This is a genomic window from Streptomyces longhuiensis, from assembly GCF_020616555.1.
GTDB lineage: Bacteria > Actinomycetota > Actinomycetes > Streptomycetales > Streptomycetaceae > Streptomyces > Streptomyces longhuiensis.
This window is the reverse complement of record NZ_CP085173.1, coordinates 2,789,391-2,901,747: the sequence shown is the minus strand read 5'-3', so window position 1 is coordinate 2,901,747 and position 112,357 is coordinate 2,789,391. Positions and strand designations below refer to the sequence as shown.

The 112,357-nt window shown below is 71.0% G+C and carries 108 protein-coding genes (2 of these 108 only partly in view); 64 read left to right on the top strand and 44 right to left on the bottom strand.

The window, feature by feature from the left end:
* Positions 1-1,766 carry the 3' portion of an FUSC family protein gene (locus LGI35_RS13600; RefSeq protein ID WP_227294116.1) on the top strand. 100 nt of this gene lie to the left of the window's left edge, so 1,766 of the gene's 1,866 nt are visible here — the last part of the coding sequence; its start codon lies off the left edge, out of view; the stop codon is at positions 1,764-1,766.
* A 9-nt stretch (positions 1,767-1,775) separates the two neighbouring features.
* Here the strand turns inward: LGI35_RS13600 and LGI35_RS13595 are convergent, their stop codons facing one another.
* Positions 1,776-2,615: a S1 family peptidase gene (locus tag LGI35_RS13595; RefSeq protein ID WP_227294115.1), complete on the bottom strand. Its 840-nt coding sequence runs from the start codon at positions 2,613-2,615 to the stop codon at positions 1,776-1,778.
* A gap of 212 nt (positions 2,616-2,827) precedes the next feature.
* Here LGI35_RS13595 and LGI35_RS13590 point away from each other — a divergent pair, with 212 nt between their 5' ends.
* A complete protein-coding gene (locus tag LGI35_RS13590) occupies positions 2,828-3,496 on the top strand; it encodes a DUF899 domain-containing protein (RefSeq protein ID WP_227294114.1) in 669 nt (222 codons plus the stop codon).
* Positions 3,497-3,668: 172 nt separating this feature from the next.
* Positions 3,669-3,848, top strand: a complete 180-nt coding sequence (locus tag LGI35_RS13585) for a hypothetical protein (RefSeq protein ID WP_227294113.1) — start codon at positions 3,669-3,671, stop codon at positions 3,846-3,848.
* 19 nt (positions 3,849-3,867) lie between these two features.
* Here the strand turns inward: LGI35_RS13585 and LGI35_RS13580 are convergent, their stop codons facing one another.
* Together LGI35_RS13580 and LGI35_RS13575 are read right to left on the bottom strand one after the other, a co-directional pair.
* Positions 3,868-4,320: a hypothetical protein gene (locus tag LGI35_RS13580; RefSeq protein ID WP_227294112.1), complete on the bottom strand. Its 453-nt coding sequence runs from the start codon at positions 4,318-4,320 to the stop codon at positions 3,868-3,870.
* Complete coding sequence (locus LGI35_RS13575) at positions 4,308-5,066, bottom strand: ATP-binding protein (protein WP_376692061.1); 759 nt, start codon at positions 5,064-5,066, stop codon at positions 4,308-4,310. The genes LGI35_RS13580 and LGI35_RS13575 overlap by 13 nt, the downstream gene beginning before the upstream one ends.
* A gap of 222 nt (positions 5,067-5,288) precedes the next feature.
* Between LGI35_RS13575 and LGI35_RS13570 the strand changes: the two genes are divergently transcribed.
* Positions 5,289-6,158, top strand: coding sequence for a helix-turn-helix domain-containing protein (locus LGI35_RS13570; protein ID WP_227294110.1), 870 nt, complete (start codon positions 5,289-5,291; stop codon positions 6,156-6,158).
* Entirely contained in the window at positions 6,159-6,431 is a 273-nt protein-coding gene (locus LGI35_RS13565; protein WP_227294109.1) for a DUF397 domain-containing protein, read from the top strand. It begins immediately after the preceding gene.
* A 64-nt stretch (positions 6,432-6,495) separates the two neighbouring features.
* On the opposite strand, the gene pdxR is transcribed toward LGI35_RS13565, so the two are convergent.
* Positions 6,496-7,917, bottom strand: a complete 1,422-nt coding sequence (pdxR, locus tag LGI35_RS13560) for a MocR-like pyridoxine biosynthesis transcription factor PdxR (RefSeq protein ID WP_227294108.1) — start codon at positions 7,915-7,917, stop codon at positions 6,496-6,498.
* A 47-nt stretch (positions 7,918-7,964) separates the two neighbouring features.
* Between pdxR and LGI35_RS13555 the strand changes: the two genes are divergently transcribed.
* A complete protein-coding gene (locus LGI35_RS13555) occupies positions 7,965-8,465 on the top strand; it encodes a carboxymuconolactone decarboxylase family protein (RefSeq protein WP_227294107.1) in 501 nt (166 codons plus the stop codon).
* Between the two features lie 33 nt (positions 8,466-8,498).
* Here LGI35_RS13555 and LGI35_RS13550 read toward each other — a convergent pair whose 3' ends face one another.
* The 3 genes from LGI35_RS13550 to LGI35_RS13540 all read right to left on the bottom strand — a co-directional run bounded on the left by LGI35_RS13550 (position 8,499) and on the right by LGI35_RS13540 (position 11,369).
* Positions 8,499-9,989 (bottom strand): glutamate synthase subunit beta, encoded by a 1,491-nt coding sequence (locus LGI35_RS13550; protein ID WP_227294106.1) that lies wholly within the window; start codon positions 9,987-9,989, stop codon positions 8,499-8,501.
* Between the two features lie 80 nt (positions 9,990-10,069).
* Entirely contained in the window at positions 10,070-10,549 is a 480-nt protein-coding gene (locus LGI35_RS13545) for an anthrone oxygenase family protein (protein WP_227294105.1), read from the bottom strand.
* A 97-nt stretch (positions 10,550-10,646) separates the two neighbouring features.
* Positions 10,647-11,369 (bottom strand): DUF2293 domain-containing protein, encoded by a 723-nt coding sequence (locus tag LGI35_RS13540; RefSeq protein WP_227294104.1) that lies wholly within the window; start codon positions 11,367-11,369, stop codon positions 10,647-10,649.
* An 83-nt stretch (positions 11,370-11,452) separates the two neighbouring features.
* On the opposite strand from LGI35_RS13540, the gene LGI35_RS13535 reads away from it, so the two are divergent.
* Positions 11,453-12,103, top strand: coding sequence for a nucleoside/nucleotide kinase family protein (locus tag LGI35_RS13535; RefSeq protein WP_227294103.1), 651 nt, complete (start codon positions 11,453-11,455; stop codon positions 12,101-12,103).
* A gap of 131 nt (positions 12,104-12,234) precedes the next feature.
* Positions 12,235-12,654 (top strand): CBS domain-containing protein, encoded by a 420-nt coding sequence (locus LGI35_RS13530; protein ID WP_227294102.1) that lies wholly within the window; start codon positions 12,235-12,237, stop codon positions 12,652-12,654.
* 143 nt (positions 12,655-12,797) lie between these two features.
* Here LGI35_RS13530 and LGI35_RS13525 read toward each other — a convergent pair whose 3' ends face one another.
* Entirely contained in the window at positions 12,798-13,943 is a 1,146-nt protein-coding gene (locus LGI35_RS13525) for a magnesium and cobalt transport protein CorA (RefSeq protein WP_227294101.1), read from the bottom strand.
* Positions 13,944-14,108: 165 nt separating this feature from the next.
* Here LGI35_RS13525 and LGI35_RS13520 point away from each other — a divergent pair, with 165 nt between their 5' ends.
* Positions 14,109-14,906: a methyltransferase domain-containing protein gene (locus tag LGI35_RS13520; RefSeq protein ID WP_227294100.1), complete on the top strand. Its 798-nt coding sequence runs from the start codon at positions 14,109-14,111 to the stop codon at positions 14,904-14,906.
* A gap of 85 nt (positions 14,907-14,991) precedes the next feature.
* Here the strand turns inward: LGI35_RS13520 and LGI35_RS13515 are convergent, their stop codons facing one another.
* The 3 genes from LGI35_RS13515 to LGI35_RS13505 form a co-directional block, all read right to left on the bottom strand.
* A complete protein-coding gene (locus LGI35_RS13515; RefSeq protein WP_341483359.1) occupies positions 14,992-15,963 on the bottom strand; it encodes a carbohydrate kinase family protein in 972 nt (323 codons plus the stop codon).
* Positions 15,960-16,865, bottom strand: a complete 906-nt coding sequence (locus LGI35_RS13510; RefSeq protein WP_227294099.1) for a pseudouridine-5'-phosphate glycosidase — start codon at positions 16,863-16,865, stop codon at positions 15,960-15,962. Before LGI35_RS13510 ends, LGI35_RS13515 begins: the two co-directional genes overlap by 4 nt.
* A 215-nt stretch (positions 16,866-17,080) precedes the next feature.
* Positions 17,081-17,380, bottom strand: coding sequence for a GlsB/YeaQ/YmgE family stress response membrane protein (locus LGI35_RS13505; protein WP_227294098.1), 300 nt, complete (start codon positions 17,378-17,380; stop codon positions 17,081-17,083).
* A gap of 150 nt (positions 17,381-17,530) precedes the next feature.
* Between LGI35_RS13505 and LGI35_RS13500 the strand changes: the two genes are divergently transcribed.
* On the top strand, positions 17,531-17,896 hold the full coding sequence (locus tag LGI35_RS13500; protein WP_227294097.1) for a cupin domain-containing protein: 366 nt from the start codon (positions 17,531-17,533) through the stop codon (positions 17,894-17,896).
* A 57-nt stretch (positions 17,897-17,953) separates the two neighbouring features.
* Here LGI35_RS13500 and LGI35_RS13495 read toward each other — a convergent pair whose 3' ends face one another.
* From LGI35_RS13495 to LGI35_RS13485, 3 genes are all read right to left on the bottom strand, one after another.
* On the bottom strand, positions 17,954-19,228 hold the full coding sequence (locus LGI35_RS13495) for an MFS transporter (protein WP_376598442.1): 1,275 nt from the start codon (positions 19,226-19,228) through the stop codon (positions 17,954-17,956).
* A 171-nt stretch (positions 19,229-19,399) separates the two neighbouring features.
* Positions 19,400-19,999 (bottom strand): methylated-DNA--[protein]-cysteine S-methyltransferase, encoded by a 600-nt coding sequence (locus tag LGI35_RS13490; RefSeq protein ID WP_227294096.1) that lies wholly within the window; start codon positions 19,997-19,999, stop codon positions 19,400-19,402.
* A gap of 78 nt (positions 20,000-20,077) precedes the next feature.
* A complete protein-coding gene (locus tag LGI35_RS13485) occupies positions 20,078-20,953 on the bottom strand; it encodes a glycerophosphodiester phosphodiesterase (protein ID WP_227294095.1) in 876 nt (291 codons plus the stop codon).
* A 294-nt stretch (positions 20,954-21,247) separates the two neighbouring features.
* Here LGI35_RS13485 and LGI35_RS13480 point away from each other — a divergent pair, with 294 nt between their 5' ends.
* From LGI35_RS13480 to aroQ, 7 genes are all read left to right on the top strand, one after another.
* Positions 21,248-22,054: an MHYT domain-containing protein gene (locus tag LGI35_RS13480; RefSeq protein WP_227300292.1), complete on the top strand. Its 807-nt coding sequence runs from the start codon at positions 21,248-21,250 to the stop codon at positions 22,052-22,054.
* A gap of 40 nt (positions 22,055-22,094) precedes the next feature.
* Complete coding sequence (gene uvrB / locus LGI35_RS13475) at positions 22,095-24,242, top strand: excinuclease ABC subunit UvrB (RefSeq protein WP_227294094.1); 2,148 nt, start codon at positions 22,095-22,097, stop codon at positions 24,240-24,242.
* 178 nt (positions 24,243-24,420) lie between these two features.
* Positions 24,421-25,023: a TerD family protein gene (locus LGI35_RS13470; RefSeq protein WP_227294093.1), complete on the top strand. Its 603-nt coding sequence runs from the start codon at positions 24,421-24,423 to the stop codon at positions 25,021-25,023.
* A gap of 48 nt (positions 25,024-25,071) precedes the next feature.
* Positions 25,072-27,042 carry a TerD family protein gene (locus LGI35_RS13465; RefSeq protein ID WP_227294092.1) on the top strand — a complete coding sequence of 657 codons (1,971 nt, stop codon included), beginning with the start codon at positions 25,072-25,074 and terminating at the stop codon, positions 27,040-27,042.
* 231 nt (positions 27,043-27,273) lie between these two features.
* On the top strand, positions 27,274-28,302 hold the full coding sequence (locus LGI35_RS13460; protein ID WP_227294091.1) for a TerC family protein: 1,029 nt from the start codon (positions 27,274-27,276) through the stop codon (positions 28,300-28,302).
* Positions 28,303-28,442: 140 nt separating this feature from the next.
* Positions 28,443-29,543 (top strand): calcium:cation antiporter, encoded by a 1,101-nt coding sequence (locus LGI35_RS13455; protein ID WP_227294090.1) that lies wholly within the window; start codon positions 28,443-28,445, stop codon positions 29,541-29,543.
* A gap of 85 nt (positions 29,544-29,628) precedes the next feature.
* Positions 29,629-30,102: a type II 3-dehydroquinate dehydratase gene (aroQ, locus tag LGI35_RS13450; RefSeq protein WP_227294089.1), complete on the top strand. Its 474-nt coding sequence runs from the start codon at positions 29,629-29,631 to the stop codon at positions 30,100-30,102.
* A gap of 58 nt (positions 30,103-30,160) precedes the next feature.
* On the opposite strand, the gene LGI35_RS13445 is transcribed toward aroQ, so the two are convergent.
* Together LGI35_RS13445 and LGI35_RS13440 are read right to left on the bottom strand one after the other, a co-directional pair.
* The gene (locus LGI35_RS13445; RefSeq protein ID WP_227294088.1) at positions 30,161-30,817 is read right to left on the bottom strand and encodes an MBL fold metallo-hydrolase; all 657 of its coding nucleotides are present in this window, start codon (positions 30,815-30,817) and stop codon (positions 30,161-30,163) included.
* Between the two features lie 9 nt (positions 30,818-30,826).
* Positions 30,827-31,516, bottom strand: a complete 690-nt coding sequence (locus LGI35_RS13440; RefSeq protein ID WP_227294087.1) for a maleylpyruvate isomerase family mycothiol-dependent enzyme — start codon at positions 31,514-31,516, stop codon at positions 30,827-30,829.
* A 221-nt stretch (positions 31,517-31,737) separates the two neighbouring features.
* Between LGI35_RS13440 and uvrA the strand changes: the two genes are divergently transcribed.
* Positions 31,738-34,803, top strand: a complete 3,066-nt coding sequence (gene uvrA, locus LGI35_RS13435) for an excinuclease ABC subunit UvrA (RefSeq protein WP_227294086.1) — start codon at positions 31,738-31,740, stop codon at positions 34,801-34,803.
* Between the two features lie 263 nt (positions 34,804-35,066).
* Positions 35,067-35,345 (top strand): MmyB family transcriptional regulator, encoded by a 279-nt coding sequence (locus LGI35_RS13430; RefSeq protein WP_423835705.1) that lies wholly within the window; start codon positions 35,067-35,069, stop codon positions 35,343-35,345.
* A 42-nt stretch (positions 35,346-35,387) separates the two neighbouring features.
* Here the strand turns inward: LGI35_RS13430 and LGI35_RS13425 are convergent, their stop codons facing one another.
* Both LGI35_RS13425 and LGI35_RS13420 read right to left on the bottom strand, forming a co-directional pair.
* On the bottom strand, positions 35,388-36,314 hold the full coding sequence (locus LGI35_RS13425; RefSeq protein ID WP_227294085.1) for a carbohydrate kinase family protein: 927 nt from the start codon (positions 36,312-36,314) through the stop codon (positions 35,388-35,390).
* An 87-nt stretch (positions 36,315-36,401) separates the two neighbouring features.
* Positions 36,402-37,661 carry an oligosaccharide MFS transporter gene (locus tag LGI35_RS13420; RefSeq protein WP_227294084.1) on the bottom strand — a complete coding sequence of 420 codons (1,260 nt, stop codon included), beginning with the start codon at positions 37,659-37,661 and terminating at the stop codon, positions 36,402-36,404.
* Between the two features lie 758 nt (positions 37,662-38,419).
* On the opposite strand from LGI35_RS13420, the gene LGI35_RS13415 reads away from it, so the two are divergent.
* A complete protein-coding gene (locus LGI35_RS13415) occupies positions 38,420-39,799 on the top strand; it encodes a glycoside hydrolase family 32 protein (protein WP_341483501.1) in 1,380 nt (459 codons plus the stop codon).
* A 38-nt stretch (positions 39,800-39,837) separates the two neighbouring features.
* On the opposite strand, the gene LGI35_RS13410 is transcribed toward LGI35_RS13415, so the two are convergent.
* Positions 39,838-40,881 carry a LacI family DNA-binding transcriptional regulator gene (locus LGI35_RS13410; RefSeq protein ID WP_227294082.1) on the bottom strand — a complete coding sequence of 348 codons (1,044 nt, stop codon included), beginning with the start codon at positions 40,879-40,881 and terminating at the stop codon, positions 39,838-39,840.
* A gap of 388 nt (positions 40,882-41,269) precedes the next feature.
* Between LGI35_RS13410 and LGI35_RS13405 the strand changes: the two genes are divergently transcribed.
* A complete protein-coding gene (locus LGI35_RS13405) occupies positions 41,270-41,695 on the top strand; it encodes a Rieske (2Fe-2S) protein (RefSeq protein ID WP_227294081.1) in 426 nt (141 codons plus the stop codon).
* Between the two features lie 40 nt (positions 41,696-41,735).
* Here LGI35_RS13405 and LGI35_RS13400 read toward each other — a convergent pair whose 3' ends face one another.
* Positions 41,736-42,686, bottom strand: a complete 951-nt coding sequence (locus LGI35_RS13400) for a hypothetical protein (protein WP_227294080.1) — start codon at positions 42,684-42,686, stop codon at positions 41,736-41,738.
* Between the two features lie 198 nt (positions 42,687-42,884).
* Here LGI35_RS13400 and uvrC point away from each other — a divergent pair, with 198 nt between their 5' ends.
* The 12 genes from uvrC to LGI35_RS46595 all read left to right on the top strand — a co-directional run bounded on the left by uvrC (position 42,885) and on the right by LGI35_RS46595 (position 57,782).
* Positions 42,885-44,924, top strand: coding sequence for an excinuclease ABC subunit UvrC (gene uvrC / locus LGI35_RS13395; RefSeq protein ID WP_227294079.1), 2,040 nt, complete (start codon positions 42,885-42,887; stop codon positions 44,922-44,924).
* The gene (gene rapZ, locus LGI35_RS13390; RefSeq protein ID WP_227294078.1) at positions 44,921-45,916 is read left to right on the top strand and encodes an RNase adapter RapZ; all 996 of its coding nucleotides are present in this window, start codon (positions 44,921-44,923) and stop codon (positions 45,914-45,916) included. The genes uvrC and rapZ overlap by 4 nt, the downstream gene beginning before the upstream one ends.
* Positions 45,913-46,950: a gluconeogenesis factor YvcK family protein gene (locus LGI35_RS13385; RefSeq protein ID WP_116502729.1), complete on the top strand. Its 1,038-nt coding sequence runs from the start codon at positions 45,913-45,915 to the stop codon at positions 46,948-46,950. Before rapZ ends, LGI35_RS13385 begins: the two co-directional genes overlap by 4 nt.
* On the top strand, positions 46,941-47,930 hold the full coding sequence (gene whiA / locus LGI35_RS13380) for a DNA-binding protein WhiA (RefSeq protein ID WP_116502730.1): 990 nt from the start codon (positions 46,941-46,943) through the stop codon (positions 47,928-47,930). The genes LGI35_RS13385 and whiA overlap by 10 nt, the downstream gene beginning before the upstream one ends.
* Positions 47,931-48,173: 243 nt before the next feature.
* Positions 48,174-51,134: a M14 family metallopeptidase gene (locus LGI35_RS13375; protein WP_227294077.1), complete on the top strand. Its 2,961-nt coding sequence runs from the start codon at positions 48,174-48,176 to the stop codon at positions 51,132-51,134.
* A 236-nt stretch (positions 51,135-51,370) separates the two neighbouring features.
* Positions 51,371-52,381 (top strand): type I glyceraldehyde-3-phosphate dehydrogenase, encoded by a 1,011-nt coding sequence (gap, locus tag LGI35_RS13370; protein WP_227294076.1) that lies wholly within the window; start codon positions 51,371-51,373, stop codon positions 52,379-52,381.
* A 107-nt stretch (positions 52,382-52,488) separates the two neighbouring features.
* Positions 52,489-53,700, top strand: coding sequence for a phosphoglycerate kinase (locus LGI35_RS13365; RefSeq protein ID WP_227294075.1), 1,212 nt, complete (start codon positions 52,489-52,491; stop codon positions 53,698-53,700).
* A 5-nt stretch (positions 53,701-53,705) separates the two neighbouring features.
* Positions 53,706-54,482 carry a triose-phosphate isomerase gene (gene tpiA, locus LGI35_RS13360; RefSeq protein ID WP_227294074.1) on the top strand — a complete coding sequence of 259 codons (777 nt, stop codon included), beginning with the start codon at positions 53,706-53,708 and terminating at the stop codon, positions 54,480-54,482.
* 153 nt (positions 54,483-54,635) lie between these two features.
* Positions 54,636-54,866 (top strand): preprotein translocase subunit SecG, encoded by a 231-nt coding sequence (gene secG, locus LGI35_RS13355; protein ID WP_100592391.1) that lies wholly within the window; start codon positions 54,636-54,638, stop codon positions 54,864-54,866.
* A gap of 204 nt (positions 54,867-55,070) precedes the next feature.
* On the top strand, positions 55,071-55,406 hold the full coding sequence (locus tag LGI35_RS13350) for an RNA polymerase-binding protein RbpA (RefSeq protein ID WP_003976875.1): 336 nt from the start codon (positions 55,071-55,073) through the stop codon (positions 55,404-55,406).
* Between the two features lie 156 nt (positions 55,407-55,562).
* Entirely contained in the window at positions 55,563-57,215 is a 1,653-nt protein-coding gene (pgi, locus tag LGI35_RS13345) for a glucose-6-phosphate isomerase (RefSeq protein ID WP_227294073.1), read from the top strand.
* Between the two features lie 87 nt (positions 57,216-57,302).
* Entirely contained in the window at positions 57,303-57,782 is a 480-nt protein-coding gene (locus LGI35_RS46595) for a DUF2087 domain-containing protein (protein WP_423835704.1), read from the top strand.
* A gap of 64 nt (positions 57,783-57,846) precedes the next feature.
* On the opposite strand, the gene pgl is transcribed toward LGI35_RS46595, so the two are convergent.
* Genes pgl through tkt form a run of 5 tightly spaced genes read right to left on the bottom strand, consistent with a single transcriptional unit; the run spans position 57,847 to position 64,491 of the window.
* The gene (gene pgl, locus LGI35_RS13335; protein ID WP_227294072.1) at positions 57,847-58,626 is read right to left on the bottom strand and encodes a 6-phosphogluconolactonase; all 780 of its coding nucleotides are present in this window, start codon (positions 58,624-58,626) and stop codon (positions 57,847-57,849) included.
* Complete coding sequence (opcA, locus tag LGI35_RS13330; RefSeq protein WP_227294071.1) at positions 58,626-59,717, bottom strand: glucose-6-phosphate dehydrogenase assembly protein OpcA; 1,092 nt, start codon at positions 59,715-59,717, stop codon at positions 58,626-58,628. Before opcA ends, pgl begins: the two co-directional genes overlap by 1 nt.
* Positions 59,714-61,246, bottom strand: a complete 1,533-nt coding sequence (zwf, locus tag LGI35_RS13325) for a glucose-6-phosphate dehydrogenase (RefSeq protein WP_227294070.1) — start codon at positions 61,244-61,246, stop codon at positions 59,714-59,716. The genes opcA and zwf overlap by 4 nt, the downstream gene beginning before the upstream one ends.
* Before the next feature lie 4 nt (positions 61,247-61,250).
* Complete coding sequence (tal, locus tag LGI35_RS13320) at positions 61,251-62,369, bottom strand: transaldolase (protein ID WP_227294069.1); 1,119 nt, start codon at positions 62,367-62,369, stop codon at positions 61,251-61,253.
* A gap of 34 nt (positions 62,370-62,403) precedes the next feature.
* A complete protein-coding gene (gene tkt / locus LGI35_RS13315; protein ID WP_227294068.1) occupies positions 62,404-64,491 on the bottom strand; it encodes a transketolase in 2,088 nt (695 codons plus the stop codon).
* Positions 64,492-64,804: 313 nt separating this feature from the next.
* Between tkt and LGI35_RS13310 the strand changes: the two genes are divergently transcribed.
* The 3 genes from LGI35_RS13310 (at position 64,805) to LGI35_RS13300 (ending at position 67,424) form a co-directional block, all read left to right on the top strand.
* On the top strand, positions 64,805-65,758 hold the full coding sequence (locus tag LGI35_RS13310; RefSeq protein ID WP_227294067.1) for a heme o synthase: 954 nt from the start codon (positions 64,805-64,807) through the stop codon (positions 65,756-65,758).
* Between the two features lie 93 nt (positions 65,759-65,851).
* A complete protein-coding gene (locus tag LGI35_RS13305) occupies positions 65,852-66,199 on the top strand; it encodes a hypothetical protein (protein WP_227294066.1) in 348 nt (115 codons plus the stop codon).
* A 94-nt stretch (positions 66,200-66,293) separates the two neighbouring features.
* Positions 66,294-67,424: an amidohydrolase family protein gene (locus LGI35_RS13300; protein WP_227294065.1), complete on the top strand. Its 1,131-nt coding sequence runs from the start codon at positions 66,294-66,296 to the stop codon at positions 67,422-67,424.
* Positions 67,425-67,446: 22 nt separating this feature from the next.
* Here the strand turns inward: LGI35_RS13300 and LGI35_RS13295 are convergent, their stop codons facing one another.
* From LGI35_RS13295 to LGI35_RS13285, 3 genes are all read right to left on the bottom strand, one after another.
* Positions 67,447-68,451 (bottom strand): COX15/CtaA family protein, encoded by a 1,005-nt coding sequence (locus tag LGI35_RS13295; RefSeq protein ID WP_227294064.1) that lies wholly within the window; start codon positions 68,449-68,451, stop codon positions 67,447-67,449.
* 84 nt (positions 68,452-68,535) lie between these two features.
* Positions 68,536-69,306: an ABC transporter permease gene (locus LGI35_RS13290; RefSeq protein WP_227294063.1), complete on the bottom strand. Its 771-nt coding sequence runs from the start codon at positions 69,304-69,306 to the stop codon at positions 68,536-68,538.
* A gap of 88 nt (positions 69,307-69,394) precedes the next feature.
* Entirely contained in the window at positions 69,395-70,318 is a 924-nt protein-coding gene (locus LGI35_RS13285) for an ABC transporter ATP-binding protein (protein WP_227294062.1), read from the bottom strand.
* 607 nt (positions 70,319-70,925) lie between these two features.
* On the opposite strand from LGI35_RS13285, the gene LGI35_RS13280 reads away from it, so the two are divergent.
* From LGI35_RS13280 to LGI35_RS13235, 10 genes are all read left to right on the top strand, one after another.
* The gene (locus tag LGI35_RS13280; protein ID WP_227294061.1) at positions 70,926-71,687 is read left to right on the top strand and encodes a helix-turn-helix transcriptional regulator; all 762 of its coding nucleotides are present in this window, start codon (positions 70,926-70,928) and stop codon (positions 71,685-71,687) included.
* Complete coding sequence (sufB, locus tag LGI35_RS13275; RefSeq protein WP_227294060.1) at positions 71,684-73,108, top strand: Fe-S cluster assembly protein SufB; 1,425 nt, start codon at positions 71,684-71,686, stop codon at positions 73,106-73,108. Before LGI35_RS13280 ends, sufB begins: the two co-directional genes overlap by 4 nt.
* Positions 73,109-73,168: 60 nt before the next feature.
* On the top strand, positions 73,169-74,350 hold the full coding sequence (gene sufD, locus LGI35_RS13270) for a Fe-S cluster assembly protein SufD (RefSeq protein ID WP_227294059.1): 1,182 nt from the start codon (positions 73,169-73,171) through the stop codon (positions 74,348-74,350).
* On the top strand, positions 74,350-74,682 hold the full coding sequence (locus LGI35_RS13265) for a non-heme iron oxygenase ferredoxin subunit (RefSeq protein ID WP_116502749.1): 333 nt from the start codon (positions 74,350-74,352) through the stop codon (positions 74,680-74,682). The genes sufD and LGI35_RS13265 overlap by 1 nt, the downstream gene beginning before the upstream one ends.
* A 7-nt stretch (positions 74,683-74,689) precedes the next feature.
* Positions 74,690-75,454: a Fe-S cluster assembly ATPase SufC gene (gene sufC, locus LGI35_RS13260; RefSeq protein WP_100592409.1), complete on the top strand. Its 765-nt coding sequence runs from the start codon at positions 74,690-74,692 to the stop codon at positions 75,452-75,454.
* Positions 75,451-76,707: a cysteine desulfurase gene (locus LGI35_RS13255; protein WP_100592410.1), complete on the top strand. Its 1,257-nt coding sequence runs from the start codon at positions 75,451-75,453 to the stop codon at positions 76,705-76,707. Before sufC ends, LGI35_RS13255 begins: the two co-directional genes overlap by 4 nt.
* Positions 76,708-76,723: 16 nt before the next feature.
* Positions 76,724-77,185 (top strand): Fe-S cluster assembly sulfur transfer protein SufU, encoded by a 462-nt coding sequence (sufU, locus tag LGI35_RS13250; protein WP_100592411.1) that lies wholly within the window; start codon positions 76,724-76,726, stop codon positions 77,183-77,185.
* Positions 77,182-77,514 carry a metal-sulfur cluster assembly factor gene (locus LGI35_RS13245; RefSeq protein WP_100592412.1) on the top strand — a complete coding sequence of 111 codons (333 nt, stop codon included), beginning with the start codon at positions 77,182-77,184 and terminating at the stop codon, positions 77,512-77,514. Before sufU ends, LGI35_RS13245 begins: the two co-directional genes overlap by 4 nt.
* A 159-nt stretch (positions 77,515-77,673) precedes the next feature.
* A complete protein-coding gene (locus LGI35_RS13240) occupies positions 77,674-79,068 on the top strand; it encodes a hypothetical protein (RefSeq protein WP_227294058.1) in 1,395 nt (464 codons plus the stop codon).
* A 41-nt stretch (positions 79,069-79,109) separates the two neighbouring features.
* On the top strand, positions 79,110-79,475 hold the full coding sequence (locus LGI35_RS13235) for a VOC family protein (protein WP_227294057.1): 366 nt from the start codon (positions 79,110-79,112) through the stop codon (positions 79,473-79,475).
* Between the two features lie 24 nt (positions 79,476-79,499).
* Here LGI35_RS13235 and LGI35_RS13230 read toward each other — a convergent pair whose 3' ends face one another.
* A complete protein-coding gene (locus tag LGI35_RS13230; RefSeq protein ID WP_227294056.1) occupies positions 79,500-80,579 on the bottom strand; it encodes a DUF7847 domain-containing protein in 1,080 nt (359 codons plus the stop codon).
* A 112-nt stretch (positions 80,580-80,691) separates the two neighbouring features.
* On the opposite strand from LGI35_RS13230, the gene LGI35_RS13225 reads away from it, so the two are divergent.
* The 4 genes from LGI35_RS13225 to LGI35_RS13210 all read left to right on the top strand — a co-directional run bounded on the left by LGI35_RS13225 (position 80,692) and on the right by LGI35_RS13210 (position 83,327).
* Positions 80,692-81,012 carry a DMT family transporter gene (locus LGI35_RS13225; protein ID WP_116502752.1) on the top strand — a complete coding sequence of 107 codons (321 nt, stop codon included), beginning with the start codon at positions 80,692-80,694 and terminating at the stop codon, positions 81,010-81,012.
* Complete coding sequence (locus LGI35_RS13220) at positions 81,012-81,605, top strand: TetR/AcrR family transcriptional regulator (protein WP_227294055.1); 594 nt, start codon at positions 81,012-81,014, stop codon at positions 81,603-81,605. Before LGI35_RS13225 ends, LGI35_RS13220 begins: the two co-directional genes overlap by 1 nt.
* Positions 81,606-81,659: 54 nt before the next feature.
* Positions 81,660-82,661: a 2,3,4,5-tetrahydropyridine-2,6-dicarboxylate N-succinyltransferase gene (gene dapD, locus LGI35_RS13215; RefSeq protein ID WP_116502754.1), complete on the top strand. Its 1,002-nt coding sequence runs from the start codon at positions 81,660-81,662 to the stop codon at positions 82,659-82,661.
* A 324-nt stretch (positions 82,662-82,985) separates the two neighbouring features.
* Positions 82,986-83,327 (top strand): hypothetical protein, encoded by a 342-nt coding sequence (locus LGI35_RS13210; RefSeq protein ID WP_227294054.1) that lies wholly within the window; start codon positions 82,986-82,988, stop codon positions 83,325-83,327.
* A 216-nt stretch (positions 83,328-83,543) separates the two neighbouring features.
* Here the strand turns inward: LGI35_RS13210 and LGI35_RS13205 are convergent, their stop codons facing one another.
* Complete coding sequence (locus LGI35_RS13205; protein ID WP_227294053.1) at positions 83,544-84,485, bottom strand: DPP IV N-terminal domain-containing protein; 942 nt, start codon at positions 84,483-84,485, stop codon at positions 83,544-83,546.
* Between the two features lie 324 nt (positions 84,486-84,809).
* On the opposite strand from LGI35_RS13205, the gene LGI35_RS13200 reads away from it, so the two are divergent.
* A complete protein-coding gene (locus LGI35_RS13200; protein ID WP_351440772.1) occupies positions 84,810-85,421 on the top strand; it encodes a SigE family RNA polymerase sigma factor in 612 nt (203 codons plus the stop codon).
* Positions 85,418-86,641: a WD40 repeat domain-containing protein gene (locus LGI35_RS13195; RefSeq protein ID WP_227294051.1), complete on the top strand. Its 1,224-nt coding sequence runs from the start codon at positions 85,418-85,420 to the stop codon at positions 86,639-86,641. The genes LGI35_RS13200 and LGI35_RS13195 overlap by 4 nt, the downstream gene beginning before the upstream one ends.
* Before the next feature lie 60 nt (positions 86,642-86,701).
* Here LGI35_RS13195 and dapA read toward each other — a convergent pair whose 3' ends face one another.
* On the bottom strand, positions 86,702-87,604 hold the full coding sequence (dapA, locus tag LGI35_RS13190; protein WP_227294050.1) for a 4-hydroxy-tetrahydrodipicolinate synthase: 903 nt from the start codon (positions 87,602-87,604) through the stop codon (positions 86,702-86,704).
* 208 nt (positions 87,605-87,812) lie between these two features.
* Here dapA and LGI35_RS13185 point away from each other — a divergent pair, with 208 nt between their 5' ends.
* Positions 87,813-88,049 (top strand): hypothetical protein, encoded by a 237-nt coding sequence (locus tag LGI35_RS13185; RefSeq protein WP_227294049.1) that lies wholly within the window; start codon positions 87,813-87,815, stop codon positions 88,047-88,049.
* A 121-nt stretch (positions 88,050-88,170) separates the two neighbouring features.
* Here the strand turns inward: LGI35_RS13185 and LGI35_RS13180 are convergent, their stop codons facing one another.
* From LGI35_RS13180 to LGI35_RS13165, 4 genes are all read right to left on the bottom strand, one after another.
* Positions 88,171-88,965, bottom strand: a complete 795-nt coding sequence (locus LGI35_RS13180; protein ID WP_227294048.1) for an ABC transporter permease — start codon at positions 88,963-88,965, stop codon at positions 88,171-88,173.
* Positions 88,962-89,981 (bottom strand): ATP-binding cassette domain-containing protein, encoded by a 1,020-nt coding sequence (locus LGI35_RS13175; protein ID WP_227294047.1) that lies wholly within the window; start codon positions 89,979-89,981, stop codon positions 88,962-88,964. The genes LGI35_RS13180 and LGI35_RS13175 overlap by 4 nt, the downstream gene beginning before the upstream one ends.
* Before the next feature lie 67 nt (positions 89,982-90,048).
* Positions 90,049-90,894 (bottom strand): DUF4097 family beta strand repeat-containing protein, encoded by an 846-nt coding sequence (locus LGI35_RS13170; RefSeq protein ID WP_227294046.1) that lies wholly within the window; start codon positions 90,892-90,894, stop codon positions 90,049-90,051.
* A 66-nt stretch (positions 90,895-90,960) separates the two neighbouring features.
* A complete protein-coding gene (locus LGI35_RS13165; RefSeq protein WP_227294045.1) occupies positions 90,961-91,500 on the bottom strand; it encodes a hypothetical protein in 540 nt (179 codons plus the stop codon).
* Between the two features lie 344 nt (positions 91,501-91,844).
* Here LGI35_RS13165 and LGI35_RS13160 point away from each other — a divergent pair, with 344 nt between their 5' ends.
* A complete protein-coding gene (locus LGI35_RS13160) occupies positions 91,845-92,456 on the top strand; it encodes an ArsR/SmtB family transcription factor (protein ID WP_116502762.1) in 612 nt (203 codons plus the stop codon).
* Between the two features lie 21 nt (positions 92,457-92,477).
* A complete protein-coding gene (locus LGI35_RS13155; protein ID WP_227294044.1) occupies positions 92,478-93,221 on the top strand; it encodes an SRPBCC family protein in 744 nt (247 codons plus the stop codon).
* A 51-nt stretch (positions 93,222-93,272) separates the two neighbouring features.
* Here the strand turns inward: LGI35_RS13155 and LGI35_RS13150 are convergent, their stop codons facing one another.
* The gene (locus LGI35_RS13150; RefSeq protein ID WP_227294043.1) at positions 93,273-95,096 is read right to left on the bottom strand and encodes an endonuclease/exonuclease/phosphatase family protein; all 1,824 of its coding nucleotides are present in this window, start codon (positions 95,094-95,096) and stop codon (positions 93,273-93,275) included.
* Positions 95,097-95,312: 216 nt separating this feature from the next.
* Here LGI35_RS13150 and LGI35_RS13145 point away from each other — a divergent pair, with 216 nt between their 5' ends.
* Together LGI35_RS13145 and LGI35_RS13140 are read left to right on the top strand one after the other, a co-directional pair.
* A complete protein-coding gene (locus tag LGI35_RS13145; RefSeq protein WP_227294042.1) occupies positions 95,313-96,755 on the top strand; it encodes a hypothetical protein in 1,443 nt (480 codons plus the stop codon).
* Between the two features lie 227 nt (positions 96,756-96,982).
* Positions 96,983-98,440 carry an alkaline phosphatase PhoX gene (locus LGI35_RS13140; protein WP_227294041.1) on the top strand — a complete coding sequence of 486 codons (1,458 nt, stop codon included), beginning with the start codon at positions 96,983-96,985 and terminating at the stop codon, positions 98,438-98,440.
* A gap of 84 nt (positions 98,441-98,524) precedes the next feature.
* On the opposite strand, the gene LGI35_RS13135 is transcribed toward LGI35_RS13140, so the two are convergent.
* On the bottom strand, positions 98,525-99,409 hold the full coding sequence (locus tag LGI35_RS13135) for a serine/threonine-protein kinase (protein ID WP_227294040.1): 885 nt from the start codon (positions 99,407-99,409) through the stop codon (positions 98,525-98,527).
* 168 nt (positions 99,410-99,577) lie between these two features.
* Here LGI35_RS13135 and LGI35_RS13130 point away from each other — a divergent pair, with 168 nt between their 5' ends.
* From LGI35_RS13130 to LGI35_RS13120, 3 genes are all read left to right on the top strand, one after another.
* Entirely contained in the window at positions 99,578-100,228 is a 651-nt protein-coding gene (locus LGI35_RS13130; protein WP_227294039.1) for a GntR family transcriptional regulator, read from the top strand.
* A 61-nt stretch (positions 100,229-100,289) separates the two neighbouring features.
* Positions 100,290-101,309, top strand: coding sequence for a 1-aminocyclopropane-1-carboxylate deaminase (locus LGI35_RS13125; RefSeq protein ID WP_227294038.1), 1,020 nt, complete (start codon positions 100,290-100,292; stop codon positions 101,307-101,309).
* Positions 101,310-101,452: 143 nt separating this feature from the next.
* Positions 101,453-101,680 carry a CarD family transcriptional regulator gene (locus LGI35_RS13120; RefSeq protein ID WP_116502770.1) on the top strand — a complete coding sequence of 76 codons (228 nt, stop codon included), beginning with the start codon at positions 101,453-101,455 and terminating at the stop codon, positions 101,678-101,680.
* 223 nt (positions 101,681-101,903) lie between these two features.
* Here LGI35_RS13120 and LGI35_RS13115 read toward each other — a convergent pair whose 3' ends face one another.
* From LGI35_RS13115 to LGI35_RS13090, 6 genes are all read right to left on the bottom strand, one after another.
* Positions 101,904-103,121, bottom strand: a complete 1,218-nt coding sequence (locus tag LGI35_RS13115) for a TerD family protein (protein WP_227300290.1) — start codon at positions 103,119-103,121, stop codon at positions 101,904-101,906.
* A gap of 73 nt (positions 103,122-103,194) precedes the next feature.
* Positions 103,195-104,184, bottom strand: coding sequence for a zinc-dependent alcohol dehydrogenase family protein (locus tag LGI35_RS13110; RefSeq protein WP_227294037.1), 990 nt, complete (start codon positions 104,182-104,184; stop codon positions 103,195-103,197).
* Entirely contained in the window at positions 104,181-105,011 is an 831-nt protein-coding gene (locus tag LGI35_RS13105; protein WP_227294036.1) for a carbohydrate ABC transporter permease, read from the bottom strand. The genes LGI35_RS13110 and LGI35_RS13105 overlap by 4 nt, the downstream gene beginning before the upstream one ends.
* A complete protein-coding gene (locus tag LGI35_RS13100) occupies positions 105,008-105,943 on the bottom strand; it encodes a carbohydrate ABC transporter permease (RefSeq protein ID WP_227294035.1) in 936 nt (311 codons plus the stop codon). Before LGI35_RS13100 ends, LGI35_RS13105 begins: the two co-directional genes overlap by 4 nt.
* The gene (locus LGI35_RS13095) at positions 105,940-107,310 is read right to left on the bottom strand and encodes an ABC transporter substrate-binding protein (protein WP_227294034.1); all 1,371 of its coding nucleotides are present in this window, start codon (positions 107,308-107,310) and stop codon (positions 105,940-105,942) included. The genes LGI35_RS13100 and LGI35_RS13095 overlap by 4 nt, the downstream gene beginning before the upstream one ends.
* A gap of 86 nt (positions 107,311-107,396) precedes the next feature.
* Entirely contained in the window at positions 107,397-108,158 is a 762-nt protein-coding gene (locus tag LGI35_RS13090) for a DeoR/GlpR family DNA-binding transcription regulator (RefSeq protein WP_206301920.1), read from the bottom strand.
* A 430-nt stretch (positions 108,159-108,588) separates the two neighbouring features.
* Between LGI35_RS13090 and LGI35_RS13085 the strand changes: the two genes are divergently transcribed.
* Positions 108,589-108,891 (top strand): SAV_915 family protein, encoded by a 303-nt coding sequence (locus LGI35_RS13085; protein ID WP_227294033.1) that lies wholly within the window; start codon positions 108,589-108,591, stop codon positions 108,889-108,891.
* Between the two features lie 14 nt (positions 108,892-108,905).
* Positions 108,906-110,246 carry a diaminopimelate decarboxylase gene (gene lysA, locus LGI35_RS13080; protein WP_227294032.1) on the top strand — a complete coding sequence of 447 codons (1,341 nt, stop codon included), beginning with the start codon at positions 108,906-108,908 and terminating at the stop codon, positions 110,244-110,246.
* A gap of 9 nt (positions 110,247-110,255) precedes the next feature.
* Here lysA and LGI35_RS13075 read toward each other — a convergent pair whose 3' ends face one another.
* Positions 110,256-111,065 (bottom strand): NAD-dependent epimerase/dehydratase family protein, encoded by an 810-nt coding sequence (locus LGI35_RS13075; RefSeq protein ID WP_227294031.1) that lies wholly within the window; start codon positions 111,063-111,065, stop codon positions 110,256-110,258.
* A gap of 230 nt (positions 111,066-111,295) precedes the next feature.
* Between LGI35_RS13075 and LGI35_RS13070 the strand changes: the two genes are divergently transcribed.
* Together LGI35_RS13070 and LGI35_RS13065 are read left to right on the top strand one after the other, a co-directional pair.
* A complete protein-coding gene (locus LGI35_RS13070; protein ID WP_227294030.1) occupies positions 111,296-112,246 on the top strand; it encodes a 5-dehydro-4-deoxyglucarate dehydratase in 951 nt (316 codons plus the stop codon).
* Positions 112,243-112,357, top strand: partial view of a hypothetical protein gene (locus LGI35_RS13065; protein WP_227294029.1) — the 5' end (the start) only. 1,049 nt of this gene lie beyond the right edge of the window; the window shows 115 of its 1,164 coding nt (coding positions 1-115); it begins with the start codon at positions 112,243-112,245; the stop codon falls past the right edge of the window. Before LGI35_RS13070 ends, LGI35_RS13065 begins: the two co-directional genes overlap by 4 nt.

Below are 112,357 nucleotides of genomic sequence, written 5' to 3'. Positions count from 1 at the left end.
CCGCAGGGCCACTCCTCGTCGCGGCCCTGCTCGCAGGCCGTCCCTCCGCCGGGGTGCTCGCCGCGCTCGGCGCCATGTTCGCGGGAATCAACGACCGGCCCGGCAGCCGTCGCGCCGCGGTCCCCCGGATCGGGGTCCCCGCGCTGGTCGGCGCGGGCGGACTCGCCCTCGGTACGTGGGTCGGCGCGCAGGCCGGTCCCGCCGCGCTGGTCGGCGTGTTCGCGCTGCTCGGGTACGCGGGCGGCGCCGTCAGCGCCGTCGGGCCGATCGCGTCCGCCTGCGGGACACAACTCCTCGTCGCCGTCGCGATCGGTGCGGGCATGGCGCTTCCCGAGTCCGGCTGGCAGCGGGCCCTGCTGTTCCTCGCGGGCGCAGGCTGGCTCCTCGTGCTGCGGGGCGTGCTGCCGTCGCCGGTCGGGGCAGGGGCGTACCGGTTCGACGGTGAACGCGCCGCCGTCGCCCAGGTGTACGCGGCCGTCGCCGGGCTCGTCGACGCGGCGGGCTCGCCCCGGGCCACCGCACGGCGTGCCGCCCTGACCGCCGCGCTCGACCACGCGCAGGACGCCCTGTCCGGACCGCGTCTGCGCCGGTTCGCGGGCTCCCGTGAAGAGCGCCGCCTCCACGCGCAGTACGCCGCCGCCCTGCCGCTCGGCGAGGCGGCCACCGCCCTCGCCTGGGCGGGAAGCCCTCTCCCGGCCCGCGCGTCGCAGGGCCTGTGGCGCCTCGCCGACGCCGTGCGCACCGCGCAGCCCTGCGGCCCGCTGCCCGCACCCGCCCGCTCCGACCCGGCCCTGCGCGCACTGGACGAGGCTCTGCTGCTCGCGGCCGTGGCCTTCGACGGACCCGTGCGTGGCCCGACCCGGATCGCCCCGGTCCCTGACACCGTGAGGGCCACCGGCCTCGACGGCCGGCGGCGCGACGCCGGGCCCAGGCCGCTGCACACGCGCCCCCGCACCCCCGTCACGGCCCTGCGCAGAGCCGTCGGCCCCGCCGGGCGCGAGTACGGGATCCGGGTGGCGCTCTGCCTCGGGGCCGGTGCCGCCGTCGCCCAGCTGCTCCACAACGCCCACTGGTACTGGCTGCCCGCGACCGCCGTCTTCCTCGTCAAACCGGACCTCGGGCCCCTCGCCTCGCGCGTGCTGTGCCGGGTGTTCGGGACGGTGTTCGGAGCGGCGCTCTTCGCGGGGCTGGCCGCGCTGCTGCCCGGCCCTGCGGGGCCCGTCGCGCTCGTGGTGCTCGGTGGCGCGCTGATTCCCGTGGCCACACGGCACTTCGCCGCCCAGACCGCCGTCGTGACCGTCTTCGTACTGTCCCTCGTGATGGTGGGCGGAGAACCGCAGATGGCCCTGGCCCGGATCGGGGAAACGCTGCTCGCGTGCGCGATCGTGCTCTGCGTGGGCCACCTGCCGCTGCCTGTGCCGGGCCGTGGCGGCGGCGCCGTCCGTACGCGCCTGACCACCGCCGGCGAGGCCGCGCAGGCCTACGTTCGCCATGTGCTCAGCGGATCCGACGACCGCGCCGGACGGTGGACGCTGCGCCGCGAGGCGTACCGCGCACTCGCCGAGGCGCGCGCCGCGATCGACCTCGCCGCCGCCGAACTGCCCCCGCTGGTCCGGCACACGGCCGGCACACAGGACATGGCCCTCACCCTCGAAGCCCTCGTCGACACGACCACGTCCTGCGCCGTGCACCTCGACGACACCGGCCGCGTCCCGGAGCAGCACGCCGAACGGATCGACGCGCTGCTCGCGGAACTCGCCGCTTGAACAGGTGAGTTACGGCTTCGGCAGCTCACAGCCCGCCGCGCTCAGGTCGATCTTGTTGCCGATCCCGACGCACGGCACGATCCCGTAGGTCTCCTGCGCGTAGTTGATGCCCTTGCGGACCGTGACGGTGCCGTTCTCGTCGACCTCGCACGGGTTGTTGTCCGTGCAGCGGGCGCCGTCCTCGTTGCCCGTGTTGTTGACCGCGACGACCTTGCCGGACGCCTGGTCGACGACGGGGGAGCCCGAGGTGCCGCCGATCGTGTTGCAGGTCGAGGTGTAGCGGACCGAGTCCTTCCAGGTCCACTCGCCCTCCTTGAGGCGGTACGCGAAGCCGTCGACGTTGCAGCTGTAGGTCTTCTTCCAGTAGCCGGAGACGACCGTGATGGCCGTGCCCGCCGTGGGGTGCGAGGCCGACAGTTCGAGGGCCTTGATGCCGTACGAGCTCTCGATCTGGGCGTAGGTGCTGGTGAGTTGGTAGAGCGAGACGTCCGTGTCCGTCATCGTGCCGTACGCGATCTTGCTCGCGCGCAGCGTCGCGACCTTGCTGCCCGCGGAGTTGAGCAGGCTGAAGGTGCGGGACGACGGCTGGTCGACGACGACCTCGCCCGGGCCGGGGAAACCGCTCTCGAGGCAGTGCCCGTTGGACATGACCAGGGCCGGGTCCGTGGGCTGGGAGTTCGGCACGCGGACGACCGACCCGGAGCAGTTGCTGAGCGCCACCGTCCCGGCGAAGGTGACCGCCTTGGCCTTGGCCCTGTCCTCGTGCGGGGCTCCGACTGCCGTGGCGGGCGCGGCTGTTGCTCCTATGAGCAGCAGGCCGAACACCGTACCGACGAGAGGCTTGTTCATGTGGGGGTCCTCTCCCGTTGATTGCTGAAACCGACAACTACCGGTTTTGACATGTGCATTGTGGTGGTGTCGGCGTCAGCGGACAACAGCGCATGCTCAGCGAACACAACGGATCCCCCGGAACAAGTGCCAAAGTTTTTCTGCCGCCGAGCGATGAGTTCCGCGAAGGCCCCCGGTCAACCACCTGAGGAGTACCGACCCGAGGAGGACCCATGGGGCTGCCGAACGTCGTCACCCGCGAGGAGTGGCTCGGCGCGCGCCAAGAACTGCTCGCCAGGGAGAAGGCGGCGACCCGCGCCCGCGACGCGCTCAACGCGCAGCGCCGCGAACTGCCCATGGTGGAGATCGAGAAGCTGTACGTGTTCGAGGGGCCCGACGGCAAGGCGGAGCTCCTCGACCTGTTCGAGGGCCGCTCCCAGCTCATCGTCTACCACTTCATGTTCGGCCCGGACCGGGACGCGGGCTGCCCCAACTGCTCCGCGTTCCTCGACCAGATCGGACACCTCTCCCATCTGCGCGCCAGGAACACGGAGTTCGCGGCACTGTCGCGCGCCCCGTTCACCAAACTCCTGCCGTTCAAGGCCCGCATGGGCTGGACGGTGCCCTGGTACTCGTCGGCCACGAGCGACTTCAACCAGGACTTCGGCTTCGTGGCGGACGAGGAGCCCCACGACCTGCCCGGCCTCAGCTGCTTCCTGCGCGACGGCGACCGGGTCTACCACACGTACTCCACGACGGGCCGGGGTCTCGACGGCATCGGCTCCGTGACGAGCCTGCTCGACCTGACCGCGCTCGGCCGGCAGGAGGAGTGGGAGGAGCCGGCGGGGCGGGCGTCGGCGCTCGGGGCCCGGGTCCGCTATCACGACGAGTATCCGGACTGACGCGACGGCACGTCGGACCGCCGAGTCGGATCTCCGGTCCGCCGCAGCGACTTCGTGCGTCTCAACTCGGTGTCAGTGTCGTCACGTTGCGAGCCCTCGGGCACCTCGCGGGCGTTCTTCTCCGTAAGGACGCGCGACAGCGCACGGAGGACGACGGGGGCAGGAGTGCACGATGATCGACGGACGAGTGGTACTTGAACGCTTTCCCGCGGGGGGACCGCGCGGGTCATGGCCGGCCGAGGAGTTCGCGCGCGACCGGCGTCTGGAGGGTCAGCCCGCGGAGGTCGTCATGGACCTCGCGACGGACGCCTTCCTGGTGATCGTGCCGCGCGCCGGGGCTGTCGCGGGCTGATCCGGGTGGAGCGTGCGGTTCAGGCGGCGTCGGCCGCGCCCGCGCCGATCGAGCGGGACCAGGCGGGCGTCGTGCCGGTGACCCGGCACAGCGCGAGATAGAGCGGGATCGGCGGGGTGTACGGGACGCTGCCGTCGGGCCGGTGGATGAGACCGGGCGCGCGCCGCGCGTCCGGCACCAGTGCGCCGGTCGTGTAGCTGGCCGGGGCCGGCCACTCCAGGGCGACGTCCGAGTCCGAGGGAACGATCCACCACCAGCGGTTGTCGTCGGCGTACACGCACCCCATGCGCGGCAGCCGCGCGACCATGGCGCGCCCGCAGGCCTCGGGGACCGCGACGGCGTCGCAGCCGAGCGGGGCGGTCATGCCGTCGGGGACAGCGAGTCTGAGCGGGGCGGTCCGCAGGATCTGCCGCTGTCGGGAGAACCGGACCAGCGAGTCGAGATCCATCGTGCGCGTCGTCACCACACCCATCCGGCTCCCGCCCCCGTCCCCGTGCCGGGGTCGGAGGCCGGGCCGAAGCCGGTGCCGCACCCCGTCTCGAACTCTGACTCGAACTGCTGTGTGTCGAAGGCGGGGCCCGATTCGGTGCCCGGTCCCCTGTCGGGGGAGTGAGGTGCTCCGCCGGTGCGCGGTTCACCGCCGTCGTGCGGTGCGGGAATTCCATGGGGTCCCGCGACGGGGGAGTGTTCTCGGGTGGCGTTCGCGCTGTCCGCGTCGCGTGCGAGCTCGGCCCACACGAGAAGTCCGGGGCCTGTCTCCTGCGCGCCCCACGCGGTGCTCACCGCGGCCACGAGCAGCAGGCCACGCCCGTGCTCCTCCTCCGGTGCGACACGGCGGGCGGGATGCGGCTCGCCGGGGGCCCAGCCCTCGTCACGCACAGCTATCCGGACCCGGTCGTCACCGTCGTGGAGCTCGCACACTATGCGGCTGCTCGCCGTGTGGACGATCGCGTTCGTGACCAGTTCGGAGATCACCAGGGCGGCCGCGTCGCAGGTGTCATCGCACACTGCCCAGTCGCTGAGGTGGGCGCGCGTCAGCTTCCGGGCCTGGGCGGCAGAACCCGGGTGGGGAGCCAGTTCGAAGCTGCTGCGGCGCACGGACGCGGCGCCGGGGCGCGCATCGGCTTCGTCACCGAGCGTAGCTTCGCCGACTTCTGTTCCTAACGGCACGGACGGAATCACGCTTGCCACTATCTCCCCGTCGTGAACACTTGGCAAGAGCCACTCTGAAAAGTGCAGAGTGCAGTGTGCTCGGGTGCCGAGCCATGGCACACTGCTGACGGCGGTGTGCCGTTCGGCGCCCGTCACGGCGCAAATGCCGACGATTTCAGGGAAGTTGCCCGGAATGACCGGGCGTCGGGGCAGTCCGGCTTCCCTCTGGGAGCGCGACCACACGCGCGACCGCAACAGGACCACAGGGACGACGGGGAGGTAGGGGGCGTGAGCGAACCGCGGTCCGCTCCGACCGTCGGCCAGGTCGTCCTCGGCCGGCGCCTCCAGGACCTGCGCGAACGCGCCGGGCTCAAACGCGAGGAGGCCGCGAGGGTCCTGCGCGTCGCCCCCGCCACGGTCCGCCGTATGGAGATGGCCGAGGTCGGCCTGAAGATCCCGTACCTCCAGCTCCTCCTGAAGTCCTACGGGGTCACCGACGAAGAGGCGGATGCCTTCGTCACGCTCGCCGAAGAGGCCAACAAGCCCGGCTGGTGGCAGCGGTTCCACGACATCCTGCCCGGCTGGTTCTCGATGTACGTGAGCCTGGAGGGCGCCGCCAGCCTCATCCGGTCGTACGAGCCCCATTTCGTTCCCGGGCTCCTGCAGACCGAGGACTACGCGCGTGGCGTGCTGCGCTCCGGAGCCGTCGGCCGCGCCCTCGCCGAGGACCCCGGCGTCGTCGAGCGGCATGTCGCGCTCCGGATGCAGCGCCAGGAGCTGATCACCCGCGAGGACGCCCCGCGCCTGTGGATGGTCATGGACGAGACCGCGCTGCGGCGCCCGGTCGGCGGCCCCGACGTGATGCGCGGTCAGATCGACCGGCTCCTCGAGGTCACGGAGCTGGCCAACGTGACCCTGCAGATCGCCGAGTTCGCCGCCGGTCCGCACCCCGGCACGTACGGCCCCTTCGTGTTGTTCCGATTTGCCATGTCAGAACTGCCGGACATGGTCTACAGCGAGTACCTGACCGGCGCGGTCTACCTCGACGCGCGCCCCGAGGTGGCCACCCACCTCGAGGTCATGGACCGCATGGCGGCACATGCCGCGACGGCACATCGCACAAAGGACATCCTCCGGGATCTCCGCAAGGAGCTGTGAATGGATCGGATCAAGGCCCGCATACGAGGTGTCGACGGGAAGGTCATCTACAACGGGATGCCCGCCCGCGACCTCGGTACCGAGGGCTGGCACAAGCCCTGGAGCGGCGGCAACGGGGGCAACTGCGTGGAAGCGATGAAGCTGGCCGACGGCCGGGTCGCGATGCGTCAGTCGGCCGACCCGGACGGCCCCGCCCTGATCTACACCCCGGGCGAGATCACCGCGTTCATCGAGGGCGCGAAGGCCGGGGCGGCGGACTTCCTGCTCTCGTGAACGGACGGGGTGCGCGAGCCGTGGACCCGCCTTTCCGGCGGACCCGGCGGTCGCTGCCGGGTTCTCAGCCCGGTGGCAGCACCCCGCACAGGGCGTCCAGCGCGGCGCCGTAGGCGTGGTCCGACGGCGTCGAGTACCCCACCACCAGGCCGTCGGCGTGCGGCATCGTCGCCTCCGGGTGGCGGAACTCGGCGAGGCCGTCGAGGGCGACACCGCCCCACGTGGCGGCCTTGACCACGGACCGTTCGGTCCCCGGGGGCAGCCGCAGCACCGCGTGCAGGCCCGCCGCGATCCCGGTGACCGCAACCCCGGGCGCCCGCTCGGCGAGCGCCTCCACCAGGCGGTCCCGCCGCCCCCGGTACCGCTGCCGCATCCGCCGTACGTGCCGGTCGTAGGCTCCCGAGACCATGAAGTCCGCGAGCGCCAGCTGATCCGGCACACTCGCCCACGCCTCCCGCTCGCCCTTCGCCGCGACGACATCCCCCAGCAGCCCCTGTGGGAGCACCATCCAGCCGAGCCGCAGCGCCGGTGACAGGCTCTTGCTGACCGAGCCGACATAGACCACCCGTTCGGGGTCGAGGCCCTGTACCGCGCCGACGGGCCTGCGGTCGTAGCGGAACTCGCCGTCGTAGTCGTCCTCCACGATCAGCCCGCCACGCGCGCGTGCCCAGTCGACGGCCGCCGTACGCCGCTCCGCGTGCAGCGGGCCGCCCGTGGGGAACTGGTGCGCGGGTGTGAGCAGCGCGGCTCTCGCCCGGCTCGCTCCGGCCGTCAACTCCCCGACGAGCGCGCCGTGTTCGTCGAGGGTCAGGGGCAACGTCCGTACGCCGGCGGCCGTCAGGATCTCGCGGTGGAAGCCGAGTCCGTACGACTCCACGGCGAGCGGTCCGCGCAGCACCCGGCCGTCGAACAGAAGCCGCAGGGCGTGCGCGAAGCCGGAGCAGATCACGATGCGGTCCGGCTCCGTCCGTACCCCACGCGCGCGGGCCAGATACTCCGTGAGCGCCTCCCGCAGCTCGACGCGGCCCTGCGGATCTCCCGGCCCGAACACCTCGTTCGGCGCGGCCTGCAGCGCTCGCCGGTACGCGGTCGCCCACTCCGCGCGCGGGAAGGACGACGCGTCGGGTGTGCCCTGGCGGAGGTCGTGGCGTGGCCCGTGCGAGCGGGCCGGACCCTTCTTCGGGACGCGGCCGGGCGCGGGCGGCCCCGCGCGTTCGGCGACCCGCGTCCCCGAACCCTGGCGCGCGGTCAGCCAGCCCTCGGCGACGAGCTCCGCGTACGCGTCGGCGACCGTGTTGCGGGCGACGCCCAGGTCGGCGGCGAGCGAACGGTAGGGCGGCAGCCGGGTGCCCGGAGCGAGCCGTCCCGAGCGCACGGCGTCACGCAGCGCCCCCATGAGAGCGGCCCGGCGACTGCCCGTACCGGACAGGTCCAGATGCAGGTCGGCGCCGATGCGCTCAGCGGAATTGACCCATGAATCTGCCATGGAAATGCACCCTACAAGAGGTCTATCCGGCCCGTAGATTCATGGTCATGACGACGAACACGATCACCACGGCGAACACCCACTCCCACGCCCACCCGGCCGGCCGCATCGACTTCGCGAAGGCCGCGCCGAAGGTCTTCCGCTCCCTGATCGGCTTCGACGCCGCCGCCCGCGAGGGCCTCGACCCGGCCCTGGTCGAGCTGATCCAGATCCGTGCCTCGCACCTCAACCACTGCGCGTACTGCCTCCACATGCACACCAACGACGCGCGCAAGGCCGGCGAGAGCGAGGACCGGCTGCACATGGTGGCCGTGTGGCGCGAGGCCCGGCACTTCTTCAGCGCCCGGGAACGCGCGGCACTCGCACTCACCGAGGCCGTCACGCTCGTCGCCGACGGCGGCGTCCCCGACGACGTCTACGCCGAGGCCGCGGCCCAGTTCGACGAGCAGGAACTCGCGCACGTCCTGTCCCTGATCCTCACGATCAACACCTGGAACAGGATCGCCCTGTCGACCGGCAAGGTCGCGGGCACCGACGAGCGCAAATGATCGACGAGCGCCGAACGGCGGCGGGCGGCGGGCTCAGGCCATCATCGGACGGTCGTACGGCCCGATCGGCGCGGGCAGCCGCGTCGAGCCGGTCAGCCAGTGGTCGACCGCGGCCGCGGCCGAGCGGCCCTCGGCGATCGCCCACACGATGAGTGACTGACCGCGGGCCGCGTCCCCGGCCGCGAACACGCCGGGCACCGAGGTCGTGAACCGCGCGTCGCGGGCGAGCGTGCCGCGGTCCTCCATGGCCAGACCGAGCTGGCCGACCGGGCCGCCGGCGCCACGCTCGGGCCCCGAGAAGCCGAGCGCGAGCAGCACCAGATCGGCGGGCAGCTCCCGGGACGTGCCCTCCCGGGGCCGCCGCGCCTCGTCGACCTCGACGAGATGCAGCGCCCTCACCCGGCCCCACTCGTCCCCCTCGAAACGCAGCGTGGACGCCGCGAACAGGCGCGCGTCGGCGTCCGCCGCGGGCGCGGTCCGCAGCTCCCCGGCCTCCTCGTGGGCTGCGGACATCCGGTAGATCTTCGGATACGTCGGCCAGGGCTCGGCCAGCTCGTCGCGCTCGGCGCCCGGCTGCCCGTAGATGTCCAGCTGCGTGACGGACGCGGCGCCCTCGCGCACCGCCGTGCCCAGGCAGTCGGCGCCGGTGTCGCCGCCGCCGACGATCACGACGTGCTTGCCCTCGGCCGACAGAGGGGAGGCTTCGATGTCGCCCTGGCACACGCGGTTGGCCAGCGGCAGATACTCCATCGCCTGCACGATCCCGGTCAACTCCCGCCCCGGCACGTCCAGTTCGCGCCAGGCCGTGGCGCCGACCGCGAGGACCACCGCGTCGTAGCGCGACCGCAGATCGGCCGCACCGATGTCCCGGCCGACCTCCGTCGACGTACGAAAACGCACCCCCTCGTCCCTCAACTGCGCCAGCCTGCGGTCCAGATGGTGCTTCTCCATCTTGAAAGAGGGGATGCCGTAGCGCATCAGGCCGCCCGGCCGGTCGTCCCGCTCGAAGACCGCGACCGTGTGCCCCGCCCGCGTGAGCTGCTGGGCGGCCGCGAGCCCCGCCGGGCCCGAGCCGACCACGGCGATCGTGGCGCCGGACAGCCGGTCGGGCGGCTTGGGCGGGGCGAGACCGTCCTGCCAGGCGCGGTCGGCGATGGCGACCTCCACGTTCTTGATGGTCACGGCCGGCTGGTTGATCGCCAGGACACAGCCCGCCTCGCACGGGGCGGGGCACAGGCGCCCGGTGAACTCGGGAAAGTTGTTCGTGGCGTGCAGCCGGTCGCTCGCCGCCCGCCAGTCGTCCCGCGACACGAGTTCGTTCCACTCCGGGATGAGGTTCCCGAGCGGACACGCCTCGTGACAGAACGGGACCCCACAGTCCATGCAGCGGTCGGCCTGCGCCTCGATGATCGGCAGGAGCGCCCCGGGGACGTACACCTCGTCCCAGTCATGGACCCGCTCCTCGACAGGGCGGCGTGGCCAGTCCTGCCGGGGGGTGGTGAGAAAGCCCTTGGGGTCGGCCATGGCCGTCTCCCTTGCCGTGTCCTTCTCGCCACGATACGTCCGTTTCCCCCGGTGCGCAGGGGCGCCGGGGGCGCGAAGGCTCAGGTCAGGGCGAGGATGAACGAGGCCGACGCGGCCAGCGACGCACCACCCCGGACGTGGTTCCACATCAGCCACCCGGACACGTACGCACGCCACGGTCCCGCGCTCTGCGGCGCCTCGGGATCGAGCTTCGCGAGCGCGTCGTTGCGCGGGACGTTCGCGGCGACGGTCACGCCGAACGCGCCGACGAGCTGGAGCGCGCTGCCGAGCAGCAGCTCCACGGTGCCCTGCTCCGGCCAGAGCACGAACGTCACGACGGCGAGCACCACGCACAGCGCCGCGGCCCCCAGGAACACCACCATGAACGCCGGGCTGACCGCGGCCACGTTGATCGCCCGCATCGCCGCGATGCCCTGCGCGGGCGGCAGCGCCGCGAGCCCTTTCATCACGAAGGCCGAGAACGCGATGAAGACGCCCGCCGACACCCCGCAGGCGAGCGCGCCCAGCACGGTGAGCACGAAGTACGGTCCCTCGATCATCACAACTCCCCCCGCCGGCGATGCCGTTGGCGTCGCGGTCCGGTCAAGATCCTGCCGCACGGAGGGGGCGGCCGCCACCGTGCGGCGTACACGCTGCTCACGATTCCCGCGCGCGCCACGCAGCCAGAACCGCCTCCACCGGCACCGCGATTCTCCGCCTGGCCTCGCCCCGCGGCACCCCGCTCATCAGCAATGCGTCGTACGCGGTCTCCGTGTGCCGCACCGCCGCCCGCACCGCCGCCGTCACCGCGGCCCGCGACAGGGCGCGGCCCGCCGCGCTGCGCCCCACCCGGCCGCTGCCGCGCAGTGACGCGTGGGCCGCGATCGCCTCCGCCCGGTCCGGCGGGCAGCCGGGGAAGAGCCGGAGGATCTCCCGGGCGAACGCGGCCGTGAACGACGCGTCCTGTACCGCCCTGCGCGCCGCGTCCCGCGCCCGGCGCCTGGCCCGCGCGTCCGCGTCCGCCAGGCACCGCTCCTCGGCGCGGGCCAGCGCCGCCTCCTCCACGAGGACGCCCTGACGCTCGTAACGGCCGCGCCGCCGATGGAAGCGCACGACCACCGCCGACAGCGAACTGCCTTCCCTGGCACGGCGGGTGAGCGCCCAGTCGCCGCGCGGCAGATACACGAGATGGCCGAGGTCGGCGCAGTCCAGGCACCGCGGCGCCCCGTCCTCCAGGGTCAGCAGATCCAGCGGCTCCCGGCGGCACTCCGCGCACTGCCGGCGCTTCAGCGGCTGCACGACGACCGGCCCGCCGAGCCCGGTGTGCGGCGGGGGAGTCCGGCGGTGAGCAGCCCGGTCGGGGCGGGCCTTGGCGGGCATACGCGGTTCATTCCCCGCGCGCGGGCGAGAACGCGTCGCGGGGTACGGGTCCCCTCGGATCCCTGTCCCGGGTGCGAGGCATCATGAGGCGCGTGCGACTCGAAGCGATCACCTGGGAACGGCTCGGCGACGCCCTCGCCGAGCGGCTGCTCGAACTGAAGCCGGGCGACGGGAGTCCATGGCCCCGTATCGCCGTCGACGGCCCGCCGGCCGCCCGGCCCGGTGACCTCGCCGCACTGGTCGGGGAGGCGCTGCGGGTGCGCGGCCGCCCCTCGCTCGCCGTGGACACGGGCGGGTTCCTGCGGCCCGCCTCGCTGCGCTTCGAATACGGGCGCGAGGACGTGGAGGCGTACTACAGCGGCTGGTTCGACACGGCCGCGCTGTGGCGCGAGGTCTTCGGACCGCTCGAACCCGGCGGTACGGGACGCGTCCTGCCGGACCTGTGGGACCCGGCGGCCGACCGCGCGACACGCAGCGCCTACGTCGAACTACCGCCCGGCGGCGTGCTGTTGCTGCACGGGCCGCTGCTCATGGGGCACTGGTTCCCGTTCGACCTGACCGTGCACCTGAAGCTGTCGCCGGGCGCGCTGCGACGGCGTACGCCGGAGGACGAGCAGTGGACGCTGCCGGCCTTCGAGCGCTACGAGAGCGAGACGGACCCGGCGGGCACGGCGGACGTGGTCGTACGGGCCGACGACCCCCGGCATCCGGCCTGGGGCGGGCTGCCCTCGTGACGGGCGCGCCACGGGTCGGTGCGGGGCTCCGCTCCCAGGTGCGGGCCCAAGGCAGGGCGGGAAGAATGAAGGGCGCCGGGACCTGCGGCGCGACCCGTGCCGCGCCGGCCACCGGCACCGGGAGGTACCCCATGACCACCGCCGGAGACATCATGCACCGCGGTGCGCAGTGGATCCCCGCTCACGAGACCCTGGACCGCGCGGCCCAGCTGATGCGGCAGCTGAACGTGGGTGCGCTGCCCATCAGCGACGAGAACGAACGCCTCTGCGGGATCCTCACGGACCGTGACATCGTGGTCGGCTGCGTGGCCATGGGCCACGACCCCTCCAAGATCACCGCGGGTGACCTCGCGCAGGGGACGCCCCGCTGGATCGACGCGGGCGCCGACGTCGACGAGGTCCTCCAGGAGATGCAGGGCCACCAGATCCGCCGGCTCCCCGTCATCGAGGACAAGCGCCTCGTCGGCATGATCAGCGAGGCCGACCTCGCGACGCACCTGTCCGACGACCAGATGTCGGCCTGGGTCGAGAGCGTCTACGCCAGTAGGTGACCCTCGAGGTCACGATCTGGCGGGCCGCTTCCCCAGGAGCGGCCCGCCATCACTTCGTCCGGCCTGCGACCACGTGGAGCGGCCCGCCGCCACGTGGAACGGGCTGCCGCCATCCAGAACGGCCCGCCGTTCGTCCCGCGGGCTCAGAGCCACCCGTTGCGCCGGAAGGCGCGGTGCAGGACGAAACAGATGCTCGCGATCACGCCCAGGAACAGTGGGTACCCGAACTGCCAGTGCAGCTCAGGCATGTGGTCGAAGTTCATCCCGTACACGCCGCAGCCCATCGTCGGCACGGCCACGACCGCGGCCCAGGCCGTGATCTTGCGCATGTCCTCGTTCTGGGCGACCGTCACCTGCGCGAGATGGGCCTGAAGGATCGAGTTCAACAGCTCGTCGAAGGCCGCTATCTGTTCGGCGGCCCTCAGCAGATGGTCGGAGACGTCCCGGAAGTACGCCTGTATCTCCGGCGCCACCACTTGGAAGGGGCGGCCCGAGAGCTCCTCTATCGGCCGGGCGAGCGGCACCACGGCCCGCTTCAGCTCGAGCAGCTCACGCTTGAGCTGGTAGATCCGGCCCGGGTCGGCGCGCGCCCCGTCCTCGCTGAACACATCCGCCTCGACCTGGTCGATGTCCGACTGGACGGCGTCGATCACGGTGAGATAGTCGTCCACCACGTGGTCGGCGATCGCGTGCAGCACGGCGGCCGGGCCCTTGGCGAGCTGCCCCGGGTCCGCCTCCAGGCCCTCGCGCACCGGGCCGAGCGAGCCGTGCCTCCCGTGCCGCACGGTGATCACGAAGTCCCGGCCGATGAACACCATGATCTCGCCGGTGTCGACGACCTCGCTGGTCGCGGTCAGCTCCGCGTGCTCCACGTAGCAGACGGTCTTGAACACGGCGAACAGCGTCTGCCCGTACCGCTCGACCTTCGGCCGCTGGTGCGCGTGCACCGCGTCCTCGACCGCCAGCGGGTGCAGGTCGAACAGCTCGGCGATGTCCGCGAACTCCAGCTCCGTCGGCTCGTGCAGCCCCAGCCAGACGAAGCCGTCGTCGGACTTGCGGACCCGGTCGACCGCGTCCACCAGATCACGCCCGGCCTGCTCGCGGACCCCGTCCCGGTACGTCACGCACTTGACGACCGCCGAACCCAGCGGCGAGCGGGAGGGGTGGCTGAGGTCGACGCGGGGGCGCCGCCGCGCCAGGCGCGCCACTCTTCTCAGGCCTCCGACCTTGCGCAGGTCGGACACCTTCCGGAGATCTCCTACCTTCCGCAGGTTGCCTGCCATCGTCATGCGGGGCTCCTCGCGCGGCTTGACGTCGTGTTTCGGTGACTCGGCGGGCCAGTCTGCCAGCTCGCGGCGACAACGCCCACGGCCCCTGGGGGAACGGAACACTCCCCTACGGAACGCGCGGAACCGCCTCCCGGGACCGGGCCGGACAACTGGGATGATCGCGGCATGACGCAACCCGAGGGCTATCTCCTGGACAACCGGCAACAAGAGGCGGGACGGCGCTTCGAGGCCTTCTCGACCCTCTTCGACCCCACGACGTTCCGGCACATCGAACGCCTCGGCATCGGCCCCGGCTGGAGCTGCTGGGAGGTCGGCGCGGGCGGCACCTCCGTGGTCTCCTGGCTCGCCAAGAAGGTCGGCCCCACCGGGAAGGTCCTCGCGACCGACATCGACACCTCGTGGCAGACGTCAGCCGCCCGTTCCCCCGTCGAGGTCCGCCGCCACGACGTGGCCGCCGACGAGCCGCCCACCGAGGGATTCGACCTGGTCCACGCCCGGCTCGTCCTGGTCCATGTGCCCGACAGGGAGCGGGCGCTGAAATCCATGCTGCGCGCGCTGCGGCCCGGCGGACGGCTGCTCGTCGAGGACGCCGATCCCGCGCTCCAGCCCCTGGCCTGCCCCGACGAGCACGGCCCCGCCGAGGAGCTGGCGAACCGGCTGCGCCGCGGCTTTCGCGAGCTGCTCGCGGAGCGCGGCGCCGACCTGTCGTACGGCCGCAGGCTGCCGAGGCTGCTGAGGGAGGCCGGCCTGCGCGAGGTGGAGGCCGACGCGTACTTCCCGCTGACGTCCGAGGCGTGCGGGGCCCTGGAGACGGCCACGTTCCAGCAGATCCGCGAGTCACTGGTCCGCGCGGGCCACGCCACGGACGAGGAGATCGACCGGCACCTGGCCGACGTCGCGACCGGCACGATGGACCTGGCGACGGCCCCGCTGATCTCGGCGTGGGGACGCAAGCGGGCCTAGGGCTTCCCGCCAGGGCGTCTGCCCTCGGCGGGGTTACGGGTCCGGGTCGCTCTCGGCGGACGGGTCCGGGTTTCTTCCTTGCGGGTTACGGGGCCGGGGCGCTCTCGGCGGACGGGTCCGGGTCTTCTCCCGTGGGGAGTGCGGGTCCGGGTCGCTCCCGGCGAGGCGGCGGTCGGCCGCCCACCCGCGTCACCGCCAGCGCCCCCGCACGGCACCCCTCCGTCGCCGCCTCCCGTGGCCCTGCGCCCCGCAGCCACGCGGCGAGGAACGCGCCGGTGAACGCGTCGCCCGCCCCGGTGGAGTCCCGTGCCACCGCCGACACCGACGGCACACGCGCGCGTACCGCCCCGCCCTGCGCCACGACCGCTCCCGCGACCCCCGACGTGACGACGACCAGCGGGAACCGTCCGCTGAGCTTCGCCGCGGCGTCCTCCGCGTCCCCGGCGCCGCTCAGCAGTTCCGCCTCGTCCCGGCTGGGGAGCAGGACCTCCACGCCCTCCGCGAGCGCCAGGAACCGGTCGGGTCCCAGCCCGGTGAGGAAGCCGGCCGACGCGGGATCGACACTCACCGGCACCCCCCGCGCGCGTGCCGAGCCCAGCGCCGCGGCGACCAGCGCGCGCCCCTCGGCGGAGAAGAACAGATACCCGGACAGATGCAGCCACGCGACCCCGCCGAGCAGGTCCGCGGACCAGTCGGCCGGGGAGAGGCGCAGCGAGGCGCCACTGTCCGTGAGGAACGTCCGCTCGGCACCGGCTCGCGTGTCGACCAGCGAGATCACCGTGCCGGTCGCCGCCTCCGCGTCGACGACGAGCCGCGGACGCACCCCCGCGCGCGTGAGCGCCTCCTCGTGCCAGGCCGCCGAGTCGGCGCCGACCCGCCCGAGCAACGCCACGTCGGAACAGCCCGAACGGGCCGCCCAGCACGCCACGTTCGCCCCCGCGCCACCCGGCAGCGTACGGATCTCCGCCGCCGTGTCCGTGCCCGTCGCGAGCGGGGCGTCGTGCCGGGCCACGATGTCCGTGACGACGTCCCCGACGACCAGGAGGGTTCCGCTCACGGCCGCGCCCAGGCCGCCGCGATACGCGCCGCGAGCCGTACGTTGCCGCGTACCGCCGCGAGGTTGGCCTCCAGAGAGGCGCCGTCCGTGTGCCGAACCAGGTAGTCCAGGAGGAACGGAGTGACCGCCTGCCCCGTGATGCCCTCCGCGTCGCACGCCCGCAGCGCATCGTCGAGCACGCGCGCGTGGAGCGCGGGGTCGAGCTGCTCCGCCTCGGGCACCGGGTTCGCCACGATCAGCGCGGCCTCGGGCCCGCCCAGCGCGTCCTGAGCCCGCATCACCCCGGCCACCTCGGCCGGTTCGCCCAGCGTCCAGTCGACCGGATGGCCCGAGTCGGAGAGGTAGAAGCCCGGGAAGCGGCCGGTCCCGTACCCGGCCACCGACACACCCAGGGTCTCCAGCCGCTGAAGGGTCGCCGGTACGTCCAGGATCGACTTGACGCCCGCGCACACCACGGTGATCCGCGTCCGCGCGAGCAGCCCGAGGTCCGCCGACTCGTCCTGCGTCTCGGTCCACCGCCGGTGCACGCCGCCGAGCCCACCCGTCGCGAACACCCGTACCCCCGCGCGCGCCGCGAGCAGCGCCGTCGCCGACACGGTCGTCGCCCCGCTCGCCCCCGTCGCCACGGCGAGCGGCAGATCGCGGTGGCTCAGCTTGCGGATGCCGTCCTCTGTCGCGACCCGCTCCAACTGGCTCTTGTCCAGACCGACATGGGGCCGCCCGTCCAGCACGGCGATCGTCGCGGGCACCGCGCCCTCGGCGCGCACCAGCTCTTCGAGTTCGAGGGCCACCCGCAGATTGCGCGGGCGCGGCAGCCCGTGCGCGATGATCGTCGACTCCAGGGCCACGACCGGCCGGCCCGCGGCCACCGCTTCCCGTACCTCATCGGACACCAGCACCACGGGCCTGCCTCCTGCCTGTCGGGTCTCCTCTCATCCATGGCGAGCGGCGGGCACACCCAAACCCTGCGGCAAGTCGGCAAACGCTTGTGGCGTCGGCCGGCCGAGCACCTGGGCGCATGGAAGCGCGTTACTACGAAGAAGCCTGAGAAGCCTGATGCGGGCCCCGCTCGTACGGGGGTTGGTTGTGCGAGGGTCGGCTGTACGTGCGTTGAGGTTCAGCGGCGCGTACGGCTCCATGCGCGGCCGCGTGACCGGCCGCTCGTCCGGCCCCGGTCGAGCAGGGCCACACCCAGGGCGGCCAGGCCGATCTGGATCAGCCACTCCACCCAGTCGACCCCCTTGGTGTCCGCGACACCGATGCCCGCGGCGATGGCCGAACCGAGCAGCGCGGCCACGATGCCGACGACGACCGTCGCCAGGATGCCGATGCGCTGACGGCCCGGCAGGGCGAGCCGGCCCAGGACGCCGATGACGATGCCGATCACGATCGCGCTGATGACGCCGGAAATCTCCATGTCTCCACGACTCCCTAGAACCCGGGCACGCGGCGCCCGGGACGTTGTCTCCAGCTCTCTTCCCCTTGACGAGCCGTCCAGTCCGGGCCGCGACCGAGGTACGGGTCGTCCAGTGAACAGAGGGGTCCGCGCTGCCTAGAGTGACCGTTCATGACCACGAACGATCAGGCCACTGCTTCTTTTGCCGTACACATCCCGGACGTTGCACTCGAACCGGATCCCCTCGATCCGGAGCAGATCGTCTCGGGCGACCCCGTCGTCACGGGCAAGGTGCTCTGGGAGTCCGCCGACGGCAAGCAGCTGCGGGGCATCTGGCAGATCACGCCGGGCGTGGTCACGGACACCGAGGCGAACGAGCTGTTCGTGGTCGTCTCCGGCCGCGCCACGGTCGAGGTCCAGGGCGGGCAGACCCTGGAGGTGGGCCCCGGCGACGCGGCGGTACTGCGCGAGGGAGACCGCACGACGTGGACCGTGCACGAGACCCTGCGGAAGGCGTACCACATCACGCTGCCCTGACGGCGTCATGTCGGCCGGTCACCGGCCGGGGCACCGGCCGCGGTCACGCCGCCCTGATCACCTGGTGGCGGGCCGCCGGCCGAAGAGGGCGAGTGCGGCGAGCGGCAGCAGGAGGCAGGCCGCGGCCAGGTTGAGCCAGGCGTAGCTCGCCGTCGCGACGACCAGGCCCGCGGCCGCGCCGCCGACGCCGGCCGCCGTGTTCATGGTCAGGTCGGACAGGCCCTGTGCGGCGGCCCGCGCGGCCTGCGGCACCGAGTCGGTCAGCAGGGCCGAACCGGAGACGAGGCCCGCGGACCAGCCGAGTCCCAGGACGAACAGGCCCGCGGCGGTCTGCCCGTGGTTGCCGCCCGCCGTGCCCGCGAGCAGCGCCGCACAGGCGAGCAGGCCCACGGCGAGGCCGATCACGGAGAGCCGCCCGAGCCGGTCCGACAGCCGTCCCATCACCGGCGAGAACGCGTACATGCCCGCGATGTGCCCGCTGATGACCAGGCCGATGAGATCGATGCTCGCACCGTGATGGCCGAGGTCGACCGGCGTCATCGACATGATCGAAACCATCGCGGTGTGCGAGACGGCGACGGTCACGAGGGCGAGCCGGGCACGCGGCGACGCGGCGACCGCGGTGAACCCGGCCCGGATCGACCGCGCTCCGGCCGACTTCTCCTCCTCGGGAGCCAGGGCGCGGGCGGTCAGGAGCGGGTCGGGGCGCAGCAGGACCTGCACCATGACGGCCGAGACGAGGAAGACCCCGGCCGCCCACAGGAAGGGCCCCGCCGCCGCGGGGATGCCGAGCCCGGCGACGCTGCGGCCCGCGGGCGCCGCGATGTTGGGCCCGAGCACCGCGCCGATCGTGGTGGCCCACACGACGTTCGAGATCGCCCGCGCCCGGCGCTGCGGCTCGGCCAGATCGGCGGCCGCGAACCGCGCCTGGAGATTGGCCGACGAGGCGGCGCCGAAGCCGGCCATGCCGACGAGCAGCAGCGGGAAGCTCCCCACCGCGGCGGCCAGCACGACGACCCCGGCCCCCAGCGCGCCGATCAGGTACGCGAGGACGAGCCCGGGCCGCCGCCCCCGCGCCGTCATCAGGGCGGCGAGCGGAACGGACAGCAGGGCGGTCCCTGCGACCGTCGCGGTCGGCGCGAGCCCGGACAGCGCCTCGTCCCCGCTGACCTGCTTGGCGAGCACGGCGGCGAGCGCGATGCCGGTGGCGACACCGAGCCCGCCGAGTATCTGGCTCGCGACGAGCACGGCGGTGACACGGCGGCGCAGCCCGGCCAGGTCCTCGGGCGTCACGGGGACGGAAGGACGGCGGCGCGCGGCGGAATCGGGTATGAGCACCGGCGCAGTGTGCCAGCCGGCACCCACCCGCGAACACAGGGCATCCCGCGCGGCCCGGCGCCGACCAGGTGCCTGGGGCTCAGAACAGCGGCTGGCGCGCCTCGGAAAAGCCGCTCCTGTGCCTCGGTTCAGCGGCTCCCGTGTCTGAGAAGCGGCTGGCGCAGCTCAGAACAGCGGCTGCGGAAGGACCCCTTCCAGCGCCAGCAGCTGCCGCTTCGTCTCCAGGCCGCCACCGAATCCGCCGATGCCGCCATCGCTCTCCACGACGCGGTGGCACGGCACCACGACCGGCAGCGGATTGGCTCCCATGGCCACGCCCACCGCCTGCGCGGCCCCCGGCTGCCCGACACGGCCCGCCAGATCCCCGTAGCCGACGACCGTGCCGAACGGGACGCCGGACGCCAGCTCGCGCAGGACCTGCCGGTTGAACCCGGAGATCAGCGACCAGTCGAGCGGCAGCTCGAAGTCGCGCCGCTCACCGGCGAAGTAGGCCTTCAGCTGACGTATGGACTCGGCCAGGAGCGGCGAGTCCGGGGCTTCCACCGGCTCGGTCCCGAGCCGGGAACCGAGCCGCTCGACCGCCCGGTCCCGCACGGCGGGGGAGGCGTGGAAGACGACATTCACCAGCCCGGCGTCCGTCGCGGCGAGGAGCAGCGGCCCGATGTCCGTGCCGACGACGGCCCAGACGACCGTGAGCCCGGCCCCGTCTGCGGCACTGTCCTCGGTGGCGCTGTCCCCAGTGGCGTTCTGCCCATTGGCGTTCATGCCGACCACCGTACGGGGAGCCACTGACAACGGGCCGCGCCGTCCGCCGGCCTCGCCTCCCCCTGCCCGTCGTCCGCTCTACTCGCGGCCGCCCACCGCCTTACGCACGGCATCGGGGACGTTCGTGATGATGCCGTCCACGCCGAGACCGGCCGCGCGCCGCGCGGCCGCCGCGTCGTTCACGGTCCAGGTGAAGAGTTTGAGGCGCTTGTGGTGCGGACCCTTGAAAGCGTGCACCGCTGCGACGTACCAGTCGGAGATCGTCCCGTTGCTGGGGTTGATCTGATCGGCGAACTGGGCGTACCGGGGCAGTTCGCTGACGTCGGGGGTGCCGAGGAAACCCGTCGTGATGTCCGGGCGGCGCTCGTGCACGGTGCGTACGCTGTCTGCGCTGAAGCTCTGGATCACCAGGTGGTTCCTGATGTGATCGCGGTTGAGCCAGCCCTCCTTGCCGAGCTCGCGCAGGACGTCCTTCTCGATGCCCGGGTAGAGTTCCGGGGCCTTGATCTCCATGAGGAGCTTCTGGTGGTTGTGGTCGACCCGATCCAGGTACTGCGTCAGGGTCGGGACACGGGCGCCGGTGAACTCGGCGCCCTTCCAGCTGCCGGCGTCGAGCTTGGCGATCTCCGCCGCGGTGAAGTCGCCGACGTTGTACGGGGCGCGGCCGGGGAAAATCTGTTCGACGTTCGTGGTGCGCGCCAGATTGGTGTCGTGGATGACGACGAGCCGGCCGTCCTTGGTGCGCTGCACGTCGTTCTCGACCCAGTCGAAGCCGAGTTCGCGGGCCTTGTCGATGGCCTGGAGGGTGTTCTCGGGCGCGTACCCGGAGGCGCCGCGGTGTGCGACGACCACGGGTGCGTCGTGCTGCGGGGCCGCCTCGGCGGCGGTGGGGAGGGCCAGGATGCCGACGAATCCCGCCAGGGCGGCGGTCGCGGTGGCTGCGCGTGCGGACACGTGTACTCCTCGCGTCGAGGGATCAAGGGCTGGACGAGAGTGACAGTCGGTTGCCAACGGAAGACAGGTGAAGGATGGCCACACACTGAACGGAGTGGTGGGAGGACGTGCACCCCGCGGGCGGGTGTCGTGAGGCTTTGCCGGAAAATCGGTCAGACGTTCCTGCGAGAGCCTTAATCTCTGCTCCAATCGCGGTCGCTCCGGCAGTCGCTGCCAGGGGTGCGAACGGAACGCATCACGAACATCAGGAACATCGCGAACATCAGGAACATCAGGGCGGAAGGGCTGCGGCGGATGCAGGGCACGGTCGACGGATTCAGCTATGGACTGGTCACGCCGCTGGTGGCGTTCTTCATGGCCTGCCTCGGCGGGGCACTGGGTCTGCGCTGCACCACCAGATCGCTGCTCGTCACCCAGTCCTGGCGGCCCGGCTGGCTCGCGCTCGGCGCGGCGGCGATCGGGTCCGGAATCTGGACGATGCACTTCATCGCGATGATGGGCTTCCGCGTGCAGGGCACCCCGATCCACTACGACAAACTGACGACGTTCGCGAGCCTGGGCGTCGCCATCGTCATGGTCGGGGTCGGGATCTTCATCGTCGGCTACCGGGGTGCGACGGGAGCGGCTCTGTTCACCGGCGGCACGGTCACCGGTCTGGGTGTCGCGTCGATGCACTACCTCGGTATGGCCGGTATGCGCCTACACGGGACGCTTCAGTACAACACCTTCACCGTCGGCGCCTCCGTAGTGATCGCCATGGCCGCCGCCACCGCCGCGCTCTGGGCCGCGGTCCAGGTCAGGGGGTTCACCTGGAGCGTCGGCGCGAGCCTCGTCATGGGTCTCGCGGTGACCGGCATGCACTACACCGGAATGGCCGCCCTCGACGTCCACGTGCACGGAAGCGCCGGCGCCCCTGCCGGCGACACCCCCGCCGAACTCCTCGCGCCCCTGATGATCGGCCCCCTGTGCTTCTTGCTCCTGGCCGGCGTCGTGGTGGTGTTCGACCCGATGATGATGACCGGAAGGCCCGACCGGCGGGACGCCGTCGAGGCCGCGAGCAGGGCGGGCCGGACCGTGCGCCCGCTGCGCCGGGCAGGCTGATCCGGCCCCGTTGTCAGTGCGGGGTCGTACGGTGGATTCCATGCGGCCCGTATCCAAGATCGAACGCACGGTGGCGCCTTTCGAGGTCGTCAGTCCCTACCAGCCAAGCGGCGACCAGCCGACAGCCATCGCCGACCTGGAGCGGCGCATCACCGCAGGTGAGAAGGATGTCGTCCTCCTCGGTGCGACCGGAACAGGTAAGTCCGCCACCACCGCGTGGATGATCGAGAAGCTTCAGCGCCCCACCCTCGTGATGGCGCCGAACAAGACGCTGGCCGCCCAGCTGGCCAACGAGTTCCGCGAGCTGCTGCCGAACAACGCGGTCGAGTACTTCGTCTCGTACTACGACTACTACCAGCCCGAGGCGTACGTCCCGCAGTCGGACACCTACATCGAGAAGGACTCCTCGATCAACGAGGAGGTGGAGCGCCTGCGCCACTCCGCGACGAACTCGCTGCTCACCCGGCGGGACGTCGTCGTGGTCGCCTCCGTCTCGTGCATCTACGGCCTGGGCACGCCGCAGGAGTACGTCGACCGCATGGTGTCGCTCAAGGTCGGCGACGAGATCGACCGGGACGAGCTGCTGCGCCGCTTCGTCGACATCCAGTACACGCGCAACGACGTGGCTTTCAGCCGCGGCACGTTCCGCGTCCGCGGCGACACCATCGAGATCTTCCCGGTCTACGAGGAGCTCGCCGTCCGCATCGAGATGTTCGGCGACGAGATCGAGTCCCTCTCCACCCTCCACCCCCTCACCGGCGAGGTCATCAGCGACGACGAGTCGCTGTACGTCTTCCCGGCCACGCACTACGTGGCGGGCCCCGAGCGCCTGGAGCGCGCGGCGAACGACATCGAGAAGGAGCTCGGGGAGCGCCTCGCGGAGCTGGAGAAGCAGGGCAAGATGCTCGAGGCCCAGCGGCTGCGCATGCGCACCACGTACGACCTCGAGATGCTCCGCCAGATCGGCTCCTGCTCCGGCGTGGAGAACTACTCGATGCACTTCGACGGCCGCTCGCCCGGCTCCCCGCCGAACACGCTGCTCGACTACTTCCCGGACGACTTCCTTCTCGTCATCGACGAGTCGCATGTCACCGTTCCGCAGATCGGCGCCATGTACGAGGGCGACGCCTCCCGCAAGCGCACCCTCGTCGACCACGGCTTCCGGCTCCCGTCCGCCCTGGACAACCGTCCCCTGAAGTGGGAGGAGTTCCAGGAGCGCATCGGCCAGACCGTGTACCTGTCGGCCACCCCGGGCAAGTACGAGCTCGCGCGGGGCGACGGCTTCGTGGAGCAGATCATCCGCCCCACGGGCCTCATCGACCCCGAGGTCGTGGTCAAGCCCACCGAGGGCCAGATCGACGACCTGGTGCACGAGATCCGCAAGCGCACCGAGAAGGACGAGCGCGTCCTCGTCACCACGCTCACCAAGAAGATGGCCGAGGACCTCACCGAGTACTTCCTGGAGCTCGGCATCCAGGTGCGCTACCTGCACAGCGACGTCGACACACTGCGCCGCGTCGAGCTGCTGCGCGAACTGCGCGCGGGCGAGTACGACGTCCTCGTCGGCATCAACCTGCTCCGTGAGGGCCTCGACCTGCCCGAGGTCTCCCTGGTGGCGATCCTCGACGCCGACAAGGAGGGCTTCCTGCGCTCCGGCACCTCCCTGATCCAGACCATCGGCCGCGCCGCGCGCAACGTGTCCGGCCAGGTCCATATGTACGCGGACAAGATCACCCCGGCGATGGAGAAGGCCATCGACGAGACCAATCGCCGCCGGGAGAAGCAGATCGCGTACAACAAGGAGAAGGGGATCGACCCCCAGCCGCTCCGCAAGAAGATCAACGACATCGTCGCGTCCATCGCGCGCGAGGACGTCGACACCGAGGAACTCCTCGGCTCCGGCTACCGCAAGGGCGCGAAGGACGGCAAGGGTGCCAAGGCGCCCGTGCCCGCGCTCGCCAAGGCCGGCGCCAAGAAGACCGGCGGCAAGGCCGGGAAGGGCAAGGCGGCACAGACGGTCCCCACCGACCGTCCCGCGGCCGAACTCGCCGAGCAGATCGAGGAGTTGACCGACCGGATGCGGGCGGCCGCCGGGGATCTCCAGTTCGAGATCGCCGCACGGCTGCGTGACGAGGTGTCGGAGATGAAGAAGGAGCTGCGCCAGATGAAGGAGGCCGGGCTGGCCTGACGCCCCCCGCGCACCGCACGCCCCACGGCATGCCGGACGGATCCGGCATGCCGCACGGTGTGTTGCAACACCGACACAAAGTCCTTTCCTGTGTGCGGCGTTGTCAGCGGCCCTGCGTAGGGTTCCCTCAACCGTCCGGACGGGCGGTGAAGAGCACAGTTCGAGAGGGGACGGACGCGTGACGGCCAACTTTTCCAAGGGTCCTGGTGTCAACCTGAGCAAGGGCCAGGCGATCAGCCTGCAGAAGCAGGACGGGGGCACCCTGACGGCCGTCCGGATGGGACTCGGCTGGCAGGCCGCCCCGCGCCGTGGCCTCTTCGGATCCCGCACGCGGGAGATCGACCTCGACGCCTCGGCGGTCCTGTTCGCGGACAAGCAGCCGGTGGACGTCGTCTTCTTCCGCCACCTCGTCAGCGACGACGGCTCCGTGCGCCACACCGGTGACAACCTGGTCGGCGGCGCGGGCCAGGGCGGCGACGACGAGGCGATCCTCGTCGACCTCCAGCGCGTCCCGGTCCACATCGACCAGATCGTCTTCACGGTGAACTCCTTCACCGGCCAGACCTTCCAGGAGGTGCAGAACGCGTTCTGCCGCCTGGTCGACGAGACCAACGGCCAGGAGCTGGCCCGCTACACGCTCGACGGCGGCGGCCAGTACACCGCCCAGATCATGGCGAAGGTGCACCGCGCGGGCGCGGGCTGGCAGATGACCGCCCTGGGCTCGCCGGCCAACGGCCGCACGTTCCAGGACCTCATGCCGGCGATCCTGCCGGGCCTGTGAGGTAGCGGGACCACAGGAACGGACGGACGGGACGAGGGGGAGAAGGCGATGACGGCCGAGCTGGTCCGGGGGCAGAACCACCCCCTCACCCAGACCCGTCTGGAGATCCGCGTGTCGGCGGGGGCGCCGGTCGTGGCGGGCGCGACGCTCAGCGACGACGAGGGCAGGGTGCACGGCCGCGACTGGGTCGCGCACCCCGGCGCCCCCGCGCTGCCGGGGCTCGAGGTCCCGCGGCAGGCGGCGGCCGACCACCGCCTCGCCGTCGATCTGGACGCCGTGCCCGAGGCCGCCCACCGCGTCAGCGTGCTGCTCGCGCTGCCCACCGGACCCGGCGACCCCGACCGCTTCGGCGCCGTCGCGGCCCCCTTCGTCGCCGTCACGGGACTCGACGGCTCCGAGGTCGCGAGCTACACCATCACCGACCTCGACGCCGAGTCCGCCGTCGTAGCCCTGGAGCTGTACCGCCGCCAGGGCGCGTGGAAGGTACGCGCGGTGGGCCAGGGGTACGCGGGCGGCCTCGGCGCACTCCTGACCGACCAGGGGCTCCCGGACGCGAGGGCTCTCGCGGGTGAGATCGGTGAAGCGGTGGCGCGAGGGCTCGCCCGTACGGTGGCGCCGCCTCCGCCCCGGACGGCGACCACCGGGGCGAGCGCCATGGCGGACACCGGAGCGGGGGCGTCCGTCGCGGGCGCCGCGGTGCCGAGCACCACCCCGCCCCGCTCCAACCAGCCCCCGTCACCCCCGAACCCCCGACCGGCGCACGAGCCCCAGCCGGCCCGCCCCTCAGGGCAGACCGGCCCCGTCAACTACACGCACCCCGGCCGACAGGCGCCCGCACCACCCGCCCCCGCGCCCACGGCGCCCCCCGGAGAGCCGGGGCAGCCCGCCGTCCCCGTCGCCGGTGACGCGACCGGCTGGTCCATGGACGAGCGGCTCTACAACCAGGTGTGGGGCATGTTCGAGGACCTGGCCCGCTGCGTCGCCGCGTACCGCAGCGCCGTCGACTTCGCGGACTCCCGTATGGAGCAGGAGCTCGACAAGGCCCTGTCCGACCCGCGCAGCCGGACCGGCGGCCAGGGGGACGCCGCGCGCGAGGCCGCCCGGGCCAAGCACGGGCAGCTCGTCGACCGGGCGAGGGAGGTCCTCGACCGTGACCTCGCCCAGCTGGCCGCCGAGTCCGCCGTCGTCGAGCCCGCCCTGCCCCCGGCCTACGCGGGCTGGGACAACCCGGTCTGGCACGCGTACCGCAGCCCGATGGAGATCCCGATGGCCCTGCGCCTGGGCGACCTCCAGTTGCCCGAGTCCCGCAGGGTGGGCCTGCGCATCCCGATGCTCGTGCGGCTCCCTCTGGAGCGCGGCATGTGGATCGACAGCGGCCGCTCCGGGGCGGACGCGCTCACCGTGTCCGACGAGCTGCGCCGCCGTGCCATGCGCAGCGCCGTCGAGCATGCCGCGCGGCTCCTCGCGGTCTACCCGGCGGGCGAGTTCGCCGTGCATGTCATCGACCCCGCCGGATCGGCAGCGGGGGCGCTCGCCCCGCTCGTGCGGGCCGGAGTGCTCGCCGGGCCGCCGGCGGCGGGCGTGGCGGGCGTCTCCGAGGTGCTCGCCCGGCTCACGCAGCGCGTGGACCTCGTGCAGATGGCGGTCCGCGGCGGGGCTGCCGACGCGCTGCCGCCCGAACTGGACACGGCCGAGCAGCTGCTGATCGTCAACGACTTCCCCCACGGCTTCGACGACCGCGCGGTGACACAGCTGCGCTATCTCGCCGACGAGGGTCCCGCCGTCGGCGTCCACCTCCTGATGGTCGCCGACCGCGAGGACGCCGCCGAGTACGGACCGGTCCTCGACCCGCTCTGGCGCGCGCTGCTCAGGCTCACTCCGGTGCCCGACGACCACCTGGCCGACCCGTGGGTGGGGCACGCATGGACGTACGAGCCGCCGAGTGTCCCGCCCGGCAGCCGGATCCTGGAGCAGGTCCTCGAAGAGGTCGCCAGAGCGCGCCGGGAGCAAGGTGTCTGACCCTCCTGAGCACTGTTTTTGAACTTATCTTTACCGAACCCTTTACGTTTCATGGGTGTTTCCCGTAGGCTCCGACGAGCGGAGGGGAGTACTCCCGAACGCGGCGTTCCCGTCAATACGGACCGACATCGGTCCCGGGGCGCCGGCCCGAGGCGAGCTGAGGCCGCCCGGGTGGAAGAGACCTCCGGCAGCGACGACGCTGATCAGTAGCCGTACGACGCCGGAGGCGCAGTGGACGTATCGATGACCCTTTGGGTGCTGACCATTCTTGGTCTGGTCGCCCTGATCGCGGTCGACTTCTTCATCGGGCGCAAGCCCCACGACGTATCGATCAAGGAAGCAGGAATCTGGACGGTCGTCTGGATCGTGCTGGCCGCCCTCTTCGGGGTCGGACTGCTGATCTGGGGGAACGCACAGGCTTCGGGCGAGTTCTTCGCCGGCTTCATCACCGAGAAGTCGCTGAGCGTCGACAACCTCTTCGTCTTCATCCTGATCATGGCGAAGTTCTCGGTGCCGTCCCAGCTGCAGCAGCGCGTCCTGCTGTTCGGTGTGCTGATAGCCCTGGTGCTGCGCGCCGTCTTCATCGCGGCCGGTGCCGCGGTCATCGCCAACTTCTCGTGGATCTTCTACATCTTCGGCGCGTTCCTCATCTACACCGCCTGGAAGCTCATCCAGGAAGCGATGTCGGACGACGAGGAAGACGAGTTCGAGGAGAACCGCCTCCTCAAGTCCATCGAGAAGAAGTTCGGCGTCGCCGACCGGTACCACGGCACGAAGCTGTTCATCCGGGTCAACGGCAAGCGGATCCTGACGCCCCTCATGGTCGTCATGCTGGCGATCGGCACGACCGACGTGCTGTTCGCGATGGACTCGATCCCGGCGATCTTCGGCCTGACCCAGGACCCGTACATCGTCTTCACGGCCAACGCGTTCGCGTTGATGGGTCTGCGCCAGCTGTACTTCCTCATCGGCGGACTCCTCAGGAAGCTGGTCTACCTCAGCTATGGCCTGTCGGTGATCCTCGGCTTCATCGGTGTGAAGCTCGTCCTGCACGCGCTGCACGAGTCGGGGGTGCACGTGCCGGAGATCTCCATCCCGGTCTCCCTGGCCGTCATCTGTGGTGTCCTGGCGGTCACCACCATCGCCAGCCTCATCGCCTCCAAGAAGCAGGCGCAGAAGCAGGCCCTCGACGGTGGGGACGACGGCGACCAGGACGGCGGCGCGACCGACGGCGCCCGCAAGGACAGCATCAAGGCCTGACCCGCCCGGCTCGGCACAGAGCTCGGCACAGAGAAGGAGCGCGCGGCTGCCGGCCGCGCGCTCCTTCTCTCGTTCGGCCCCATGCCCACGTGCCCGTCCCGAAGTCGCGGCCCCCGCACCGTCGGTGCACCATCGAAGGCATGATCGCTGGGCTCCGGAGACTGGTCACGCAATGGACGGCCGTCGTCCCCGTCCTGGCGGTCGTCCTGCTGGTGTTCACCTGGGGCCGCTCGCTGCCGGGCGCCGTCGTGGCCGTCGTCTCCGTCGTGCTCGCCGCGTCCGTGCTCGCCGCCGTCCACCACGCCGAGGTGGTGGCCCACCGCGTCGGCGAACCCTTCGGCTCCCTCGTACTCGCCGTCGCCGTCACCGTGATCGAAGTGGCGCTGATCGTCACCCTCATGGTCGACGGCGGAGAGAAGGGTGCCACGCTGGCCCGTGACACCGTCTTCGCCGCCGTCATGATCACCTGCAACGGCATCGTCGGACTGAGTCTGCTCGCCGCCGCGTTCCGGCACCGCGTCGCCGTCTTCCAGTCCGAGGGCACCGGCGGCGCGCTCGCCACGGTCGCCACCCTGGCCACGCTCTGCCTGGTCGTGCCGACGTTCACCACGAGCAAGCCGGGCCCGGAGTTCTCCACCTCGCAGCTGATCTTCGCGGCCTCCGCCGCGCTCGTCCTGTACGGGATCTTCGTGGCGACCCAGACCGTGCGGCACCGCGACTACTTCCTGCCGATCACCAAGCAGGGCAACGTCATCGACGGCGACGACCACGCGGACGCGCCCACCACCCGCACCGCCCTGATCAGCCTCGGCTTTCTCGGACTCGCCCTCGTCGCCGTCGTCGGCCTCGCCAAAGGCGTGTCACCGACGATCGAGTCGGGCGTCGAAGCAGCCGGGATGCCGCACTCCGTCGTCGGTGTGATCATCGCGCTCCTCGTCCTGCTGCCCGAGACGATCGCGGCCCTGCGCGCGGCCCGCCGTGACCGCGTCCAGACGAGCCTCAACCTCGCGCTCGGCTCCGCGATGGCCAGCATCGGACTGACCATCCCGGCCGTCGCCATCGCGTCGTTCTGGCTGTCGGGGCCCCTCGTCCTCGGGCTCGGCGCCACGCAGATGGTGCTGCTGGTCCTGACGATGCTGGTGAGCACGCTGACCGTCGTCCCCGGCCGCGCCACCCCGCTCCAGGGAGGCGTCCACCTCGTGGTGTTCGCCGCGTACGTGGAGCTGGCCGTCACGCCGTGACGGTCACGGTGATACGGCCGGGCAGCGCCGTGACGCCTCGTGATAGACCGAGAGGGAGCAGCCGCCCGACGCACGGAGGTCCCCTGTGCCCCGCACCCTCGCCAACGCCCCGATCATGGTCCTGAACGGCCCGAACCTGAACCTCCTCGGCCGCCGGCAGCCGGAGATCTACGGGTCCGACACCCTCGCGGACGTCGAGGCCCTGTGCGCCAAGGCCGCGGCCGTGCACGGCGGGAGCGTCGACTTCCGGCAGTCCAACCACGAGGGTGAGCTGGTGGACTGGATCCACGAGGCGCGCCAGAACCACGTGGGCATCGTGATCAACCCGGCCGCCTACTCGCACACGTCGGTGGCGATCCTGGACGCCCTCAAGGCATGCGACGGCCTGCCCGTCATCGAGGTCCACATCTCCAACATCCACCAGCGCGAGGAGTTCAGGCACCACTCCTACGTGTCCCTCAGGGCCGACGGCGTGATCGCCGGATGCGGGGTCCAGGGGTACGCGTTCGCGGTGGAGCGGGTGGCGGCCCTGGCCGAGCCAGGCGTGGCCACGGTCTAGTACCGCCGGACTCTCGTGCTCCGTGGAGTGAACACGCCCGGCACGGCCGGGCGTTGACTCACCAGCCGCGCTCGCGCCACTCCGGCAGATGCGGCCGCTCGGCGCCGAGCGTCGTGTCGTTCCCGTGCCCGGGGTAGACCCACGTCTCGTCGGGGAGCTCGCCGAAGATCTTCGACTCGACGTCGTCGATCAGGCTCGTGAAGGCCTTCGGGTCCTTCCACGTGTTCCCCACGCCGCCCGGGAACAGGCAGTCTCCGGTGAAGACGTGGGGGTGGCCGTGCGGGTCGTCGTAGACGAGGGCGATCGATCCGGGCGTGTGACCGACCAGGTGCCGGGCGGTCAGCGAGACCCGGCCCACGGTGATCGTGTCCCCGTCCTCCACGAGCACGTCCGTGGGGACCGGGATGCCCTCCGCGTCGTAACGGCCCGCGTACGTACGGGGGCCCGTGACCTCCACGACCTGGGCGAGTGCCTGCCAGTGGTCGCCGTGCTGATGCGTCGTGACGACGGACGCGATGCCGTCGTCCCCGATCAGGGTCAGCAGGGTCTCCGCGTCGGCGGCCGCGTCGATGAGGAGCTGCTCGCCGGTGGCGCGGCAGCGCAGCAGATACGCGTTGTTGTTCATCGCGCCGACCGCGACCTTGGAGATCATCAGGTTCTGCAGCTCGTGCACATCCGCCGGGCCGCCGACCTTCACCGCTCCGCTGTACGTCATGGACTCAGCCTATAGCGGGGGTACGACAGGCAGCTGTCCGCCTTCGACGGTGAGCCCGGAGCCGTCGCGCCGCCCGGAGAGCCAGCCGAGCAGCTCCGGGGCTGGGCCCGCGACACCGACCGGACCCGTTCCGGCGCCGCCGCCTGTCGTCCACACCAGGCCGCCGTCCGACTTGAGGCCGGTCGACGGCATGGCGGGGTGCCCCGCGAAGCGCTCGGCGAGGAAGTCGATCTCCCGCTCGACGAACTCCGCCGGCAGATCCTCCAGGTCGTATCCGATCCCGAGGTCGACGTGGTGCAGGTCGACCTCGACCCAGCGCCGGAAGGGGATCCGGGAGGCGGAGTCCTTGACGCCGTTGCGCAGCTCGACCGTGCGCGTCCAGTCGGACGGGACCTCGGCCCGGGCCTCGAATCCGGCGGCGCTGGTCCGCAGGTCCTCGAGCTGCTCGCGGAGGTCGCGCGGGGCGTCCCGCTCGATGTCCGCGTCGCGCGCCTCGGCGCTCGGGTACATGGGCCGGCCCGCGAGGACGTTCGCGAGGGCGTCCGCGTTACGGGCGAGGTGGGCGAGGACGTGGCCCCGGGTCCAGCCGGGAAGCCGTGACGACTCGGCCACAGCCGCGTTGTCCAACGTGCCGACAGCGGTGAGGAGCCGGTCGGTCGCTTCACGTACAGAGGCCAGGTCGCGCACATGATCGCTCATGGCGCAGACGATAGCGCCGCCACTCGATCGGGTGAAGGCGGCCTACCGAGACCAGAAATCGAATGTACGTGCTATAAGCTCGGTGGCGGCATCGGGCATTCTTGGTGGTCCGGGTTTGTTACCAACCATGGAAAACAGTCCATCGCTGACGGTGGCCCCCCTAGTCTCGAAAGACAGGGGCCCCGCCCCTGTTGCTTCTCTCAAGAAAGGTGCGGACCGGCGTGGCCGACCGTCTCATCGTCCGTGGCGCGCGCGAGCACAATCTCCGTAACGTCTCGCTCGACCTTCCGCGCGACTCGCTCATCGTCTTCACGGGTCTGTCGGGGTCCGGCAAGTCGTCGCTCGCCTTCGACACGATCTTCGCCGAGGGGCAGCGGCGGTACGTCGAGTCGCTCTCCTCGTACGCACGTCAGTTCCTCGGCCAGATGGACAAGCCGGACGTCGACTTCATCGAGGGCCTCTCCCCGGCCGTCTCGATCGACCAGAAGTCGACCTCGCGCAACCCGCGCTCCACGGTCGGCACCATCACCGAGGTCTACGACTACCTGCGTCTGCTCTTCGCGCGCATCGGCAAGCCGCACTGTCCCGAGTGCGGCCGCCCCATCTCGCGCCAGTCGCCGCAGGCCATCGTCGACAAGGTCCTCGACCTGCCCGAGGGCAGCCGCTTCCAGGTGCTCTCGCCGCTCGTGCGCGAGCGCAAGGGCGAGTTCGTCGACCTCTTCGCCGACCTCCAGACCAAGGGCTACAGCCGCGCCCGGGTCGACGGACAGACGATCCAGCTGTCGGAACCGCCCACCCTGAAGAAGCAGGAGAAGCACACCATCGAGGTGGTCGTCGACCGCCTCACGGTGAAGGAATCCGCCAAGCGCCGTCTGACCGACTCCGTGGAGACCGCGCTCGGCCTGTCCGGCGGCATGGTCGTGCTCGACTTCGTCGACCTCCCCGAGGACGACCCCGAGCGCGAGCGCATGTACTCGGAGCACCTGTACTGCCCGTACGACGACCTGTCCTTCGAGGAGCTCGAGCCCCGCTCCTTCTCCTTCAACTCGCCCTTCGGCGCCTGCCCGGACTGCACCGGCATCGGCACGCGCATGGAGGTCGACCCCGAGCTGATCATCCCGGACGAGGACAAGTCCCTCGACGAGGGCGCCATCCACCCCTGGTCGCACGGGCACACCAAGGACTACTTCGGGCGCCTCATCGGCGCCCTCGCGGACGCGTTGGGATTCCGGACCGACATCCCCTTCGCGGGCCTGCCGCAGCGCGCCAAGAAGGCCCTCCTGTACGGCCACAAGACGCAGATCGAGGTCCGCTACCGCAACCGGTACGGCCGCGAGCGGGTCTACACGACCCCCTTCGAAGGCGCCGTCCCGTTCGTCAAGCGGCGTCACAGCGAGGCCGAGAGCGACTCCAGCCGTGAGCGCTTCGAGGGCTACATGCGCGAGGTGCCCTGCCCCACCTGTGAGGGCACGCGCCTCAAGCCGATCGTCCTCGCCGTCACGGTGATGGAGAAGTCGATCGCCGAGGTCTCCGCGATGTCCATCAGCGACTGTGCGGACTTCCTGGGCGAGCTGAAGCTCAACGCGCGCGACAAGAAGATCGCCGAGCGGGTCCTCAAGGAGGTCAACGAGCGGCTGCGGTTCCTCGTCGACGTCGGCCTCGACTACCTCTCGCTCAACCGCGCGGCCGGCACCCTCTCCGGTGGCGAGGCCCAGCGCATCCGCCTCGCCACGCAGATCGGCTCCGGTCTCGTCGGCGTGCTCTACGTCCTGGACGAGCCCTCGATCGGCCTGCACCAGCGCGACAACCACCGCCTGATCGAGACCCTCGTACGGCTGCGCGACATGGGCAACACGCTCATCGTCGTCGAGCACGACGAGGACACCATCAAGGTCGCCGACTGGGTCGTCGACATCGGCCCCGGCGCGGGTGAGCACGGCGGCAAGGTCGTCCACAGCGGCCCCTTGAAGGAGCTGCTCGCCAACGCGGAGTCGATGACCGGCCAGTACCTGTCGGGCAAGAAGTCCATCCCGCTGCCGGACATCCGGCGCCCCGTGGACCCGACGCGCAGGCTGACCGTGCACGGCGCCCGTGAGAACAACCTCCGCGACATCGACGTGTCGTTCCCGCTCGGCGTCCTGACCGCCGTCACCGGTGTCTCCGGTTCGGGCAAGTCGACTCTGGTCAACGACATCCTGTACACGCACCTCGCCCGCGAGCTGAACGGGGCGCGGAGCGTTCCCGGGCGGCACACGCGCGTGGCGGGCGACGACCTCGTCGACAAGGTCGTGCACGTCGACCAGTCGCCGATCGGCCGCACCCCGCGCTCGAACCCGGCGACGTACACCGGAGTCTTCGACCACGTCCGCAAGCTGTTCGCCGAGACCACCGAGGCGAAGGTCCGCGGCTATCTGCCCGGACGCTTCTCCTTCAACGTCAAGGGCGGCCGCTGCGAGAACTGCTCCGGCGACGGCACCATCAAGATCGAGATGAACTTCCTGCCGGACGTCTACGTCCCGTGCGAGGTCTGCCACGGAGCGCGCTACAACCGCGAGACGCTGGACGTCCACTACAAGGGCAAGTCCATCGCCGAGGTCCTGGACATGCCCATCGAGGAGGCGCTCGGCTTCTTCGAGGCGGTCCCGGGCATCGCCCGTCACCTGCGCACGCTGAACGACGTCGGCCTCGGGTACGTCCGGCTCGGCCAGTCCGCGCCGACCCTCTCCGGAGGCGAGGCCCAGCGCGTGAAGCTGGCGAGCGAGCTGCAGAAGCGGTCCACGGGACGCACCGTCTACGTCCTCGACGAGCCGACCACCGGTCTGCACTTCGAGGACATCAGCAAGCTCATCACCGTCCTGTCGGGCCTTGTCGACAAGGGGAACTCGGTGATCGTCATCGAGCACAACCTCGACGTCATCAAGACCGCCGACTGGGTCGTCGACATGGGCCCCGAGGGCGGTAACGGCGGTGGCCTCGTCGTCGCCGAGGGCACCCCCGAGGAGGTCGCGGCCGAACCGTCCAGTCACACCGGCAAGTTCCTGCGCGACATCCTCGGCGCCGACCGGTTCAGCGACGCGACGGTCCCCGCGGCGCGTACGAAGAAGACGGTGGCGGCCAAGAAGGCCGCGGCCGCGAAGAAGACCGTCTCGGCGACGGCGAAGTCCCCGGCGAAGAAGGTGGCCACGGCCAAGACCACGGCGGCCGGGACGTCGGCCACGAAGGCCGCGGCGAAGAAGCCGGCCGCCAAGAAGACCGCGACCAAGTCCACGCGGGCCCGCAAGGCCTGAGCGCGGGCGGTCCGCGACCGGACGGAGAACAACCGGCGCCCCACGGGAACTCCCCGTGGGGCGCCGGGCGTTCATCTGTCAGCCACCCTGGCACTGCGGCTCGACGAACTGCATGTCCAGCTGAGCAGGTCTCCCACCTCGGGCACGGGGCCGCGATTTACGACCCGCACGTCGTCGCGCTCGTCGACGAACTGACCGTCACCGCGGGGGCGCCCTTCGCCGACCGGCTCGCCGCTGTCCCTTCCCTGCCTCGTCGCGCCGGTGTGGATGTCGTCGCGCTCGTCGACGAACTGACCGTCACCGCGGGGGCGCCCTTCGCCGACCGGCTCGCCGCTGTCCCCTCCCTGCCCCGTCGCACCGGTGCGGACGTCGTCGCGCACCCCGAGGCCGGCACACTCCGCCTGGCGTACGAGACGCCGGCCATGCCCGAGGCCGACGCCCGGCGCCTCGTCGTTCACCTCCCGGCCGACGACGCCACGGCGGCCGCCCTCGACCGGCTCAGCGGCCGCAGGCCGGGGGCACTGCGCGCGGTCAACGGGTGACCGGCGGGGCGCGCACGGCTCACCGAGGCAGGTGAACGGCCCCTACAGCGGCGGGAGTTCGGACAAGTAAGGGGGCTCGGCGCCGGCTCGCGAGCAGGTGACCGCGGCGGCGCGCGCGGCGAACCGCAGCAGCCGGTGCCACGCGTCCTCGGCGAGGCCCGCCACCGCCTCCACGGACAGCGCGTCCCACGCGGCCAGACCGTGCAGCAGCGCCGCGTTCACGGTGTCGCCCGCGCCGATCGTGTCGACGACGTCGATGCGCTCACCCGGTACGTCGTACCGCGCGCCGCCCCGTGTGAAGACCGTCAGGCCGTCGCCGCCCCGCGTGATCACGACGGCCGCGGGACCCGAGGCCAGCCACTCCTGGGGGGTGCCGCCCAGCCACTGCGCGTCCTCCTCGGACAGCTTGAGCAGGCCGGTCGAGGGGAGCCAGCTCTTGAAGCGCGCCCGGTACGCGTCCGGGTCGGGGATGAGGCCGGCCCGGATGTTCGGGTCGAGTGCGGTGAACACGCCCTGGGCCGAGGCCGACCGCATCAGCTCCTCGTACGCGCTCGCGCCCGGCTCCAGAACCAGCGAGCACGTGCCGAACGACACCGCGCGCGTGCCCGGCGGAAGCCGGTCGGGCGCGGAGAAGAGCCGGTCGGCCGTGCCCTCGACGTAGAACGAGTAACCGGCCGAGCCGTCCGCGGCGATCGACGCGACGGCCAGCGTCGTCGGTTCGTCGCCCCGCTGGACGTACGACACGTCCACGCCGGCCCGCGCGAGTCCGCCGAGCAGTGCCTCGCCGAACGCGTCGCGGGAGACCCGTGAGCAGAAGGCCACGGGGGAGCCGAGCCGGCCGACGGCCACCGCGGTGTTGAAGGGGCCGCCGCCGAGCCGGGGCGCGAGCGCGGGCAGGTCGCCACCGTCATCGGCGGCCCCGCCCTGCGGCACGAGGTCGATCAGGGCCTCTCCGGCGACGACTATCACGGGTGGTTCCTTTCGGGCTGAACTGTGGAGCGGTGGGGAGTGCGGCCGTGCGGTGGATGGGAGGTGCTGCAGGGGGCGAGGCACAGGCTAGAGGCTCGCGGGCTCGGGCACAGCGCCCCGGCCGGAAGCGGGCACGTCCGGGACCGACTCGGGCAGACCCTTCGCGTCGGGACGCAGCGTGGCGACGGAGACGGCGGTGAACGCGGCGACCATCGCCGCCATGAGCAGATAGGTGGGCGCGAAGCCGAGGCTGTCGTAGCCGATGCCGGCCAGCGGGGAGATGATCGCCGCGCCGAGCTGCGCCGCGAGCTGGAAGCCGACCAGATAGATCGAGGACGACAGGCGGGACTCGAAGTGCCGGTTGATGTACTTGAAGATCGCGATCAGCATGATCGGCAGCTCGGCCGCGTGCATCAGCTTGACCGCCGAGATCGCCATGGGGTCGGTGACCAGGCCGGAGAGGCCGATGCGGGTCGCCATGACGAAGCCGGACAGGAGCAGTGACCGCTTCGGGCCGAGCCGGTTGACGAGGAACGGCGCGAGGGCCATGCCGCCGGCTTCCAGGAAGACCTGGAAGGAGTTCAGGTCGCTGTACATCTGGTTGCCCTCGGCCTTGGTGCCGAAGAGCGACGAGAAGTACGAGGGGAACATCTGGTCGTACGTGTTGTACGTCGCCGTCACCGCGACCACGAAGAGCAGCAGCCCCCAGAACGCCGGATAGCGCAGCAGGGAACGCACGTCGGTGAGCGAGACCGACGAGGCGGCGGCGTCCACGGCGGCGGAGCGACGGCCGTCCGTGACTCGGATCGCGGCGATGAGGGCGACGAAGACGGCGGCGGAGACGGACGCCGCCCAGAAGTTGAGCTCGGGGTCGATGTTGAACAGTCGCCCGGCGAAGAATGTCGCGGCGGCCCAGCCCAGCGAGCCGAACATGCGGGCCCGGCCGAACTCGAAGCCGTGGAAGCGGCCGAGCCGTTCGGTGTAGCTCTCCAGAGTGGCGACGGCGACCGCGAAGGCCATGGCCAGATAGACGGAGCCGACGACGAGGCCGAGCGCGAAGTGGGTCTTGAGCAGGGGCCCGTAGACATAGATGTACATGGGGCCGACCAGCAGCATCAGGCCGCCGATCCAGTACAGGAGGTTCTTGCGCAGGCCCAGTTTGTCCTGGACGTAGCCGTAGAGGGGCATGGTCAGCAGGCAGCCGACGGCGTTGGCACTGATGACGAGGGAACTACGGCCCGCGGAGAGGCCGATGTCCTGGGTGAGCCAGATCGAGAACAGCGACCAGGACAGTGACCAGGTCACGAAGAACATGAAGAGCGCGGCGCTGGCAAGCGTGAAGTTCACCCGCCGCCGGCTTGCGGGGGTGGGGGTGGGGGCCGCTGTGGGGGTGGGGGCGGTAGTCGTGGGGAGGACGACGCTGAGGGCGGTGCCTGCGGGGAGGTCGGTGCTGGGGGTCGCGGTGCCTGGGGTGGGGGTGGTGCCTGGTGCGCCTGGGGTGGTGGTGCCTGGGGTGCCCGGTGCTCCCGGGCTGGCGGTGGTGCCCGCGGTGGGGGTGGGGGCGGTGGGGGCGGTGCTCGCCGGAAGTGTGGTGCTTATAGGGAGGCAAGTGCTGGTGCCCGGTGCGCCCGGGGTGGTGGTACCCGGGGTGGCGATGCCCGCCGTGGGAACGGTTGCGTCGGAGGCGGCGGCGCCGGCGGCGCCGGTGGCGCCCGGGGTGGCGGTGGTGCCCGCCGGGAGCGCGGTGCCCGTGGGGACTGCGATGCCGGGGACCCTGGTGCCAGTGGCGTCCGCCGTGGAGACAGCTGCGGCGGAGACGCCAAGGGTGGCGGTCGTGGGGGCCGGGGCGCCGGTTCCCGTGTGGGCGACGGGGGGTACGGGGCGGGCCGTCGGGGCGGGCCCCGGCGTCGTCTGGTCGGTCATCTGCTGCGCTCCTTCGCGCCTGTCGCGCTGACTCATGATGCCGGAACGCGAGCTTCCGGCAGAGACCTAACACGTGCTAGATGGCCACAACTATCACGTGTTAGGTTCGTTAAATCAAGGTTCCGGCGGCATGACGATCAGCCGGACTCAGCGAACAGGGAGCCGCCGACATGGCCGACGACATGGCCGACCGCAACGTGCCCCGCCACCACGTCAGGCCCGCCGCGGGGCAGTGGTGCAACGACCCGAACGGCCCGGTCTTCAGCAACGGCCGCTACCACCTCTTCTTCCAGCACAACCCCGGCGCGCCCGTGTGGGGCGACATCCACTGGGGTCACGCCTCGAGCCCCGACCTGGTCCGCTGGACCGACCACGGCATCGCGCTCACGCCCACCCCCGGAACCCGCGACGAGCTGGGCGTCTGGTCGGGCTGCGCGGTCGTCGACGACGGTGTGCCGACCGCCGTCTACACCGGCATGGACCGCCACGACGGCATCGGTTCCGTCATGCTCGCCCGCGCCACGGACCCGGACGTCACGGCGTTCAAGGCGGAACCCGAACCCGTCGTCCCCGGCCCGCCGGCCGGCCTCGACCTGACCGCGTTCCGCGACCCCTACGTCTTCACGCACGAGGGGCGGCGCTGGGCCGTCGTGGGAGCGGGTCACCTCGGCGGCCTGCCCGACGTCCTGCTCTACCGCGTCGACGCGCTGACCGACTGGACCTACGCGGGTTCGCTGATCGACGGGACCGACCCGGTCGCCGCGCGCCGAGCCGCACCGGCCACCGCCTGGGAGTGCCCGGCCCTGCTGCCCGCGGGTGACGGCCGCTGGGTGCTTCTGCTCTCGCTCTGGATCGACGACATCACGTACGCGACGAGCTACCTGACCGGCGAGCTGCGCCCCACGGCGGACGGTGGTCTGCGTTTCGTCGCGGAGGCGGGGGCCGGGGGAGTGCTCGACCACGGACGCGACTTCTACGCGCCGACCGCCCTGGTCGAGAGCGATCGCACCCTCGTGTGGGGGTGGAGCTGGGAGTCGCGCACGGAGGCCGAGTCCGTGGCGGCGGGCTGGGCCGGGTGCCTGTCGTATCCGCGCGAGCTCGGGCTGCACGCGGACGGCTCGCTGCGGATGGCGCCCGCGCGGGAGCTGATGGCGCTGCGGGGCACGCCGGTCCGGGTCGGCGACGAACTCCCGGTGGCGTACGAAGTCGTCCTCGATGTCGCCGTGACGCAGCCGGACACCGAGGCCGAACTGCGGCTCGGCCCCGCCGTGGCGCTGCGGGTGAACCCCACCAAGGGCACCCTCACGCTCGACAGGACCGGCGCTCCGGCGACGGCCACGCGTCCGTACCGGCGTTCGGACACGGTGACCGCGGCGACGGGAGCGGTGTCGCCGGGCGGGCGGCTACGGGTGTTCGTGGACGGGCCGTTGATCGAGGCGTTCTGGGGCGAGCGGGTGATGCTCACGGAGAAGGTCCACCCGGCGCCGACCGGCCTGCTGTCGGCCGAAGTCACTCAGGGGGCAGGCGAGTTGACGGTGGAGGCGTGGGCGGTCGCGGACTGATCCCGGAGGGGGCGCGTACCCGTTCCCCGCGGCCTCCGTCACCTCCGTCGCCCCGGCGCCACCACCGACGCCCGCTCGACCACGGGGCACTCCAGGACGCGCTGGGTCGCGGGGTCGACGTCCTCGTCCGCGGCCACCGAGTCCAGGAGCAGGTCCACCGCCGCCGCGCCCATCGCGTGGTGCGGCAGCGCGATCGTCGTGAGCGCCGGGACGAGGTGGTCGGCCATCTGGTCCTGGTCGTCGTAGCCGACCACCGACAGATCGTCCGGTACGGAGATGCCGAGGCCGGCCGCGGCGAGCAACACACCTGTGGCCACACGGTCGTTGGCGCAGACGATGCCCGTGGGGCGCGCGTCCGGATCCGCCGTGTCCAGGACGCGCAGCGCGCCCGCGTAGCCCTCGTCGATCTGCCAGCCCACCCGCAGCGTCCACTCGGGGCGGGCCTTCAGCCCGGCGGCGCGCAGTCCGTCGCCGAAGCCGCGGGCCCGGTCGGACGCCGCGATGTTGTCCGTCTCGCCGCCGAGCAGCGCGATGTCGCGGTGGCCCGCCCGGATCAGCACGTCGACCGCCGACCGGCCGCCCCCGCGCTCGTCCGCGACCACCGAGGCGTACGAACCGGGCTCTCGCGCCACGCAGTTGGCGAGCACGCACCGCTCGGGCGCCAGGGCCGTCGGCACGCTCGTGCTGCGCATCGACATCGCGGCGTAGACGATTCCGTCGACCCGGCGGGCCCGCAGCTCGGCGACGGCCTCGGCCTCCAGGGCGGGGTCCTTGCGGGATTCCAGGAGCAGCACCTGGTGGCCACGCGCGCGTGCCGCCTCCATGGCCCCGAGCACCATGCGTCCGGCGAACGGGCTGGTCGCGATCTCGTCGCTGAGCATGCCGATGACCGCGCTGCGGCGGGTGCGCAGGGAACGGGCGACCTCGTCCGGGCGGTAGCCGAGCTCGTCGGCCGCCGCCCTGATCCTCGCCTGGGTGTCGGCGGAGAGGTTGCCCTGCGCCCGGCCGCTGAAGACGAAGGACACGGCGGCACGTGAGACGCCGGCCAGTTCGGCCACGTCGCGGGCGGTGGGACGGTTCACGCGGTGCTCTCTCCCGGGGCGGCGGATGACGTCTGACGTCCGTACAGGATGCCGCAGAAGCGGGACGGCCGGGACGGTGCGGAACAAGGGCGGCCGGGATGGTCCGGAACAAGGGCGGCCGGGATGGTCCGGGACGGTGCGGAACAAGGACGGCCGGGACGGTGAAGAGGAAGGGCCGTCAGGATGGTGCCGAAGCAGGACGGCCAGGGTGCGGAGGAAGGGCCGCCATGGCGCAGAACCAGGGCGGCCCGGAAGCGACGGATGTGGCCGGCGCCAGGGTCCCACGAGGCACCATCCGCCCCACCGGTATCGTCGGATCTGTCACCCATGTGCGCCTTGGCGTGCAGTGGCCCACCCGTCCTCGCCCCGACCGACCCCTGGAGTCCCCATGCCCGGCACGTCGCCCGCCCGCCGAACCGTGCTGCGGGGTGCCGCCCTCGCCGGGACCGCGGGGCTCGGGATCGCCGCCTGCTCGCCGGGCGGGTCGGGGGGCCGCGCGGAGTCGGCGCCGACGGCACCGGTCGACCTCGGCAAGGCCGACGAGGTGCCCGTGGGCGGCGTCAAGCTGTACCGGGACGAGAATGTGGTGGTCAGCCGTCCGTCGGCCGACAGGTACGCCGCGTTCAGCACCATCTGCACGCACGCGGGGTGCCCCATCAGCATGCTGGAGGGCACGGAGCTCACGTGCTCCTGCCACGGCAGCAAGTTCGACGCGGAGACCGGGAAGGTGCTGCACGACCCGGCGACTCAGCCGCTGGCGAAGGTGCCGGTCGAGGTGAAGAACGGCAAGATCGTCGCGGGCCCGGCGGCCTGACCGGACCTGGACCCCGATCAGATCGGCCCCACCCCGCCGATCAGCCCTCCCAGTCCCACCCGATCCCCAGGATCCCCGCCCGCACCTGCGGCTCCACCACGTGGACCGCGCGGTGGCTCGCGCTGAGCGGCAGGTCCTGACGGCCGCCGCGCGGGGCCGCCGCCGAGTGCTGGGTGAAGCGGTGACAGCGCACGGGCAGGACGCCCTCGGTGAACCTGACCTGGAGCGCGTACTGCCCGCCCGCGAAGCCGAAGCCGCGCAGGTACTCCGACGAGGGGCCCGCCGTGCCGTCCTCGAAGCCGTAGCGGAAGAGGAACGTGTCGCCCGCCCGCAGCCGCGCGTCGAAGAGCAGCTCCGCCACGACGATGCCCGTTCCCCGGTGCCGCCGCACCCGCCCCGTGCGGCAGTTCTCCAGTGCGCGTACCGAGACGTGATCCGTGCTGCATCCCGGGTCTCCGTGGTGGACGGCCACGTAGCGGTCCACGCCGTCCTGGTGGGCGCGCACGATGTGCTGGGAGTCGAGGCCGAGGAGCTCGCGGCGTGCCCCGATCCGCACCCGCTCGTGATGGCCGACCGTGTGCAGGCCGCCGTCCGGGGACGAGCCGAGCTCGGCGAGGAACTGTTCGAGGACGCCCGAGGCCTCGACGAGCGAGCGGTAGGAGCGGGTCGAGGGGCGTCGGCGGGCCGTGTGTTCCTCGTCCTTGGCGAGCAGCCGGATCAGGGACTCGTCGGGCAGGTCCAGGATCTCCTCCAGTGCGCGCACGGCACGTAGGGACTCGGTGCGCTGCGGGCGCCTGGCCCCCTGCTGCCAGTAGCTCAGACTGGTGACGCCGACCGTGACGCCGTGGCGGGTCAGATGGTGCTGCACGCGGTGCAGCGGCAGCCCGCGCGCGGTGATCGCGGCCCGCAGGGCGACATGGAAGGGCCCCGCCCGCAGGGCCGTCTCCAGTGCGGGCACGCCGGCGTCCGCGTGCTGTGTGCCGTACGACATCCAGGGCCCTCCCCCGTGCATCCTCACAACGGCCGTCCGGCCGGGGCGTGCGCGGCCCCAATTCACCCGGCATTGAAGCGTGTTGATCTGCACCGGACAAGACTCGATGCGCAACCGTCCGGTCCGGCGGGCGGCGGGACCGCTCCGGGAAACGCGTGGGCAACCTCACTGTCGGTGGCCGCAAGTAGGGTGTCTGACATGGCCGACCCTTCCAGCTACCGCCCCCAGCCGGGACAGATCCCGGACTCCCCAGGGGTGTACAGGTTCCGTGACGAGCACCGCCGGGTGATCTACGTCGGGAAGGCGAAAAGCCTGCGCCAGCGCCTGGCCAACTACTTCCAGGACCTGGCGAACCTGCACCCCCGCACCCGCACGATGGTCACCACGGCCGCGTCCGTGGAGTGGACCGTGGTGTCCACGGAGGTCGAGGCGCTCCAGCTGGAGTACTCCTGGATCAAGGAGTACGACCCCCGGTTCAACGTCAAGTACCGCGACGACAAGAGCTATCCCTACCTCGCGGTGACGATGAACGAGGACTTCCCGCGCGTGCAGGTCATGCGCGGCCAGAAGAAGAAGGGCGTGCGCTACTTCGGTCCCTACGGGCACGCCTGGGCCATCCGCGACACCGTCGACCTGCTGCTGCGCGTCTTCCCGGTCCGCACCTGCTCCGCCGGCGTCTTCAAGAACGCCGCCCGCACCGGCCGCCCCTGCCTCCTCGGCTACATCGGCAAGTGCTCGGCCCCCTGCGTGGGCCGCGTCTCCCCCGAGGAGCACCGCGAACTGGCCGAGGACTTCTGCGACTTCATGACCGGCCGCACCGGCACGTACATCCGTCGTCTCGAGAAGGACATGACGGACGCCGCCGAGGAGATGGAGTACGAGCGCGCCGCGCGCCTGCGTGACGACATAGAGGCGCTGCGCAAGGCGATGGAGAAGAGCGCCGTCGTCCTCGCCGACGCCACGGACGCCGACCTGATCGCCCTCGCCGAGGACGAGCTGGAGGCCGCCGTGCAGATCTTCCATGTGCGGGGCGGGCGCGTGCGCGGCCAGCGCGGCTGGGTCACGGACAAGGTCGAGGCGGTCACCAGCGGTGACCTCGTGGAGCACGCGCTCCAGCAGCTGTACGGCGAGGAACGCGGGGACGCCGTGCCCAAGGAGGTCCTCGTGCCCGCGCTGCCCGAGCCCCTGGAGCCCGTACAGGAGTGGCTCACCACGCGCCGCGGGTCGAACGTGTCGCTGAGGATCCCGCAGCGCGGCGACAAGAAGGCCCTCATGGAGACGGTCCACAGGAACGCGCAGCAGGCGCTCGCGCTCCACAAGACCAAGCGCGCCTCCGACCTCACCACGCGCTCGCGCGCCCTCGAGGAGATCGCCGGGGCTCTCGAGCTGGACAGCGCCCCGCTGCGCATCGAGTGCTACGACATCTCCCACCTCCAGGGTGACGACGTCGTGGCCTCCATGGTCGTCTTCGAGGACGGCCTGGCCAGGAAGAGCGAGTACCGGCGCTTCCAGATCAAGGGCTTCGAGGGGCAGGACGACGTCCGCTCCATGCATGAGGTGATCACGCGCCGCTTCAAGCGCTATCTGGCGGCGCAGGAGAAGTCGGGGGAGTGGTCCGACGCCGAGCCGGCGGACGAGGACGGCCCGATCGAGTCCCGTCTCACCGAGGACGACGGCCGTCCCAAGCGGTTCGCGTACCCGCCCCAGCTGGTCGTCGTCGACGGCGGGCAGCCGCAGGTGGCGGCGGCCAAGCGGGCGCTCGACGAGCTGGGCATCGACGACATCGCGGTGTGCGGCCTGGCCAAGCGCCTCGAAGAGGTCTGGGTGCCCGACGAGGACGACCCGGTGATCCTGCCGCGCACCAGCGAGGGGCTCTACCTTCTGCAGCGCGTCCGTGACGAGGCGCACCGCTTCGCGATCACGTACCAGCGCACCAAGCGGGCCAAGCGCTTCAAGTCGGGACCGCTCGACGAGGTGCCCGGCCTCGGGGACGCGCGCAAGCAGGCCCTGATCAAGCACTTCGGTTCGGTGAAGCGCCTGCGATCGGCCACAATCGATCAGATCTGCGAGGTTCCCGGCATAGGCCGCAAGACGGCAGAGACGATCGTGGCGGCCTTCGCACGCGCGGAGCCCGCCGCACCGGCCGTGAACACGGCCACAGGAGAGATCATTGAAGACGAGGACCCCACGGCCACGGCCGCGGTGACCTCGGAAGGACGACGGGGGCAGGAGCCATGAACGTGAACGAGCAGGGTGAACAGGCGGCACCACAGCCGTCCCCCGATGACCGGGCGGGCCGGGCTGCGGAGACAGACGGAGCACAGGTGAGTACGGGTACGACGAGCGAGACCGCCGGGGCGTCCGATGCGGCCATCCCCGAGCTGGTGATCATCTCCGGGATGTCAGGCGCCGGGCGTTCCACGGCCGCCAAGTGTCTGGAGGACCTCGGCTGGTTCGTCGTCGACAACCTGCCGCCCGCGCTGATCCCCACGATGGTGGAACTCGGCGCCCGCTCCCAGGGGAACGTCGCCCGGATCGCCGTCGTCGTCGACGTACGCGGCCGCCGCTTCTTCACCGACCTCCACCAGTCCCTCGCCGACCTGGAGTCCCGCCAGGTCACCCGGCGCATCGTGTTCCTGGAGTCCTCCGACGAGGCCCTGGTGCGCCGCTTCGAGTCGGTGCGCCGCCCGCACCCCCTCCAGGGCGACGGCCGCATCGTCGACGGCATCGCGGCCGAGCGCGAGCTCCTGCGCGAGCTGCGCGGCGACGCCGACCTGGTCATCGACACCTCCAGCCTGAACGTGCACGAACTGCGGGCCAAGATGGACGCCCAGTTCGCCGGCGACGAGGAGCCCGAGCTGCGGGCCACGGTCATGTCGTTCGGCTTCAAGTACGGCCTGCCCGTCGACGCCGACCTGGTCGTCGACATGCGCTTCCTGCCGAACCCGCACTGGGTCCCCGAGCTGCGCCCCTTCACCGGCCTGAACGAAGAGGTGGCGAACTACGTCTTCGGCCAGCCCGGCGCCAAGGAGTTCCTCGACCGCTACACCGAGCTGCTCCAGCTCATCGCGGCCGGATACCGCCGTGAGGGCAAGCGGTACGTGACGATCGCGGTCGGCTGCACCGGAGGCAAGCACCGCTCCGTGGCCATGTCGGAGAAGCTCGCCGCGCGCATCGCGGCGGAGGGCGTGGAGACCGTGGTCGTCCACCGGGACATGGGCCGCGAATGACCGGTCGCACACTCCGGCTCGGCAGCAGGCTCCGCCGGGTCACCCCTCCCACGGGCCGCCGGCGCGGCGCCCAGCCCAAGGTCGTCGCCCTCGGCGGCGGCATGGGCCTGTCCGCGTCCCTGGCGGCCCTGAGGCGCATCACCGGCGACCTCACGGCCGTGGTGACCGTCGCCGACGACGGCGGCTCCAGCGGCCGGCTCCGTGACGAGCTGGGCGTCCTGCCGCCCGGCGACCTGCGCAAGGCCCTCGCGGCCCTGTGCGGCGACGACGACTGGGGCCAGACCTGGGCCCGCGTCATTCAGCACCGCTTCCAGTCCCAGGGCGACCTGCACGAGCACGCCGTCGGCAATCTGCTGATCGTCGCCCTGTGGGAGCAGCTCGGCGACCATGTGCAGGCCCTCGATCTGGTCGGCAAGCTGCTCGGCGCGCAAGGGCGCGTCCTGCCCATGTCCGCGGTCCCGCTGGAGCTCCAGGCCCTCGTCAAGGGGCACGACCCGGCGCGCCCCGACGACGTCGACACGGTGCGCGGCCAGGCCACGGTGGCCCTCACCCCGGGCGAGGTGCAGTCCGTGCACCTCGTGCCGAACGACCCGCCGGCCGTCCCCGAGGCGGTCGCCGCGGTCCTCGACGCCGACTGGGTGGTGCTCGGTCCCGGCTCCTGGTTCTCCTCCGTCATCCCGCATCTGCTGGTCCCCGAGCTGCTCGACGCGCTGATGGCGACGAAGGCCCGCAGGGTCCTCTCGCTGAACCTCGCGCCGCAGCCCGGAGAAACCGAGGGGTTCTCACCGCAGCGTCATTTGGAGGTTTTGGGACGACACGCCCCTAAACTCGCCCTGGACGTGGTGCTGGCCGACGAGGCCGCCGTGCCCGATCGTGAGTCCCTGACCGACGCCGCCAAGGAGGGCTTCGGCGCTGCGGTCGAGCTGGCGCCTGTGGCCAGGCCCGACGGGACTCCGAGGCACGATCCGGAGCTGTTGGCCGCCGCGTACGACCGTATTTTTCGGATGCATGGAAGGATCGGCCCATGGCGATGACGGCAGCGGTGAAGGACGAGATCTCCCGGCTTCCCGTCACCCGGACCTGCTGCAGAAAGGCAGAGGTCTCGGCCATCCTGCGCTTTGCGGGCGGGCTCCACCTGGTGAGCGGCCGCATCGTGATCGAGGCGGAGCTGGACACCGCGATGGCGGCGCGACGGCTGAAGCGGGACATCCTCGAGATCTTCGGGCACAGCTCGGAACTGATCGTGATGGCGCCCGGCGGGCTGCGCCGGGGCTCGCGCTTCGTCGTACGGGTCGTGGCCGGCGGTGACCAGCTGGCCCGCCAGACCGGTCTTGTCGACGGCCGTGGCCGCCCGATCCGGGGTCTCCCGCCGCAGGTGGTCTCGGGGGCCACCTGCGACGCCGAGGCCGCCTGGCGCGGGGCCTTCCTGGCGCACGGCTCGCTCACCGAGCCGGGCCGCTCCTCCTCCCTGGAGGTGACCTGCCCCGGACCGGAGGCCGCGCTCGCCCTGGTCGGCGCCGCACGCCGGCTCCAGATCGCGGGCAAGGCCCGTGAGGTACGCGGGGTGGACCGGGTCGTCGTACGGGACGGGGACGCCATCGGCGCCCTGCTCACCCGTATGGGGGCGCACGAGTCGGTGCTCGCCTGGGAGGAGCGGCGGATGCGGCGCGAGGTCCGCGCCACCGCCAACCGCCTGGCCAACTTCGACGACGCGAACCTGCGTCGCTCGGCGCGCGCCGCCGTCGCCGCCGGGGCCCGCGTGCAGCGCGCCCTGGAGATCCTCGCCGACGAGGTGCCGGAGCACCTCGCGGCCGCCGGGCGGCTGCGCATGGAGCACAAGCAGGCCTCCCTGGAGGAGCTGGGCGCGCTCGCCGACCCGCCGCTGACGAAGGACGCCGTCGCGGGCCGTATCCGCCGCCTGCTCGCGATGGCCGACAAGCGGGCCCAGGACATGGGCATCCCCGGCACGGAGTCGAACATCACCGAGGAGATGGCCGACAACCTCGCCGGCTGACCCCGGAGCGGAACGACTCACGCCGGTGCCGGTGCCCCGCCGGGGCACGGGCACCGGCGTTTTCGCTGCGCACGAGGACCACGCGAGGTCTGACGGGACTCCTTTGACGCGCCCTTGACTTGACCATGAACTGTCATGAGTCTGGCGTCTGTTCGCTTCTGCGGTACGCCGCGACCTCTGCGGCACACCACAGCTTCTGCGGTACTCACCTGCTTCTGCGGTACACAACTGCAAGGGGGGCTCATGAGACGAAGAGCGAGATCGATCCTCGCCACCACGGCACTCATTCTGGGCGGACTGGGAGGCGCGGGGCTGACGCCCGTCGCCCAGGCGGAGAGCGGCGGTGCACCCCGGTCGGACGCCGATCCGGTCAAGGTGTTCCGCGCCGAGGTCACGAAGGAGCAGGTACCCCTGCTCCTCGCGGCCGGGCAGGACGGGCACGAACTCGGTGAACAGGCCCCCGAGAAGGGGAAGGCCCAGGTCGAGGTCTACCTCACCGACAAGCAGGCGAAGCAGCTGGAGAAGAAGGGCGTCGAACTCACCGAGCACACGCTCTCCGCCAAGGCGCGAGCCCGGGTGGCGGCCGCGGGCGACGGCGTGTTCCGCCCCTACAGCGGCAAGGGCAATCTCCAGGAGGAGATCGTCAGGACGGGCCAGGCACACCCCGGCCTCACCAAGGTCGTCTCCATCGGCAAGACGGTCCAGGGCAAGGACATCCTCGCGGTCAAGCTCACCAAGGGCGCCCGTACGACCAGGGACGGTTCGAAGCCGTCGGTGCTCTACATGTCCAACCAGCACGCCCGCGAGTGGATCACCCCCGAGATGACCCGCCGCCTGATGCACTACTACTTGGATAACTACTCCAAGGACAAGCGCATCAAGAAGATCGTCGACTCCACGGAGATGTGGTTCGTCCTGTCGGCGAACCCCGACGGGTACGACTGGACGTTCAACCCCGACGGCGACCGCCAGTGGCGCAAGAACATGCGGGACGTGAACGGCGACGGCGCGATCACCACGGGCGACGGCGTCGACCTCAACCGCAACTTCGCCTACAAGTGGGGCTACGACGACGAGGGTTCGTCCCCGAGCCCCGCCAGTGAGACCTACCGCGGCGCGAGCCCCGGCTCCGAGCCCGAGACGAAGGCCCTCGACGCCTTCGAGAAGCGCATCGGCTTCCGGTACGCCATCAACTACCACTCCGCGGCCGAGCTGCTGCTCTACGGAGTGGGCTGGCAGGTGGCCACGCCGACGCCGGACGACGTGCTCTACAAGGCGCTCGCCGGGACCCCCGAGAACTCCGCGATCCCCGGCTACCACCCGCAGGTCTCCTCCGAGCTGTACACCACCAACGGCGAGGCGGACGGACACGCGGGCAACGTCAACGGCATCGGGATGTTCACGCCCGAGATGAGCGAGTGCCAGACCGCGTCGGCCGTCGACCCGGACGACCAGTGGCGCCCCGAGGACTGCGAGTCGGTCTTCACCTTCCCGGACGACGAGAAGCTGATCCAGCAGGAGTTCACCAAGAACATCCCGTTCGCGCTCTCCGTGGCCGAGACCGCGGCGCACCCGGACCAGCCGTCCTCCTCGGTCGGCCTCGACGCGCCCGACTTCACCCCGGCCGCCTTCAGCACCTCGTACGCGCGCGGCGCCGACCAGGAGGTCTCGGTGACCGCCCGCAAGTCGGTGCGCGACAAGGAGCTCAACTACCGCGTGGACGGCGGCCGTACGCACGACGAGGACCTGCGTGCCTGGAAGGGCGGCGAGACCTACGGCGGCGACGACAACCTTCACTTCGACGCGTACCGCGCGAGGATCGAGGGCGCGGACCCGGGCGACAAGGTCGAGGTCTGGTTCACCGGACGCGGCAAGTCCGGGAAGCGCACCTCCAGCGAGCACTTCACGTACACCGTGGCCGAGCGGCCCAGGGCCGACACCCTCGTGGTCGCCGAGAACGACCCCACAGGCCAGCAGGCCAAGGCCTACGTGGACGCGCTGAAGGCGAACGGCCGTACCCCGCTCGTGTGGAACGTCGCCACCCAGGGCGCGCCGGACGCACTCGCGGTGCTCGACCACTTCAGGACCGTCGTCCACTACACGGGCGCCGACCGCCCCGGCCTCACCACCCAGCTCGCCCTGCGCGACTTCCTCAACGAGGGCGGCAAGCTGATCGAGGCCGGTGAGCAGGCGGGCGGCTCCGTCGCCATCGGCGGCACGACCACGAACGACTTCAGTCAGTACTACCTGGGCGCGTACTCGCGTACGTCGACGCCCGGCGCCACGAAGTTCGCCGGATCCGGCGTGCTCAGCGGCGCGGCCGCCGGCCTCGGCGACGCGCCCGGCAACCCGCTGAACATCGCCGCGACCTACCAGGCCACCTCCGACGTGCTGGCCAAGGCCGACTACCCGCAGTTCACGAGCGCGGGCGCCGGTGAGTACGCGGGCACCCCCAACCCGTACAGCCCGTTCGAGGGCAGCTCCATGGCCGCCGCTGTGCACACGGACGACGGCTGGAAGCGCCTGACCCGCACCATCGACCTCACCGGCGTCTCCGCCGCCGACAAGCCGTCCCTGAAGTTCCAGCTCCTGTGGGACACGGAACCCGGCTACGACCACGCGGTGCTGGAGGCGCACACGGCGGGTGCCGAGGACTGGACGACGCTGCCCGACGCCGGCGGCGCCACCACGAACGCCGTTCCGGCCGAGTGCGAGGCCGGATTCCTGATCAAGGAGCACCCGGCGCTCAAGCGCTATCTGACGCCCGGCAGCGCGGGCTGCACGGCCAGCGGCACCTCCGGCTCCTGGAACAGCTTCACGGGCGCCTCGGACGGCTGGAAGCCGGTGACCTTCGACCTGAGCGCCTATGCGGGCAAGACGGTCGAGGTCTCGCTCAGCTACATCACCGACCCCGGCAGCGGCGGCCACGGTGTCCTCGCCGACAGCGCTTCCGTCGTCATCGGCGGCGCGGCGAAGGAGACCGAGGGTTTCGAGTCGTCGTTCGGCGCCTGGAAGGTCGCGGGCCCGCCCCCGGGCAGCCCCGTCGTCACCAAGGACTGGGCCCGCGCGGGTGAACTGTTCAAGACATACGGAGCCGTCAGCACCAAGGACACAGTTCTCCTCGGATTCGGTCTCGAACACGTCGCCACGGCGGCCGAGCGGAGCGTGCTCGTGGGGAAGGCGCTGGCCTCCCTGAGGAGCTGAAAAACACCAAGCCGAAAACCGGACAAAGTACCCCGCTCACTTTTCGCGAAAAGCGCCAGATGAGCGGGAATCCCGGCGGTCCGTACCCCTACTGGGCGGTACGGGCCGCCGGGCCGCACAAGGGCCCACTCAATGTCACCCGGAGGGCTTCGGAGAGGTAGGGTCGGAGGCGGTCGGGGACATCCCATACAACTCGCCGGCGTCTAAAACCGGCGTACCAACGAGGAGATCGGTTCGTGACGATCCGCGTAGGCATCAACGGCTTTGGCCGCATCGGGCGTAACTACTTCCGCGCGCTGCTTGAGCAGGGTGCAGACATCGAGATCGTGGCTGTCAACGACCTCGGTGACACCGCGACCACCGCACACCTTCTGAAGTACGACACCATCCTCGGCCGCCTCAAGGCCGAGGTCACGCACACCGTCGACACGATCACCGTCGACGGCCACAGCATCAAGGTCCTTTCCGAGCGCAACCCCGCCGACATCCCGTGGGGCGAGCTCGGCGTCGACATCGTCATCGAGTCGACCGGCATCTTCACGAAGAAGGCCGACGCCGAGAAGCACATCGCCGGCGGCGCCAAGAAGGTCCTCATCTCGGCTCCGGCCAAGGACGAGGACATCACCATCGTGATGGGCGTCAACCAGGACCAGTACAACCCGGCGACGGACCACGTCATCTCGAACGCGTCCTGCACCACGAACTGTGTGGCGCCGATGGCCAAGGTTCTCGACGAGAACTTCGGCATCGTCAAGGGCCTGATGACCACGGTCCACGCGTACACGAACGACCAGCGCATCCTGGACTTCCCGCACTCGGACCTGCGCCGCGCCCGTGCCGCCGCCGAGAACATCATTCCGACCACCACCGGTGCCGCCAAGGCGACCGCCCTGGTCCTCCCGCAGCTCAAGGGCAAGCTCGACGGCATCGCGATGCGCGTCCCGGTCCCGACCGGCTCCGCCACCGACCTGGTCGTCACCCTTGCGCGCGAGACCACCAAGGACGAGGTCAACGCCGCGTTCAAGAAGGCCGCCGAGGACGGCGACCTCAAGGGCTACCTGTCCTACACCGAGGACCCGATCGTCTCCTCGGACATCGTCGGCGACCCGGCGTCCTGCACGTTCGACTCCTCCCTGACCATGGTTCAGGAAGGTAACTCGGTGAAGATCCTCGGCTGGTACGACAACGAGTGGGGCTACTCCAACCGTCTGGTCGACCTCACGGTCTTCGTCGGTGGCCAGCTCTAAATCCAGAGTCGGCATCTCGATGTGAGCACAGGGTCCGGACCGCGCAACGCCGCGCCGTCCGGGCCCTGTTGTGCGTCAGCCCAACCAAGAAGTCCAGGAGTCCAGCCATGAAGACGATCGACGAACTTCTCGCCGAAGGGGTCGAGGGCAAGCGGGTCTTCGTCCGCGCCGACCTCAACGTGCCTCTCGCCGACGGCAAGATCACCGACGACGGCCGCATCCGCGCCGTCCTGCCCACCGTCAAGGCCCTGGCCGACGGGGGCGCCAAGGTGATCGTCGCCTCCCACCTGGGCCGTCCCAAGGGAGCCCCGGACCCGGCGTTCTCGCTGCTGCCGGCCGCCGAGCGCCTCGCCGAGCTCCTCGGCAAGCCGGTCGCGTTCGCCCAGGACACCGTCGGCCCCGCCGCCCACGAAGCGGTGGACGGTCTGGAGCCCGGCCAGGTCGCCGTCATCGAGAACCTCCGCTTCAACGCCGGTGAGACGTCGAAGGACGACACCGAGCGCGGCGAGTTCGCCGACCAGCTGGCCGCCCTGGCCGACGTCTACGTGGGCGACGGCTTCGGCGCGGTGCACCGCAAGCACGCCTCGGTGTACGACCTGCCGGCCCGCCTGCCGCACTACGCCGGCTACCTCATCGCCACCGAGGTCGGCGTCCTGAAGAGGCTCACCGACGAGGTCAAGCGGCCGTACGTCGTCGCGCTCGGCGGGGCCAAGGTCTCCGACAAGCTCGCCGTCATCGACCAGCTGCTCGGCAAGGCCGACCGCCTGCTCATCGGCGGCGGCATGGCCTACACCTTCCTCAAGGCCCAGGGCCACGAGGTCGGCATCTCCCTCCTCCAGGAGGACCAGATCCCGGCCGTGAAGGAGTACATCAAGCGCGCCGAGGACAGCGGCGTCGAGCTGGTGCTCCCCGTGGACGTCCTGGTCTCGCCGGACTTCCCCGACCTCAAGACGAAGGCTCCGGCCAACCCCACCACCGTCGCCGCGGACGCCATCCCGGCCGACCAGGAGGGTCTCGACATCGGTCCGGAGACCCGCAAGCTGTACGCATCGAAGCTCGCCGACGCCGGGACCGTCTTCTGGAACGGCCCGATGGGCGTCTTCGAGCACCCCGACTACGCCGAGGGCACCAAGGCGGTCGCCCAGGCGCTCCTCGACTCCGCGGCCTTCACGGTCGTCGGCGGTGGCGACTCCGCCGCGGCCGTCCGGCTCCTTGGCTTCGACGAGAATGCATTCGGCCACATCTCGACCGGCGGCGGCGCCTCCCTCGAATACCTCGAGGGCAAGACGCTCCCCGGCCTTGCCGCACTGGAGGACTGACCTCAATGACCACCCGCACGCCGCTGATGGCGGGCAACTGGAAGATGAACCTCAACCACCTCGAGGCCATCGCCCACGTCCAGAAGCTCGCCTTCGCGCTGGCCGACAAGGACTACGACGCCGTCGAGGTCGCGGTCCTGCCGCCCTTCACCGACCTGCGCTCCGTACAGACCCTGGTCGACGGCGACAAGCTCAAGATCAAGTACGGCGCCCAGGACATCTCGGCCCACGACTCCGGTGCCTACACCGGTGAGATCTCGGGTCCGATGCTCGCCAAGCTGAAGTGCACGTACGTGGCGGTCGGCCACTCCGAGCGCCGGCAGTACCACGACGAGACCGACGAGGTCTGCAACGCCAAGGTGAAGGCCGCCTTCAAGCACGGCCTGACCCCGATCCTGTGCGTCGGCGAGGAGCTCCACGTCCGCGAGGCGGGCAACCACGTCACGCACACGCTGTCGCAGGTCGAGGGCGGTCTCAAGGACATCCCGGCCGAGCAGGCCGAGACCGTCGTGATCGCGTACGAGCCGGTCTGGGCGATCGGCACCGGCAAGGTCTGCGGCGCCGACGACGCCCAGGAGGTCTGCGGGGCGATCCGCGGCAAGCTCGCCGAGCTGTACTCCCAGGAGCTGGCCGACAAGGTCCGCATCCAGTACGGCGGCTCGGTGAAGTCCGGGAACGTCGCGGAGATCATGTCGAAGCCCGACGTCGACGGCGCCCTCGTCGGCGGCGCGGCGCTCGACGCCGAGGAGTTCGTCAAGATCATCCGGTTCCGCGACCAGTGAGTATGCGGTAGCGGCGTTACGTCGTACCCTTGCGGGGGCCGGGTGGCTTTCCACCGGGCCCCCGCAGCACGTATAAGTCGCAGTACGGATACATCGCAGTACGTATCAGTTCAGTCCGAGAGAATTGCCAGGAAGTAGGGACCAGCCGTGGTTATGGGGTTCTCGATCGCCCTGATCGTCTTCAGCCTGCTGCTGATGCTCCTTGTGCTGATGCACAAGGGAAAGGGTGGCGGTCTCTCCGACATGTTCGGTGGTGGCATGCAGTCGTCCGTCGGTGGCTCGTCGGTCGCCGAGCGCAACCTGGACCGCATCACCATCGTGCTCGGTCTGCTGTGGTTCGCGTGCATTGTCGTGCTCGGCCTGCTCATGAAGGTCAACAACTGACGCCGTCGCACCTGCACATCGCGCACATAAGGCCCCATGTTCGGTACGCGCCCTCCGGCGCGGCCTATCATGGGGCTTGCGTCTAGGGGCGGGGATGTAACTCCAATCACTGGACGCGCGTTGGGCCTTACGTAGACTGAGGCGCCCGCGGCGGAGTGAGACGCCGACAAGCTCCGCGGCACCATCACGCAGGGAGTTACGACCGTGGCAAGTGGCAACGCGATCCGAGGAAGTCGGGTCGGGGCGGGGCCGATGGGCGAGGCCGAGCGCGGCGAGTCCGCGCCGCGTCTGCGCATCTCCTTCTGGTGCTCCAACGGGCACGAGACGCAGCCGAGCTTCGCCTCCGACGCGCAGGTGCCGGAGACTTGGGACTGTCCGCGCTGCGGCTTCCCTGCCGGGCAGGACCGGGACAACCCGCCGGACCCGCCGCGCACCGAGCCCTACAAGACGCACCTCGCGTATGTGCGCGAGCGGCGCAGTGACGCGGACGGCGAGGCGATCCTCGCGGAGGCGCTCGCCAAACTGCGGGGCGAGATCTAGGACTTGAGCACCGGCCGGACACACCCAAGTGTCCGGCCGGACTCGTTCGGCCGTAGCGGTCCGGACAGATGCCGTATACCGGGCCCTGATCAATTAAGTTGGTCAAGCAGCGGGGCAAGGTACGTACTCAGGTACGAGAGAAGGCTGAAGTCCGAGATGAACGCAGAAAGCCGTACCAGGCTCAATCAGATGCCCGAGTGGACGGCGCTCGCCAAGCACCGGGAAGAACTCGGCGACGTGCAGCTGCGTGAGCTGTTCGCCGCCGATCCGGCGCGCGGCTCCGGCTACACGCTCCAGGTCGGTGACCTGAACGTCGACTATTCCAAGCACCTCGTCACGGACGAGACGCTGCGCCTGCTGCGCGAGCTCGCCGCCGCGACCGACGTCTTCGGGCTGCGGGACGCCATGTTCCGCGGCGAGAAGATCAATACGACCGAGGACCGGGCCGTGCTGCACACGGCGTTGCGGGCCCCGCGTGACGCGGTGGTCGAGGTCGACGGTGAGAACGTCGTCCCGCAGGTGCATGCCGTCCTCGACAAGATGGCCGTGTTCGCGGGCAAGGTCCGTTCGGGGGAGTGGACGGGGCACACCGGCAAGCGGATCAAGAACGTCGTGAACATCGGCATCGGCGGCTCGGACCTGGGTCCCGCGATGGCGTACGAGGTGCTTCGCTCCTTCACCGACCGGGACCTGACGGTCCGTTTCGTGTCGAACGTGGACGGTGCTGACCTGCACGAGGCCGTGCGTGATCTCGATCCGGCCGAGACGCTGTTCATCATCGCCTCGAAGACGTTCACCACGATCGAGACGATCACCAACGCGACCTCCGCGCGCAACTGGCTCCTCACGGGCCTGAGGGCCGGCCAGGACGCCGTGGCCAAGCACTTCGTGGCCCTGTCGACGAACGCCGAGAAGGTGTCCGACTTCGGCATCGACACGGCCAACATGTTCGAGTTCTGGGACTGGGTCGGAGGCCGTTACTCGTACGACTCGGCCATCGGCCTCTCGCTGATGATCGCGATCGGCCCGGACGCCTTCCGGGAGATGCTCGACGGGTTCCACCTCGTCGACGAGCACTTCCGCACCGCCCCCGCCGAGTCCAACGTCCCCCTCCTGATGGGCCTGTTGGGCATCTGGTACGGCAACTTCCACGACGCGCAGTCGCACGCGGTGCTCCCGTACTCGCACTACCTGTCCAAGTTCACGGCGTACCTCCAACAGCTCGACATGGAGTCGAACGGCAAGTCCGTCACGCGGGACGGCACGGAGGTCGACTGGCAGACGGGTCCCGTCGTCTGGGGCACCCCCGGCACCAACGGGCAGCACGCCTACTACCAACTGATCCACCAGGGAAAGAAGTTGATCCCGGCGGACTTCATCGGGTTCGCCGAGCCCGTGGCGGACCTGTTGCCGGGACTCGTCGCACAGCACGACCTGTTGATGGCCAACTTCTTCGCGCAGACGCAGGCCCTCGCCTTCGGCAAGACCCCGGCCGAGGTCCGTGCCGAGGGCGTGCCCGAGGAACTCGTGCCGCACAAGACGTTCCGGGGCAACCACCCGACGACGACGATCCTCGCGAAGCGGCTCACGCCGTTCGTCCTGGGCCAGCTCATCGCCCTCTACGAGCACAAGGTGTTCGTCCAGGGCGCCGTCTGGAACATCGACTCCTTCGACCAGTGGGGCGTCGAACTCGGCAAGGTCCTCGCCAAGCGCGTCGAGCCCGCCCTCACCGAGGGCGCCGACGTGCCGGGGCTCGACCCGTCCACCAAGGCGCTGGTGGCCAAGTACCGCGAGTTGCGGGGCCGTTGAGTGCCTGAGCGGCGCATCTAATTGGGGTGCGGCGCCGCCCCCGGCGGGTGACACTGCTCCGGTCGCGTCACCTGCCGGGAGGACCCCATGGACCAGCTCATGTCCGCGCTCGCCGACCCCGAACGACTGAAGCTCTACGCGCGGATCGTGCTGGACGAGCTGGAGCCACGCGACGAGGACTCCCCGGCCGTCCGCAAACACCTGGGACGACTCGTCTCCACCGGGCTCGTCGAACGACGGCCGGACGGAACGCTGCGGGCGGACCCCTCCGTGTTCCGCCGCGAGCGCCCGGCGGAGATCCATCCCGCCGTGCCGCGCCGCCTCACGGGGTTCTTCGCACGCGGCCGCCTCACCTCGATCCCGGTCCGCGCCACCGTGCGCCGCGAACTCCTCGTCCACCTCACGGACACGCTCTTCGACACCGAGCGCACCTACACCGAGGGGGAGGTCAACGACGCGTTCCGCACCGTCCACGAGGACACCTCGGCGCTGCGCGGGTACTGCGTGAGCGACGGGCTGCTCGTACGGGAGCGCGACGGCAGCAGCTACCGCAGGGCGCACGCGTAGAGGCCCCGCACCAGCCAACTGGGGTGCGGGGCCTCTGCGTTCGTGTCGTCTCGCGTGGCGAGCCTCAGGCGACGTGCGGTGGATACAGCTCGGGCGGAAGCTGCGAGGCCGCCGCCGAGTCGAGCAGCCACAGCGTGCGCGAGCGGCCGTACGCGCCCGCGGCCGGCGCCTGGATCTCGCCCGCGCCGGACAGCGCGATCGCCGCGGCCTCCGCCTTGTCCTCGCCCGCCGCGAGCAGCCACACCTCACGCGCGGCCCGGATCGCCGGGAGCGTGAGCGAGATGCGGGTGGGCGGCGGCTTGGGCGCGCCGTGCACACCGACGACGGTGCGCTCGGTCTCCCGGACCGCCGGCAGCTCGGGGAAGAGCGACGCGACATGCGTGTCCGGGCCGACCCCCAGCATCAGGACGTCGAACGTCGGCACCGGACCGTGGTCCTCCGGCCCCGCCGCGGCGGCCAGTTCGGCCGCGTACACCTGCGCGGCGGCGTCCACCTCGTACGGGCCGTCCGAAGCCGGCATCGGGTGCACCCGGTCCGGGTTCAGCGGCACCGAGTCGAGGAGCGCCTCGCGCGCCTGCGTGTAGTTCCGCTCGGGGTCGCCGTCCGGCAGGAACCGCTCGTCGCCCCACCACAGGTCGAGGCGCGTCCAGTCGACCGCGTCCCGGGCGGGAGCGGCGGACAGGGCGGCCAGGAGTCCGTTGCCGTTGCGCCCGCCCGTCAGGACGACGGACGCGTAGCCGCGGGCGGCCTGGGCGTCCACGATCTTCGTGATGAGCCGGGCCGCGGCGGCCTGCGCCATCAGCTCCTTGTCGCGGTGCACCACCAACTGGGGTGCCGTGCTCATCACTTGGCGGCCGCCTTCGAGGCGGACTTCTTGGCGGCGGACTTGGCGGGCGCCTTCTTGGCCGCCGTCTGCTTCGCCGCCGCCTTCTTCGCGGGAGCGGAAGCTGTGGCCGGTGCGGCCGCGTCGGCCGCGGGCTTCTGTCCGTCCGCCGCCGCCGGGTCCGCCGGGTCACCGAGCCGGTCCACGCCGAACTTCAGCGCGGCCGCGTACGTGTCGTCCGGGTCGAGACGGCGCAGCTCCTCCGCGATCAGCTCGGACGTCTCGCGGCGCTTGAGCGCCACCGCGCGGTCCGGCTGGCCCTGGATCGACAGCGTGGCCAGCGAACCGTCCGGGCGGTCGAGCACGATGGCGCCGCAGTCCGTCTGCATGCGCACCGCCGTCAGACCGGGGCCCGACGACAGCGACCGCTTGACCGGTACGTCGAGCCGACCCGCGAGCCACATGGCGAGCAGCTCGCAGCTCGGGTTGAACTCCTCGCCCTCCACCTCCACCGAGTTGACCTTGCAGGTCACCTGGTCGAGAGCGGCGGCGAGCATGGAGCGCCACGGCGTGATCCGTGTCCACGACAGGTCCGTGTCACCGGGCGTGTAGGCACCGGCGCGGGCCTCCAGCTCGTCGTTGGGCTGCTCCGCCGCGTACGTGTCCGTCACACGGCGCTGGGCGAGCGCGCCCAGCGGGTCCTTGGCCGGGTCGAGCGGCGCGTTCACCGGCCACCAGGCCACGACCGGGGCGTCCGGCAGGAGCAGTGGCAGGACGACCGACTGGGCGTGGTTGATGACCTCGCCGTACAGCCGCAGGACGACCGTCTCGCCGGTCCCCGCCTCCGCGCCGACCCGCACCTCGGCGTCGAGCCTCGACGTGGTGCGGTCGCGCGGCGAACGGGAGACGCGCTTGATGACCACGAGGGTCCGCGAGGGGTGCTCGCGGGACGCCTCGTTGGCGGCCTTCAGCGCGTCGTAGGCGTTCTCCTCGTCGGTCACGATGACGAGGGTGAGCACCATGCCGACGGCGGGGGTGCCGATGGAGCGGCGGCCCGTCATGAGCGCCTTGTTGATCTTGCTGGACGTGGTGTCCGTGAGGTCGATCTTCATGGCCGGCGCCAGCTCCGTCCGTCTCGTGCGAGCATCTCGTCCGCCTCGGCGGGCCCCCACGTGCCGGACGCGTACTGGGCCGGCTTGCCGTGCTTGTCCCAGTACTTCTCGATCGGGTCGAGGATGTTCCAGGACAGCTCGACCTCCTCCGTGCGCGGGAAGAGGTTCGAGTCGCCGAGCAGGACGTCCAGGATCAGCCGCTCGTACGCCTCCGGGCTCGACTCCGTGAACGACTCGCCGTACGCGAAGTCCATCGACACGTCCCGGATCTCCATGGAGGTGCCGGGCACCTTGGAGCCGAAGCGGACCGTGATGCCCTCGTCCGGCTGGACGCGGATGACGATCGCGTTCTGGCCGAGTTCCTCCGTCGCCGTGTGGTCGAAGGGGGAGTGGGGCGCGCGCTGGAAGACGACGGCGATCTCGGTGACGCGGCGGCCGAGGCGCTTGCCGGTGCGCAGGTAGAAGGGGACGCCCGCCCAGCGGCGGTTGTCGACCGACAGCTTGATGGCCGCGTAGGTGTCGGTCTTCGACTTGGGGTCGATGCCGTCTTCCTGGAGGTAACCGACGGCCTTCTCGCCGCCCTGCCACCCGGCCGCGTACTGGCCGCGGACCGTGTGCTCACCGAGCTCCTTGGGCAGCCGGACCGCGCCGAGGACCTTGGCCTTCTCGGCGACGAGCGCGTCCGCGTCGAAGGAGGCGGGTTCCTCCATGGCGGTGAGGGCCATGAGCTGGAGGAGGTGGTTCTGGATGACGTCACGGGCTGCGCCGATGCCGTCGTAGTAGCCGGCGCGGCCGCCGATGCCGATGTCCTCGGCCATCGTGATCTGCACGTGGTCGACGTACGACCGGTTCCAGATCGGCTCGAAGAGGGTGTTGGCGAAGCGCAGGGCCAGAATGTTCTGGACGGTCTCCTTGCCGAGGTAGTGGTCGATCCGGAACACCTGGTCCGGGGCGAACACCTCGTGCACGATCGCGTTCAGTTCCTTGGCCGACTCGAGGTCGTGGCCGAACGGCTTCTCGATGACCGCGCGGCGCCACGAACCCTCGGGCGCGTCCGCGAGGCCGTGCTTCTTCAGCTGCTGCACGACCTGCGGGAAGAACTTGGGGGGCACGGAGAGGTAGAAGGCGAAGTTGCCGCCCGTCCCCTGCGCCTTGTCGAGCTCCTGCATCGTCGACTTCAGGCGCTCGAAGGCGTCGTCGTCGTCGAAGTTGCCCTGGACGAAGCGCATGCCCTGGACGAGCTGCTGCCAGACCTCCTCGCGGAACGGCGTACGCGCGTGTTCCTTGACCGCGTCGTGCACCTCCTGCGCGAAGTCCTCGTCCTCCCATTCGCGTCGGGCGAAGCCGATCAGTGAGAAGCCCGGCGGCAGCAGACCTCGGTTGGCGAGGTCATAAACGGCGGGCATCAGCTTTTTACGGGACAAATCGCCCGTGACACCGAAGATGACCAGGCCCGACGGCCCCGCGATACGCGGGAGCCGTCGGTCTGCGGCGTCACGGAGCGGGTTCGCTCCATGAACAGGGGTCAAGATCTCAGCCCTCCGAAGGGGCGAGGCGCTGGAGCTCCGCCTCGGTCGACTTGAGCAGGTCGTTCCAGGACGCCTCGAACTTGTCGACGCCCTCGTCCTCGAGCACCTGCACGACGTCGTCGTACGAGATGCCGAGCTTCTCGACAGCCGCGATCTCCGTGCGGGACTGGTCGTACGTCCCGGCGATCGTGTTGCCGGTGATCTCACCGTGGTCGGCGGTCGCGTCGAGCGTGGCCTCCGGCATGGTGTTGACGGTGCCGGGCGCGACCAGGTCCACGACGTACAGGGTGTCCTTGTACGCCGGGTCCTTCACGCCGGTCGACGCCCACAGGGGGCGCTGCTTGTTGGCCTGCGCCTTGTCGAGCGCGGCCCAGCGGTCGGAGGAGAAGACCTCCTCGAACGCCTCGTAGGCGAGACGGGCGTTGGCCAGCGCGGCCTTGCCCTTGAGCGCCTTGGCCTCGTCGGTACCGAGGGCGTCCAGGCGCTTGTCGATCTCCGAGTCCACACGGGACACGAAGAAGGACGCCACCGAGTGGATCTTGGAGAGGTCCAGGCCCGCGGCCTTCGCCTTCTCCAGACCCGCCAGGTACGCGTCCATGACCTCGCGGTAGCGCGCCAGCGAGAAGATCAGCGTCACGTTCACGCTGATGCCCTTGCCGATGACCTCGGTGATCGCGGGCAGGCCCGCCTTCGTCGCCGGGATCTTGATGAGCGTGTTGGGACGGTCCACCAGCCAGGCCAGCTGCTTGGCCTCGGCGACGGTGGCCGCCGTGTTGTGGGCAAGACGCGGGTCGACCTCGATCGACACGCGGCCGTCCTGGCCCTCGGTCGCGTCGAAGACCGGACGCAGGATGTCGGCGGCGTCACGGACGTCCGCCGTCGTGATCATGCGGATGGCCTCGTCGACGGTGACCTTGCGGGTGGCGAGGTCGGCGAGCTGCTGCTCGTAACCGTCACCGTGCGAGATCGCCTTCTGGAAGATCGACGGGTTGGTCGTGACGCCCACGACGTGCTGCTGGTCGATCAGCTCGGCAAGGTTGCCGGAGGTGATCCGCTTTCGCGACAGGTCGTCCAGCCAGATCGCGACGCCCTCTTCGGAGAGGCGCTTCAGTGCGTCTGTCATGGAAAATGCATCTCCTACGTGTCGTATATGAGCGTCAGCGCTGGGCTGCGGCGAGGGATTCCCGGGCGGCCGCGGCCACGGCGTCACCGGTGAAGCCGAACTCCCGGAAGAGGACCTTGCCGTCGGCGGAAGCACCGAAGTGCTCCAGCGAGACAATCCGACCGGCGTCACCGACGAAGCGGTGCCACGTCAGACCGATACCGGCCTCGACCGCCACGCGCGCCTTGACCGACGGCGACAGGACCGAGTCCTTGTACTCCTGGTCCTGCTCGTCGAACCACTCCACCGACGGCATGGACACGACCCGCGTCGGGATGCCCTCGGCCTGAAGCCGCTCACGCGCCTCGACGGCGAGCTGCACCTCGGAACCGGTACCGATGAGGATCACCTGCGCCGGGCCGCCCTCGGCGTCGAGCAGGACGTAACCACCCTTGGCCGCGTCCTCGTTCGCCTCGTACGTCGGCACGCCCTGACGGGTCAGCACGAGGCCGTGCGGAGCGCCCTTGCCGAACACCTTCGTGTACCGCTTGAGGATCTCGCGCCAGGCGATCACGGTCTCGTTGGCGTCCGCGGGGCGGACGACGTTCAGACCGGGGATCGCGCGCAGCGCCGCCAGGTGCTCGACCGGCTGGTGCGTCGGACCGTCCTCGCCCAGACCGATCGAGTCGTGCGTCCACACGTACGTGACCGGCAGGTGCATCAGGGCCGACAGACGGACCGAGTTGCGCATGTAGTCGGAGAACACCAGGAAGGTGCCGCCGTAGATGCGGGTATTGCCGTGCAGCGCGATGCCGTTCATCTCGGCGGCCATCGAGTGCTCGCGGATGCCGAAGTGGATCGTGCGGCCGTACGGGTCGGCCTCCGGCAGCGGGTTGTCCGCCGGGAGGAACGACGACGTCTTGTCGATCGTCGTGTTGTTCGAACCCGCCAGGTCGGCCGAGCCGCCCCACAGTTCGGGGATGACCGGGCCGAGAGCCTGGAGGACCTTGCCGGACGCGGCGCGGGTGGCGACACCCTTGCCGGTCTCGAAGGTCGGCAGGTGCGACTCCCAGCCCTCGGGCAGGTCGGTCGCCTCGATGCGGTCGTACTCGGCGGCGCGCTGCGGGTTGGCCGTGCGCCAGGCGGCGTACGACTTCTCCCACTCGGCCTTCGCCTCGCGACCGCGGTCCAGGGCCTCACGCGTGTGTGCGATGACCTCGTCGGCGACCTCGAACGACTTCTCCGGATCGAAGCCGAGCACGCGCTTGGTGGCCGCGACCTCGTCGTCGCCGAGCGCCGAGCCGTGCGCGGCCTCGGTGTTCTGCGCGTTCGGCGCGGGCCAGGCGATGATCGAGCGCATCGCGATGAAGGACGGACGCTCCGTCTCGGCCTTCGCGGCCTCGATCGCGGCGAACAGGGCCTCGGGGTCGAGGTCGCCGTTCTCCTTCGGCTCCACGCGCTGCACGTGCCAGCCGTAGGCCTCGTACCGCTTCATGGTGTCCTCGGAGACCGCGGTCTCCGTGTCACCCTCGATCGAGATGTGGTTGTCGTCCCAGAGCAGGACGAGGCTGCCGAGCTTCTGGTGCCCGGCCATCGAGGACGCCTCGGCGGAGATGCCCTCCTGGAGGCAGCCGTCGCCGGCGATCGCGAAGATGTGGTGGTCGAACGGGGAGGTGCCGGGGGCCGCCTCCGGGTCGAACAGTCCGCGCTCGAAACGGGCGGCCATCGCCATGCCCACGGCGTTGGCGACACCCTGGCCGAGCGGCCCGGTCGTCGTCTCCACGCCCGTGGTGTGCCCGTACTCCGGGTGTCCCGGGGTCTTGCTGCCCCAGGTGCGGAACGCCTTCAGGTCATCGAGCTGGAGGCCGAAACCGGCCAGGTACAGCTGGATGTAGAGGGTCAGGGACGAGTGTCCCGCGGACAGCACGAACCGGTCGCGCCCGACCCAGTCGGCGTCCGCCGGGTCGTGCCGCATCACCTTCTGAAAGAGGGTGTACGCGGCCGGTGCCAGGCTCATCGCCGTACCCGGATGGCCGTTACCGACCTTCTGTACGGCGTCCGCGGCCAGGACACGAGCGGTGTCAACCGCCCGCTGGTCCAACTCGGTCCACTGGAGGTCTGTGGTGGTCGGCTTGGTGCTCACCCTGGGTCAGGGCTCCTCTCCACATGTCGAATGCCGGTGATGATGGGCTCACCGGCTGTTGTCGAGCCTACCCCTGCGAGTACGCGCATTTTTTCGACTCAATCCAGACTGCCGGGCCGTGCCGGAATCCGCCTCCTGACGGGCATCCGCGCCGCTCGACAAGTGAATGTGCGACCGCTCATCTGGGGCGCTCCGAAACACGAACCGACCCCCACGAAGAGCCAGGTATAGGCAACGTCTACAGTGGCGTGGTACGCGCGAGCCTTTACCGGGACTTCACATCCGGGGGGCTTGCTGGGAGTCTCTGTCAGGGGTGTGCGTGACGGCCGTCGAATCCCGTCCAGCGGGGCAACTCGGGACGAGCATCAGCTCGAGCCAACGGCCGCTCGGGGCCCGGGTCAAGGCATTCGTGGCGCTGACCAAGCCGCGGATCATCGAATTGCTGCTGATCACCACGGTTCCGGTCATGTTCCTCGCGCAGCAGGGTGTGCCCGACCTGAAGCTGGTGTTCCTCACCTGCCTCGGCGGCTACCTCTCCGCGGGCGGCGCCAACGCGCTGAACATGTACATCGACCGTGACATCGACGCGCTCATGGAGCGCACGTCGCAGCGTCCACTGGTCACCGGAATGGTCAGCCCCCGGGAGTGTCTCTCCTTCGGCATCGCCCTCGCGGTCATCTCCACGCTGCTGTTCGGGCTGACCGTCAACTGGCTGTCCGCCTGGCTCTCGCTCGGCGCGCTCCTCTTCTATGTGGTCGTCTACACGATGATCCTGAAGCGCCGCACCTCGCAGAACATCGTCTGGGGCGGCATCGCCGGCTGCCTGCCGGTCCTCATCGGCTGGTCCGCGGTCACGAACTCGATGTCGTGGGCCCCGGTCATCCTCTTCCTCGTCATGTTCTTCTGGACGCCGCCGCACTACTGGCCGCTGTCCATGAAGGTCAAGGACGACTACGCGCGCGTCGGCGTGCCGATGCTGCCCGTCATCGCCTCCAACAAGGTGGTCGCGAAGCAGATCGTCATCTACAGCTGGGTGATGGTCGCCGTCTCCCTGCTCCTGACGCCGCTCGGCTACACCGGCTGGTTCTACACCGCGGTCGCCCTGCTGGCCGGCGGGTTCTGGCTGTGGGAGGCCCACGGGCTGCAGAACCGCGCCAAGGCCGAGGTGGCGGGCGCGAAGCTCAAGGAGATGCGGCTGTTCCACTGGTCGATCACGTACGTCTCGATCCTCTTCGTGGCGGTCGCGGTGGACCCCTTCCTGCGCTGACCCACCCGGAAACTTCCGACGGGCGGGGGGAGTGGCCAAGGCCACGCCCCCCGCCCGTCGCCAGTTGATCTACCTCTCAGTAGCATCCTGTCCATGGCAGACACTCAAGCGGTTGACGACCCGAAGCAGGCGGCGAAGGACGAGCGCAGGGCCGCCCGGCTCGCCCGGGAGATCGGGACGTTCGCCAAGCAGCACGGCGGCGCCGAGGGGCAGCTCGCGTACCTCGGGGAGCGCGGCACGCGCATCGCGCTCGTCGGCGAGGACGGCGCCTGGGGCAACCTCGTAGCACGTTCCGACGCCGTCGCCCGCAAGGCCGTCGAGAAGGCCGGGATCACCGTCCGCGAGGACTTCGACGGCGAAATGGCCGCCAAGGTGAAGACCGGAAGGTACGAGTGGACCCGCATGGCGGGCATCCAGGTCGGTGGCCCGAGCAACAAGTAGGCGCCGTCCAATGCGTCAGGTGTACGAGACCAACACCTGACGCAGGTTTCACCCGTTAGGACCCTGGAAGCACGGTCCATCTACGGGAGCCCGGATGATCGACACGCCATCCCTCGTGGACCAGTACTGCCACGGGGTACTGCGCACGGAACTCGGCCTCGGCACGTTCGAGGCCCATCTCGGCCGGGGCGGCCGCCCGCCCGCGCCCGGCACCACCTTCTTCGACACCCAGACCGGCTTCGCCGTGCGCCGCTGGTGTCCGCCGCTCCTCGGCCTCGAGCCGCACTGCCCACCCGCCCGGTACCTCGCGCGCCGCCGCGAACTGGGCGTCGTGGAGTCGGGCCGCAGACTGCTGCGGGGCAGCGGCATCACCACGTACCTGGTCGACACGGGACTGCCGGGCGACCTCACCGGTCCGCGCGAGATGGCCTCGGCCGGCGACGCGGACGCGCACGAGATCGTCCGCCTCGAACTCCTCGCCGAGCAGGTCGCCGACACCTCGGGCACCGTCGAGTCGTTCCTCGCCAACCTCGCCGAGTCCGTGCACGCCGCCGCCGCGAACGCCGTCGCGTTCACCTCGGTGGCGGGCGTACGGCACGGCCTCGCGCTCGCGCCGCAGCCGCCGGGACCGGGTGAGGTAAGGGGAGCCGCCGGGCGCTGGCTCGCCGCCCGCCGCGTCGGCGGACCCCTCACCGACCCCGTGCTCCTGCGCCACCTCCTGTGGATCGCGGTGGCCTCGGGCCGGCCGCTGCAACTCCACGCGGGCCTCGGCGAACCCGGCCTGCGCCTCGACCGCACCGACCCGGTCCTGCTCACCGACTTCGCCCGCGCCACGGCGGGACTCGGCACGGACCTGATCCTGCTGCACGGCTATCCGTACCACCGGCACGCGGCGCACCTCGCCGGCATCTTCCCGCACGTGTACGCGGACCTCGGCCCGGCGCTCGCCCGTACGGGGGCGCGCGCGGCGGCCGTACTCGCGGAGATCCTCGAACTCGCCCCGTTCGGCAAGCTGCTGTTCTCCAGTGGCGCGCACGGCCTGCCGGAGCTGCATGTGGTGGGGGCGCGGCTGTTCCGCGAGGCGCTCGGGCGGGTGCTCGGCGGCTGGGTCGCGGACGGCGCGTGGTCTCTCGTGGACGCGCAGCGGGTCGCCAGGATGATCGGCTCGGTGACGGCCCACCGGGTCTACGGCCTCAGCGGCACGGGCGCCGCGCGGAGCGGCTGACCCGGGCCACGGGCTGTTCGGTTCAGACGCTGGAGAGGGCCGGGTCCGCCTGGGCCGGGACCTCCGCCGTGCCCAGCGGGCGCTCCCGCAGGGACAGCAGGACCCGCAGGACCGCGATCCACACCAGGGCCGAGCCCAGCATGTGCAGGCCGACGAGGACCTCGGGCAGGTCGGTGAAGTACTGGACGTAGCCGATGACGCCCTGCGCGAGCAGTACGAGGAACAGGTCGCGGGTGCGGTGCAGGGGGCCCTTGGGGGCGTCGACCGCCTTGAGGACGAACCACAGGGCGAACGTCAGCGTCACCACGATCCAGGCCAGGACCGCGTGCGCCTTGCTGATGGTCTCCCAGTCGAGCGGCATGCGCGCCACGTCGCTGGAGTCGCCCGCGTGGGGGCCCGAGCCCGTCACCACCGTGCCGACCATGATCAGCGCCACCGTGGCCGCCGTCAGGATCCAGACGAGCTGCCGTACCGCCTTGCCGACGAGGGGACGCGGCTCGGCGTCACCCTCACGGGTGCGCTGCCACATCACCGTGGCGACCGCGATCAGCGCGGTGGACAGCAGGAAGTGGGCCGCGACCGTGTACGGGTTGAGGCCGACGAGGACGACGATGCCGCCGAGGACGGCGTTGCCCATGACGAGCCAGAACTGGGCCCAGCCGAGCCGGGTCAGGCCGCGCCGCCACGGCTTCTGCGAACGGGCGGCGATGATCGCCCAGCCGACCGCGGCGCACAGGACGTACGTCAGCATGCGGTTGCCGAACTCGATGGCTCCGTGGAAGCCCATCTCGCTCGTCGCGGTGAGGGACTGGTCGGTGCACTTGGGCCACGTCGGGCAGCCGAGGCCCGAGCCGGTCAGGCGCACCGCGCCGCCGGTGACCACGATGACCACCGTCATGACGACGGCGGAGAGCGCGGCGCGCCGGACCGTCCGCTGAGCGGGGGTCCAGCGTTCGGCGATGAAGGCGAGCGGGTTGCGCACGGCTTGGGCGGCGTCGGCCGGGGTCACGTTTGGCACGGGGCCCATCGTAGGACGCCGCTTGTGCATGTCTTCACGAGGGGGCCGATCCGGGACGATTGTGACGCCCCGCACGTGTACGTGCCGTACGGGCTACTCCCAGCGGAAGAAACGCGCCGCGGCGCCCAGGCCGAGGACCGCCCAGACCGCGAGGATCCCGAGGTCGCCCCACGGCATCGCCGCGCCGTGCTGGAGGACGTCCCGCAGCCCGTCGGAGAGCGCCGAGATCGGCAGCAGGCCGAGGACGGACCGGGCCGCGTCCGGGAACCTGTCGAGCGGCACGATGACGCCGCCGCCGACGAGCAGGAGCAGGAAGACCAGGTTCGCGGCGGCCAGCGTCGCCTCCGCCTTGAGCGTGCCCGCCATCAGCAGGCCGAGCCCGGAGAACGCGGCCGTGCCGAGGACGAGCAGAAGGAGTACCGCCGGCGGGTTGCCGTGCGGGGACCAGCCGAGCGCGAAGGCGATCACCGTCACGAGGATCACCTGGAGGACTTCGGTGACCAGTACGGACAGCGTCTTCGCGGTCATCAGGGCCCAGCGCGGCAGCGGCGAGGACGCGAGCAGCTTGAGCACGCCGTAGCGGCGCTCGAAGCCCGTCGCGATGGCCTGGCCGGTGAACGCGGTCGACATCACGGCGAGCGCGAGGATGCCCGGGGCCAGGAAGTCCACGGCCTTCCCGTCGCCCGTGTCGACGATGTCGACCGCGCTGAACAGGACGAGCAGCAGGGTGGGGATGACGACGGTGAGCAGCAGCTGCTCACCGTTGCGCAGGAGCATCTTCGTCTCGAGGACGGCCTGCGCGCCGATCATGCGGGACAGCGGAGCGGCCCCCGGCTTCGGCGTGTACGTACCGGCGACACTCATCCGCGCAGCTCCCTGCCGGTCATTTCCAGGCTGTGCATTCCCGGGGGACGACCCCCGGACCCCCGGCCGGGGGTCGGCTGGGCCTTGTTCATCCGCGCAGCTCCCTGCCGGTCATTTCCAGAAAGACGTCTTCGAGTGTGTGGCGCTCGACCGCGATCTTCTCCGGCATCACACCGTGCTGCGCGCACCACGATGTCACCGTCGCGAGCAGCTGCGGGTCGACCTCGCCGCTCACGCGGTACGAACCCGGGGTGAGCTCGGCGGCCGCGGACTCCATCGGGAGGGCCTTGAGGAGCGAGGCGACGTCGAGGCCGGGGCGTCCGGAGAAGCGCAGGGTGTTCTCGGCGCCGCCCCGGCACAGCTGCTCGGGGGAGCCCTGCGCTATGACGCGGCCCGCGTCGATGATCGCGACGTCGTCGGAGAGTGCCTCCGCCTCGTCCATGTGGTGCGTGGTGAGGATGACGGAGACGCCGTCGGCCCGCAGATCCCGTACGAGGTCCCAGGTCGCGCGGCGTGCCTGCGGGTCGAGGCCGGCGGTCGGCTCGTCCAGGAAGACGAGCTCGGGGCGGCCGACGACGGCCATGGCGAGCGCGAGGCGCTGCTGCTGACCGCCGGAGAGCCTGCGGTAGGTGGTGCGGCCGCAGCTGCCGAGGCCCAGGCGCTCGATGAGCGCGTCCACGTCCAGGGGGTGCGCGTGGAGCTTCGCCACATGGCGCAGCATCTCGTCCGCGCGGGCGCCGGAGTAGACGCCTCCGGACTGGAGCATGACGCCGATCCGGGGGCGCAGCTCGGCGGCCTGCCGGACCGGGTCGAGACCGAGCACGCGCACGGCCCCGGCGTCCGGCCTGCGGTAGCCCTCGCAGGTCTCGATCGTGGTGGTCTTGCCGGCGCCGTTCGGGCCGAGGACGGCCGTGATGCCGGCGGCGGCCGTGAGGTCGAGACCGTCGACCGCGGTTTTGTCTCCGTACCGCTTCACCAATGAGGTGATGTGGACGACGGGCTCACTTCGCATGGTCGGCAAGTCTAGGGTCTGCCGTCACGCCCCCGTCGGCCGGGCGGCGTCCCGGGGCGGAGCGGCCCGGCGCCCCCGAAGAGGGCGAGGTTGCGACGTGGCGCGTTGTGCCCACGGCGGGTGAGACCGGCCCGCGGACCGCGCCCGGCCGGCGCCGATGAGCCCGAAACGGTCCGGGTCCGGACCAAGGGCCCGCCGCGGCGGCCGCTTCTCCGGGTGCGAAGTTGCCCGTGCCCGAGCTCGGACCCCCGGTGCCGCCCGACCGGGAGGCCGGCGCCGCGTTGCCGTGCGCGCCCGTTCCCGCGCGCGCCTGCGCGCCAGGCCCCCGACGACCGGCCGCGCGCCGTGTTCGGACGGCTCCGAGGAAAGGCTTCGCGGCGTCGAGGCGACGGTGCCGGAACTCGTCCGGGCGCGGTCCGAGGACGCCGGCGCGGTCGCCACCGCGCGACGCGGGCCTCTGGTCGTGTGCGGTGCAGGTCAGGAGGGTGCCGACCGTTTCCGCAGGTCAGAGGAGAACTTGGTTAGGTCTGCCTAAGTGATGAACCGCACCGTACGCCGGTCACCAGGCCGGTTGTCACGATCTGAGGAATTACGCAACAATGGCGTTGTGAAAAACGTTGGCGAGGCTCCGGAGGCCCCCGCAAGGGCCCCGCAGGAAGAGCTGGCGACCGGTGAGCGCTCCACGCGCAACCGCGTCGTGCGCTCCATCCTGGACCACGGCCCGTCCACCGTCACCGATCTCGCCGGACGCCTCGGGCTCACCCAGGCCGCCGTCCGCCGTCACCTCGACGCCCTCGTGGCCGACGACGTCGTGGCCCCCAGGGAGCAGCGCGTCTACGGCGCCCGCACACGCGGCCGCCCCGCCAAGGCGTTCGCCCTGACCGACTGCGGCCGGGACGCCTTCGACCAGTCGTACGACACGCTCGCCGCCGACGCCCTGCGCTGGATCGCGCAGCGCGAGGGCGGGGAGGAAGCCGTCATCGCCTTCGCCCGCGCCAGGATCGCCGAGCAGGCCGGGGCGTACCGGGAGGCCGTCGAGTCCGCCGCCCCCGAGGAGCGTACGGAAGCCCTCGCGAAGGCCCTGAGCGCCGACGGGTACGCTGCTACGGCGCGAAGCGCACCGGTCGGCGAGCAGCTGTGTCAGCACCACTGCCCGGTCGCACACGTCGCCGAGCAGTTCCCGCAGCTGTGCGAGGCGGAGACCGAATTCTTCTCCCAGCTGCTCGGCACACATGTGCAGCGGCTGGCCACCATCGCCCACGGCGACGGGGTGTGTACGACCTTCATTCCGAAGATCGCACCCAAGACCACCGCCCCAAAAAACGACACAAACGCATCCGCAAGCACCGCCGGGAGGAACCCCGCATGACGCTCCCCATCGAGGAGACTGCCCACCCCGAGCTCGAGGGTCTGGGCAAGTACGAATACGGCTGGGCCGACTCCGACGCCGCCGGTGCCTCTGCCAAGCGCGGCATCAACGAGGACGTCGTCCGCGACATCTCGGCCAAGAAGTCCGAGCCGGAGTGGATGACCAAGCTCCGCCTCAAGGGCCTGCGCCTCTTCGACAAGAAGCCCATGCCCAACTGGGGCTCGGACCTGTCGGGCATCGACTTCGACAACATCAAGTACTTCGTGCGGTCCACCGAGAAGCAGGCCCAGTCCTGGGAGGACCTGCCGGAGGACATCAAGAACACGTACGACAAGCTCGGCATCCCCGAGGCGGAGAAGCAGCGCCTCGTCGCCGGTGTCGCGGCCCAGTACGAGTCCGAGGTCGTCTACCACCAGATCCGTGAGGACCTGGAGGAGCAGGGCGTCATCTTCCTGGACACCGACACGGCGCTGAAGGAGCACCCGGAGCTCTTCAAGGAGTACTTCGGCACGGTCATCCCGGTCGGCGACAACAAGTTCGCGTCGCTGAACACGGCCGTGTGGTCCGGCGGATCCTTCATCTACGTCCCCAAGGGCGTACACGTCGAGATCCCGCTCCAGGCCTACTTCCGTATCAACACGGAGAACATGGGCCAGTTCGAGCGGACGCTGATCATCGTCGACGAGGACGCCTACGTCCACTACGTCGAGGGCTGCACGGCGCCGATCTACCAGTCGGACTCCCTGCACTCCGCGGTGGTCGAGATCATCGTGAAGAAGGGCGCCCGCTGCCGTTACACGACCATCCAGAACTGGTCGAACAACGTCTACAACCTGGTCACCAAGCGCGCCGTGGCGTACGAGGGCGCGACCATGGAGTGGATCGACGGCAACATCGGCTCCAAGGTCACCATGAAGTACCCGGCCGTCTACCTGATGGGCGAGCACGCCAAGGGCGAGACCCTGTCCATCGCCTTCGCGGGCGAGGGGCAGCACCAGGACGCCGGCTCCAAGATGGTCCACATGGCGCCCAACACCTCCTCCAACATCGTGTCGAAGTCGGTGGCCCGTGGCGGCGGCCGTACCTCGTACCGCGGTCTGGTCGAGATCGGTGAGGGTGCCGCCGGCTCCAAGTCGAACGTGCTGTGCGACGCGCTGCTCGTCGACACCATCTCCCGCTCCGACACGTACCCGTACGTCGACGTCCGCGAGGACGACGTGTCCATGGGCCACGAGGCGACGGTCTCCAAGGTCTCCGACGACCAGCTCTTCTACCTGATGAGCCGCGGTATGACGGAGTTCGAGGCGATGGCGATGATCGTGCGCGGCTTCGTCGAGCCGATCGCGAAGGAGCTGCCGATGGAGTACGCCCTCGAGCTCAACCGGCTGATCGAGCTGCAGATGGAAGGCGCCGTCGGCTAACGCCGCAGGCCCGTCCGTCAGCACACGTCTTGAACTGAGAAAGAGAGCACTACGACAGCCATGGCTGAGGCTCAGAACATCCCGGCGGCGGGGTCCACGACCGCCGGCTCGATCGCGGTGGCCGCAGAGTCGACCGTCGCCACGCGCATGAGCGCGCCCCCGTCCTTCGACGTCGCGGACTTCCCCGTCCCGCACGGCCGTGAGGAGGAGTGGCGGTTCACGCCGCTCGAGCGGCTGCGCGGCCTGCACGACGGGACGGCGGTCGCCCAGGGCGGCCTGCGCGTCGAGGTGACCGCCCCCGCGGGCGTCACCCAGGAGACCGTCGGGCGCGACGACGCCCGCGTCGGCAAGGCCGGCAAGCCGGTGGACCGCGTCGCCGCCCAGGCGTTCTCGTCCTTCGAGAAGGCCTCGGTCGTGTCCGTCCCCAAGGAGACGGTCCTCACCGAGCCGATCCGCATCGCCGTGCACGGTGAGGGCGGTACGGCCTTCGCGCACCAGGTCATCGAGCTCGGCGCGTTCGCCGAGGCCGTCGTGGTCATCGACCACACCGGTGACGCGGTGCTCGCCGCCAACGTCGACTACATCCTGGGCGACGGCGCCAAGCTGACCGTCGTCTCCGTCCAGGACTGGGACGAGAAGGCCGTCCACGTCGCGCAGCACAACGCGCTCGTCGGCCGCGACGCCTCCTTCAAGTCCGTCGTCGTCACCTTCGGCGGTGACCTCGTCCGTCTGCACCCGCGCGTCAACTACGCGGGCACCGGTGGCGAGGCCGAGCTCCTCGGCCTGTACTTCACCGACAAGGGCCAGCACCAGGAGCACCGCCTCCTCGTCGACCACGACGCCCCGCACTGCAAGTCGAACGTGGTCTACAAGGGCGCGCTCCAGGGCCAGGACGCCCACGCCGTGTGGATCGGCGACGTCCTCATCGAGGCCACCGCCGAGGGCACCGACACCTACGAGATGAACCGCAACCTGGTTCTGACCGACGGCGCCCGCGTGGACTCGGTCCCGAACCTGGAGATCGAGACCGGCGAGATCGTCGGCGCGGGCCACGCCTCGGCGACCGGCCGCTTCGACGACGAGCAGCTCTTCTACCTGCGCTCGCGCGGTATCCCGGCCGGTGAGGCCCGTCGCCTCGTGGTCCGCGGCTTCTTCGCCGAGCTCGTCCAGCAGATCGGTCTGCCGGACGTCCAGGAGCGCCTGCTCGCCAAGATCGAGGCCGAGCTGGAGGCTTCCGTCTGATGGCCTTCGACCGTGCCCGGTTCACCCGGGCCTGCGGATTGAGCGAGCTGGAGGAGGACACCCCGAAGCGGGTGGAACTCGACGGCACGCCGGTCTCGGTCGTCTACACCGAGGGCGAGGTGTTCGCGATCAACGACATCTGCTCGCACGCGAACGTGTCGCTCTCCGAGGGCGAGGTGGAGGACTGCCAGATCGAGTGCTGGCTGCACGGCTCCGCGTTCGACCTCCGCACCGGCAAGCCGTCCGGCCTTCCCGCGACGCGCCCCGTCCCCGTTTACCCCGTAAAGATCGAAGGGGACGACGTGCTCGTCTCCCTCTCCCAGGAGTCCTGAGGCACCCATGGCAACGCTTGAAATCAAGGACCTGCACGTCACCGTCGAGGCCGACAACTCCACCAAGGAGATCCTCAAGGGCGTCGACCTGACCGTGAAGCAGGGCGAGACGCACGCCATCATGGGCCCGAACGGCTCCGGCAAGTCGACCCTCGCCTACTCCATCGCGGGTCACCCCAAGTACACGATCACCCAGGGCACCGTCACCCTCGACGGCGAGGACGTCCTCGAGATGTCCGTCGACGAGCGCGCCCGCGCCGGCATGTTCCTCGCCATGCAGTACCCGGTCGAGGTCCCCGGCGTCTCGGTCTCCAACTTCCTGCGCACCTCGGCCACCGCGATCCGCGGCGAGGCCCCCAAGCTGCGCACGTGGGTCAAGGAGGTCAAGACCGCGATGGAGCAGCTCCAGATGGACCCTGCCTTCGCCGAGCGCAACGTGAACGAGGGCTTCTCCGGCGGTGAGAAGAAGCGCCACGAGATCCTCCAGATGGAGCTCCTCAAGCCGAAGATCGCGATCCTCGACGAGACCGACTCCGGCCTCGACGTCGACGCGCTGCGCCAGGTCTCCGAGGGTGTCAACCGCGTCCGCGAGACCGGCGAGGTCGGCACCCTGCTGATCACGCACTACACGCGCATCCTGCGCTACATCAAGCCGGACTTCGTCCACGTCTTCTCGCAGGGCAGGATCGTCGAGTCCGGCGGCCCCGAGCTCGCCGACAAGCTCGAGGCCGAGGGCTACGAGGCATACACGAAGGGCGGCGCATCCGCGTGACACAGCTGCCGGGCCTCCTCGACACCGAGGCGATCCGCAAGGACTTCCCGATCCTCGACCGGGTACTTCACGACGGCAAGAAGCTCGTGTACCTGGACAACGCGGCGACCTCGCAGACGCCGCGCCAGGTCATCGACACGCTCAGTGAGTACTACGAACAGCACAACGCCAACGTCCACCGGGGCGTGCACGTGCTCGCCGAGGAGGCTACGGCGCTGTACGAAGGTGCGCGTGACAAGGTCGCGGCCTTCATCAACGCGCCGAGCCGCGACGAGGTCATCTTCACCAAGAACGCCTCCGAGTCGCTCAACCTCGTGGCGAACATGCTGGGCTGGGCCGACGAGCCCTACCGCGTGGACCACGAGACCGAGATCGTCATCACGGAGATGGAGCACCACTCCAACATCGTGCCGTGGCAGCTGCTCTCGCAGCGCACCGGCGCGAAGCTGCGGTGGTTCGGGCTGACCGACGACGGCCGCCTCGACCTCTCCAACATCGACGAGATCATCACCGAGAAGACGAAGATCGTCTCGTTCGTCCTCGTCTCGAACATCCTGGGCACGCTCAACCCGGTCGAGGCCATCGTGCGTCGCGCCCAGGAGGTCGGCGCCCTCGTCCTCATCGACGCCTCCCAGGCCGCCCCGCACATGGTGCTCGACGTGCAGGCGCTCCAGGCCGACTTCGTGGCCTTCACCGGCCACAAGATGTGCGGCCCGACGGGCATCGGCGTCCTGTGGGGGCGCCAGGAGCTGCTCGAGGACCTGCCGCCCTTCCTGGGCGGCGGCGAGATGATCGAGACTGTCTCCATGCACTCGTCGACGTACGCGCCGGCGCCGCACAAGTTCGAGGCGGGTACGCCCCCGATCGCCCAGGCCGTCGGCCTCGGCGCGGCCGTGGACTACCTGACCTCGATCGGCATGGACAAGATCGCCCAGCATGAGCACGCGATCACCGAGTACGCGGTGAAGCGGCTGCTCGAGGTCCCGGACCTGCGGATCATCGGCCCCACCACGGCCGAGGACCGCGGCGCCGCGATCTCGTTCACGCTCGGTGACATCCACCCGCACGACGTGGGCCAGGTCCTGGACGAGGAAGGCATCGCGGTCCGCGTGGGTCACCACTGCGCCCGCCCCGTCTGCCTGCGCTACGGAATTCCTGCGACCACGCGGGCGTCGTTCTATCTGTACTCCACGCCCGGCGAGATCGACGCGCTGATCGACGGCCTGGAGCACGTACGGAACTTCTTCGGCTGAGGGGCTGGCTGGGAACGTGAAGCTGGATTCGATGTACCAGGACGTCATCCTGGACCACTACAAGCACCCGCACGGGCGCGGTCTGCGCGATGGCGACGCCGAGGTGCACCACGTCAATCCGACGTGCGGCGACGAGATCACGCTGCGCGTGAAGTACGACGGCTCGACGATCAGTGACGTCTCGTACGAGGGCCAGGGCTGCTCGATCAGCCAGGCTTCGGCCTCTGTTCTGAACGAGCTGCTCGTCGGCAAGGACCTGGCCGAGGCGCAGAAGATCCAGGAGACCTTTCTGGAGCTGATGCAGTCGCGGGGCAGGATCGAGCCCGACGACGCGATGGAGGAGGTGCTGGAGGACGCGGTCGCGTTCGCCGGTGTCTCCAAGTACCCGGCCCGTGTGAAGTGCGCCCTCCTGAGCTGGATGGCGTGGAAGGACGCGACGGCCCAGGCGCTGGACGGCGCGGAGAGGAAGACGGCATGAGCGAGACTGTGACCACCAAGCCGGCGTCCGAGGAAGAGGTCCGCGAGGCCCTCTACGACGTCGTCGACCCCGAGCTGGGCATCGACGTCGTCAACCTCGGCCTGATCTACGGCATCCACATCGACGACGCCAACATCGCCACGATCGACATGACGCTGACGTCCGCGGCCTGCCCGCTGACCGACGTCATCGAGGACCAGGCGAAGTCGGCCACCGACGGCATCGTGAACGAGCTCCGGATCAACTGGGTCTGGATGCCGCCGTGGGGCCCGGACAAGATCACCGACGAGGGCCGCGAGCAGCTGCGCGCGCTCGGCTTCAACGTCTGACCGGTTCTCCCCGGTCTGCCACACCTGTACGGCCCCCTGTGCTCCCGGCACGGGGGGCCGTGCTGTTTGCTGTTCGCCCCCAGGACGCGGGGTGTACGCCTGCAGTTGGCCCGGGTGGCCGAAGGTTCTCGTCGACACCCGCCCCGATGAGAGGCCCTCATGCAGCACATCTCCTCCCCGTCCCGCCGCAGAGCCGTCGCCGTCACGGGCGGAGTGCTCACGCTGGCCCTCGCGGGTCTCAACAGCCCGGCGGGCGCCGCGAGTTACGGGACGCCGACGATCGCACTCTCCACCGATTACGTCTCCGGGGCGGTCGGCGCCACGGGCGACCCGGTCGTGACCGTCACCGTCGGCCAGAGCGGTGCCGACGCGTCGGCGCTGACCGTGGCCGCCTCCGCGAGCACCAAGTCGTCCGTCGCCGGCACGGGGAACGTCACCGTCACCGGGTCGGGCGCCACCCGGCAGGTGTCCGTCGCCGCGCAGGGCCGGGGCTACACCGATCTCACCCTCAAGGTGACCGGCGTGGACGGCAGGACCGCCACCAAGACGCTCCACTACGCCGCCTCGGCCGCCGTGCAGCAGGGCGCCGACTCCCGCTACTTCACCGGTTCCAGTGACGCGTCCGCCGCCGTCGACGCGGGCGGCGGCTACGTCCTGGTCGCCGACGACGAGTCCAACGTCCTGCGCCTCTACAGCGGTTCGGTCTCCGGCGCGCCCGTGCGGACCTGGGACTTCAGCTCGCAGCTCGGGGTGTCCAAGGAGGTCGACATCGAGGGCGCCACGCGCGTCGGAGACACCATCTACTGGACCGGCTCCCTCGGCAACAACAAGGACGGCGAGTACAAGTCGCCCCGGAACACGGTCTTCACGACCACCGTGAGCGGCAGCGGAGCCGCGACGCAGCTGTCGTACGGCAAGGCGTACAAGAAGCTGCGGGACGACCTGGTCGCCTGGGACGAGGCGAACGGGGACCGCTACGGGTTCGCCGCCGGCACCGCGGACGGGCAGGTGCCCAAGCAGGTCGACGGGTTCAACGTCGAGGGCCTCGAATTCGCGCCCGGGTCGACCAGCACCGCGTACATCGGGTTCCGCGCCCCGCTCGTGCCGCCGGCTGACGGGGGCCGGGCGCTCGTCGTGCCCGTCACCAACTTCGACAAGGTCGTGGCGAACGGCACGAAGCCCGTGTTCGGGACGCCCATCGAGCTGGACCTGGGCGGGCTCTCCGTGCGCGACATCCGCAAGAACGCCGCGGACCAGTACCTGATCGTGGCCGGCAGCTGGGCCGCCGACGACAACTCCGACCCGTACGCCCTGTACCAGTGGGACGGCGTGGCCGGGCACGCGCCGGTCAAGCGGATCGACCTGCCGACCAGCGACCCCGGCGGCTGGGAGGCCGTGGTGAGCGTGCCCGACCTGACCCGGTCCGGCGCCCGCGCGCAGCTCCTGACCGACAACGGCTCCGCCGACCTCTACGGCGACGGCACCGAGGCCAAGGACCTCACGCACCCGGAGTGGAAGAAGTCCAGGGCCACCTGGTTCGGCGTCACGAACTGATCCGCGGGCGCGGCGCGGGCCCGCGCGGCAGACTGGGCGTCATGACTTCCTCGCTGTACCAAGTCGTCGTGAACACCCGCGATCTGCCCGCGCAGGCCCGCTTCTGGTGCCAGGTCCTCGACTGGAAGGTCCTGTTCGAGGCCGAGGACGAGATCGTCATCGGCGCGGACGCGACCACGCTGCCGGGGTTCTGCTTCGTGCCGGTGGGCGAGGGCAAGACCGTCCAGAACCGCCTGCACATCGACCTCAGCCCCGACGACCGGGACGCCGAGGTCGAGCGCCTCATCGGGCTCGGGGCCCGGCGTGTGGACGTCGGGCAGGGCGAGGACGCGACGTGGGTCGTCCTCGCCGACCCCGAGGGCAACGAGTTCTGTGTCCTGCGGCCGAAGAAGACGCTCCTCGACTGACGGTGAGACGGTGGCCGCCGGAGGTCAGGCGTCCGACCGGGACGCGAGCTCCAGCGTGTGGGCGAGGCCCTCCCTGCGGATGCGCTGGTCGATGTAGAGCAGCGCCGTGACCAACGGCAGGAACACCGAACTCACCAGCTGTACAAGCAGGTTGCAGATCATGGACAGGGCCATGACGAAGCCCAGCTTCGGCAGCATCGCCTCGAACACGTCGGACGCGCTCTGACCCGGCTGGTACGCCTGCGGAGTCGTGTCGGGCATCGCGATCTCGAGCGGCACGCGCACCGCGAGCGACACCACCATCATGATCACGCCGGCCAGCAGCGAGATGCCGAACGTGCGCCACCAGGCGCCCCGCACCAGGCGCGCCGAGCGGCGCAGCGCCTGGATCGGTCCCGCCTCCTCGAGCGTGGCGGCCGCCGGGCCGAACAGGAACAGGACGTAGACCCAGACCACGAGCGGCACCGTCACCGCCATGAGCAGGAACAGCATGCCGACCGGCGCGACCGACTGCGTGAGCAGCATGACGAAGACCGACACCATGAACGCCACGGCCAGGCCCGCCGGGATCAGCGCGATCAGGCCCATCAGCAGGCCCACGCCGAGTACCGAAGGGGTGCGGGACCAGGCGTGCCGCCACACCGTCTTGAAGCGTGCGGGACGGCCGAGCACTGCCTCGCGCAGCACCACGGTGCACGCGGACTGGATGAACGCCGTGCCGACCGTGAGCGCCAGCATGCCGACGACCCACACCAGGCCGAACGCGGTGAACACCGGCCGCGCGTGGCTCCACTCGAACTCGCTGTGCCGCTCCAGGAGCGCCCGTACGTCGTCGGAGACGGCCGCGTAGGCGAGCGCCAGCGCGCCCGCCACGAGCGCGGCGAGCACCGCGTACACGATGAGGACGGTGCCGAACAGCGGCTTCGCGTGGCGGCGCATCGTGGTGAAGGCGCCGCCGAGTATCCGGTCGACGCCGAGCGGGGCGAGCGGGATGACGCCCGGCTGCGGCGGGGGCGGCGGCGGGGTCCACGCACCGCCCCAGCCGTAGCCGCCCGGCCCGTAGCCGGGCCCCTGACCCGGCCCCTGTCCCCACATGTCCGTCATCGCGCCGCACTCCCGGGAGTAGTTCGTCCCTGTGGCCCCCCACAGTGATCGCGACACCATAGCCCGACCGCGCTGTGTACGCCCGTACACAACGTTGCGTACACTCGTACACATGGGATACGTACTGCTCTCCGGCGCCATCGCGGCGGAAGTGGCCGCCACCACCGCCATGAAGTACAGCGAGGGGTTCAGCAGGCTCTGGCCCTCCCTGATCACCGTCTCCGGCTATCTGATCGCGTTCGCGCTGCTCGCCCAGACGCTGAAGACGGTGCAGGTCGGGACCGCGTACGCGATCTGGGCCGGCGTCGGCACGGCCGTCATCGCCGGGATAGGCATGCTCTTCCTCGGCGAGGCGATGACCGCGGCCCGGCTCGCGGGCATCGCCCTGGTCATCGGCGGCGTGGTGCTGCTCAATCTGGGCGGCGCCCACTGATGGCGCGGCGCTACGACCCCGAACGGCGGCAGCGCATCATCGACGCCGCGATCCGCGTGGTGGGCGAGAAGGGCATCGGCGGACTCAGCCACCGCAGCGTCGCCGCCGAGGCCGACGTGCCGCTCGGCTCGACGACGTACCACTTCAAGACCCTCGACGAACTGCTGGTCGCCGCGCTGCGCCAGGCCAACGAGGGGTTCGCGAAGGCCCTGGCCGGCAGCGCCGTCTTCGAGGTGCCGCGCGCCCGGCTCGCCGCCGGGCTCGCCGCGGTCCTCGGCGAGTGGCTCGCCGGTGAACGCACCGGCGTGGAGCTCGAGTACGAGCTGTATCTCGCCGCCCTGCGCAGGCCCGCGCTGCGGCCCGTCGCCGCCGAGTGGGGCGAGGGCGTCGCCGACGAACTCGCGCGTCGCACGGACCCGGTCACGGCCCGCGCGCTGGTCGCCCTGATGGACGGAATCTGCCTCCAGGTGCTGCTCACGGACGCCGTCTACGAGGAGGAGTACGCGCGCGACATGCTCGCCCGCGTCATCGACGGAGCCCCCGGCGGCGACGCGGCAGACCCATCGGGGGAGCGCGGGGCGCCCGGCACCTGAGACACCGGCCGTACCGGTTCGCCCCCGCGGCGCACCTCCGGTTAGGTTTCACCCATGTCTGACTCTCCCGCCAGCACCACCGCTCAGCGCACCACCGGCGCCGTCGCCGCAGGCCTCGCCACGCTCACCGCCGACGGCACCGTCCTCGACACCTGGTTCCCCGCCCCGTCCCTCCAGGACGAGCCGGGCCCGGCCGGCACCGAGCGGCTCTCCGCCGAGCGCGCCGCCGAGCTGCTCGGCGAGGGCGCCGCGAAGGCCATCGGCACCGACGCCCGCCGCGGTGTGGAGACCGTCGCCGTGCGCACGGTCATCGCCTCGCTCGACGACAAGCCGCTCGACGCGCACGACGCCTACCTGCGCCTCCACCTGCTGTCCCACCGGCTGGTCAAGCCGCACGGGCAGAACCTGGACGGCGTCTTCGGCCTCCTCGCCAACGTCGCCTGGACCTCGCTCGGCCCGGTCGCCGTCGACGACGTCGAGAAGGTCCGCCTCAACGCCCGCGCCGAGGGCCTGCACCTCGCCGTGACGTCCATCGACAAGTTCCCCCGTATGACGGACTACGTCGCGCCGAAGGGCGTCCGCATCGCCGACGCCGACCGCGTCCGCCTCGGCGCGCACCTCGCCGAGGGCACCACCGTCATGCACGAGGGCTTCGTCAACTTCAACGCCGGCACGCTCGGCACGTCGATGGTCGAGGGCCGCATCTCCGCCGGCGTCGTCGTCGGCAACGGCTCCGACATCGGCGGCGGCGCCTCCACCATGGGCACGCTCTCCGGCGGCGGCAACGTCCGCATCACGATCGGCGAGCGCTGCCTCGTCGGCGCGGAGGCGGGCGTCGGCATCGCCCTCGGCGACGAGTGCGTCGTCGAGGCCGGTCTCTACGTCACCGCCGGTACGCGCGTCACGATGCCCGACGGCGAGATCGTCAAGGCCCGCGACCTGTCCGGCGCCTCGAACATCCTCTTCCGCCGCAACTCGGTCACCGGCGCCGTCGAGGCCCGCCCGAACAACGCGGTGTGGGGCGGCCTGAACGAGGTCCTGCACAGCCACAACTGATCATCGGCGGCCGTGACCTGTGGCCGCCACTTCGATCACCGCTCCGAACTGCTGCTGAGCCGGCGGCAGTTGTCAGCGCTGGTCACCAGCGAGCGCCCTTCCGCGTCCTCAGGACGACCCGGGAGGGCGCTCGTGCGTTGGGGGGAGCCACCCGTACGCGCGCGTGACGCCGACACGCTGGGCGTCGGTTCCCGATTCAACGATTTTTCGCTACATAAGGCGTCCTCGGTGGCGAGTCGGACGTAACGGTGCATTGCGGACGTGAATATGGAGGTGTCCGACCCAGGCAGGCGCATGAGGCACCTGCCGTGAAAGGAGCACGGAATGCAGCTTTCCCGTTTTGTCGCCGCGCTGGGCGTCGCGGGCGCCCTCCTGGTGGGCGGCGCCACTGGCGCCAGCGCCGCCGCCGCGCCTTCGGCGGTGTCCCAAGCCACGTACGACCGTGGTCACGACCACGGTGACGACAACAGGCGCGGCGACCACGACGGCCGCTGGGGTCACCACCGCGACGGCCGCTGGGGTCACCACCGTGACGCTCGCTGGGGTCACCACCGCGACAGCCGCTGGGGTCACCACCGCGACGGCCGCTGGGGTCACCACCGTGACGCTCGCTGGGGTCACCACCACGACGGCCGCTGGGGTCACGACCGCTACGACCACCGCTGACCGTCCTTGGGGGTGCCCTTCCACTGTTGGGGGAGGGCACCCCTTCCGCGTCCACCGCATGCCTTGGGCCGCATGGACGCCCGCGGCCGGCCGAGATCCACGATCCGCTCGATTCCGACCGCGGGGATCCTCCGTCGCGCCACAGGCACCCCTTGGCCCGCCGATCTCAGGACGGCCGGCCGCGGGCACCGGCCGGGCCCGCGGCCGGCGCTCCCGCTACCTGCTCAGCCAGTCGGTAGGGGTCACAGCCTGGTCCGTCAGGACCTGGAGGTTCTTTCCGTCGGCGGCATCGACGACGTAGGTGTTGTGGCTGTAGTCGCCCTCGTCCATGGCGGAGAAGGTGATTCGGGTGCCATCGGGCGAGAAGACGGGGCCCTGGATGCCGCTGAGGGGGGTCGTCCAGCTGCTCTGCAGCTCGGTGACGGCGCCGGTCGCCACGTCGACGGCGTTCAGGCCGTTCTCGGTGGCGTACGCGATGCGCTGCCCGTCGGGGGACCAGTCGACCGGCGTGGACCGCGCGTTGTGAGTGGTGCTGATCTGGTGCACCTGCCGGGTGGCGATGTCCATGACCCAGACGTCCGTGCCGTTCTCCCAGCCGTCGGCCGTCTCGTACGTGGTGGTCCTCACGAAGGCGATGCTCTGGCCGTCGGGCGAGAAGGTGCCTGCGCCGCCGGTTGTCGTGAGCACCTCCTGTCCCGTGCCGTCGCTCTTGATCCACTCCATGCCGCGCGGGCTGTCGTAGACGATCCGCCTGCTGTCCGGGGACCAGTCGGGGTGCCCGACGTACGGGGCCTCATTGGTTTCGGGCGTGATACCCCGGACCAGGACGCGCTGGTCACCGCCGTCGCCGTCGGCGACCACCAGGTTCCGGGCGTATTTACAGCCTTCGGTCTGGGGAATGCAGGTGTCGTCGCGCTGGATGTACGCCACGGTGGAGCCCTTCGGAGAGAGGACGCCGTCCTCGGCGTTCTGCGCGAAGGTCCGGATGACGTCGCCGCTCACCGGGTCGAGCGAGACCAGAGCGGGAGAGCCGGAGGAATAGTCGGTCGCGGTGATCCGGCCGGCCGCGGTCCCCTGCTCCGCCGCAGCGGTCCCCGCTGTCGGCAGACCAGCAGCGACGACGACCCCGACGGCCAGCACGACGTGTTTGAAAAGCACTTGAGCCCTCCTGGGGCAACCGGAGTTTCCGGCCCCCGGTGCAAGAGCGCAACCGGATCAAGAAGTGTCACAGGGGCGGAGTCGGGCACGTCAGCCCCTGGCCTACCACCTCCACTGGGGAAGCGGGGGTCATCAAGGGCCGGAGCTGCGGCTGAGCCGGGCAAGCGGTCGGTTCGTCGGCCCGCACCGGAATCCGGTGCGGGCCACTCGCGTCACCCCTTGCACAATTTCTCGGGCACGCAGGCATAGCGAGGGGCCGCCGCGCGCGTCACAAGGAGCAGCACGGGGGCACCAGGGCCGCCCGACGGGGAAGAGAAGGTGACGATGGATGCCGGCACGGAAGCACCAGCGGGGCATGCCGGACAGACGGCGGGTGAGGCGGGCGCGGATCGCTGGGACAGCTTCCGCGAGTTCGTGGCGAGCAGGTCGTCCGCGCTCCTGAAGACCGCGGTGCTCCTCAGCGGGGGCGACCGGCACGCCGCCGAGGACCTGCTCCAGAACGCGCTCATCAAGGCGGCCGGGCGCTGGCACCGTATCGACGAACCGGAGGCCTACGTACGGAAGATCCTCTACCGCCAGCAGATCAGCAGATGGCGCCTGAAGTGGCGCGGACGGGAACTGACCGTCGCCGAGCCGCCGGAGAGTCGTACAGGGGTCGACTCTTCCCACGCCGCCGACCTGCGCATCGTGATGCGCACCGCGCTCGCCAGGCTCACCGCCCGGCAGCGCACCGTACTCGTCCTGCGCTACTTCGAGGACCTGCCCGAGGCGGACGTCGCCCGCCTCCTGGGCTGCTCGGTGGGCACCGTGCGCTCGACCACGCACCGCTCGCTCGCCAAGCTGCGCAGCCTCGCGCCCGAACTCGCCGCGCTCGGTCCGGCCGACGCCGAAGAGCTGCCGTCCCGTGACTTCTCGCCCATGGAGGTGCGTCCGTGAACGTCGATGAACTGCTGCGCGACGCACTGCGCGAACAGGCCGCCGACAGCGAGTCCGCGCCGTCCGGGTTCGCCGACCGGGTGCTCGCCGTGCGGCACCGCCGCCGGGTGCGCACCATCGCGGGAGCCGCGGTCGCCACGGCGGCGGTCGTCGCCACGGCGGTCGCCGTGCCCGTCCTGCACTCGGGCGGCCAGGACGTGCGCCCCGCGAGCCGGATGAATCAGAGCGACATCATCGCGCACCCGGACCAGTCGCCGCCGCGGGACCTCATCGCGGCGGGGGACTCGGCGCTGGCCGCGTTCTCCACGTACAAGAGGGTCAAGCAGCCGGGCCGGGACGCCGTCATGGAGCGCACCTACGGGCTGCTCAACCAGAAGACCGGCAAGTACGACAGGACCACCCGGTGGTCGTGGGTCGACGTGGCGCCCGGCATGCGGACGGCCGCCGTCCTGGAGAAGCGGCTGCCCGTCGACCGCGTCGGCCTGCTCGACCTGATCACCGGCAAGGTGGAGCGGTGGATCGAGCTCGACAAGGGCGTGGCCGGGGTGGAGTTCTCGCCGGACGGCAGGAAGCTCCTCGCCACGACGTACGCCAAGAACCCCGACCACCTCTACTGGTCGCACAAGATGAACGTGAACGGCAAGGACGAGCCGGGGCCGGTCGCCAGCCGGACCGGGTTCACCGTCGTCGACGTCGCCTCCGGCAAGTCGGTCTGGCACGAACTGCCCTTCTGGAAGGACGAGATGGGCTGGTCGCCGAACGCGCGCGCCGACCTCCGGTTCAGCCATGACGGCAAGCTCGTCTACGAGCAGATCCCGACGGAGCCCGGCCGGATCTACTACGACCTGAACGGCCGCAAGGTGGCCACACCCGCCGCGGAGAAGCACGTGTCGTGGGCGGAGGCGGGGCTCTCGCCGGACGGCAAGCTCATCGGCGGTGAGTTCGCCGGCCAGGGCAACGAGATCGCCTCGGCGATCGTCGACCCCGTCAGCGGCAGGATGGTCACCAAGGTGCCTGGGCAGCAGCTGCTCGCCTGGGCCGACAACAAGCGGCTCATCGCCTGGGGCTGCGATCCCAAGAAGTGCCGCGGCACGGGCGAGTTCCACAACCAGCTGCTCCTGCTCACCATCGGCAGCGACAAGGTCGTCCAGCTCAGCGACTTCCGCAAGGCGTCCGCCGACTACCCGGGTCGCTGGACACCGCAGTTCACCACGCGTTGAGGGAGGCGTGTCTTCCGGCCGGGGGCCGGGGGCGGGGGTTGTCCTCGGGAAGGCGCAGCCCTACGCGCTGACGAGTCTCTCGTACGCGGTCAGCAGCCCGTCGGTCACTTCGTGGCCGGCGGGCCGCAGTGGTGCGCGGACCGGGCCGCCGGGGAGACCGAGCGCGCCGAGCAGAGCCTTCGCGGTGACCGTGCCCGGCAGGCCTGACGCCATCATCAACTCGACGAGCGGGGCGGCCAGTTGCTGGCGCCGGGCGGCCTCGCGGGTGTCGCCCGCGTCGTAGGAGTCCAGGACGGCCCGCAGCGCACGCGGCGCCACGTTCGCGACCGTCGACACGAAGCCCGCCCCGCCCACCGCGTACAGCGGGAGCGCGAACTCCTCGCAGCCCGCGTAGTACGCGAGACCGGTCGCGCCGAGCACCTTCTGCGCGCCGAGCATGTCGTACGCGCAGTCCTTGACGGCCACGATCCGGGGGTGGGACGCGAGTCGGATCAGGGTGTCCGGCTCGATGCGCGTGCCGGTGCGGCCCGGGATGTCGTACAGCATCACCGGCAGTCCCGACGCGTCCGCGATCTCGCGGAAGTGTGCCTCCAGGGCGTCCTGCGGCGGGCGGCTGTAGTACGGGCTGACGACCAACAGGCCGTCCGCGCCCGCCTTTTCGGCCCCGGCGGCGAGCTCCACGGTGTGCCGGGTGTCCGCGGTGCCGACGCCCGCGACGACGGGGACCCGCTCCCCGACCGCGTCCTTCACGGCCCGCACGAGCGCGGCCTTCTCGTCGTCCGACGTCGTGGGGGACTCGCCGGTGGTGCCGGACAGGACGAGGCCCTCGCAGCCCTCGGCGATCAGGTGGGCCGCCAGGCGCTGCGCGCCGTCCAGGTCCAGAGTGCCGTCGTCGGTGAACGGCGTGACCATGGCGCACAGGGCGCGGCAGAAGGGCGGCTGCGGGCGGTTCGTGAGGCTCATATGGGCAGTCTCGGCGCCCCGACCGTGCAGCTCCACTTAATTCTTCTACGAGGTAGTCGCAAGCCTTGCTAAGCAGTCGAGAGTGCGTGGCCGAGTTCCGCCGGGATATTGGCCGAGGGGCGACCTTCAGGAAGGGCGCCCGGATTCCGAGTTATCAGGAAGAAGTTGCACGTATGCGTACACATATAAAACGTATAAGGATCTCGTGGTGCGTGACATCGTCCTGGCCCTCGCCGTTCCCCTGCTGATCTGTGCGAGTGGCATCTACGCCGCGTGTGACATCTGGTGGCGCCGCCGGCACCCCGCGCCGGACCCGCACTCGCATGCCGGGCGCCGCGTCGCCGCCGAACGGGCGGTGGCCGACGCGGAGGCGATCGTGGCCGACCGGTACGCGATCCTCGCCGAGGCGGAGCGCAGCGCCGCGCGGCTCGGCGGACAGCAGTAGGGCAGTTCGGCGGTGGCAGTTGGGCGGTTCGGCAGGCAGCAGAGGGCGGGGCGTTCACTCCCCGCCGGTGAGTGAACGCCCCGCCCTCATGTGCGGTGTCAGGCAGCGGTGGTGCTGTTGATCAGCGCTTACCGGTGTTGTTGAAGAGCGAGCGCGACCACGTGTAGCCGAGCACCGCCAGCGCCACGCACCAGACCACGGCCAGCCACCCGTTGTTGCCGATCTCGGTGCCGAGCAGCAGTCCGCGCAGGGTCTCGATGGCCGGGGTGAAGGGCTGGTACTCGGCGATCGGCTGGAACCAGCCCGGCATCGCGTCGACCGGCACGAACGCGCTGGACAGGAGCGGCAGGACCATCAGCGGCATCGCGTTGTTGCTGGCCGCCTCGGCGTTCGGGCTGGACAGGCCCATGCCGACCGCGATCCAGGTGAGCGCCAGGGAGACGAGCGCCAGCAGCCCGACCGCCAGGATCCACTCCAGGGCGGTGGCGTCCGTGGACCGGAACCCGATCGCCACGGCGACGGCCCCGACGAGCACCACGCTCATCACGCACTGCAGCACACTGCCGACGACGTGCCCGATGAGCACCGATCCGCGGTGGATCGCCATCGTGCGGAAGCGGGCGATGATGCCCTCGGTCATGTCCATGGAGACGGACACCGCGCTGCCGATCGTTGTGCCGCCGATGGTCAGCATCAGGATGCCCGGGACGAGATACGCGATGTACGCGGAGCGGTCGGCGCCGCCGCCGCTGATGCCGGCGCTCATCACGTCGCCGAAGATGTAGACGAAGAGCAACAGCAGCACGACGGGCGTCAGCAGCAGATTCAGCGTCATGGAGGGGTAGCGCCGGGCGTGCAGCAGGTTGCGGCGCAGCATCGTGGACGAGTCGCGCACGGCGAGGGACAGGGAGCTCATCGGGCTTCCTCCTTGAGCTGGTTGGGCTGGTTCGGCTGGTTGGGGATGCCGGCGCCGCCGGTGAGGGCGAAGAACACGTCGTCGAGGTCTGGGGTGTGCACGGTCAGCTCGTCCGCCTCGACGCCGGCGGAGTCGAGCCAGTCGAGGACGGAGCGCAGTTCGCGCTGGCTGCCGTCGCTGGGGATCTGCAGCGCGAGGGCCTCGTCGTCCCGGTGGGCCTCGTGCAGTGCGAGGGCGGCGGACTGGTAGGCGTCGGGGTCGGTGAACCGGAGTCGGATGTGTCCGCCGGGGATGAGCCGCTTGAGTTCCTCGGCGCTGCCCTCGGCGGCGATCCTGCCGTTGTTGAGGACGGCGATGCGGTCGGCGAGTTCGTCGGCCTCGTCGAGGTACTGGGTGGTGAGGAAGACGGTGACACCGTCGGAGACCAGTTCGCGGATGATGCCCCACATGTTGTGCCGGGCGCGGGGGTCGAGGCCGGTGGTCGGCTCGTCGAGGAAGATGATCCGCGGGTTGCCGACCAGCGTCATGGCGATGTCGAGGCGGCGCTTCATGCCGCCGGAGTAGGTGGAGGCGGGCTTCTTCGCGGCGTCGGTGAGGTCGAACCGCTCCAGCAACTCGGCTGCGACGCGCCGCCCTTCACGCTTGGGCAGGTGGTGCAGGTCGGCCATGAGGAGCATGTTCTCCTCGCCGGTGATCAGGCCGTCGACGGCGGAGAACTGCCCGGTGACACCGATCGCGGCGCGTACGCCGTCCGGTGACGTGGCGAGGTCGTGGCCCGCGACCTGGGCCTGGCCGCCGTCGGCGGAGATGAGCGTGGACAGGATCTGCACGGCCGTGGTCTTGCCGGCGCCGTTCGGGCCGAGCAGGGCGAACACGGTGCCGGTCGGGATGTGCAGGTCGATCCCGTCGAGGACGGTCTTGTCGCCGTACGACTTGCGCAGACCGACGGTGGAGACGGCGGCGGGCGGCTGCTGGCCGTTGCCCGACCTGGACGTGGTCATGACAGATGAAGGCATGGGGCCCTCCCGTTCGAAGGCGTGGTGAGCGGTGAAGTGGCTGGTGGCGTAAGGAACTTGGGGTGGGTCAGGCCCGGGCGCGGCGGATGTCGATGTTGCCGAACTTGGTCCGGGCGCGGACCTCGACCGTTTCCTCGCTCTTCTCCGGGCTGTCGGAGGCGGTGAGTGTGTTGCGCACCTGTCCGTTGCCCGAGCCGGCGTCGAGCCAGGCGGCCGTGCCCTCGCGGATGCCGATGTCGATGGCGCCGTAGGAGGTCTCCAGCTGGACGGTGCCACGGGCCACGTCGCCCACGCGCAGGGTGCCGTGGGCGGTGGTCGCGGTGACCGAGCTCTCGGCGCGCCGGATGTCGATGTCGCCGTTGGCGCCGCTCACCCGCAGATCGCCGATCGCGGTGCCGACGGTCGTGGAGCCGTGCGAGTTCTTCAGGACGGCCGGGCCGTCCACGACACCGACGCGCAGGCTGCCGGAGCTGGTGGTGATCTCGGCCAGGCCCTCGACATGGTCCACGGTGATCGTGCCGTGCGACGCGGTCAGCTGGAGCGGGCCCGTCGAGTCCAGGCGGACGTCACCCGACGACGTCTTCACGCGGACCTCGCCGAGCCGGCCCTCGCCGAGCACCTGGGTCCAGGCGCCGGTCGTGTCGATGCGGGAGCCGGTCGGCAGCTCGACCGTCACGTCGACGCTGCCGGTGGGCCCGACGAGGTACCGCCCCTTGGGTGTCCTGATGGTCAGCACGCCGTTCGCGTAGGTGACCTCGGTCTGCTCGGCGACCCGCACGTCCTTGTCCTTCTTCGGGTCGCGGGGCCGCATCTCGACGACCGTGTCGAGGCGGTCGCTCGCGCTGAACTGGATGGAACCGGCGGCCACGTTGGCGATGACCGAGATCGGCTGGGGCGTGTCGAAAGAAGGCATGGCTGTCCCGTCCTCTTGGGTCTCAGGGTGAAGTTCCGGGTGAATTCGGGCGGGCGGGATGCGCGGCTAGCGCACCCAGCCCGTGAAGCTCTGTCCGACGGTGCGGGTGGTGCGGGTGGCTTGGGCGCCGCCCGGTGTGCGTGACGGGGCGCCGCCGTCGACCGCGGCCGACACGGCTCGTACCAGCCACGCGTTGACCGACAGGCCCTCGCGGCCCGCGGCCTCCTCGGCGCGCGTCTTGAGATGGGCGGGCAGGCGCAGATTGACGCGGGCGGTGCCGCCGTCGTCTCCGTCGGCGGGCGCCGGGGCCGGCGCCTTGAGCGGCTCGGCGGGCCCGCTCCTGTCCTCGTACGCCTCGTCGGCCGCCGGCCGCGTCACGACGAAGTCCGGGTCGAGTCCGCGCAGCCGCACGTCGACCGAGCCGGGGGCGAGTTCACGGGTGATCTCGTCCATCGCGGCGGAGAGCACATTGAGCATCGTCAGGCGGGTCGCCGACTCCAGGGGAGCGGTGAGCCGCTCGGCCAGCTCCCGGGCTTCTTCGCCGCCGGCTTCGGCGGCCACCGCGAGTTCGCGGCGGAGGTTGTCGACATACGGCGTGAGGTCCATGACGTCATAGTGGCATCACTTTGGCGCCATGCGCAAGCCTGTGAGGGAAGTAATGGTGAGTCGGGGTTGAGCAAGTGGCTCTGGCCTGGGGAAACGCGGTGACATCGAGTTGAGTCAATGCGGTGCCACATGGAGTCTCGCCCGCCCTGGCGCCTCTGGTGGTGCCACGTGGCGCCATGTGGTGCCATGCGGTGTCGCGTGGCGCCATGGGGTGTCGCGCGGTGTCATCGGAGTCTGGCCGCGGCCGGGCAGGCGGTCCTCATCTCCGGCTTCCCGGCCTTCTCCGACTCGCCGAACAATCAAGTTACCTGGACAAAAAAAGTTTTCGGTGGGACGGTGGAGTCATGTTGGACGTCACCGTGATCGAGGACCCGGCGGCAGCCGCGGTCTCCCTCGACCCGATCAGGGCCCGGCTGCTCGCGGAGCTGGCCGCCGGACCCGCATCCGCCGCGATGCTCGCCCCCAAGGTCGGCCTGCCGCGCCAGAAGGTGAACTATCACCTCAAGGCGCTGGAGAAGCACGGCCTGGTCGAGCTGGCGGGGGAGCGGCGCAAGGGCAATGTCACCGAGCGCCTGATGCGGGCCACGGCCGCCTCGTACGTGATCTCACCGGTCGCGCTCGGCGCCGTGCGGCCCGACCCGGACCGGGCCCGCGACCAGCTCTCCGCACGCTGGCTGCTCGCCGTCGCGGCACGTCTCGTACAGGACGTGGGAGCGCTGCTGACCGGGGCCGCCAAGGCGAAGAAGCGCCTGGCCACCTACGCGCTCGACGGCGAGGTCAGGTTCGCGTCCGCCGCGGACCGGGCCGCGTTCATCGAGGAACTGACCCAGGGGGTCGGCGCGCTCGTCCGCAAATACCACGACGGATCCGCGGAGGGCGGCCGCGACCACCGCGTGGTGATCGCCGTGCATCCCTCGCTGAAGGATCCGCAGCCCCGACCGCCCCTCGAAGACTGACCGCACCAAGGAGTTACCGCCATGACGAACGAACCCAGGGAATTCGAGATCGCCCGCGAGTTCGAGGTCGACGCCACCCCCGAGCAGGTCTGGGAGGCGCTCACCTCGGGCACCGGCGGCTGGCTGTGGCCGATGGAGTACGAGCCGAAGGAGGGCGGCCGCGGCCCCCACGGCGCCACGATCACCGCCTGGGACCCGGAGCACCGGCTCACCGCCCGCTCGGACAACGCGGAAGCGCTGCCGCCGTTCCAGACCCTCAACCAGCTGGACCATGTCATCGAGGCCCGCGACGGCGGCAGCCGCGCCTGGGTCCGCTACGTCCACAGCGGGATCTTCGTCGACAACTGGGACGACTACTACGACGGCGCCGACAAGCACACCGACTTCTACCTGCACACGCTGCGCCAGTATCTGACGCACTTCGCGGGCCGCCCCGTCGCCTTCACCATGTTCGACGGGCCCGCCGCGTCGGCGAACCCCGAGGCCCTCGCCGCCGTCGGCCGCGCCCTCGGCCTGCCCGACGACGCCGCCGAGGGCACCAAGCTGCGCGTCCGAGGACCCGGCGGCGAGACCCTGGAAGCCGTACTCGACTACCGCAACCCGTACTTCATCGGCCTGCGCACCGACGACGCCCTGTACCGCGTCTTCGGCCGCGGCCGCTGGGGCGCGCCCGTCGGCATCGTCGTCCACGACTTCGCGCCGGACGCCGACGCCGCGCAGGACGAGGCGGCCTGGCGCGGCTGGCTGGACGGGGTCTTCGCCTGACGACCCCGCCCGCCTGACGATCCGCCGGTGTTGCGGACAGGCCCGCAGGTGCTACGGACGGAACCGCAGCACCTGCGGGTCGTGGTCGCTGATCTGGTCGTTGAACTCGCTGTTGACGTGCACGCTGTCGTACGCGAAGTCGTCGTGCCGGATCGACGGGCTGATCAGGATCTGGTCGAGGACCTGGCTGTTGCCCTGGTAGTCGTACGTGTAACGCTCGCTCCTCGGCAGGGACTTGATCGCCGACCACAGGGCGCCGCCGTCCTCCAGGCGCTGCGCCGTGCCGGAGAACTCGAAGTCGTTGATGTCGCCGAGCGTCACGACGGCGGCGTTCTTCTGCGCCTTGAGGATCTCCTTCACGAAGCCGTTCACCGCGTTTGCCTGCGCGTGGCGCTGGGTCTCCGAGCTGCGCGCCGGCGGCTGGTACTGCGCCGTCAGGCCCTGGTCGCCGCCCTTGGACGCGAAGTGGTTGGCGATGACGAAGACGGTCTTCCCGCGGAAGACGAACTCGCCCGCGAGCGGCTTGCGGCTGTTCTTCCACGCCTCGTCGGCCGGGGCGATCCGGCCCGGGGACGCGGTCAGCGCCGCCCGGCCGTGCGTCCGGGTCACGCCCACGGGAGTCGTGGAGTCGCCGCCCGCGCGGTCGGTGAACGAGACGCGCTCGGGGTTGAAGAGGAACACCTGGCGGATGTTGCCGCCGGGCTCGCCGCCGTCCTGGTCGTTGACCGGGTCGACGGAGCGCCACTCGTACTTCGGGCCGCCGGCGGCGACGATCGCGTCGATCAGCTTGTTCACCGTGACGTCCGCGGCGACCGTGCCGTCGTCCTTCGCGCCGTTGTTGTCCTGGATCTCCTCCAGGGACACGACGTCGGGCGACTGGAGGTGGTCGACGATCGCGGCCGCGTGCGCCGCGAACGTGCCGTCGGCCGGGTCCAGGTTCTCGACGTTGTACGTGGCCACGGCCAGCTCGCCGCGCTTCTGCTTCCGCGTCGTCTCCCGCTCCAGGCCGCCCTTGTCCAGGGTGCCGAGCTCCCGCGCGACCAGCGTGTAACCGCCGAACTGGGTGTAGTCCAGGGGGCCTTCGGTCCGGCCCGCCAGGGTGTCCCCGACGTTCGCCGCGGGGAAGTCGGCGACCGTGCCGAGCGACTGGATCTGGAGACGGCCCGTGTTCTGGGACCCGTACGAGCCGTAGACGGTGCCGCCGCGGCGCGTGGGGTTCTCGTGCGGCTTGACCGTCACCCACAGCTCGGCGTACGCGTCGGAGGCGGTGACGACACGCGAGGAGCCGACGCGTACGTTCATGCCCTCCAGGGACTCGTAGAGGTCCAGGGCGTACTTCGACGGGCGCAGCGGCAGCGCGTTGACCGAGCCGTTCGCCGCCGGGTCGCCGGCCGGGGCGTACGCGGCGGGGACCGACTTCGCGTCGATGACCGTGGCGGCCGGGAGCGCGTTGCCCGACGAGACGACCGTGACCGTCGGCTTGGTGATCTCCGTGACGGACTGGTTGCCCGACGAGGCGCCGCCGGGGACGTACTCCGAGACCGTGCCCGAGACCGTCACCGCGTCGCCGGCGGCGGCCTTCGGGGTCGAGCTGGTGAAGACGAAGACGCCCTCGCTCGTGGCGGGGTCGTCGTCGGGTGTCGTGTCCTGGATCCAGAAGCCCTTGGACGAGCCGTAGGTTCTGACGCCCGTGACCACACCGGCCACGTCCGTGACCTGTTTCCCGGCCAGCGGGGACGTCCGGGTCGCGCCCTGGATGTCATGGATGCGTATCGCGTCCGCGTGTGCGGGCGAGGTGAGGACGACGGCGGAGACGGTGGAGCAGACGGCGGCGACGGTCAGCGCGGCGAGGCGCGACGAGTTCTTGCTCGGCAAGGGGTCCCTCCGGGGACGTGCGTGATGCGCCGGGACGAGGGTGGAGCGAGCGGGCCGCTCCGTGCTCTTCTACGCGCGTAAATGTCTTGTGGAGCAAGGGGAGTTGTCAAGGTTTCAGCGGTGTACGGTTCCTGACGGGTACATGAACCGGGCGGCATGCTGCCAAATCCGTCTAGGCTGAGCGGTCGCACAACACGTCCGGAGGAGAACAAGGCGATGTCAGACAGCTCCCCCCTGCCGCCGGCGAGGCTGCACTCCGAAGCGGAGCTCGCGCGCGACGCCCTCGCCACCCCGCTGCTCTCCCGCGCGGTGCGGCTCGCCCGCTGGGCCGGGCCCACGACCCGGGTCGGCGCGGGCGGCGAACTCGCCGAGGAACAGCTGCCCGCCGCGGCGCTCGAACTCGGGCTCGCCGCCGATGCCGACGGGGCCGCGGACGCGAGCGAGGCCTGGCGGGTCGCGGTCGACACCGGGCTCGTGGAGATCGTGGACGAGGAGGAGGGCACCGTCACCGCGGGCGAGGACCTCGCCGTCGTCGCCTCCGGCAGCCCGCAGGACATCCTCGCGCTCTGGCTCGGCGCCCTGGACGCCGCGCTCGCCGACGCGAGCGTGCCGGACCTCGACGATCTCGTCGACGTCCTGGAGGAGACCGGCGAGGTCGACTTCTCGCAGCTCGACTGGGACCCCGAGGCGGAGGCCGAGTTCCTCGAGGGCGTCCTCGGCAACCTCTACCTCCTGACCGTCGCCGAGGGGGGCGCGGCCGACGAGCCCGTCCCGCTGCCCGCCCTCGCCGCGTCGATGATCGTGCCCGACGACATGGGCGAGCCCACGGACGACGTCCTGGAACAGGTGTCGGACGCGATGCTGAAGCTGGACGACCAGTTCCGGCTGCTCGTCCCCGTGGGACTGGTCGAGTTCCAGCCGGTCGACGAGGCGCTGATGGCGGAGATCGAAGAGGGCGAAGGGGGCGCCGAGCCCGACGCCTTCGACGACTCGGACGTCACGCGGTACGGCATGGTGCGGCTCACCCCGCTCGGGCTCTACGGCGTCCGCGCGCGCATGATCGACGCCGGTCTCGACGCGCCGGTCGTCGGTGACCTCGCGGACAAGGGCGCGGACACGCTGCTCGACGGCACGTCGTCGTTCCCGCAGGCCGCGGCGCAGGCCGAGATCGAGCAGTGGCTCGCGCGACGCCAACCGCTCGTGGCGGCACGGGAGTTGCTGGCCGCGGCACGCGGCACGGACGCCGGGGCGCCCCTGCGGCGGCTGCGCTGCCAGCAGGCGCTGTCCCTCGTGGGCGGCGAGGCGGAGCCGGCGCTGAGGGAGGTGCTCGACGACGCGGAACTGGGCGGTCTCGCGCGCGTGTGGCTCGCCGAGCACGGGGCGGGCGACGTGCCCGCGCCGCCGGAGTCCCTGATCTTCTGGCTCACCGTCGACACCATCGCCGCGCAGCTCGCCCTCGAGGGCAACTCGGACGAACTCCAGGGCCTGGTCGAGGGGCTCGCGGCGCAGCACCGCGGGTTCTTCGCGGCGGCGTGGAAGGTGGACCACCCGGCGACGGCGGACGTCCTGGAGGCGATGGGACGTCTGCATCCCGACAAGAAGGTGGCCAAGGAGGCCCGCAAGGCGGCGTTCAAGGCGCGGTCCGCGCAGGGCGGATAGCGGACGACGACGCAGGGACAGGGTGGGGCGGGGCGCGAGGGCGCCCCGCCCCTTTCGCGTACCGCGTCTCACCCACCCTGCGCCCCGCCCGCCGACGACCGTGAACGTGTTCGCTCTGCCGGCGTCGTGCGGAGTTCAGCCGCCGTTCAGGCATGGCAGGGAACGTGTGGCCGAAACAGCATCAGTGCCCGCTGCACCGCCACAGCCACCCGGTCACAGGAGACACCATGTCGCTCACCCGCAGGGACTTCACGAGACGCTCCGCCGCCACGGGCGCGGGCATCGCCCTGGCCGGCACCGTCGGCGCGCTCGCCACCGCTCCCGGTGCGCTGGCCGCCGAAGGGGACCATGAGGACGCCGCGCACACCGAGGGCCACGACGGGCACCACCACGGTGTCGGCTACGGCCCGCTCGTCGACGACCCGAAGGGCCTGCTCGCGCTGCCCGCCGGATTCTCGTACCGCGTCATCACGTACACCGGCAGGACGACCCTGGAGTCGGGCGAGTCCACCCCGTCCAACCACGACGGCACCGCCACCTTCGACGGTCCCCGCGGCGCCACGCTGCTCGTCAACAACCACGAGATCGGCGGCGCCCGCACCAAGGCGAAGTACCCGGTCCCGCTCACCGAGGGTCTCGTCTACGACCCGGCCGCCGCCGGTGGCTGCACCGTCGTCGAGGTCCGCCGCGACGGACAGGTCGCCGAGTGGGTCGGCATCGCCGGCACCGCCACCAACTGCGCGGGCGGGCGCACTCCTTGGGACACCTGGCTGACCTGCGAGGAGACCGAGGACAAGGCCGGCGCCAACGGCATGACCAAGGACCACGGCTACGTCTTCGAGGTCGACCCCGCGGACCGCCGCGCGAACCGCGCGCCCAAGCCGGTCAAGGCCTTCGGCCGGTACGCGCACGAGGCCGTCGTCATCGACCCCAAGCGCGGCCACGCCTACCTCACCGAGGACGCGTCCGGCCCCAACGGCCTGCTCTACCGCTGGACCCCGCCGCAGGGCTTCCACCACGGCCGCGGCAAGCTGCGCACGCTCGCCGACGACGCGGGCGTCCTCCAGGCCACCAAGTGCTTCGACTCCGGCGGCCGCTTCGTCGACGACCTGTCGCGCGCCACCCAGATCGGCACGGTCTACGGTGTCGACTGGGTCGACGTGCCCGACCGCGACGCCAAGACCGTCTCCGTGCGCAAGCAGTTCGCCGACGGTGAGGTCACCCGCGCCCGCAAGCTCGAAGGCATGTGGTGGGCCGACGGCGGCACGTACATCGTCTCCTCGTTCGCCCGTGCGGAGAGCCCCGTCCAGCACGACGGACAGGTCTGGTTCTACGACCCCAAGCGCCGCACCCTGACGCTCAAGGTCCTGCTCGGCGTGAACGCCGACCCGTCCAAGGACGGCGCCTTCGACGGCCCGGACAACATCACGGTCTCCCCGTACGGCGGCCTCGTCATCGCCGAGGACGGCAACGGCATCCAGCACCTGTTCGGCGCGACCGACAGCGGACGCACGTACCCGATCGCGCGCAACGAGCTGAACATCGGCACCGAACAGGAGCCGGAGTACAGCGAGTTCACCGGCGTCACGTTCTCGCCCGACGGTCGGACCCTCTACGCGAACATCCAGACCCCGGGCATCATGCTCGCCATCACGGGGCCGTGGAAGCGCCAGCGCTCGAACTGAGCGCGCTCGCCGGACCGACCGGCGAGTGACCTCCGGCCGGCGCGCACGCACCCGTCGTGCGCGCCGGCCGCGGTCGCTCCCGGGTCAGTCCTGCTCCTCCGCCGACAGCCGCTCCGCGAGCGACTCCTCGTGCACGTGGATGAGGGCCGCGACCTCCTCCTGCTCCCACCAGGGATACGGGGTCGCCCGCGCGACGCACCACGCGAGGACCTCGGGAACCGTCGGACGGGCGTACGGGGACTTGGCCAGGCAGCGGGCGAGGAACGCCTCCCACTCCTGGTCCGGGACGCCGACGAGGTCCGGCTGCTCGTGCAGGGTGCGGTGGATGACGTGCGGGGCGTTGCCCGCGCCGTGCGGATTGCGGCCCGTCGCGCAGAGGCCGAGCAGCGCGCCGAGGGCGAACACGTCCGCGGGCGCGCCGGCCGGGACGGCGTGGGTGATCTGCTCGGGCGCCATGAAGCCGGGGGAGCCGACCGGTTCGCCGACGCCGGGCGTCCCGCCGCCCGGGACCGCCGCCTTCGCGACACCGAAATCGACGACCTTGGGCCCGGCCGGCGTCACGACGACGTTCGCCGGCTTGAGATCGCCGTGCACGAGCCCCGTCGCGTGGATCGCCGTGAGCGCCCCGGCGAGCGACGCGCCGATCGCGGCGAGAGCGCCAGGGTCCGGGAGGCCGAGCGCCGCCACCGCCTCGGACAGCGAGGGGCCCACGCAGAACTCGGCCGCGAGCCAGGGCACCGCCGCCTCGGGATCGGCGTCGAGCACGGCCGCCGTGAAGGGCCCCCGCACGGCCCGCGCCGCCTCCGTCTCCCACCGGTACCGTGCCCTGAACAGCGGCTCGGCGGCGAGAGGTTCCCGCACCGTCTTGACCACCACGACCTGGCCCGCGGGGGAGCGAGCCAGGTGGGCGGTCCCCGTGCCGCTGTCGCCGAGCTGACTGACGAGGCGGTAATCCGCGAGACGCACCATGGAACGCCATCCTCCTGTACGGCTTCGAACAGCGGTACCGCGGCTCGCCGTCGGCGGGCAGGGACGCCCGGAAGACCCGGGCCGCCGAGAGCCGCCGACGATCACTGCGACGCCGGGCAGCCATCGGGGGGTTCCCGCGAACGCCATTGGTATCTAACATTTCAGTTCATGGCGGCCATCCGACGGGTGCAGCGCACCCTCCTCAGAGACCAGGCGTGCACCGCGATCCGTGACGCCATCGTCGGCGGGGACATCGCGCCCGGCGCGGTCGTGCGTGACGCGGATCTCGCCGAACTCCTCGGCCTGTCCCGCGCGCCCGTCCGCGCGGCGTTCTCACGGCTCGTGGACGAGGGGCTCCTGGAGACCAAGCCGCAGAGCCACACCAGGGTGACCCCCTTGGTGGCGGCCGACGTCCGGGACGCGGCCGCCGTCGTACGCGCCATGCACGAGCTCGCCGTCCGCACCGCCGTGCCCCGCCTCACCCGCGCCGACACCGACGCGATGCGCGAGGCCAACCGGCGGTTCGCCGCCGCCGTCGCGGCCGGTGACGTGGACGCTGCCCTGCGCGCGGACGACGAGCTGCACGGCGTCCCGGTCCGCGTCTCGGGCAACCGCGCCGCGGCCGACACCGTCGCCCGCTACACGCCGCTCATCCGCCGCCTGGAGCGGCGCCGCTTCGGCCAGGGCGCCGCGTGCGGCTCCGCCGAGCCGCACGCCCGCCTCATCGACGCCTGCGCCGCGGGCGACGTGACGGGCGCGGTACGGATCACGACGGAGATCTGGCGCGTACTGGAGGAACTGGCCGACGAGGACGTGTAGTCCGCCGGCACCCACGGCGGGTCCCCGCACCCGCGACCCCGAACCGACCCCGGGAGGTCCCGTGACGATCGACGCGTACGAGCGCTACCCCCTGCTCTTCGGCCCCTCGCCCGTGCACCCGCTGGACCGGCTCACCGCGCACCTCGGCGGGGCCGCCCTCTGGGCCAAGCGGGAGGACTGCAACTCCGGGATCGCCTACGGCGGGAACAAGACCCGCAAGCTGGAGTACCTGGTCGCGGACGCGCTCGCGCAGGGCTGCGACACGCTAGTGTCGATCGGCGGGGTGCAGTCCAACCACACCCGCCAGGTCGCGGCCGTCGCGGCCCGCGCGGGACTCAAGTGCGTTCTCGTGCAGGAGAGTTGGGTCGAGTGGCCCGACTCCGTCTACGACAAGGTCGGCAACATCCTCATCTCCCGGCTCGCCGGCGCGGAGGTGCGCCTGGTGCGGGCCGGGTTCGGCATCGGCGTCAAGGAGAGCTGGGAGCAGGCGGTCCGCGAGGTGGAGGAGGCGGGCGGCCGCCCGTACGCGATCCCCGCCGGGTGCTCCGAACACCGCCTCGGCGGCCTGGGATTCGCCCGGTGGGCCTGCGAACTGGCCGAACAGGAACAGGCGCTGGGTGTCTTCTTCGACACCGTCGTGGTCTGTTCGGTCACCGGGTCGACCCAGGCGGGGATGATCGCGGGATGCGCGGCGCTCGTCGAGTCCGGCGGCCGCCCCCGCCGCATCCTCGGTATCGACGCCTCCGCCGAGCCGGACCGCACCCGCGAGCAGATCCTGCGGATCGCCCGGGGCACGGCCCGGCTCATCGGCGTACGGAGGGAGCTGACGGAGGACGACGTCGAGCTCGACGAGCGCTATCACGCCGGGACGTACGGGGTTCCCGACGAGGCCACCCTCGGCGCGATGCGACTGGCCGCCCGCACGGAGGGCATGGTGACCGATCCCGTGTACGAGGGAAAGTCGATGGCCGGGATGATCGACCTGGTGGCCCGGGGCGAGATCGGCCCCGACGCGACCGTCCTGTACGCCCACCTCGGCGGCCAGCCCGCCCTGAACGCCTACAGCGCTTTGTTCCAGTGATCTGCGTCGCTGCAAAAAGCCCGTTCCTGAGGGGCTCAGGCGCAGGTGAGCGCAGGTCGCGAGGGGTGTTTCACGGACATCGTCACCGAAGTGTGAGGACACAGGCGTGGTGTCCGTGGGTGCGCGGGGCGCATACTCGTTGAATGACAAGGCCCCCCAGTACGCGCCGCCACCTTCCGGGCAGCCCCTTCAACGTTCCGGCAAAGCCCGCTCCGCCGGTCGAGCAGTTCGCCGTGGGCGACCGCGTTTCCCATGATCAGTACGGCCTCGGCAGGATCATCGGGGTCGAGGGCGACGAAGCCGTGCTCATCGACTTCGCCGGGCAGCAGGGCCGATTCCTGAGCCCGTTCTCCAAGCTGTCCAAGCTCTGACGTATCCGACGCTTCGGAACCGGCGCCCTGGATTCGGGGGTCGTGTCCACGGCTTCGGAGGCTGACGCCATGAGGCGGTCGGCAGCACGGGTGCCCGTGTCGCCGGCCGCCTCTGTCGTGTCCGCCCGTCACCCCTCGTGACGCCCCGGATCCCGGCGGCAACCCCTCGCTCGCATGAGCGAGGGACCGTCGTCCTCGGGGAGCCCGTGCCGCAGGCCCGTTCTCAGAGTGCCTGTGCCGCCGGCTTGACCATGCCGCGGACCGTCCGCGACTTCACGAAGTCGCCCATGGCCGTCATGTCCCACTCGCCGGAGAACTGGCGGATCAGCTTCGCCATCATCACGCCCGTCTGCGCCTCCGCGTTCGTCAGGTCGAAGCGGACCAGCTCCTCGCCCGTCGCCGCGTCGATGAGGCGGCAGTACGCCTTGGCGACCTCGGTGAACTTCTGGCCCGAGAACGAGTTCACCGTGAACACCAGGCCCGTCACGTCCTGCGGGAGCCGGCCCAGGTCGACGACGATCACCTCGTCGTCCCCGCCGCCCTCGCCCGTGAGGTTGTCGCCGGAGTGCTTGATCGCACCGTTCACGATCGAGAGCTTGCCGAAGTAGCAGCTGTCCACGTGGTTGCGCTGAGGGCCGAAGGCGATGACCGACGCGTCCAGGTCGATGTCCTTGCCGCGGAACGCGGGCTCCCAGCCGAGGCCCATCTTGACCTGCGAGAGCAGCGGCTGCCCGCCCTTGACGAGGGACACCGTCTGGTTCTTCTGGAGGCTGACGCGCCCCTTGTCCAGATTGATCTTCCCGGCGCCCGGAGCGGGGGCCGCGGGCGCGGCGGCCGGAACCGCGGGGGCCGGCGCGGGCGGCGCCACGCGCGGGTCGACCGGGGGAGTCGTCGGCGCGGGCATCGCCTGCACGGGCTGTGCGGGCTGTACCGGCGCGGGGGCCGCGGGCTCCTCGACGCTCACGCCGAAGTCCGTGGCGATGCCCGCCAGGCCGTTGGCATAGCCCTGGCCCACCGCGCGCACCTTCCACGCGCCGTTGCGCAGGTAGATCTCGACGACCACGAGGGCCGTCTCGGTGCCGAGCTGCGGCGGCGTGAACGTGGCGAGCACGGAGCCGTCGTCGACACCCCTGATGGTGGCCGTGGGCTCGATGCCCTGGAAGGTCTGGCCGGCCGCGTCCGGGCTCGCGGTGACGACGATCTTCTCGATGCCCGGCGGCACGGCGGCCGTGTCCACCACGATCGCGTCCGGTGCCGTGCCGCCGCCCGAGCGGTAGGTCACGCCCGGGCCCGAGGGCTGGTTGTAGAAGATGAAGTCGTCGTCGGAACGCACCTTGCCGTCGGCGGTGAGCAGCAGGCCCGAGACGTCGAGCCGCACCGGGGCGGCGACGTCCACCGCCACGCGGGCGGTGGACAGCGGGATGTTCGAGCCGGGGGTCATAGCGGTCATGCCGGGGTAACGAGCGATGCGGCTTTGCCGTTCCCTTACCTGCCGATGACTTCCCACCGATGGCTCACGGCACCACCACGATCTTGCGCCCCACCCCGGACGCGAACTGGTCGAGCGCCTGCGGATACGCGTCGAGGGGCAGCCGGTCGCTGATGAACACGTCCGGGTCGAGGACACCGCCCGCGAACAGCTCGGCGGCCCGCTCGTAGCTGTGCAGGACGGCCATCGAGCCGGTGATGGTGATCTCCTGGTTGTAGATCCGGTACGGGTCGATGGACACGCGCGTGGCGTAGTCCGCGACGCCGAACTGGAGAAACGTCCCCGCCTTCGCGACCCGCTCGAGACCGTCCTGGATCGCGCCCGCGTTGCCCGTCGCGTCGATGACGACGTCCCAGCCCTGTGGCCGGTCGAGCTCGTCCGCGTTCGCCCCGGACCCCGAGACGCCCAGCTTGCGGGCGGTGGCGAGCCGGTCCGCGTTCAGGTCCACGACGTCGACGCTCGCGGCGCCGGTCCGCTTGGCGAGCTCCAGCATCATCAGGCCCATCGTCCCGGAGCCGTAGATCAGCACATGGGAGCCGAGGCGCGAGTTCAGCACGTCGTAGCCTCGTACGGCGCACGACAGGGGCTCGATGAGGGCCGCGTCCTCGGTGCGGACGTGGTCGGGGAGGCGTACGCAGTTGGCCACGGGCGCGACGGCGTACCGGGCGGCGCCGCCCGCGGTGGTGACGCCGATCGCGGCCCACCGCTCGCAGAGGTTGTTGTGGCCCGAGCGGCAGTACCGGCACTCGTAGCAGTACAGCGACGGGTCGACGGCGACGCGGTCGCCGACCGACACCTCGCGCACGTCACGCCCGAGGCCGACGACCACGCCCGCGAACTCATGACCGGGCACCACCGGCAGGGTCGGCGCGAACTCGCCCTGGAGGATGTGCAGGTCGGTGCCGCACAGCCCGCACGCCGCGACCTCCACGACGACATCGCGCGGTCCTGGCGTGGGGTCGGGGACCTCCGTGACCACTGCCTTGCCGACGGACTCGATGACGGCGGCCTTCATTTGACAGCTCCCAACGACAGGCCCTGGACCAGTTTGTCCTGGGCGGCGAATCCCGCGGCGAGTACCGGCAGGGAGATCACGAGGGACGCGGCGCACACCTTCGCCAGGAACAGGCCCTGGCTCGTGATGAAGCCGGTCAGGAAGACGGGCGCGGTCTGGGCGACGACACCGCTGAGCACGCGCGCGAAGAGGAGTTCGTTCCAGCTGAAGATGAAGCAGATCAGCGCCGTCGCGGCGATGCCCGGCATGGCGATGGGCGCCACCACGCGCGCGAGGAGGGTCGGCAGGCGCGCTCCGTCGATCCGTGCGGCCTCGATGACCGCGATCGGCACCTCGGCGAGGAACGACTGCATCATCCACACCGCGATCGGCAGGTTCATCGACGTGTAGAGGATGACCAGGAGCCAGATGTTGTCGAGCATCCCGGCGTTCTTGGCGAACAGGTAGATCGGCAGGAGGCCCGCCACGACGGGGAGCATCTTCGTCGACAGGAAGAAGAACAGGACGTCGGTCCACTTCCGCACGGGCCGGATCGACAGCGCGTACGCGGCAGGCAGGGCCAGGACCAGCACGAACAGTGTCGAGGCGAGCGACGCCACCGTCGAGTTGACGAGCGCGGGCCACGGGCTCGCGCCGCCCGCCGTGCCGAAGAAGTCGCGGTAGCCGTCGAGGGTGAGGGACGCCGCGAACGAAGGCGGGTTGGTGGCGGCGCTCTCCTCGGAGTGGAAGGACGTCAGCACCATCCAGGCGATGGGCAGGAAGAACAGGATGCCGGCGAGCCAGGCGACGAGCCCGAGCCCTTTCACACGCGGTACGCGGAGATTCATGCGCGGGACGCCTCCTCGCGGAACAGCGACGACACCACGCGCAGCGCGAACGTCGCGATGATGATCGAGCCGATGACGACCAGGACGCCGGCGGCCGACGCGAGGCCGTTCTCGTGGGCCTGGTAGAAGCTCTGGTAGACGGTGTACGGCAGGTTGGCCGTGCCGAGGCCGCCCGAGGTGATCGTGAAGACGGCGTCGAAGTTCTGCACGATGTACACCGAGCCGAGCAGGGCGCCCAGTTCGAGGTAGCGGCGCAGGTGGGGCAGCGTCAGATACCGGAAGACCTGCCAGTTGCCCGCGCCGTCCATCCGGGCCGCCTCGATGAGTTCGGGGGAGCGCGACTGCAGGCCCGCGAGCAGGATCAGCATCATGAACGGAGTCCACTGCCACACCAGGGCCGTCTCGACGGCGAGCAGCGGGGTGTTGGAGATCCAGTCGGGCTGGGGGCCGCCGACATAGTGCAGCAGGCCGTTGAGCAGCCCGTACTCGGGGTTGTACAGGACGTGCTTCCACAGCAGCGCGGCGGCGACGGGGACCAGCAGGAACGGTGCGATGAGGAGGGTGCGCACGAGGCCGCGGCCGCGGAACTTCCGGTCGAGGAGCAGCGCGAGGCCGAGTCCGACGACCAGGCTCACGACGACGACCGTCGCGGTCAGCAGGATCGTCGTCAGGACGGACTTGCGCAGGTCCGGGTCGGTGAGCACCTCGCCGTAGTTGGCGAACCAGGTGAAGCGGCGGGCGTCCGGATACAGGGCGTTCCAGTCGAAGAACGAGATCACCAGCGTCGCCACGAAGGGCAGCTGGGTCACCACGATCATGAAGACGAGGGCGGGCAGGAGCGGGGCCCTGGTGGCCCAGGCGCGCAGCCGGCCGGGGGACTTGGCGGTGCCCACGCGCGCGTGGGCGACGGGAACGGTCGTGGTCGCGGTCATCGTCCCTCGTACTCCTTCGCGATCTCGTCGGCGAGCTTCTGGGACTTCCTCAGGGCCGTGTCGACCGACTGGCGTCCGGCGATGGCCGCGCTGATCTCCTGCGAGACCTTGGTGCCGAGATCGGTGAACTCGGGGATGCCGACGAACTGGATGCCGGGCGCGGGCCGCGGCTGGACGCCCGGGTCGCGGGGGCGGGCCCCTTCGATGGCCGCGCGCGTGACGTCCTGGAAGGCGCCGGCCTCCTTGCGGTACTCCGGGTTGGTGTACGTCGAGGCGCGCTTGCCCGCCGGCACGTTCGACCAGCCGATCTCCTTGCCGACCAGGTTCTCGTAGCCCTTGCCCGACGCCCAGGAGACGAACTTCCACGCCTTGTCGGGGTTGCGTGAGGCGTTCTGCACGCCCCAGGCCCAGGTGTAGAGCCAGCCCGAGCTCTCCGTCTTCTCGACCGGCGCGGGTACGTAGCCGATCTTGCCCTTGACCGGGGACTTCGCCGATTCGAGCGAACCGGCGGCGGCCGTGGCGTCGTACCACATGGCGGTCTTGCCCTGGGTGAGGTTGTTGAGGCACTCCGCGTAGCCGGACTGGGCCGCTCCGGACTCGCCGTGCTCGCGGACGAGGTCCACGTAGAAGCGGGTCGCCTTCTCGAATCCGGGCGAGGTGAGCCGCGCCTTCCAGTTCTTGTCGAACCAGGTGCCCCCGAAGGTGTTCACCACCGTCGTCAGCGGCGCCATGAGCTCACCCCAGCCGGGCAGACCGCGCAGGCAGATGCCCTTCATGCCGGGCTCGGCGCCGTCCGCTTTCGCGGCGAGGTCGGCGACCTGCCGCCAGGTGGGATGCGCGGGCATGCGCAGGCCCTTCTTCGCGAAGACGTCCTTGCGGTACATGAGGAAGGAGGACTCGCCGTAGAACGGCTGGCCGTAGAGCTTTCCGTCGTCCCCGGTGAGCGACTCGCGCATCGGCTTGAGGATGTCCCGCTCGTCGTACGCGGTGTCCTTGCGCGCGTACGAACCCAGCTCGTGCAGCCAGCCGTTGCGGGCGTAGATGGGGATCTCGTAGTTGCTCAGCGTCGCGACGTCGTACTGGCCCGCCTGGTTGGCGAAGTCCTGGCTGATCTTGTCGCGGACGTCGTTCTCCGGCAGGACGGTGAAGTTCACCTTGATGCCGGTCTCCTTGGTGAAGTGCGCGGCGGTCAGCTTCTGCAGCTCGGTCATCTGCGGGTTGTTCACCATCAGGACGTTGATGGAGTCACCGCCCGAGCCGGTCCCGCCGGCACCGGCCCAGCAGCCGGAGAGCAGCGGGGCGAGCAGCGTCCCTGCGGCGGCCGCGGCGCACAGCGCGCGCGGCCTCCGTCGGCTCTGGGTTCGCATGAATGCTCCTGAACGTATGTGGCAAATAGGGAGAAAAGGTGTACGCCGGGATGTGCGGAACCCGTCGGCGTACGCAGGCAGGGGTGTCAGACGCGGATGACCTGGGGCCCCTGCAGCGCATAGCGGTGAGCCTCGGACGCGGGCAGGTGCGTGCTGGTCACGATCGCCTCCAGCGAGGAGACCGGCGCGAACCGGCAGAAGCTGACCGCCCCGAACTTGGTGTGCACACCCGCGAACACCGTGCGCCGGGAGGCCCGCACGGCCTGTGCCTTGACCTCGCTGACCGCGGGGTCGGGCGTGGTCAGGCCGTGCTCGCGCGAGATGCCGTTGGCGCCGATGAACGCCAGGTCGATCACGAACCCGGCGAGCATCTTCGTCGTCCAGTGGTCGACCGTGGCCAGCGTGCCGGACCGCACCCTGCCGCCGAGCAGCAGCACCGTCGTGTTCTCCGCCTCGGCGAGTGCGCCCGCCGTGGCCAGCGACGCGGTGACCACGGTGAGCGGCCGGTCCCGCGGCAGGGCCTCGGCGATGAGCTGGGGCGTGAACCCCTCGTCGACGAAGACGGTCTCCGCGTCCCCGAGCAGCTCGGCCGCCGCGGCGGCGATCCGGCGCTTCTCCGGGACGTGCATGGTGGTGCGGAAGGCGAGCGTCGTCTCGAACCCGGCGCTCTCCACGGGATAGGCGCCGCCGTGCGTGCGCCGCACCAGGCCGTGGTCCTCCAGGGCCCGCAGGTCGCGCCGCACGGTCTCCTTCGCGACGCCGAGTTCGGCCGCGAGCACGGTGACGTCGACGGAGCCGCTGCGGCGTGCGGCGCGCACGATCTCCCGCTGGCGTTCCTCCGCGCTCATGCTGTGCACCTCTCTGTGCGGTCCTGGCTGTGCGTTCCGGGCCGTGGGGGCCTGCCCGGTGTCCGGCTCCGCCGCCCGTTCGGGCCCGTGCGGTGACTCTGGGAAATTTGTACAGCGGGCCCGCGGCCGTGACCAGGTTCGTTACCGCTCCGATGCTGCCCGTCTGTGCCCGTTCGCGCCGGCGTGTGCCCGTCGCGGACCTGGGGCGGTGCGCGCAAGCGGGCACGGCGATGCCCGTTCGGGGCGCCGTGGCCGCCCGTTCGCTGCCCGTCTGCCGCGTTCGCTTTGCGTCAAGGAGTGCCGAGAAGGAGTCAACAGCGCGTCATCGGCGGGGCCGGAGTGGGGGCAGGCGGGCATAACGTCACTGCCGAAGCACTCTTTCGTCAGCACGCTTCCGTCAGCACTCTTCTGCCACCACCCAGGAGCAGCCGTGAACGACCGCATCGAAGCCGACGACGCCGAGCCCTGCGAACCCACCCCGGCCGGACCCCTGTTCGTCCCCGTCCGGCCGGGACCCGGGACCTGCGCGACCCGCCTCTTCCGCACCGCGCGCGGCGGCCGCACCGCCGTCGGCTTCACCAGCGAGCGCCTCCTCGTCGCCGTGCTCGGCCCCGGCCAGCCGTGGATCAGGCTCGCCGAACCCGCCCTGCGGGCCCTCACGGGACCGGTGGGCGTCACCGAGCTCACCGTCGACCCGCGTCCGGCGGCCGCGCCCGCCGGCCACCGCGGCTGAAGGGGCCCGTCCACATGGCCGTCACGACCGTAGCCACCGCCATCCCGCCGCAGTCGCCCGACGATCTCTCCGTCTGGCCCGCCACCACCGTCCGGGGGCCGCACGGCGATCCGACCGTCTCCGGGGTCGAACTCCCCGACGTGGCAGAGCAGTTCGGCACACCCGTCTACGTACTGGACGAGACGGACGTGCGCGAACGCTGCCGCGCCTACCGCAGCGCCTTCCCCGGCGCCGACGTCCTCTACGCGGCCAAGGCGTTCCTGTGCCGCGCGATGGTCCACTGGGTCCACGAGGAAGGCCTCGGGCTCGACGTGTGCTCGGCGGGCGAGCTGGAACTCGCCGTCATCGCCGGCCTGCCGCCCGAGCGGATCGTCTTCCACGGCAACGCCCAGAGCCCCGAGGACCTGCGCGCGGCCCTGCGTCACGGCGTGGGGCGCATCGTCGTCGACTCGACCTCCGAGATCGCCCGCCTCGCCGCGTACGTCCCCCAGGGCACCCGGCAGCGCGTCATGGCGCGCGTCGTGCCGGGCGTCGCCGGGGCCGGGCACGCCGCGATCCGCACCGGGACGGACGAGCAGAAGTTCGGCCTGTCGATCGCCGACGGCTCCGCGATGCACGCCGTGACACGCCTCGTCGAGCAGCCGGGGCTCGAACTGACCGGACTGCACTGCCACATCGGCTCGCAGATCGACACCGTGAAGCCGTACGTCGTCGCCGTGCGGCACCTGGTCGGCCTGATGGCCCGCGTCCGCGACCGGCACGGGATCACCCTGCCCGAGCTCGACATCGGCGGCGGTCACGCGGTCGCCCACCGGCCCGGCGAGCACCCGCTCGACGTGCCGGAGCTGGCCCGCCGCGTGCGCCGCGAACTCGCCGACGCCTGCGCCCAGTCGGACCTGCCCGTGCCGCGCCTCGCCGTCGAGCCGGGCCGCGCGGTCGTCGCCCGTGCGGGCGTGGCCCTGTACCGGGTGCTCGCCGTGAAGCGCACCGGCGCCCGTGTCTTCGTCGCCGTCGACGGAGGCATGAGCGACAACCCTCGGCCCGCGCTCCACGGCGTCCGCTGCGCACCCCGCCTCGTCGGCAGGCGCTCCACGGCGGCCGTGCGCCCCGTCACGGTCGTCGGCCGGCACTGCGAGGCGGGCGACATCCTCGCCCCGGACGTGCCGTTGCCGGACGACGTACGGCCCGGGGACCTCCTCGCCGTGCCCGTGGCGGGCGCCTACCACCTGTCGCTGGCGTCCGGATGCGACCTGGCGGGACGGCCGCCCGTCGTCGCCGTGGCGGACGGGCGGGCCAGGCTCCTGGTGCGCCGCGAGTCGGCGGAGGACCTCAGGAGCCGCGACACAGGGCTCTGAACAGCCGTCTCAGTAGGGCCAGATGGGCGGGTTCGTCACGAAGTGCCCGCCCATCCGCGTGTGGTCGGGGTTCTCCGGGTCCAGCTCACCGAACTCGGCGATCAGCTTCTCCGCGAACTGTTCCGAGTCGTCCTGCGGTTCGTAACCGAGGGCCCGCGCGGAGGAGAGGTCCCACCACACGCGCGTGTTGTCGGACGAGCCATAGACGACGGTGTGTCCGACGCCCTCCGCCCTGATCGCGGCGTCGAAGAGCCTCGCGCCGTCGCCCGGGCTCAGCCACACGGACATCATCCGTACGTTCGTCGGCTCCATGAAGCACGAGCCGATGCGCACGGACACGGTCTCCTGACCGAACTTGTCCCAGTAGAACTGCGCGAGGTCCTCGCCGAACGACTTCGACAGGCCGTAGTAGGTGTCGGGGCGGCGGAGCGTGTCGACGGGCACGCGGGGGTCGCCGTCCCCGGGGCGGGGCGTGTAGCCGATCGCGTGGTTCGACGAGGCGAACACGATGCGCCGCACGCCTTCCTCGCGCGCGGCCTCGTAGAGGTTGTAGAGCCCTTCGATGTTCGCCTTGAGGATCTTGTCGAAGGTGGACTCCAGGGAGATGCCCGCGAGATGCACGATCGCGTCGACGCCCCGCACGGCCTCGCGCAGGGCGTCCCGGTCGGCGAGGTCGGCCATGATCGCGTCCGGCTCGCCCTCGATCGGCCGGGCGTCGAGGAGGCGCAGCTCGTAGCCGTAGGCCGGAAGCAGTCCGCGCATCAGGGTGCCGAGGCCGCCGGCGGCTCCGGTGAGCAGGACGGTGCGGGGAGCGGGCATGCGGGAGTCTCCTCGAATAGTCAGCCAGATGGCCGCATTCATGCACGGCATTCACATCCGTGGACACGCTAAAGATTGCCGCCGGGTGGAGTCAAGTCTCCTGCGGAGGCCCGAAATCCGCTGCCAGGATGCGAGTTAGCGTGCTTGACCCGTGCCCTGGGGGCGGATTAGCGTGAGCGAGTTCAGAAATATAGACGCAAATCAGAACTGTGCACGCCAAGGGAGAGCCCGTGACGTCAGCCCCTCTCGCCGCTCGACTCAGCATCCCCAGCGGGCCGCTGTTCTTCCCGGTCACCGCCTTCGGACCCGACGGCACCCTCGACCTCGACACCTTCCGCACCCATGTGCGCCAGGGCGTCGAGGCCGGGGCCGCCGCGGTCTTCGCGTGCTGCGGAACGGGCGAGTTCCACGCCCTGACCCCCGAGGAGTTCCAGGCGTGCGTGGCCGCGGCCGTCGAGGAGACCGCGGGACGGGTGCCGGTTGTCGCGGGCGCCGGGTACGGCACGGCCCTCGCCGTGCGCTACGCGCGCCTGGCCGAGGAAGCCGGCGCCGACGGGCTCCTCGCGATGCCGCCCTACCTCGTGGTCGCCGGCCAGGAGGGCCTGCTGCGCCACTACTCGGAGCTGGCCGACGCGACCTCCCTGGAGGTCATCGTCTACCAGCGCGACAACGCGGTGTTCACGCCCGGGACCGTCGTCGCCCTCGCCCGGCACCCCAAGATCCTCGGTCTCAAGGACGGCCTCGGCGACCTCGACCTCCTCCAGCGCACCATCAGCGCCGTACGCGCCGAGGGACTCACCGACTTCCTCTACTTCAACGGCCTGCCCACCGCCGAACTCACCGGACTCGCCTACCGCGGCATCGGCGTCGGCCTCTACTCGTCCGCAGTGTTCTGCTTCGCGCCCGACATCGCCCTCGCCTTCCACACGGCCCTGCGCACCGGCGACGACGCCACCGCCAACCGCCTCCTCGACGGCTTCTACCGGCCACTCGTCGAACTCCGCAACGAGGGCCGCGGCTACGCCGTCTCCCTCGTCAAGGCGGGCGTCCGGCTCACCGGCCTTGATGTCGGCGAGGTCCGCCCGCCCCTGCACGAGCCCACCGACGAGCACGTCAAGCGGCTCGCCGGCATCGTCGAGCGCGGCCGCGCGCTCCTGGCGGAGACGGGGGACCTGGCGTGAGGGCATCCGCCTTCGTCTATCCCTGGGACGTCAACGGCGACCCCGAGGCCGCCGACCGCATCGCCGGCCTCGGCGTCCGGCAGGTCACCCTGGCCTCCGCCTACCACTCCA

What these genes read in the sequence shown, in the direction of transcription:
- whiA (WP_116502730.1), top strand. Translation starts at nt 46,941, where the DNA reads ATGGCGATGACGGCAGCGGTGAAGGACGAGATCTCCCGGCTTCCCGTC.
- LGI35_RS13490 (WP_227294096.1), bottom strand. Translation starts at nt 19,999, where the DNA reads ATGAACGCCAATGGGCAGAACGCCACTGGGGACAGCGCCACCGAGGAC.
- LGI35_RS13405 (WP_227294081.1), top strand. Translation starts at nt 41,270, where the DNA reads ATGCCCGGCACGTCGCCCGCCCGCCGAACCGTGCTGCGGGGTGCCGCC.
- LGI35_RS13595 (WP_227294115.1), bottom strand. Translation starts at nt 2,615, where the DNA reads ATGAACAAGCCTCTCGTCGGTACGGTGTTCGGCCTGCTGCTCATAGGA.
- LGI35_RS13590 (WP_227294114.1), top strand. Translation starts at nt 2,828, where the DNA reads ATGGGGCTGCCGAACGTCGTCACCCGCGAGGAGTGGCTCGGCGCGCGC.
- LGI35_RS13140 (WP_227294041.1), top strand. Translation starts at nt 96,983, where the DNA reads ATGTCGCTCACCCGCAGGGACTTCACGAGACGCTCCGCCGCCACGGGC.
- LGI35_RS13520 (WP_227294100.1), top strand. Translation starts at nt 14,109, where the DNA reads ATGACGCAACCCGAGGGCTATCTCCTGGACAACCGGCAACAAGAGGCG.
- LGI35_RS13100 (WP_227294035.1), bottom strand. Translation starts at nt 105,943, where the DNA reads ATGACCGCGACCACGACCGTTCCCGTCGCCCACGCGCGCGTGGGCACC.
- LGI35_RS13175 (WP_227294047.1), bottom strand. Translation starts at nt 89,981, where the DNA reads ATGCCTTCATCTGTCATGACCACGTCCAGGTCGGGCAACGGCCAGCAG.
- LGI35_RS13480 (WP_227300292.1), top strand. Translation starts at nt 21,248, where the DNA reads ATGCAGGGCACGGTCGACGGATTCAGCTATGGACTGGTCACGCCGCTG.
- LGI35_RS13580 (WP_227294112.1), bottom strand. Translation starts at nt 4,320, where the DNA reads ATGGGTGTGGTGACGACGCGCACGATGGATCTCGACTCGCTGGTCCGG.
- LGI35_RS13295 (WP_227294064.1), bottom strand. Translation starts at nt 68,451, where the DNA reads ATGGGCCCCGTGCCAAACGTGACCCCGGCCGACGCCGCCCAAGCCGTG.
- LGI35_RS46595 (WP_423835704.1), top strand. Translation starts at nt 57,303, where the DNA reads ATGGACCAGCTCATGTCCGCGCTCGCCGACCCCGAACGACTGAAGCTC.
- LGI35_RS13455 (WP_227294090.1), top strand. Translation starts at nt 28,443, where the DNA reads ATGATCGCTGGGCTCCGGAGACTGGTCACGCAATGGACGGCCGTCGTC.
- LGI35_RS13145 (WP_227294042.1), top strand. Translation starts at nt 95,313, where the DNA reads ATGTCAGACAGCTCCCCCCTGCCGCCGGCGAGGCTGCACTCCGAAGCG.
- LGI35_RS13115 (WP_227300290.1), bottom strand. Translation starts at nt 103,121, where the DNA reads ATGACCCCCGGCTCGAACATCCCGCTGTCCACCGCCCGCGTGGCGGTG.
- LGI35_RS13465 (WP_227294092.1), top strand. Translation starts at nt 25,072, where the DNA reads ATGACGGCCGAGCTGGTCCGGGGGCAGAACCACCCCCTCACCCAGACC.
- LGI35_RS13105 (WP_227294036.1), bottom strand. Translation starts at nt 105,011, where the DNA reads ATGAATCTCCGCGTACCGCGTGTGAAAGGGCTCGGGCTCGTCGCCTGG.
- LGI35_RS13400 (WP_227294080.1), bottom strand. Translation starts at nt 42,686, where the DNA reads ATGTCGTACGGCACACAGCACGCGGACGCCGGCGTGCCCGCACTGGAG.
- LGI35_RS13545 (WP_227294105.1), bottom strand. Translation starts at nt 10,549, where the DNA reads ATGATCGAGGGACCGTACTTCGTGCTCACCGTGCTGGGCGCGCTCGCC.
- LGI35_RS13210 (WP_227294054.1), top strand. Translation starts at nt 82,986, where the DNA reads ATGCAGCTTTCCCGTTTTGTCGCCGCGCTGGGCGTCGCGGGCGCCCTC.
- uvrC (WP_227294079.1), top strand. Translation starts at nt 42,885, where the DNA reads ATGGCCGACCCTTCCAGCTACCGCCCCCAGCCGGGACAGATCCCGGAC.
- LGI35_RS13535 (WP_227294103.1), top strand. Translation starts at nt 11,453, where the DNA reads ATGAGGCGCGTGCGACTCGAAGCGATCACCTGGGAACGGCTCGGCGAC.
- LGI35_RS13585 (WP_227294113.1), top strand. Translation starts at nt 3,669, where the DNA reads ATGATCGACGGACGAGTGGTACTTGAACGCTTTCCCGCGGGGGGACCG.
- LGI35_RS13440 (WP_227294087.1), bottom strand. Translation starts at nt 31,516, where the DNA reads ATGAGCGATCATGTGCGCGACCTGGCCTCTGTACGTGAAGCGACCGAC.
- LGI35_RS13290 (WP_227294063.1), bottom strand. Translation starts at nt 69,306, where the DNA reads ATGAGTGTCGCCGGTACGTACACGCCGAAGCCGGGGGCCGCTCCGCTG.
- LGI35_RS13375 (WP_227294077.1), top strand. Translation starts at nt 48,174, where the DNA reads ATGAGACGAAGAGCGAGATCGATCCTCGCCACCACGGCACTCATTCTG.
- sufC (WP_100592409.1), top strand. Translation starts at nt 74,690, where the DNA reads ATGGCAACGCTTGAAATCAAGGACCTGCACGTCACCGTCGAGGCCGAC.
- LGI35_RS13265 (WP_116502749.1), top strand. Translation starts at nt 74,350, where the DNA reads ATGGCCTTCGACCGTGCCCGGTTCACCCGGGCCTGCGGATTGAGCGAG.
- dapD (WP_116502754.1), top strand. Translation starts at nt 81,660, where the DNA reads ATGTCTGACTCTCCCGCCAGCACCACCGCTCAGCGCACCACCGGCGCC.
- pdxR (WP_227294108.1), bottom strand. Translation starts at nt 7,917, where the DNA reads ATGGCAGATTCATGGGTCAATTCCGCTGAGCGCATCGGCGCCGACCTG.
- sufB (WP_227294060.1), top strand. Translation starts at nt 71,684, where the DNA reads ATGACGCTCCCCATCGAGGAGACTGCCCACCCCGAGCTCGAGGGTCTG.
- LGI35_RS13170 (WP_227294046.1), bottom strand. Translation starts at nt 90,894, where the DNA reads ATGCCTTCTTTCGACACGCCCCAGCCGATCTCGGTCATCGCCAACGTG.
- LGI35_RS13120 (WP_116502770.1), top strand. Translation starts at nt 101,453, where the DNA reads ATGACAAGGCCCCCCAGTACGCGCCGCCACCTTCCGGGCAGCCCCTTC.
- opcA (WP_227294071.1), bottom strand. Translation starts at nt 59,717, where the DNA reads ATGAAGATCGACCTCACGGACACCACGTCCAGCAAGATCAACAAGGCG.
- LGI35_RS13530 (WP_227294102.1), top strand. Translation starts at nt 12,235, where the DNA reads ATGACCACCGCCGGAGACATCATGCACCGCGGTGCGCAGTGGATCCCC.
- LGI35_RS13555 (WP_227294107.1), top strand. Translation starts at nt 7,965, where the DNA reads ATGACGACGAACACGATCACCACGGCGAACACCCACTCCCACGCCCAC.
- uvrB (WP_227294094.1), top strand. Translation starts at nt 22,095, where the DNA reads ATGCGGCCCGTATCCAAGATCGAACGCACGGTGGCGCCTTTCGAGGTC.
- LGI35_RS13235 (WP_227294057.1), top strand. Translation starts at nt 79,110, where the DNA reads ATGACTTCCTCGCTGTACCAAGTCGTCGTGAACACCCGCGATCTGCCC.
- pgi (WP_227294073.1), top strand. Translation starts at nt 55,563, where the DNA reads ATGAACGCAGAAAGCCGTACCAGGCTCAATCAGATGCCCGAGTGGACG.
- LGI35_RS13230 (WP_227294056.1), bottom strand. Translation starts at nt 80,579, where the DNA reads ATGACGGACATGTGGGGACAGGGGCCGGGTCAGGGGCCCGGCTACGGG.
- LGI35_RS13220 (WP_227294055.1), top strand. Translation starts at nt 81,012, where the DNA reads ATGGCGCGGCGCTACGACCCCGAACGGCGGCAGCGCATCATCGACGCC.
- dapA (WP_227294050.1), bottom strand. Translation starts at nt 87,604, where the DNA reads ATGAGCCTCACGAACCGCCCGCAGCCGCCCTTCTGCCGCGCCCTGTGC.
- secG (WP_100592391.1), top strand. Translation starts at nt 54,636, where the DNA reads ATGGGGTTCTCGATCGCCCTGATCGTCTTCAGCCTGCTGCTGATGCTC.
- tal (WP_227294069.1), bottom strand. Translation starts at nt 62,369, where the DNA reads ATGACAGACGCACTGAAGCGCCTCTCCGAAGAGGGCGTCGCGATCTGG.
- LGI35_RS13300 (WP_227294065.1), top strand. Translation starts at nt 66,294, where the DNA reads ATGATCGACACGCCATCCCTCGTGGACCAGTACTGCCACGGGGTACTG.
- LGI35_RS13365 (WP_227294075.1), top strand. Translation starts at nt 52,489, where the DNA reads ATGAAGACGATCGACGAACTTCTCGCCGAAGGGGTCGAGGGCAAGCGG.
- tpiA (WP_227294074.1), top strand. Translation starts at nt 53,706, where the DNA reads ATGACCACCCGCACGCCGCTGATGGCGGGCAACTGGAAGATGAACCTC.
- LGI35_RS13110 (WP_227294037.1), bottom strand. Translation starts at nt 104,184, where the DNA reads ATGAAGGCCGCCGTCATCGAGTCCGTCGGCAAGGCAGTGGTCACGGAG.
- LGI35_RS13155 (WP_227294044.1), top strand. Translation starts at nt 92,478, where the DNA reads ATGACGAACGAACCCAGGGAATTCGAGATCGCCCGCGAGTTCGAGGTC.
- LGI35_RS13540 (WP_227294104.1), bottom strand. Translation starts at nt 11,369, where the DNA reads ATGCCCGCCAAGGCCCGCCCCGACCGGGCTGCTCACCGCCGGACTCCC.
- LGI35_RS13285 (WP_227294062.1), bottom strand. Translation starts at nt 70,318, where the DNA reads ATGCGAAGTGAGCCCGTCGTCCACATCACCTCATTGGTGAAGCGGTAC.
- LGI35_RS13505 (WP_227294098.1), bottom strand. Translation starts at nt 17,380, where the DNA reads ATGGAGATTTCCGGCGTCATCAGCGCGATCGTGATCGGCATCGTCATC.
- LGI35_RS13550 (WP_227294106.1), bottom strand. Translation starts at nt 9,989, where the DNA reads ATGGCCGACCCCAAGGGCTTTCTCACCACCCCCCGGCAGGACTGGCCA.
- LGI35_RS13500 (WP_227294097.1), top strand. Translation starts at nt 17,531, where the DNA reads ATGACCACGAACGATCAGGCCACTGCTTCTTTTGCCGTACACATCCCG.
- lysA (WP_227294032.1), top strand. Translation starts at nt 108,906, where the DNA reads ATGGCCGTCACGACCGTAGCCACCGCCATCCCGCCGCAGTCGCCCGAC.
- LGI35_RS13165 (WP_227294045.1), bottom strand. Translation starts at nt 91,500, where the DNA reads ATGGACCTCACGCCGTATGTCGACAACCTCCGCCGCGAACTCGCGGTG.
- LGI35_RS13135 (WP_227294040.1), bottom strand. Translation starts at nt 99,409, where the DNA reads ATGGTGCGTCTCGCGGATTACCGCCTCGTCAGTCAGCTCGGCGACAGC.
- LGI35_RS13075 (WP_227294031.1), bottom strand. Translation starts at nt 111,065, where the DNA reads ATGCCCGCTCCCCGCACCGTCCTGCTCACCGGAGCCGCCGGCGGCCTC.
- LGI35_RS13565 (WP_227294109.1), top strand. Translation starts at nt 6,159, where the DNA reads ATGGATCGGATCAAGGCCCGCATACGAGGTGTCGACGGGAAGGTCATC.
- LGI35_RS13525 (WP_227294101.1), bottom strand. Translation starts at nt 13,943, where the DNA reads ATGACGATGGCAGGCAACCTGCGGAAGGTAGGAGATCTCCGGAAGGTG.
- pgl (WP_227294072.1), bottom strand. Translation starts at nt 58,626, where the DNA reads ATGAGCACGGCACCCCAGTTGGTGGTGCACCGCGACAAGGAGCTGATG.
- LGI35_RS13090 (WP_206301920.1), bottom strand. Translation starts at nt 108,158, where the DNA reads ATGAGCGCGGAGGAACGCCAGCGGGAGATCGTGCGCGCCGCACGCCGC.
- LGI35_RS13245 (WP_100592412.1), top strand. Translation starts at nt 77,182, where the DNA reads ATGAGCGAGACTGTGACCACCAAGCCGGCGTCCGAGGAAGAGGTCCGC.
- LGI35_RS13415 (WP_341483501.1), top strand. Translation starts at nt 38,420, where the DNA reads ATGGCCGACCGCAACGTGCCCCGCCACCACGTCAGGCCCGCCGCGGGG.
- LGI35_RS13445 (WP_227294088.1), bottom strand. Translation starts at nt 30,817, where the DNA reads ATGACGTACAGCGGAGCGGTGAAGGTCGGCGGCCCGGCGGATGTGCAC.
- rapZ (WP_227294078.1), top strand. Translation starts at nt 44,921, where the DNA reads ATGAACGTGAACGAGCAGGGTGAACAGGCGGCACCACAGCCGTCCCCC.
- sufD (WP_227294059.1), top strand. Translation starts at nt 73,169, where the DNA reads ATGGCTGAGGCTCAGAACATCCCGGCGGCGGGGTCCACGACCGCCGGC.
- LGI35_RS13200 (WP_351440772.1), top strand. Translation starts at nt 84,810, where the DNA reads ATGGATGCCGGCACGGAAGCACCAGCGGGGCATGCCGGACAGACGGCG.
- LGI35_RS13225 (WP_116502752.1), top strand. Translation starts at nt 80,692, where the DNA reads ATGGGATACGTACTGCTCTCCGGCGCCATCGCGGCGGAAGTGGCCGCC.
- LGI35_RS13130 (WP_227294039.1), top strand. Translation starts at nt 99,578, where the DNA reads ATGGCGGCCATCCGACGGGTGCAGCGCACCCTCCTCAGAGACCAGGCG.
- LGI35_RS13180 (WP_227294048.1), bottom strand. Translation starts at nt 88,965, where the DNA reads ATGAGCTCCCTGTCCCTCGCCGTGCGCGACTCGTCCACGATGCTGCGC.
- LGI35_RS13095 (WP_227294034.1), bottom strand. Translation starts at nt 107,310, where the DNA reads ATGCGAACCCAGAGCCGACGGAGGCCGCGCGCGCTGTGCGCCGCGGCC.
- LGI35_RS13305 (WP_227294066.1), top strand. Translation starts at nt 65,852, where the DNA reads ATGGCAGACACTCAAGCGGTTGACGACCCGAAGCAGGCGGCGAAGGAC.
- LGI35_RS13385 (WP_116502729.1), top strand. Translation starts at nt 45,913, where the DNA reads ATGACCGGTCGCACACTCCGGCTCGGCAGCAGGCTCCGCCGGGTCACC.
- LGI35_RS13160 (WP_116502762.1), top strand. Translation starts at nt 91,845, where the DNA reads ATGTTGGACGTCACCGTGATCGAGGACCCGGCGGCAGCCGCGGTCTCC.
- LGI35_RS13240 (WP_227294058.1), top strand. Translation starts at nt 77,674, where the DNA reads ATGCAGCACATCTCCTCCCCGTCCCGCCGCAGAGCCGTCGCCGTCACG.